The organism is Kribbella sp. NPDC006257, from assembly GCF_040613535.1.
Lineage (GTDB): Bacteria > Actinomycetota > Actinomycetes > Propionibacteriales > Kribbellaceae > Kribbella.
Genome location: NZ_JBEXSJ010000007.1, coordinates 114,452 through 228,375, shown reverse-complemented (window position 1 = coordinate 228,375; position 113,924 = coordinate 114,452). Strand labels below are relative to the sequence as shown.

At 67.9% G+C, this 113,924-nt stretch carries 105 protein-coding genes and 1 tRNA gene (2 of these 106 running past the window's edge); 76 read left to right on the top strand and 30 right to left on the bottom strand.

Annotation, left to right across the window (positions count from 1 at the left end; all coding sequences use genetic code 11):
• The 5 genes from der to ABZ004_RS11535 form a co-directional block, all read left to right on the top strand.
• Positions 1–820 carry the 3' portion of a ribosome biogenesis GTPase Der gene (gene der, locus ABZ004_RS11555; protein WP_355679728.1) on the top strand. 563 nt of this gene lie to the left of the window's left edge, so only the last 820 of its 1,383 coding nucleotides appear in the window; its start codon lies beyond the left edge, outside the window; it ends in the stop codon at positions 818–820.
• Positions 821–903: 83 nt separating this feature from the next.
• Positions 904–976, top strand: a tRNA-Pro gene (locus tag ABZ004_RS11550).
• Between the two features lie 49 nt (positions 977–1,025).
• Positions 1,026–1,805 carry a hypothetical protein gene (locus ABZ004_RS11545; protein WP_355679727.1) on the top strand — a complete coding sequence of 260 codons (780 nt, stop codon included), beginning with the start codon at positions 1,026–1,028 and terminating at the stop codon, positions 1,803–1,805.
• A gap of 54 nt (positions 1,806–1,859) precedes the next feature.
• Complete coding sequence (locus ABZ004_RS11540) at positions 1,860–2,792, top strand: trypsin-like peptidase domain-containing protein (RefSeq protein WP_355679726.1); 933 nt, start codon at positions 1,860–1,862, stop codon at positions 2,790–2,792.
• A 277-nt stretch (positions 2,793–3,069) separates the two neighbouring features.
• On the top strand, positions 3,070–3,705 hold the full coding sequence (locus tag ABZ004_RS11535) for a tetratricopeptide repeat protein (protein WP_355679725.1): 636 nt from the start codon (positions 3,070–3,072) through the stop codon (positions 3,703–3,705).
• A gap of 252 nt (positions 3,706–3,957) precedes the next feature.
• Here ABZ004_RS11535 and ABZ004_RS11530 read toward each other — a convergent pair whose 3' ends face one another.
• Complete coding sequence (locus ABZ004_RS11530; RefSeq protein ID WP_355679724.1) at positions 3,958–4,617, bottom strand: MBL fold metallo-hydrolase; 660 nt, start codon at positions 4,615–4,617, stop codon at positions 3,958–3,960.
• Between the two features lie 16 nt (positions 4,618–4,633).
• Positions 4,634–5,341, bottom strand: coding sequence for a maleylpyruvate isomerase family mycothiol-dependent enzyme (locus tag ABZ004_RS11525; RefSeq protein WP_355679723.1), 708 nt, complete (start codon positions 5,339–5,341; stop codon positions 4,634–4,636).
• 181 nt (positions 5,342–5,522) lie between these two features.
• Here ABZ004_RS11525 and uvrA point away from each other — a divergent pair, with 181 nt between their 5' ends.
• From uvrA to ABZ004_RS11475, 10 genes are all read left to right on the top strand, one after another.
• Positions 5,523–8,594 carry an excinuclease ABC subunit UvrA gene (gene uvrA / locus ABZ004_RS11520; RefSeq protein WP_355679722.1) on the top strand — a complete coding sequence of 1,024 codons (3,072 nt, stop codon included), beginning with the start codon at positions 5,523–5,525 and terminating at the stop codon, positions 8,592–8,594.
• Positions 8,591–9,529, top strand: a complete 939-nt coding sequence (locus ABZ004_RS11515; protein WP_355679777.1) for a serine hydrolase domain-containing protein — start codon at positions 8,591–8,593, stop codon at positions 9,527–9,529. Before uvrA ends, ABZ004_RS11515 begins: the two co-directional genes overlap by 4 nt.
• A 128-nt stretch (positions 9,530–9,657) precedes the next feature.
• A complete protein-coding gene (locus ABZ004_RS11510; RefSeq protein WP_355679721.1) occupies positions 9,658–10,005 on the top strand; it encodes a hypothetical protein in 348 nt (115 codons plus the stop codon).
• A 93-nt stretch (positions 10,006–10,098) separates the two neighbouring features.
• A complete protein-coding gene (locus ABZ004_RS11505) occupies positions 10,099–10,437 on the top strand; it encodes a hypothetical protein (protein WP_355679720.1) in 339 nt (112 codons plus the stop codon).
• Between the two features lie 17 nt (positions 10,438–10,454).
• Positions 10,455–10,763: a hypothetical protein gene (locus tag ABZ004_RS11500; protein WP_355679719.1), complete on the top strand. Its 309-nt coding sequence runs from the start codon at positions 10,455–10,457 to the stop codon at positions 10,761–10,763.
• A gap of 113 nt (positions 10,764–10,876) precedes the next feature.
• The gene (locus tag ABZ004_RS11495) at positions 10,877–11,293 is read left to right on the top strand and encodes a DUF6507 family protein (RefSeq protein ID WP_355679718.1); all 417 of its coding nucleotides are present in this window, start codon (positions 10,877–10,879) and stop codon (positions 11,291–11,293) included.
• Between the two features lie 15 nt (positions 11,294–11,308).
• Positions 11,309–16,849 carry a toxin glutamine deamidase domain-containing protein gene (locus tag ABZ004_RS11490; protein ID WP_355679717.1) on the top strand — a complete coding sequence of 1,847 codons (5,541 nt, stop codon included), beginning with the start codon at positions 11,309–11,311 and terminating at the stop codon, positions 16,847–16,849.
• Positions 16,846–17,370 (top strand): hypothetical protein, encoded by a 525-nt coding sequence (locus ABZ004_RS11485; protein WP_355679716.1) that lies wholly within the window; start codon positions 16,846–16,848, stop codon positions 17,368–17,370. The genes ABZ004_RS11490 and ABZ004_RS11485 overlap by 4 nt, the downstream gene beginning before the upstream one ends.
• 263 nt (positions 17,371–17,633) lie before the next feature.
• Positions 17,634–18,104, top strand: a complete 471-nt coding sequence (locus ABZ004_RS11480) for a hypothetical protein (RefSeq protein ID WP_355679715.1) — start codon at positions 17,634–17,636, stop codon at positions 18,102–18,104.
• A complete protein-coding gene (locus ABZ004_RS11475; protein ID WP_355679714.1) occupies positions 18,097–18,438 on the top strand; it encodes a hypothetical protein in 342 nt (113 codons plus the stop codon). Before ABZ004_RS11480 ends, ABZ004_RS11475 begins: the two co-directional genes overlap by 8 nt.
• Before the next feature lie 8 nt (positions 18,439–18,446).
• On the opposite strand, the gene ABZ004_RS11470 is transcribed toward ABZ004_RS11475, so the two are convergent.
• Positions 18,447–19,337 (bottom strand): hypothetical protein, encoded by an 891-nt coding sequence (locus tag ABZ004_RS11470; RefSeq protein ID WP_355679713.1) that lies wholly within the window; start codon positions 19,335–19,337, stop codon positions 18,447–18,449.
• A gap of 101 nt (positions 19,338–19,438) precedes the next feature.
• Here ABZ004_RS11470 and eccCa point away from each other — a divergent pair, with 101 nt between their 5' ends.
• The 6 genes from eccCa (at position 19,439) to ABZ004_RS11440 (ending at position 28,543) form a co-directional block, all read left to right on the top strand.
• On the top strand, positions 19,439–23,467 hold the full coding sequence (gene eccCa, locus ABZ004_RS11465; protein ID WP_355679712.1) for a type VII secretion protein EccCa: 4,029 nt from the start codon (positions 19,439–19,441) through the stop codon (positions 23,465–23,467).
• Positions 23,464–23,868 (top strand): hypothetical protein, encoded by a 405-nt coding sequence (locus ABZ004_RS11460; RefSeq protein WP_355679711.1) that lies wholly within the window; start codon positions 23,464–23,466, stop codon positions 23,866–23,868. The genes eccCa and ABZ004_RS11460 overlap by 4 nt, the downstream gene beginning before the upstream one ends.
• Entirely contained in the window at positions 23,861–24,904 is a 1,044-nt protein-coding gene (locus ABZ004_RS11455; RefSeq protein WP_355679710.1) for a DUF6177 family protein, read from the top strand. The genes ABZ004_RS11460 and ABZ004_RS11455 overlap by 8 nt, the downstream gene beginning before the upstream one ends.
• A 31-nt stretch (positions 24,905–24,935) precedes the next feature.
• Entirely contained in the window at positions 24,936–26,261 is a 1,326-nt protein-coding gene (gene eccD, locus ABZ004_RS11450; protein WP_355679709.1) for a type VII secretion integral membrane protein EccD, read from the top strand.
• Between the two features lie 9 nt (positions 26,262–26,270).
• On the top strand, positions 26,271–27,893 hold the full coding sequence (locus ABZ004_RS11445) for a hypothetical protein (RefSeq protein WP_355679708.1): 1,623 nt from the start codon (positions 26,271–26,273) through the stop codon (positions 27,891–27,893).
• Between the two features lie 116 nt (positions 27,894–28,009).
• Positions 28,010–28,543 carry a Rieske (2Fe-2S) protein gene (locus tag ABZ004_RS11440; RefSeq protein WP_355679707.1) on the top strand — a complete coding sequence of 178 codons (534 nt, stop codon included), beginning with the start codon at positions 28,010–28,012 and terminating at the stop codon, positions 28,541–28,543.
• Positions 28,544–28,585: 42 nt separating this feature from the next.
• Here ABZ004_RS11440 and ABZ004_RS11435 read toward each other — a convergent pair whose 3' ends face one another.
• A complete protein-coding gene (locus ABZ004_RS11435) occupies positions 28,586–29,797 on the bottom strand; it encodes a S8 family serine peptidase (RefSeq protein ID WP_355679706.1) in 1,212 nt (403 codons plus the stop codon).
• Positions 29,798–30,004: 207 nt separating this feature from the next.
• On the opposite strand from ABZ004_RS11435, the gene uvrC reads away from it, so the two are divergent.
• From uvrC to ABZ004_RS11385, 10 genes are all read left to right on the top strand, one after another.
• Positions 30,005–32,044, top strand: a complete 2,040-nt coding sequence (gene uvrC / locus ABZ004_RS11430; RefSeq protein ID WP_355679705.1) for an excinuclease ABC subunit UvrC — start codon at positions 30,005–30,007, stop codon at positions 32,042–32,044.
• Positions 32,045–32,066: 22 nt separating this feature from the next.
• Positions 32,067–32,933 carry an RNase adapter RapZ gene (gene rapZ / locus ABZ004_RS11425; protein WP_355679704.1) on the top strand — a complete coding sequence of 289 codons (867 nt, stop codon included), beginning with the start codon at positions 32,067–32,069 and terminating at the stop codon, positions 32,931–32,933.
• Positions 32,934–32,940: 7 nt separating this feature from the next.
• A complete protein-coding gene (gene yvcK / locus ABZ004_RS11420; protein ID WP_355679703.1) occupies positions 32,941–33,882 on the top strand; it encodes a uridine diphosphate-N-acetylglucosamine-binding protein YvcK in 942 nt (313 codons plus the stop codon).
• A gap of 344 nt (positions 33,883–34,226) precedes the next feature.
• Positions 34,227–35,210 (top strand): DNA-binding protein WhiA, encoded by a 984-nt coding sequence (gene whiA, locus ABZ004_RS11415; protein ID WP_112238983.1) that lies wholly within the window; start codon positions 34,227–34,229, stop codon positions 35,208–35,210.
• A 178-nt stretch (positions 35,211–35,388) separates the two neighbouring features.
• A complete protein-coding gene (locus ABZ004_RS11410) occupies positions 35,389–36,918 on the top strand; it encodes a M4 family metallopeptidase (protein ID WP_355679702.1) in 1,530 nt (509 codons plus the stop codon).
• A gap of 187 nt (positions 36,919–37,105) precedes the next feature.
• A complete protein-coding gene (gap, locus tag ABZ004_RS11405; RefSeq protein WP_355679701.1) occupies positions 37,106–38,110 on the top strand; it encodes a type I glyceraldehyde-3-phosphate dehydrogenase in 1,005 nt (334 codons plus the stop codon).
• Between the two features lie 94 nt (positions 38,111–38,204).
• On the top strand, positions 38,205–39,407 hold the full coding sequence (locus ABZ004_RS11400) for a phosphoglycerate kinase (protein ID WP_355679700.1): 1,203 nt from the start codon (positions 38,205–38,207) through the stop codon (positions 39,405–39,407).
• Positions 39,408–39,413: 6 nt separating this feature from the next.
• Positions 39,414–40,220: a triose-phosphate isomerase gene (gene tpiA, locus ABZ004_RS11395; RefSeq protein WP_355679699.1), complete on the top strand. Its 807-nt coding sequence runs from the start codon at positions 39,414–39,416 to the stop codon at positions 40,218–40,220.
• Positions 40,217–40,450: a preprotein translocase subunit SecG gene (gene secG / locus ABZ004_RS11390; protein WP_077013974.1), complete on the top strand. Its 234-nt coding sequence runs from the start codon at positions 40,217–40,219 to the stop codon at positions 40,448–40,450. The genes tpiA and secG overlap by 4 nt, the downstream gene beginning before the upstream one ends.
• A gap of 16 nt (positions 40,451–40,466) precedes the next feature.
• Positions 40,467–40,826, top strand: a complete 360-nt coding sequence (locus ABZ004_RS11385) for an RNA polymerase-binding protein RbpA (RefSeq protein WP_133983682.1) — start codon at positions 40,467–40,469, stop codon at positions 40,824–40,826.
• A 551-nt stretch (positions 40,827–41,377) separates the two neighbouring features.
• Here the strand turns inward: ABZ004_RS11385 and pgl are convergent.
• Genes pgl through tkt form a run of 6 tightly spaced genes read right to left on the bottom strand, consistent with a single transcriptional unit; the run spans position 41,378 to position 49,847 of the window.
• Positions 41,378–42,094 (bottom strand): 6-phosphogluconolactonase, encoded by a 717-nt coding sequence (gene pgl / locus ABZ004_RS11380; RefSeq protein ID WP_355679698.1) that lies wholly within the window; start codon positions 42,092–42,094, stop codon positions 41,378–41,380.
• Complete coding sequence (locus ABZ004_RS11375) at positions 42,091–43,368, bottom strand: glucose-6-phosphate dehydrogenase assembly protein OpcA (protein ID WP_355679697.1); 1,278 nt, start codon at positions 43,366–43,368, stop codon at positions 42,091–42,093. The genes pgl and ABZ004_RS11375 overlap by 4 nt, the downstream gene beginning before the upstream one ends.
• Entirely contained in the window at positions 43,365–44,915 is a 1,551-nt protein-coding gene (gene zwf, locus ABZ004_RS11370) for a glucose-6-phosphate dehydrogenase (protein WP_355679696.1), read from the bottom strand. The genes ABZ004_RS11375 and zwf overlap by 4 nt, the downstream gene beginning before the upstream one ends.
• Positions 44,912–46,528 (bottom strand): glucose-6-phosphate isomerase, encoded by a 1,617-nt coding sequence (locus ABZ004_RS11365; RefSeq protein WP_355679695.1) that lies wholly within the window; start codon positions 46,526–46,528, stop codon positions 44,912–44,914. Before ABZ004_RS11365 ends, zwf begins: the two co-directional genes overlap by 4 nt.
• A complete protein-coding gene (tal, locus tag ABZ004_RS11360) occupies positions 46,525–47,634 on the bottom strand; it encodes a transaldolase (RefSeq protein WP_355679694.1) in 1,110 nt (369 codons plus the stop codon). Before tal ends, ABZ004_RS11365 begins: the two co-directional genes overlap by 4 nt.
• 35 nt (positions 47,635–47,669) lie before the next feature.
• Positions 47,670–49,847 (bottom strand): transketolase, encoded by a 2,178-nt coding sequence (gene tkt / locus ABZ004_RS11355; RefSeq protein ID WP_355679693.1) that lies wholly within the window; start codon positions 49,845–49,847, stop codon positions 47,670–47,672.
• Positions 49,848–50,218: 371 nt separating this feature from the next.
• On the opposite strand from tkt, the gene ABZ004_RS11350 reads away from it, so the two are divergent.
• On the top strand, positions 50,219–51,139 hold the full coding sequence (locus ABZ004_RS11350) for a heme o synthase (protein WP_355679776.1): 921 nt from the start codon (positions 50,219–50,221) through the stop codon (positions 51,137–51,139).
• A gap of 312 nt (positions 51,140–51,451) precedes the next feature.
• Positions 51,452–52,534: a ScyD/ScyE family protein gene (locus ABZ004_RS11345; protein ID WP_355679692.1), complete on the top strand. Its 1,083-nt coding sequence runs from the start codon at positions 51,452–51,454 to the stop codon at positions 52,532–52,534.
• A gap of 138 nt (positions 52,535–52,672) precedes the next feature.
• On the opposite strand, the gene ABZ004_RS11340 is transcribed toward ABZ004_RS11345, so the two are convergent.
• A complete protein-coding gene (locus ABZ004_RS11340) occupies positions 52,673–53,794 on the bottom strand; it encodes an alpha/beta hydrolase-fold protein (RefSeq protein ID WP_355679691.1) in 1,122 nt (373 codons plus the stop codon).
• A gap of 55 nt (positions 53,795–53,849) precedes the next feature.
• Here ABZ004_RS11340 and ABZ004_RS11335 point away from each other — a divergent pair, with 55 nt between their 5' ends.
• Both ABZ004_RS11335 and ABZ004_RS11330 read left to right on the top strand, forming a co-directional pair.
• Complete coding sequence (locus ABZ004_RS11335; RefSeq protein ID WP_355679690.1) at positions 53,850–54,416, top strand: TetR family transcriptional regulator; 567 nt, start codon at positions 53,850–53,852, stop codon at positions 54,414–54,416.
• Positions 54,417–54,479: 63 nt separating this feature from the next.
• Entirely contained in the window at positions 54,480–55,271 is a 792-nt protein-coding gene (locus tag ABZ004_RS11330; protein ID WP_355679689.1) for a class I SAM-dependent methyltransferase, read from the top strand.
• Between the two features lie 695 nt (positions 55,272–55,966).
• Here the strand turns inward: ABZ004_RS11330 and ABZ004_RS11325 are convergent.
• From ABZ004_RS11325 to ABZ004_RS11315, 3 genes are read right to left on the bottom strand one after another with little or no spacing between them, the layout of a single operon-like run.
• Positions 55,967–56,893: a COX15/CtaA family protein gene (locus ABZ004_RS11325; protein ID WP_355679688.1), complete on the bottom strand. Its 927-nt coding sequence runs from the start codon at positions 56,891–56,893 to the stop codon at positions 55,967–55,969.
• A 49-nt stretch (positions 56,894–56,942) separates the two neighbouring features.
• Positions 56,943–57,722: an ABC transporter permease gene (locus tag ABZ004_RS11320; RefSeq protein ID WP_355679687.1), complete on the bottom strand. Its 780-nt coding sequence runs from the start codon at positions 57,720–57,722 to the stop codon at positions 56,943–56,945.
• Entirely contained in the window at positions 57,719–58,450 is a 732-nt protein-coding gene (locus ABZ004_RS11315) for an ABC transporter ATP-binding protein (protein WP_355679686.1), read from the bottom strand. The genes ABZ004_RS11320 and ABZ004_RS11315 overlap by 4 nt, the downstream gene beginning before the upstream one ends.
• 214 nt (positions 58,451–58,664) lie before the next feature.
• Here ABZ004_RS11315 and ABZ004_RS11310 point away from each other — a divergent pair, with 214 nt between their 5' ends.
• Genes ABZ004_RS11310 through ABZ004_RS11275 form a run of 8 tightly spaced genes read left to right on the top strand, consistent with a single transcriptional unit; the run spans position 58,665 to position 65,128 of the window.
• Positions 58,665–59,315 carry a metalloregulator ArsR/SmtB family transcription factor gene (locus ABZ004_RS11310; protein WP_355679775.1) on the top strand — a complete coding sequence of 217 codons (651 nt, stop codon included), beginning with the start codon at positions 58,665–58,667 and terminating at the stop codon, positions 59,313–59,315.
• Entirely contained in the window at positions 59,312–60,724 is a 1,413-nt protein-coding gene (sufB, locus tag ABZ004_RS11305) for a Fe-S cluster assembly protein SufB (RefSeq protein ID WP_355679685.1), read from the top strand. The genes ABZ004_RS11310 and sufB overlap by 4 nt, the downstream gene beginning before the upstream one ends.
• Complete coding sequence (gene sufD, locus ABZ004_RS11300; RefSeq protein ID WP_355679684.1) at positions 60,724–61,914, top strand: Fe-S cluster assembly protein SufD; 1,191 nt, start codon at positions 60,724–60,726, stop codon at positions 61,912–61,914. The genes sufB and sufD overlap by 1 nt, the downstream gene beginning before the upstream one ends.
• A 2-nt stretch (positions 61,915–61,916) precedes the next feature.
• Positions 61,917–62,252, top strand: a complete 336-nt coding sequence (locus tag ABZ004_RS11295; protein ID WP_355679683.1) for a non-heme iron oxygenase ferredoxin subunit — start codon at positions 61,917–61,919, stop codon at positions 62,250–62,252.
• Between the two features lie 22 nt (positions 62,253–62,274).
• A complete protein-coding gene (gene sufC, locus ABZ004_RS11290) occupies positions 62,275–63,039 on the top strand; it encodes a Fe-S cluster assembly ATPase SufC (RefSeq protein ID WP_355679682.1) in 765 nt (254 codons plus the stop codon).
• Positions 63,036–64,292: a cysteine desulfurase gene (locus tag ABZ004_RS11285; protein ID WP_355679681.1), complete on the top strand. Its 1,257-nt coding sequence runs from the start codon at positions 63,036–63,038 to the stop codon at positions 64,290–64,292. Before sufC ends, ABZ004_RS11285 begins: the two co-directional genes overlap by 4 nt.
• Before the next feature lies 1 nt (position 64,293).
• Positions 64,294–64,752 (top strand): Fe-S cluster assembly sulfur transfer protein SufU, encoded by a 459-nt coding sequence (gene sufU / locus ABZ004_RS11280; RefSeq protein WP_355679680.1) that lies wholly within the window; start codon positions 64,294–64,296, stop codon positions 64,750–64,752.
• Positions 64,745–65,128 carry a metal-sulfur cluster assembly factor gene (locus tag ABZ004_RS11275; RefSeq protein ID WP_355679679.1) on the top strand — a complete coding sequence of 128 codons (384 nt, stop codon included), beginning with the start codon at positions 64,745–64,747 and terminating at the stop codon, positions 65,126–65,128. The genes sufU and ABZ004_RS11275 overlap by 8 nt, the downstream gene beginning before the upstream one ends.
• Positions 65,129–65,150: 22 nt before the next feature.
• On the opposite strand, the gene ABZ004_RS11270 is transcribed toward ABZ004_RS11275, so the two are convergent.
• On the bottom strand, positions 65,151–65,807 hold the full coding sequence (locus ABZ004_RS11270) for a TetR/AcrR family transcriptional regulator (protein ID WP_355679678.1): 657 nt from the start codon (positions 65,805–65,807) through the stop codon (positions 65,151–65,153).
• An 85-nt stretch (positions 65,808–65,892) separates the two neighbouring features.
• On the opposite strand from ABZ004_RS11270, the gene ABZ004_RS11265 reads away from it, so the two are divergent.
• Positions 65,893–66,846 (top strand): NADPH:quinone oxidoreductase family protein, encoded by a 954-nt coding sequence (locus ABZ004_RS11265; protein ID WP_355679677.1) that lies wholly within the window; start codon positions 65,893–65,895, stop codon positions 66,844–66,846.
• Between the two features lie 10 nt (positions 66,847–66,856).
• Positions 66,857–67,288: an organic hydroperoxide resistance protein gene (locus tag ABZ004_RS11260; RefSeq protein WP_355679676.1), complete on the top strand. Its 432-nt coding sequence runs from the start codon at positions 66,857–66,859 to the stop codon at positions 67,286–67,288.
• A gap of 61 nt (positions 67,289–67,349) precedes the next feature.
• On the opposite strand, the gene ABZ004_RS11255 is transcribed toward ABZ004_RS11260, so the two are convergent.
• The 3 genes from ABZ004_RS11255 to ABZ004_RS11245 all read right to left on the bottom strand — a co-directional run bounded on the left by ABZ004_RS11255 (position 67,350) and on the right by ABZ004_RS11245 (position 69,108).
• On the bottom strand, positions 67,350–68,219 hold the full coding sequence (locus ABZ004_RS11255) for a helix-turn-helix transcriptional regulator (RefSeq protein ID WP_355679774.1): 870 nt from the start codon (positions 68,217–68,219) through the stop codon (positions 67,350–67,352).
• 65 nt (positions 68,220–68,284) lie between these two features.
• A complete protein-coding gene (locus ABZ004_RS11250) occupies positions 68,285–68,818 on the bottom strand; it encodes a YbaK/EbsC family protein (protein ID WP_355679675.1) in 534 nt (177 codons plus the stop codon).
• Positions 68,815–69,108: a GNAT family N-acetyltransferase gene (locus tag ABZ004_RS11245; RefSeq protein WP_355679674.1), complete on the bottom strand. Its 294-nt coding sequence runs from the start codon at positions 69,106–69,108 to the stop codon at positions 68,815–68,817. Before ABZ004_RS11245 ends, ABZ004_RS11250 begins: the two co-directional genes overlap by 4 nt.
• 84 nt (positions 69,109–69,192) lie before the next feature.
• Between ABZ004_RS11245 and ABZ004_RS11240 the strand changes: the two genes are divergently transcribed.
• The 3 genes from ABZ004_RS11240 to ABZ004_RS11230 are packed head-to-tail and all read left to right on the top strand — an operon-like array spanning position 69,193 to position 72,868.
• The gene (locus ABZ004_RS11240) at positions 69,193–70,776 is read left to right on the top strand and encodes an MFS transporter (RefSeq protein ID WP_355679673.1); all 1,584 of its coding nucleotides are present in this window, start codon (positions 69,193–69,195) and stop codon (positions 70,774–70,776) included.
• A gap of 39 nt (positions 70,777–70,815) precedes the next feature.
• Positions 70,816–72,279 carry a cobyric acid synthase gene (locus ABZ004_RS11235; protein WP_355679672.1) on the top strand — a complete coding sequence of 488 codons (1,464 nt, stop codon included), beginning with the start codon at positions 70,816–70,818 and terminating at the stop codon, positions 72,277–72,279.
• 22 nt (positions 72,280–72,301) lie between these two features.
• Positions 72,302–72,868, top strand: a complete 567-nt coding sequence (locus tag ABZ004_RS11230; protein WP_355679671.1) for a DinB family protein — start codon at positions 72,302–72,304, stop codon at positions 72,866–72,868.
• Positions 72,869–73,188: 320 nt separating this feature from the next.
• Here the strand turns inward: ABZ004_RS11230 and ABZ004_RS11225 are convergent, their stop codons facing one another.
• Both ABZ004_RS11225 and ABZ004_RS11220 read right to left on the bottom strand, forming a co-directional pair.
• Complete coding sequence (locus tag ABZ004_RS11225; protein WP_355679670.1) at positions 73,189–75,291, bottom strand: phosphocholine-specific phospholipase C; 2,103 nt, start codon at positions 75,289–75,291, stop codon at positions 73,189–73,191.
• 105 nt (positions 75,292–75,396) lie between these two features.
• Positions 75,397–76,281 carry an NAD(P)H-binding protein gene (locus tag ABZ004_RS11220; RefSeq protein ID WP_355679669.1) on the bottom strand — a complete coding sequence of 295 codons (885 nt, stop codon included), beginning with the start codon at positions 76,279–76,281 and terminating at the stop codon, positions 75,397–75,399.
• Positions 76,282–76,349: 68 nt separating this feature from the next.
• On the opposite strand from ABZ004_RS11220, the gene ABZ004_RS11215 reads away from it, so the two are divergent.
• The 7 genes from ABZ004_RS11215 to ABZ004_RS11185 all read left to right on the top strand — a co-directional run bounded on the left by ABZ004_RS11215 (position 76,350) and on the right by ABZ004_RS11185 (position 82,901).
• The gene (locus tag ABZ004_RS11215; RefSeq protein ID WP_355679668.1) at positions 76,350–77,156 is read left to right on the top strand and encodes a LysR family transcriptional regulator; all 807 of its coding nucleotides are present in this window, start codon (positions 76,350–76,352) and stop codon (positions 77,154–77,156) included.
• A gap of 34 nt (positions 77,157–77,190) precedes the next feature.
• The gene (locus tag ABZ004_RS11210; RefSeq protein WP_355679667.1) at positions 77,191–77,841 is read left to right on the top strand and encodes a HEAT repeat domain-containing protein; all 651 of its coding nucleotides are present in this window, start codon (positions 77,191–77,193) and stop codon (positions 77,839–77,841) included.
• Complete coding sequence (locus ABZ004_RS11205; protein WP_355679666.1) at positions 77,835–78,830, top strand: HEAT repeat domain-containing protein; 996 nt, start codon at positions 77,835–77,837, stop codon at positions 78,828–78,830. Before ABZ004_RS11210 ends, ABZ004_RS11205 begins: the two co-directional genes overlap by 7 nt.
• Entirely contained in the window at positions 78,823–79,722 is a 900-nt protein-coding gene (sigJ, locus tag ABZ004_RS11200; RefSeq protein WP_355679665.1) for an RNA polymerase sigma factor SigJ, read from the top strand. Before ABZ004_RS11205 ends, sigJ begins: the two co-directional genes overlap by 8 nt.
• Positions 79,723–79,740: 18 nt before the next feature.
• The gene (locus ABZ004_RS11195; RefSeq protein ID WP_355679664.1) at positions 79,741–80,487 is read left to right on the top strand and encodes an NAD(P)H-binding protein; all 747 of its coding nucleotides are present in this window, start codon (positions 79,741–79,743) and stop codon (positions 80,485–80,487) included.
• Between the two features lie 65 nt (positions 80,488–80,552).
• Positions 80,553–81,674: a CaiB/BaiF CoA-transferase family protein gene (locus ABZ004_RS11190; RefSeq protein WP_355679663.1), complete on the top strand. Its 1,122-nt coding sequence runs from the start codon at positions 80,553–80,555 to the stop codon at positions 81,672–81,674.
• An 84-nt stretch (positions 81,675–81,758) separates the two neighbouring features.
• Positions 81,759–82,901, top strand: coding sequence for an acyl-CoA dehydrogenase family protein (locus tag ABZ004_RS11185; protein WP_355679662.1), 1,143 nt, complete (start codon positions 81,759–81,761; stop codon positions 82,899–82,901).
• A 56-nt stretch (positions 82,902–82,957) separates the two neighbouring features.
• Here ABZ004_RS11185 and ABZ004_RS11180 read toward each other — a convergent pair whose 3' ends face one another.
• A complete protein-coding gene (locus ABZ004_RS11180) occupies positions 82,958–83,647 on the bottom strand; it encodes a hypothetical protein (protein ID WP_355679661.1) in 690 nt (229 codons plus the stop codon).
• A 112-nt stretch (positions 83,648–83,759) separates the two neighbouring features.
• On the opposite strand from ABZ004_RS11180, the gene ABZ004_RS11175 reads away from it, so the two are divergent.
• Genes ABZ004_RS11175 through ABZ004_RS11160 form a run of 4 tightly spaced genes read left to right on the top strand, consistent with a single transcriptional unit; the run spans position 83,760 to position 85,959 of the window.
• On the top strand, positions 83,760–84,338 hold the full coding sequence (locus ABZ004_RS11175) for a TetR/AcrR family transcriptional regulator (RefSeq protein ID WP_355679660.1): 579 nt from the start codon (positions 83,760–83,762) through the stop codon (positions 84,336–84,338).
• Positions 84,339–84,386: 48 nt separating this feature from the next.
• On the top strand, positions 84,387–84,983 hold the full coding sequence (locus ABZ004_RS11170) for a sulfite oxidase-like oxidoreductase (RefSeq protein WP_355679659.1): 597 nt from the start codon (positions 84,387–84,389) through the stop codon (positions 84,981–84,983).
• A complete protein-coding gene (locus tag ABZ004_RS11165; RefSeq protein ID WP_355679658.1) occupies positions 84,953–85,699 on the top strand; it encodes a ferredoxin reductase in 747 nt (248 codons plus the stop codon). Before ABZ004_RS11170 ends, ABZ004_RS11165 begins: the two co-directional genes overlap by 31 nt.
• Positions 85,696–85,959, top strand: coding sequence for a DUF6510 family protein (locus ABZ004_RS11160; RefSeq protein ID WP_355679657.1), 264 nt, complete (start codon positions 85,696–85,698; stop codon positions 85,957–85,959). The genes ABZ004_RS11165 and ABZ004_RS11160 overlap by 4 nt, the downstream gene beginning before the upstream one ends.
• Positions 85,960–86,005: 46 nt before the next feature.
• Here the strand turns inward: ABZ004_RS11160 and ABZ004_RS11155 are convergent, their stop codons facing one another.
• Positions 86,006–87,175 (bottom strand): hypothetical protein, encoded by a 1,170-nt coding sequence (locus tag ABZ004_RS11155; protein WP_355679656.1) that lies wholly within the window; start codon positions 87,173–87,175, stop codon positions 86,006–86,008.
• A gap of 338 nt (positions 87,176–87,513) precedes the next feature.
• A complete protein-coding gene (locus tag ABZ004_RS11150; RefSeq protein WP_355679655.1) occupies positions 87,514–88,272 on the bottom strand; it encodes a MerR family transcriptional regulator in 759 nt (252 codons plus the stop codon).
• A gap of 94 nt (positions 88,273–88,366) precedes the next feature.
• On the opposite strand from ABZ004_RS11150, the gene ABZ004_RS11145 reads away from it, so the two are divergent.
• Both ABZ004_RS11145 and ABZ004_RS11140 read left to right on the top strand, forming a co-directional pair.
• Complete coding sequence (locus tag ABZ004_RS11145) at positions 88,367–89,587, top strand: acetyl-CoA C-acetyltransferase (RefSeq protein ID WP_355679773.1); 1,221 nt, start codon at positions 88,367–88,369, stop codon at positions 89,585–89,587.
• The gene (locus ABZ004_RS11140) at positions 89,584–91,728 is read left to right on the top strand and encodes a 3-hydroxyacyl-CoA dehydrogenase NAD-binding domain-containing protein (RefSeq protein WP_355679654.1); all 2,145 of its coding nucleotides are present in this window, start codon (positions 89,584–89,586) and stop codon (positions 91,726–91,728) included. Before ABZ004_RS11145 ends, ABZ004_RS11140 begins: the two co-directional genes overlap by 4 nt.
• On the opposite strand, the gene ABZ004_RS11135 is transcribed toward ABZ004_RS11140, so the two are convergent.
• Entirely contained in the window at positions 91,725–92,327 is a 603-nt protein-coding gene (locus ABZ004_RS11135; protein ID WP_355679653.1) for a TetR/AcrR family transcriptional regulator, read from the bottom strand. The genes ABZ004_RS11140 and ABZ004_RS11135 overlap by 4 nt on opposite strands.
• Before the next feature lie 369 nt (positions 92,328–92,696).
• On the opposite strand from ABZ004_RS11135, the gene ABZ004_RS11130 reads away from it, so the two are divergent.
• From ABZ004_RS11130 to ABZ004_RS11120, 3 genes are read left to right on the top strand one after another with little or no spacing between them, the layout of a single operon-like run.
• Positions 92,697–93,977, top strand: coding sequence for a sugar ABC transporter substrate-binding protein (locus ABZ004_RS11130; protein WP_355679652.1), 1,281 nt, complete (start codon positions 92,697–92,699; stop codon positions 93,975–93,977).
• Positions 93,974–94,924, top strand: coding sequence for a sugar ABC transporter permease (locus tag ABZ004_RS11125; protein ID WP_355679651.1), 951 nt, complete (start codon positions 93,974–93,976; stop codon positions 94,922–94,924). The genes ABZ004_RS11130 and ABZ004_RS11125 overlap by 4 nt, the downstream gene beginning before the upstream one ends.
• Complete coding sequence (locus ABZ004_RS11120) at positions 94,924–95,808, top strand: carbohydrate ABC transporter permease (RefSeq protein WP_355679650.1); 885 nt, start codon at positions 94,924–94,926, stop codon at positions 95,806–95,808. The genes ABZ004_RS11125 and ABZ004_RS11120 overlap by 1 nt, the downstream gene beginning before the upstream one ends.
• 170 nt (positions 95,809–95,978) lie before the next feature.
• Here ABZ004_RS11120 and ABZ004_RS11115 read toward each other — a convergent pair whose 3' ends face one another.
• Positions 95,979–96,509, bottom strand: coding sequence for a YbhB/YbcL family Raf kinase inhibitor-like protein (locus ABZ004_RS11115; protein WP_355679649.1), 531 nt, complete (start codon positions 96,507–96,509; stop codon positions 95,979–95,981).
• A 296-nt stretch (positions 96,510–96,805) separates the two neighbouring features.
• Here ABZ004_RS11115 and cobT point away from each other — a divergent pair, with 296 nt between their 5' ends.
• The 4 genes from cobT to ABZ004_RS11095 all read left to right on the top strand — a co-directional run bounded on the left by cobT (position 96,806) and on the right by ABZ004_RS11095 (position 100,600).
• Positions 96,806–97,954, top strand: coding sequence for a nicotinate-nucleotide--dimethylbenzimidazole phosphoribosyltransferase (cobT, locus tag ABZ004_RS11110; RefSeq protein WP_355679648.1), 1,149 nt, complete (start codon positions 96,806–96,808; stop codon positions 97,952–97,954).
• Positions 97,951–99,171 (top strand): uroporphyrinogen-III C-methyltransferase, encoded by a 1,221-nt coding sequence (cobA, locus tag ABZ004_RS11105; RefSeq protein ID WP_355679647.1) that lies wholly within the window; start codon positions 97,951–97,953, stop codon positions 99,169–99,171. Before cobT ends, cobA begins: the two co-directional genes overlap by 4 nt.
• On the top strand, positions 99,168–99,992 hold the full coding sequence (locus ABZ004_RS11100; RefSeq protein ID WP_355679646.1) for an RNA methyltransferase: 825 nt from the start codon (positions 99,168–99,170) through the stop codon (positions 99,990–99,992). The genes cobA and ABZ004_RS11100 overlap by 4 nt, the downstream gene beginning before the upstream one ends.
• A gap of 74 nt (positions 99,993–100,066) precedes the next feature.
• Positions 100,067–100,600, top strand: coding sequence for a GNAT family N-acetyltransferase (locus ABZ004_RS11095; RefSeq protein WP_355679645.1), 534 nt, complete (start codon positions 100,067–100,069; stop codon positions 100,598–100,600).
• Between the two features lie 149 nt (positions 100,601–100,749).
• Here ABZ004_RS11095 and ABZ004_RS11090 read toward each other — a convergent pair whose 3' ends face one another.
• Positions 100,750–101,457 (bottom strand): hypothetical protein, encoded by a 708-nt coding sequence (locus ABZ004_RS11090; protein WP_355679644.1) that lies wholly within the window; start codon positions 101,455–101,457, stop codon positions 100,750–100,752.
• Between the two features lie 167 nt (positions 101,458–101,624).
• Here ABZ004_RS11090 and ABZ004_RS11085 point away from each other — a divergent pair, with 167 nt between their 5' ends.
• The 4 genes from ABZ004_RS11085 to ABZ004_RS11070 all read left to right on the top strand — a co-directional run bounded on the left by ABZ004_RS11085 (position 101,625) and on the right by ABZ004_RS11070 (position 106,267).
• Positions 101,625–103,055: an aldehyde dehydrogenase family protein gene (locus ABZ004_RS11085; protein ID WP_355679643.1), complete on the top strand. Its 1,431-nt coding sequence runs from the start codon at positions 101,625–101,627 to the stop codon at positions 103,053–103,055.
• Between the two features lie 65 nt (positions 103,056–103,120).
• Positions 103,121–104,446, top strand: coding sequence for a sugar ABC transporter substrate-binding protein (locus ABZ004_RS11080; protein ID WP_355679642.1), 1,326 nt, complete (start codon positions 103,121–103,123; stop codon positions 104,444–104,446).
• A gap of 1 nt (position 104,447) precedes the next feature.
• Positions 104,448–105,383 (top strand): sugar ABC transporter permease, encoded by a 936-nt coding sequence (locus ABZ004_RS11075; protein ID WP_355679641.1) that lies wholly within the window; start codon positions 104,448–104,450, stop codon positions 105,381–105,383.
• A complete protein-coding gene (locus ABZ004_RS11070; RefSeq protein WP_355679640.1) occupies positions 105,380–106,267 on the top strand; it encodes a carbohydrate ABC transporter permease in 888 nt (295 codons plus the stop codon). Before ABZ004_RS11075 ends, ABZ004_RS11070 begins: the two co-directional genes overlap by 4 nt.
• Here the strand turns inward: ABZ004_RS11070 and ABZ004_RS11065 are convergent.
• Entirely contained in the window at positions 106,264–107,313 is a 1,050-nt protein-coding gene (locus ABZ004_RS11065; protein ID WP_355679639.1) for a LacI family DNA-binding transcriptional regulator, read from the bottom strand. The genes ABZ004_RS11070 and ABZ004_RS11065 overlap by 4 nt on opposite strands.
• Before the next feature lie 44 nt (positions 107,314–107,357).
• Here ABZ004_RS11065 and ABZ004_RS11060 point away from each other — a divergent pair, with 44 nt between their 5' ends.
• On the top strand, positions 107,358–107,921 hold the full coding sequence (locus ABZ004_RS11060) for an AAA family ATPase (protein ID WP_355679638.1): 564 nt from the start codon (positions 107,358–107,360) through the stop codon (positions 107,919–107,921).
• Position 107,922: 1 nt separating this feature from the next.
• Here ABZ004_RS11060 and def read toward each other — a convergent pair whose 3' ends face one another.
• Complete coding sequence (gene def / locus ABZ004_RS11055; RefSeq protein ID WP_355679637.1) at positions 107,923–108,528, bottom strand: peptide deformylase; 606 nt, start codon at positions 108,526–108,528, stop codon at positions 107,923–107,925.
• 153 nt (positions 108,529–108,681) lie between these two features.
• Positions 108,682–109,497, bottom strand: a complete 816-nt coding sequence (locus tag ABZ004_RS11050; RefSeq protein ID WP_355679636.1) for an LLM class F420-dependent oxidoreductase — start codon at positions 109,495–109,497, stop codon at positions 108,682–108,684.
• Positions 109,498–109,630: 133 nt separating this feature from the next.
• Here ABZ004_RS11050 and ABZ004_RS11045 point away from each other — a divergent pair, with 133 nt between their 5' ends.
• Positions 109,631–110,749 carry a radical SAM protein gene (locus ABZ004_RS11045; RefSeq protein WP_355679635.1) on the top strand — a complete coding sequence of 373 codons (1,119 nt, stop codon included), beginning with the start codon at positions 109,631–109,633 and terminating at the stop codon, positions 110,747–110,749.
• The gene (locus ABZ004_RS11040; protein ID WP_355679634.1) at positions 110,746–111,516 is read left to right on the top strand and encodes a class I SAM-dependent methyltransferase; all 771 of its coding nucleotides are present in this window, start codon (positions 110,746–110,748) and stop codon (positions 111,514–111,516) included. The genes ABZ004_RS11045 and ABZ004_RS11040 overlap by 4 nt, the downstream gene beginning before the upstream one ends.
• Here ABZ004_RS11040 and ABZ004_RS11035 read toward each other — a convergent pair.
• A complete protein-coding gene (locus ABZ004_RS11035) occupies positions 111,494–113,527 on the bottom strand; it encodes a DegT/DnrJ/EryC1/StrS family aminotransferase (protein WP_355679633.1) in 2,034 nt (677 codons plus the stop codon). The genes ABZ004_RS11040 and ABZ004_RS11035 overlap by 23 nt on opposite strands.
• Positions 113,528–113,586: 59 nt before the next feature.
• Between ABZ004_RS11035 and ABZ004_RS11030 the strand changes: the two genes are divergently transcribed.
• Positions 113,587–113,924, top strand: the 5' portion of a protein-coding gene (locus ABZ004_RS11030) for a hypothetical protein (protein WP_355679632.1). 127 nt of this gene lie beyond the right edge of the window; only the first 338 of its 465 coding nucleotides appear in the window; the start codon lies at positions 113,587–113,589; the stop codon falls past the right edge of the window.

Below are 113,924 nucleotides of genomic sequence, written 5' to 3'. Positions count from 1 at the left end.
GGCCGAGCGCGACGCCGAGATCGGCGGACCGCGCCGGGTAGCGATCGTCGGCAAGCCGAACGTGGGCAAGTCCTCGCTGCTGAACAAGGTGGCCAAGGAGGACCGCGTAGTCGTCAGCGACGTCTCCGGTACGACGGTCGACCCGGTCGACGAGCTGATCGTGCTCGGCAAGAAGCAGTGGCGCTTCATCGACACCGCCGGCATCCGACGCAAGGTGAAGAACGTCCAGGGCCACGAGTACTACGCCAGCCTGCGCACCAACAGCGCGATCGAGCGGGCTGAGGTCGTCGTAGTCGTGGTCGACGCGTCCGAGCCGATGACCGAGCAGGACATCCGGATCATGAACACGGTCGAGGAGACCGGCAAGGCGCTCGTGATCGCCTACAACAAGTGGGACCTGGTTGACGAGGACCGCCGGTACTACCTGGAGAAGGAGATCGACCGCGACCTGGTGCAGTTCCGCTGGGCGCCGCGGGTGAACATCTCCGCGATGACCGGGCGGCACATGGAGAAGCTGGTGCCCGCCATCGAGGCAGCGCTGGACGGCTGGCAGACGCGCGTCCCGACCGGCCAGCTGAACGCGTTCCTCGGCCGGCTCGTGGCGGCGCACCCGCACCCGGTCCGCTCCGGCAAGCAGCCGAAGATCCTGTTCGGCACCCAGGCCACCACGATGCCGCCGACGTTCGCGATCTTCACCTCAGGCGCCTTCGAACCGTCGTACCAACGCTTCATCGAACGCCGCCTCCGAGAAGACTTCGGCTTCGTAGGCAGCCCCGTCCACGTCCAAATCCGCCCGCGGGTGAAGAAGCCGAAGAGCTAACTCAGAAGTCGTGGGAACCCGGTAAGAAGCACCCCGTCGGATGGGGTAAGGTTTACTCGCTCGCTGCTACAGGAGTGGGTTTTCGGGCTGTGGCCTAGTTGGTAAGGCGCTAGTCTGGGGGACTAGAGATCCCGAGTTCAAGTCTCGGCAGCCCGACCGAAAGAGGAGCACCGACAATGTCGGTGCTCCTCTTTAGTCTCCCCTCATGAACGCGATCGGGGACAAGCGCGGCTGGACCGACGCCCAGTTGCGAGAGGCGATCGAGGGCAGCCGGTCCTGGCGTGCAGCCGCTCGAGCCTTGGGGTTGAAGGACACCTCCGCGAGCGTGGTGAGAACCATCAAACGCCACACAGCGCGGCTGGAACTCGACGTCTCTCATTTCACTGGTCAGCGTCGATGGTCCGACCGTCAACTGCGTGAGGCGGTCGTGGCGTCTACGTGCTGGGCCGAGGTGATGAGCGGCCTCGGAGTGGCGGATAACGGGCCGGATCGGGTGCGGGTCAAGGGGCACGCGGCGAGGCTGGGGTTGGACTGGGGGCACCTGAAGACTCCGCACCATCACTCGGAGCCGGGTGAGGTTTTCGATGAGCCGGTACGCGAGGAGATGCTGAGTGCTGCGGCACCGGCGGTGGCTATGGCGTGGTTCGCCTTGCGCGGTTGTGCCGTCGCGCTGCCGGTCGAGCCGCAGGAGTATGACCTGCTGGTGACCATGCCAAAAGGCATCCAGCGGGTTCAGGTGAAGACGTGTGTTCGGCCGAACGGTAAGGGTCGCTGGTCAGTGGGCGTCGGGCGACGGCCGTACGTGCTGGACAAGTCCGCAGGAAAGATGCCGTACGACCCTGATGGGTTGGACTTGTTCTTCATCGTGCTGGGGAACGGCAGCATCTACCTGATCCCGAGCGCTGTGCTGGCCGGACGTGTGCAGATCGATGCGGGTAGTTACGCGCCGTACCGCGTCGGCGACGCATCGAGCCTCGTGAGCTGAGCTTCCCTTCTCCTGGCTTGATTGCACTGTAATGATGTAATCAGGAGGCGTGTGATGGCGGACGATGACGTACTGGATGCTTACTCGCGGGTGGTTTCGGGGGTGGCGGAGCATCTCATCCCGCGGGTGGCCAGTTTGCGGGTGCAAGGGCGGCGGGGTGAGTCGTCGGGGTCGGCAGTGGTGCTGACGGCGGACGGGCATCTGCTGACTAATGCTCACGTGGTTGGTGATGGTGATGGGGCGACGGCGGAGTTTGCTGACGGGACCACTGCGCAGGCGACAGTGATCGGGGTGGACCGGCTGTCGGATCTCGCCGTACTACGGGCGGATCGGGCGATCCCGGATCCGCCGGAGTACGGGGATGCGGACGGACTGAAGGTCGGGAACCTGGTCGTTGCCGTGGGCAACCCTCTGGGGCTGGCCGGGAGTGTGACCGCGGGAGTGGTGAGTGCTCTCGGGCGGTCGCTGCCGGTGCGGTCGGGGTCGGCGCAGCGCATCATCGAGGATGTGATCCAGACCGACGCGGCGCTGAATCCGGGCAACTCCGGCGGAGCGCTTGCCGATGGCAACGGACGGGTGATCGGTATCAACACGGCCGTCGCCGGGATCGGCCTCGGGCTCGCCGTACCGATGAATCCGACCTCGCGCCGGATCATCTACTCGCTCCTGCACGACGGCCGGGTCCGTCGCGCCTACCTCGGACTCGTCACCACACCGGCGCCACTGCGCCCGAACCTGGTCGAGCGTTTCGGCCAACGCACAGGTTTGCGCATCGTCGAGGTCATCGCCGGCAGCCCGGCGGCGGATGCCGGTCTTCGCCAAGGCGATCTGGTCCTAGCGGTCGACGGTACGCCGTTGCGCGACGCCCAGTCGCTCCAGCGCCAACTCTTCGCCGACGCCATCGGCCGCCGCACAGAAATCACCGCCATCCGCAACGGCGCCCTAGTCGACGTCGTCGCCGAACCAGCCGAGCTCACCGACCGCTGACCGGCCGCCGGCGGTCAATCCGACCCAGGAACTCGATCACCGGCAACCCATCAGCGTACCGACGGACATGAGGTGTCCAGGCGTACGCCGCACTGCCACGCTCAGGCCGTGCCTCGGTGGGCCGAGCCCGGGGCACACCTCATGTCCGTCGGTACACCGCTTCGAGGTAAAGGTCAGCACAAATCGGTCGGCGACCGCGCGGTTGTCCGCCCATCTGGTCCCGAAGCCGACCTACGATCCCTGGGTGGGGGCCTGTGCGGCGTACGGAGGAGACAGAGTGGACGACCGGGTCGAACGGTCGCGCGAGCTGTACGAGCAGGCGATCTTCAACGGCACCGAAGGCGTTCTGGCACAGGCGGATGCCGAACTGGACGCCGCCGAGGCCGACCTGGCGCTGGCGCGCGGCCGGCTGCTGCACGGACGGTTCATTGCCGGCGGCAAAGAAGATCCGGCGGAGCTCCCGCTCTTCCAGCGTTCGCTCGAGCTCTACCGCAAGCTCGCCGACCAGAGCGGCGAGGCCGAGGCGCTCTTCTGGATCGGCTGCTTCTACCAAGTCGTCTGGCAGGACAACGACGGCGCCGTCGACGCCCTGACCCGATCGGCCGATCTGGCCCGCGAGACCGGAGCCAACCTCACGCTGTCCTACGCCCTCCGCCACCTGGGCATCGCCGCCCAACAGTCCGGGCAACTCGACCTAGCCCGAAGTCGGCTCGAGGAATCAACGGCACTCCGCCAGGACCTGGGCTTCCTCACCGGCGTCGCCGCCAACCTGGTCGGCCTGACCTACCTCGCCATCGCCCAAGACCGCCCGGACGACGCCGCAGCCCTGGCCGACGAAGCCACCGCCCTCGCCGAATCCACCGGCGCCACCAACATCCTCGCCCAAATCACCGAAGCCCGCCGCCACCTCTGAGCCCATCGCAACCAGGCACCCCGCGTACGCCGTACCGGTCAGCCCATGGCAACCAGGCACCCCGCGTACGCCGTACCGGCAGCTCTCCTCGGCCGGGCCGCGCGCGCTGGGGTTGTCCCCCGAAAAGTGGGGTTGCCGACGTGCATACAGAGCGCCAACCCCCACTTTGAGGGGATAACCGCTGAAACTAGGGGTTCGCCGCCAGCTGCCGAGATCCTGGATCGGGCCGAGCGAGATCCCAACGGCGAAGTGCTACCAGCCGCGTTCGTGCCATTCGGGGAGGTGGGGGCGTTCGGTGCCGAGGGTGGTGTCGGCGCCGTGGCCGGGGTAGACCCAGGTTTCGTCGGGGAGGCGGGCGAAGAGTTTGGTTTCGACGTCGTGGATGAGGGACTCGAAATTCTTCTTGTTGCCGCGGGTGTTGCCGACGCCGCCGGGGAAGAGCGAGTCGCCGGTGAAGAGGTGGGGGGCGCCGGTCGGGTCGTCGTACAGGAGCGCGATCGAGCCCGGTGTGTGCCCGACGAGGTGGATGACCTCGAGGCTGTGCTCGCCGACCTTGATCTGGTCGCCGTCGCCGACCGCCTCGTCGGTCTTCACCGGGATGGCGTCGGCGTCCTCGCGTCCCGCGGCCGTGGTCGCACCCGTCTTGGCGACCACCTCCGCGAGCGCCTGCCAGTGGTCGCCGTGCTGATGCGTCGTGATGACCCGCGTGAGACCGCCGGCGCCGATCACTGACAGCAGGGTCGAAGCGTCGTTGGCAGCGTCGATCAGCACCTGCTCGTCGGTCTGCCGGCAGCGCAGTAGATAAGCGTTGTTGTTCATCGGCCCCACGGCGACCTTGGTGATCATCAGCTGAGCCAGCTCATGCGTCTGCACCGGCCCACCGACGTGAACATTCCCGTGGTACTCAGTCATGCGTTGTTCTCCCATGTCATCCCCACTTCGGTACGTCGGGAAGCCCGCCGTCCGCCGAGAGCGTGCTCCCGTCGTCCCGGCCCAGCACCCAGCTCAGCAAGGCAGCAGTGCCGCCAGTGACGATCTTTGCATCAGCAGGCCGGTCAGGTGATGTCCACGCGCTCTCGGAGCTCCGCAGTACGACCGGTACGTCGTCCGGCCACCGCGTAGTCACATAAGTCAGCAGCACTTCCCGCGACTCGGCAGGCACATCGGCAAAGGTGTACCCGAGCCCCAGATCCACATGATGGACCTCCAGCTCGTTCAGCCGCGCCACGACGATCTGGTCCGCAGTACGGACCACGCCGCTCGGCCAGGAGATCTCTGTGAGCCACGCCACCTCCGGCAGATCCTCGAACCGCTCCCGCAACCGCGCCTCAGCTGCGTTGAGGTCATCAACCTGTACGGCGAGCGCTCGCCCGGCACCGACTTCGATATCGGCCTCCCGCGCCTCCACCGAGGCGTACATCGGCTTGCGGACCCCCGTCTGCGCCCAGTCGCACAAGTTCACGAGCGCGTCGGCGTTGCGGGCCAGGTGCGTCAGAACGTGCCCGACGGTCCAGCCGGGCAGCAGCGACGGGCGTCGTACGTCGGCGTCCGTCAGCCGGGCGAGGGTGTCCTGCAGGCGGCCGCAGGCGGACGGTAACTCCGCCAGCAGCCGGTTCGTTGGCTCCGATGCGACCATGGCCTGAGACTATCGAATATGCTTTCGAAAGAGGCCGTGGATCCGGTCCGGATCGTCGGCGGAAGTTTTTGTCGGTGGGCCTCGTTAGCATGACCGGGCATGTCCCAGGTGTCGGTTCCGGATCCGTCGATGACGGTTCAGGGCCGCCCAGAAACCCTCGAGAACGGCTGAGAGTGCGCTTGTGTCTGACCGTCTGATCGTGCGTGGAGCGCGTGAGCACAACCTGAAGGACGTCTCGCTCGACCTGCCGCGCGACGCCATGATCGTCTTCACCGGGCTGTCCGGGTCGGGCAAGTCCAGCCTGGCCTTCGACACCATCTTCGCGGAGGGCCAGCGGCGTTACGTGGAGTCGCTGTCGGCGTACGCGCGGCAGTTCCTGGGCCAGATGGACAAACCGGACGTCGACTTCATCGAGGGGCTGTCACCGGCCGTCTCGATCGACCAGAAGTCGACCTCGAAGAACCCGCGCTCCACCGTCGGCACGATCACCGAGGTGTACGACTACCTCCGGCTGCTCTTCGCCCGGGCCGGCCGGCCGCACTGCCCGGAGTGTGGCGAGCCGATCGCCAAGCAGACCCCGCAGCAGATCGTCGACCGGGTCCTCGACCTGGACGAGGGCACCCGGTTCCAGGTGCTCGCGCCGGTGATCCGCGGACGCAAGGGGGAGTACCTCGACCTCTTCCGGCAGCTCAGCGGCCAGGGCTTCAGCCGGGCCCGGGTGGACGGCGAGACGATCCAGCTGACCGAGCCGCCGAAGCTGGACAAGCAGAAGAAGCACACCATCGACGTGGTGGTCGACCGGCTCGCGGTGAAGGGCTCCGCGAAGCAGCGGCTGACCGACTCGGTGGAGACCGCGCTCGGGCTGTCCGGCGGCATCGTCACGCTCGACTTCGTCGACCTGGACGAGAAGGACCCGCAGCGCGAGCGCCGGTTCTCCGAGAAACTCGCCTGCCCGAACGACCACCCGCTCGCGATCGACGAGCTGGAGCCACGGTCGTTCTCGTTCAACTCGCCGTACGGCGCCTGCCCGGTCTGCTCGGGTCTCGGCACCCGGATGGAGGTCGACCCGGAGCTGCTCGTCCCGGACCCGTCGAAGTCACTCGACGAGGGCGCGATCCAGCCGTGGGCCGGAGCGAACGTCACGCAGTACTTCGAACGTCTGCTCGGCGCGCTCGCCAAGGACCTCAAGATCAAGACCAGTACGCCGTTCGGCGAGCTGCCCGCGAAGGCGAAGCAGTCCCTGCTCACCGGGCACGACCGCCAGGTGCACGTCTCGTACAAGAACCGCTACGGCCGCGAGCGCTCGTACTACACCACCTTCGAAGGCGTCATCCCGTACGTCGAGCGCCGGCACGCCGAGGCGTCCAGCGACACCAGCCGGGACCGCTTCGAGGGATACATGCGCGAGGTGCCCTGCCTGGCCTGCAACGGTGCCCGGCTGAAGCCGATCTCGCTCGCGGTCACCATGGGCGGCAAGAACATCGCCGAGATCGGCGCGATGTCGATCGACGAGGTGCACGCGTTCCTGGCCGACATGGAGCTGTCCCCGCGCGAGAAGCAGATCGCCGAGCGGGTGGTGAAGGAGATCGGCGAGCGGCTGCAGTTCCTGCTGGACGTCGGCCTGGACTACCTCGCGCTGAACCGGCCGGCGGGGTCGCTGTCCGGCGGCGAGGCGCAGCGGATCCGGCTCGCCACCCAGATCGGCTCCGGCCTGGTCGGGGTGCTCTACGTGCTGGACGAGCCGTCGATCGGCCTGCACCAGCGGGACAACCGGCGGCTGATCGACACCCTCGTCCGGCTGAAGGACCTCGGCAACACGCTGATCGTCGTCGAGCACGACGAGGACACCATCGACCACGCCGACTGGGTGGTCGACATCGGCCCCGGCGCCGGCGAGCACGGTGGCCAGGTCGTCGTCTCCGGCACGGTCGAGGACCTGCGCAACCACCCGGACTCGATCACCGGTGCGTACATCTCGGGTCGCAAGGAGATCCCGATCCCGGCAGTACGCCGGCCGCTCACCGAGGGCCGTGAGCTCACCGTGTACGGCGCGCGCGAGCACAACCTGCAGGATATCGACGTGACGATTCCGCTGGGCGTTTTCGTCGCGGTCACCGGGGTCTCGGGCTCGGGCAAGTCCACGCTGGTGAACGACATCCTCTACACCTCGCTGGCCCGGCAGATCTATGGCGCCCGGACGATCCCCGGCCGGCACACGAAGATCTCCGGGATGGAGCACGTCGACAAGGTCATCCACGTCGACCAGTCGCCGATCGGCCGGACCCCGCGGTCCAACCCGGCGACCTACACCGGCGTCTGGGACCACGTCCGGAAGCTGTTCGCGGAGACCCCCGAGGCGAAGGTCCGCGGGTACCAGCAGGGCCGCTTCTCGTTCAACGTGAAGGGCGGTCGCTGCGAGGCCTGCTCCGGCGACGGCACACTGAAGATCGAGATGAACTTCCTGCCGGACGTCTACGTGCCGTGTGAGGTCTGCCACGGCGCGCGGTACAACCGCGAGACGCTCGAGGTGCACTACAAGGGCAAGACGGTCGCGGACATCCTGGACATGCCGATCGAGGAGGCGGCCGAGTTCTTCGCCGCGATCCCGGCGATCGCGCGGCATCTGACCACGCTGAACGAGGTCGGTCTGGGATACGTCCGGCTCGGGCAGCCGGCTCCCACGCTGTCCGGTGGTGAGGCGCAGCGGGTGAAGCTGGCGTCGGAGCTGCAGAAGCGGTCGACCGGCCGCACGGTGTACGTGCTGGACGAGCCGACGACCGGGTTGCACTTCGAGGACATCCGCAAGCTGCTCGGCGTACTGGGCAGTTTGGTTGACAAGGGCAACTCGGTGCTGGTGATCGAGCACAACCTCGACGTGATCAAGACCGCCGACTGGATCGTCGACCTCGGCCCCGACGGCGGCCGGCGCGGTGGCACATTGGTTGCCGAGGGCACCCCTGAGGAGGTCGCCGCGAACCCGGCGTCGTACACGGGCGAGTTCCTGGCCGAGATCCTGCACGGCCGCGCCGCCAAGCCCAGCGCGAGGAAGGCCGCCGAGTCCGCCACGAAGGCGCCGGCGAAGAAGGCGGTCGCGAAGAAGGCTGCACCGGCCAAGAAGGCGGCAGCCGCCAAGAAGACGGTTGCGAAGACCGCTACGGTGACGAGGACGAGCGGGACCAAGGCCAGCGGCACGAAGACGGCCGCCGCGAAGGCACCGGCGAAGAAGGTCGGAGCAAGGCGGGCCGCCGGATAGAGCTCGACTGGCTCGAAGAATCCTGGCAGCGGTCGGGAGCACCCGGCACGGCGCTGGCGCTCCTGACCGGCGGCCGGCTGCGCACCGCCCTGTACTTCGGTGCAGCTGTCGCCGGCAGACCGTTGACTTCGGCAACCACCTTCGACGGCGCCTCGCTGACCAAGCCGTTCTTCGCCTGGTACGTGCTGGAGCTGGCCGCCGCCGGCGAGCTCGATCTGTACGCACCGATCTCGATCGACTACGCGACGATCGGTGCCGCCGACGACCCGAGGCTCACGCGGATCACCCCCGCTATGGTCCTCTCCCACCAGACAGGCCTGCCGAACTGGCGACCAGACGGCGAACCACTGCGCCTGGTCGCAACACCGGGGGAGCAGGTCGTCTATTCCGGCGAAGGCTTCCAGGTACTCCTCAAAGCGCTCCAGAACGCGCGCGGCGCGGACACTGTCGCCGCTGAACTGCGCGACCTACTCGATCAGTTCTCGATGACCAGCAGTTCGTTCGTGGATCCGCCGACCGGTGAATCGGTGCAGTCCACCGAGGTCGCGATAGGTCACGACGCCTCCGGCCGGGCGCTCACGCGGCGGCTACGCGACCGGATCGGCGCGTACGGCACGCTGGATCTCACGCTTCCCGACTACGTCAGCTTCCTAGAATCCGCCTTCTGGGGTTGGGACTCGGCCACCTCCCGCAAGATCCGCGCACTCACGACCGGCCCGTACGGCGTACCCGACGGTGGCCGGACGCTCGGCTGGGGATTCTGGTCGCGCGAAGACGGGACGACCGTGTTGCATCAGAACGGCGACAACCCGGGCTTCAAGCACACGGTTCTCGTCGCCCCGGCAGCCGGCGAAGCAGTGGTTGTCCTGACCAACGGCGAAGGCGGGGCGGCGCTCACGGACGAGGTGGCCGCGAGATTCCGTAGTACGGACTGAGCGGGGCGGGATGGCAAGCCCTTAAGCCCGGATGCAAAGGTGTGACACGCACCGGACGGGTGGGCGGTGGCGAACCCCCGAGCGTTTAGATTAGGCGCGTTGTTCGTTCCGGACCTGAAGGGGTGCATGTGGCGCGCCAGTACGACACCCAGCTGATCGAGTCGGTGGCGGTTCGCCGGCGACGGTTGCGGGAGGCGTGGTTGTTCGGTTCGGCGCGCTCGCGGAACACCCTCGACGAAGGGGTGACGAAGCTCTTCGCGAGCGCTGCCGTCGCGGCCGTGGTCTGCGCGGGCTGCGTCGGCTACTCCTTCATCCAGGACCAGCGGGGCAAAGGCCCGGGCGGTCCGGTCGAACCCAGCGCGACCGTCTCGAGCCCGACCTCGTCCGGGACGCCGGTGCCCAGTGGCGCGCCGACCGGCGTACCGACCGGCACCTCGACGAACGTACCCAAAGGCCCTGTTTCCAAGACGTCCTGAGCCCCAGCTAGTGGGAACCGGGAGCGACCCCGGCCACGTCTATCGTGGGGAACGTCGAGAGCAGGCAACAAAAATCTTCGGAGGGACTCTGCTGTGAGCACTCGTTGGGACATGGGTAAAGACACCCTGAGCACCCTGGCCAAGAAGACGGGGACCGGTACGCAGGACCTCGGCGGGCTGGTCAAGCAGCTCGCGGCGGCCGCCGAGCCGCTGGAAGGCAAGCTGCAGGGTGGCGGTCACGACGCGTTCATGGCCTTCAAGGGCCGGGTGGACAAGATCGCCGCGGATCTCAACGCGGGAATGGCCGCGATCGCGGCAGGCCAGCAGGGCATGGACAAGGCGGTCCGCACCGCGGAGACCGACATGTCCCAGGCTGCCAAGAAGGCAGAAGGCGCGGCGAACTTCGACGCCGCCAAGTTCGGCAACCGCTGAGACGGGGAGTTACTGACATGGGTGGACGTACCGGATTCGACAGCGGCGCCAGCGGCGACACGCAGGGCAAGATCACCAGCCTCTCGGGCCAGATCGAGTCGTTGCTCTCGCAGCACAAGGCGAACGTCAAGGCGATGCGCGCCGACGCGAGCATGAACAAGGTGATGGACGACTACGACGCGGTCGAGGCGAAGTTCAACGCCGCCGCGGCCGAGGTGCAGAGCATCATCAAGTCGCTGTCGTCGACCCTGAAGGAGTTCGACGGCATCGGCGAGACCGCGCACGGCGCGGCATCCACCGCGGTGCGGGGGATGACCGGCGGCTGACCTGCCGCCCCTTCCGGGAGCGAACGACCAGCGCGCAGTGCGCGCTGGTCCTGCTCTGTGCTGTCCAGATACACATCGTTGAGCCCGGGTTCGCGGGCGTCGAGAGGTCGAGAATGGTCAAGTGGAGCATCGAGGGTGCTGCCGCGATGGAGAGTCTGAAGGGCATTCAGACTCGCGCGGGCGACTTCCAGGGAATCAGTGAAACGCTGGGCACGGCCTTGCAGGACGCCGCCACGAACGCCTCGATGAGCGGCAAGGGTGGCGTGATCGCGCAGGCGATCAGCGAGTTCGCCGACAAGTGGAAGAACTCGCTGCCCGGCATGGTGAAGCGCACCGGCGATGTGCTGACCGGGACGTCGAACGCCGTGATGGCGCTCGAGAACGGGCAGACCGAGATGGCCCAGGCGGCCCAGCGCGGGATCCAGCTGGCCGACGGCGTCGATCCGCGCGCGATCATCAACTCCGCCGCCGCGGCGTACGCGGCCGAGGTCGCCGCCAGCCAGCCCAAGCCGCCGCACGGCGCGGTCTGAGACGGGAGCCGGCAGATGATCAAGGTCGAAGGTATCCCGAAGTTCGAGGGCAACCTGGAAACGGTCCTCACCGCCGCCACGAACCTGGTGACCACGGGGAACAACATCGTGTCGATCGCCCAGGACCTCGAGTTGAAGTTCCGCAACGGCATGGACGCGCACTACATCGACGGGCCGGAGAAGGGCCTGTTACTGAACGCGATGCTGCCGGTGAAGAACGAGGGCGAGCTGTTCGGCCCCGAGCTGAGCAAGCTCGCGGGTGCGCTCCGCGTCTTCGTCAGCGAGGTCAAGGACCAGGTCAGCAAGCTGAACGGCGTCAAGGGCCGGGCCGAAGCGTGGAAGCGGATGGTCGGCAATACGCCCGAGGACGAGATCGACGACAACGAGGACTGGGTCAAGCAGGAGAACCAGCTCCACAAGGACATCTCGGACTCGATGCAGGCCATCAGTGAGGCCGAGAACCGCTGCGCGAACAAGATCGCGGCCCTGTACGGCGGGCGCAAGTGGGACGAGAAGAGCGGGCACCGCGACGGCGATCCCGAGCCGCCGGCGACCGACGAGGAGAAGGAGCCGCCGTGGGGTAAGCCGCTGGAGTACGACGCCCCCTGGTACGAGGACGTCGGCAACTTCGCGGTCGGCGTACTGAAGGGCGTCTTCGTCGACGGCCTCCTCGGCACCCTGGACGCGCTGACGACGCTGATCCCGATCCAGCCGCTGCTGAAGTCGATGGGTGTGGACAGCATCTTCGGGCACGAACTGCCCGACTGGAACAAGTGCGGACAGGCTTGGAAGGGCGTCGGTCTGACGCTCGCGGCCGCCGCTATGTATGCCACACCGGGTGCTGCTGCGTTCATGCATATGGTCTTCCCGGAGACAGCCGCCTACCTCGACAACGTGGGCATCACCGTGCTCAAGGGCATGGTCGCGTGGGACATGTGGGGCGAGGACCCGGGCCGTGCGCTCGGCCAGGTCGGCTTCAACGTGATCACCACGGTCGGTACCGGTGGCGCCGGTGGCGCTGTGCGTGCCACGGCGATGGCCGGCAAGTATGGCGCGGTGGCGGCGAAGGTTGCCAAGGGCGCCGAAATCGCGGTGAACGTGACCGGCAAGTTCGTACGGCCGGGGCAGGCCGCCTTCGATCTTGCGATGAAGCTGCCGAAGGTGAGCAATCTCGCGATCAAGGTCGGCAGCAACCCGGTGATCGGTGGGCTGGCCAAGCTCGGCGGGCTGGACATTCCGAAGGTGGGCAAGGGGATCGACCTGCCCAGCGCGCATGTCGGTGTCGATGCACCGCACGTGCCGGAGCACACGCCGGTCTCGGTCGGCGGCGGGGACTCGACCCCGGCGTACCACGGCGGCGACAGTACGCCGAACGTCGGCCACTCGGACACACCGGGCAACGTCGGCGGGGGAGACCACACCCCGTCGTCCCCAGCCGACCCCACACCGTCCCACTCGGACACGCCAGCCGCCCACACGGATGCACCAGCTGCGCACACGGATGCACCTGCGCCACACTCGGATACTCCGGCTGCGCACACCGACGCGCCCGCGCACTCCGACACCCCGACCTCACCGTCGGACAGCCCCGCCGCCCACACCGATGCCCCCACGCACTCGGACACCCCGGCGTCGCACGACCCGAACACCCCGACCCACGCCGACACCCAAACCACCCCCGGCACCCACACCCCAGACTCTCCGACGACGCATTCGCCGGATTCCCCGACGACGCACAGCCCGGATTCTCCGACGACCCACTCGCCGGATTCTCCGACCACGCACAGCCCGGATTCTCCGACGACGCATTCGCCGGACAGCCCGACGACCCATTCGCCGGACTCTCCGACGACGCACAGCCCGGATTCTCCGACGACGCATTCGCCGGATTCTCCGACCACGCACACGCCGGACAGCCCGACGACTCACTCGCCGGATTCTCCGACCACGCATTCGCCGGACAGCCCGACGACTCACACCCCGGACTCTCCGACTACGCATTCGCCGGACAGCCCCAGCACGCACACGCCGGATCACCCGACCACGCACTCGCCGGACAGCCCGACGACGCATACGCCGGATACTCCGGCTCATCACGATCCGAGTGGGCAGCCGGGGCACATCGATTCGCGTCTGCATCCGGACGGCCCGCCGGCCGCGCACGACCCCAACCGGATCGGCGACCGCCTCAACCCGGATGGTCCTGGGCGTCCGCACGAGCCGAGCACCATCGATTCGCGTCTGCACCCCGACGGTCCGCCGGCCGCGCACGACCCGAACCGCATCGGCGACCGGCTCAACCCCGACCGCCCGAACGCGCCGCACGAACCCGACGCGATGACGCACGCCCCGGACGCCCCCACGACGCCGCATGGCGCCGACACGCCTCCGATGGCACCGCCGATGATGCCCGGCATGCACGCTCCCGGCCATGCGCCGGGCACCCACCCCGGCGGCGGACACGCCCCGGACCGTACGCCGAACCAGCCGCACGACCCGGCGCGGCGACCCGATGCGGACCAACCGCACACCGGCGCCGGCGAGCCGCACGGCACGACACCGCACCCGAACCAGCCGCACCCGAATCAGCCACATCCGAACCAGCCGAGCGCGCCTCCGCCGGTACCGCCGCACCACCTGCCGCCGTGGAGCGCGGGGCACCAGCACGGTGCTCCGGGGCAGCCGCGGCACGAGGTGGAGCCGCACCGGTACCACAACGAGGACCACGACGGCTCGCTGACCAACCGCCATCAGCGCGACGTCGGCGATCCGCCGGTCTCGAACGTGAAGAAGTGGATCAAGTCCGTCAACCCGTTCTTCAAGAGCGGGAAGCCGCGGTTCACCAACAACTGTGGTGACTCCAGTCGGACGTTCGCCGACACGCTGCAGGGTCGTGAGCCGCGGTTGGCGCACGCCGACCACAAGATTCCGCCGGGCGAGCGGATGGAGATGTACGAGAACACCGGCATCCGCCCGGACCGGATCAACGTACCCGGGTCGAAGAACTCCCGGGAGTACACCGACGGCGCGCTGAAGGCGATCGAGGACAGCCTGAAGGGCAAGCCGCCGGGCACGGTCGCGATCGTTGGTGGTTCGTGGCACAAGGGTGTGCTTCCCGACGGCACCTTGCCGCCTGGTGGTGGGCACTGGTTCAACGCGTTCGTCGACCAGAAGGGACGGGTCCGCTGGGCCGACGCCCAGAGCGGGAAGACGGGGGCGTGGCCGCCGAAGTACGGCAACGGCAAGGCGACGTTCAACGACCTCGAGGTGATGACTCGTCAGCCCGGTGGCAAGTGGGAGTCGCCGTGCGCACCCGGTCACCCGGTCGACGCAACCCCGCCGCCGGTCCCGCAGACCCCCACGCCGCAACACCCCTTCGGCCCCCAGTCCCACACCCCGAACCAACCGGGCCCCTACAACCCACCGGCCCCCCAACACCCAGTCCCGAACAACCCCTACCAACCAGGCCCACACAACCCTCCCCAGCAGCAGCCGGTGGCGAACAACCCGTACCAGCCGGGCCCGCACAACCCGCCTCAACAGCAGCCGGTGCCGAATAACCCGTACCAGCCGGGCCCGCACAACCCGCCTCAACAGCAGCCGGTGCCGAATAACCCGTATCAGCCGGGCCCGCACAACCCGCCCCAGCAACAGCCGGTGCCGAACAACCCGTACAACCCCACGCCGCAGCACACGCCTGCGCCGACGCAACATGCACCGGCCCAGCCGATGCAGCACGCGCCTGCTCAACCGACCACGTCTGCGCCGCATCCGCATCAGGACGGTCATGTCCCCGGTGAGGGTGAGATCGGTCAGCGGTTGAACCCGCAGACCACACCGCACCCGCATCAGGACGGTCACGTGCCGGGGGAGGGTGAGATCGGGCAGCGGTTGAACCCGGAGCAGACTCCGGCGGCGCCGCATCCGCATCAGGACGGTCATGTGCCGGGTGAGGGTGAGATTGGGCAGCGGTTGAACCCGGAGGGTCGGGCGCCGCATACGGATCCTGCGCATCCGCAGGCTGATCCGGCACACCCGCATGCCGACCCGGCACATCCGGAGGCTGACCCGGCGCATCCGTTGGCTGATCCTGCGCACCCGCAGTCGCACCAGCCGGCTGACGGCGTACCGTCCGCGCACGATCACGCACCCGATCCGTCAACCCGACGCGACATGCCGCCGCCCAAGGACCACACCCCGGCCCCGCACGACCCGAGTCACATCGAGTCGCGCCTCCACCCGGACGGCCCGCCCGCCACACACCACCCGAACCGGATCGACAACGCCCTCCACCCGGACGGTCCGCCGACTCACGCGCCGCACGATCCGAACCGGATCGAGAACGCGTTGCATCCGGATGGTCCGCCGACGCATGCGCCGCGTGATCCGAACCGGATCGAGAATGCGCTGCACCCGGACGGTCCGCCGACGCATGCGCCGCACGATCCGAACCGGATCGAGAACGCGCTGCACCCGGACGGTCCGCCGACGCATGCGCTGCGTGATCCGAACCGGATCGAGAATGCGCTGCATCCGGATGGTCCGCCGACGCATGCGCCGCATGATCCGAACCGGATCGAGAACGCGTTGCATCCGGACGGTCCGCCGACTCACGCGCCGCGTGATCCGAACCGGATCGAGAATGCGCTGCACCCGGATGGTCCGCCGACGCATGCGCCGCACGACCCGAACCGGATCGAGAGTCGGTTGAATCCGGAGCGGCCTGCTGATCCGCGGGAGAACTATCGGGTCGAGCAGCGGGCGCAGGAGCCAGTGGATCCGCGGACCGAGTGGTCGCAAGGCGGGCCGCAGCATCCGGTGCGCGATGCGCTTGATGGGCAGCACGCTCCGCCCCGTGAGCCACACGCCGGCGAACCGCATCAGGCTGCCGGTGAGCCGCACCAGCCGGGCCCCGACCCGCACCATCCGGGCGATGGTGGATATCACCCAGGTGAACCTGGTCCGCACAACGGGCAGGCCGGTTCTTCGGACAGCTACGGATCGAGCGAGTTCGTCGGGGAGTCGTTCCCGCACGCCGAGGAGGCGTACAAGCGGATCCGGGAGGCGGACGACGTTCCGGCGCTCGCGGACAACACCGGGCTCGACCCGAACGTGATCCACGAGGCGAAGCAGAACCTGTTCGCGCGCAAGCACGACGTCGCGACCGGTCCGGATACCTCCGAGCACGGCTACTTCACCGCCGACCAGCCGACCGCCGACCTTTGGGAGAAAGCTTCTTCCGGCGCCAAGCTGACCCCGGAGGAGTCCAGTCAGCTCCGTTCGCTGATCGCGCACGAGTACGTCGAGAGCCGGTTGCTCGAGGCCGGCCTGCCGTATCGGCCGACCCATCCCGACGCGTGGGAGGATGGCATGGTCAAGTTCAAGCCTGAGCATGTCGGCGCACACGACCTGGCGCCGCTGTCGATGCGTAGTGATCCCACCATGAATCTGCTGCGGCACTGGCGATCGCTCGGTCTGCCGCAGGTGGAGATCGCCGCGGACCTGTCCAACCTGGACGACGTGGTCCGGGCAGCGAGAGAGGGTAAAGGGCTGTGACGGACAACGTGGCCGCCGAGGGCGTGCTTTCCCGGTTGCTGGCGGTCAAATGGGATGACGACGAGGCGGCCTTCGAGCACCAGTCGTCGCGGGGCAGGCTGACCCAGGAGTACCTTCGCCGCGCGGCGCTCTGGGCGCGGGCGCTCGGTGCCGAGGACGGCTGGCCGTTCTTCGACATCGCGGCCGGAGTCGACCCCGGCGTACGAGCGGACCCGGCGCTGGTCGAGCAGCTGATCAGCAACAGCGGGTACGCCCTGGGCCATCCGACGGTCCGCTTGGTAGCCGAGGGCGCCTTGCACTGGGCGGCTCTCGGCGACCAGCCGCGGCAGCGGTTCGCGGACCTCGATGATCCGTACGAGCCGATGCTGGTGTTGTTCGAACGCGGTGGTGGGTTCATCACCGCGAACGGCTTCGTCGAGCTCGACTACGGCGCGGTGCCGATTCGGACCCTCGCCGACCGGGTCGCCCAGGAGCCGAAGCCGATCGATACCGTCACCCTCGACGAACTGGATGCGAAGTGATGAGCGGGGTGGTGTCCCATCGAATTGACCTTCGTACGGATCCGCGTTGATGATCGGTGGAGGGCAGCGGCTGTCATCGACGGCCGCCGGTACGCGGATCCGGAGAGCTACGAGCAAGCGGTCCGGGAAGCGTTCGCAACGATGAACGAGCAGGATGATCTCCCGTCACAGTTCGAGAGCCGGGATGTATCACCGACCGAAGTGGCGTGGCCGCTGCCGACCTGGGAGCAATACCGCGAAACCCTGGCCCCGAAAGGTACCGAGTGAAGACCTTCGAAGCGTGGCGCACTTGGACCGACGCCGAGTCGGTACTGCGGGAGCGGCTGCCGGCCGAGGTCATCGATCGCCTGGTTCCGGCTTACCGGTTCGCCGAGGAGTGGCACGCCGACCAGGTGCGCGACGAGTTCGGCGAGCAGGTCGCGGAACTCGTGGCCTGGGTCACGAAGCCGGAACCAGGACCGGGCGAAGACAAAACAGCCGTCCGTACGGCGTACCTCGGCTCGTTCATCGATGCGCCGCCGGATGTCCTCGTCGTGAAGCTCTCGGACCGCTACAGCAACGTACAGCGGCTGGACACCCATCCGCGGCCGGAGAAGCAGGCCAGCTACTACGCGGAAACCCTGCGCTGGATCGTGCCGTTGACCGCGAAGGCGCCACAGTTCGTGGAAGTCTTCTCGCAATGGCAGGACAAGTACGCCTACCTCGGTAGGGAAGAAAGGACGGGCCATGCCTGAGGGCATCGACCAGGAGACGCTGAACCGCGCGTACGTGCGGCTGGCCGAGTACCACAACGAGGACCTGCCGGAGGGCGTCCCCGCGACCCCACCGGAGGCATTCGCGGGCTTTCAGGTCACGCCGTACGAGGAGTGGCTGATCTTCAACGCGCCGGACGGTTTCACCAACCAGACCTTCCTGGTCAGCGATCAGATGGTCTACGAGTCGCCGGGCTGGGAGTCGTACGAGGACGCCCTGGCCGAGGCGCGGACGCTGAAGGCCGCCGGCGCCACCCGCCGCCCGGAAGAACCGGACGACGAGGACGACGACGATGATGACGAGGACGACGACTGACCGCAGCGTCAGCGGTTCAGCCAGCGGCGCCAGGCCGGCGTCCGCAGCGGCTTCGGCAGGGTGACCGCGGGGGAGCGGTCGAGGTCGACCGGGAGTTCGGCGAGCAGCTCGCCGACGAGCCAGTAAACCCCTGCCGTACAAGGGTCCGCGGCATCCGCATTGGCCTTCGCGACCCAGCGAGCGAACTCGTCGGCCCTGGTCTGCATGTCTTCGCGCCGGTCCACCGGACAGGCGGCGAGCAGATCAGAGGCCGGTACTGCGAGCAAGGTCCCGCGACCGTTGCCCGCTCGTGGCATCAGCCGGTCGTGGTCCACCAAGGCCATCCCGACGGTCTGGTCGCCGGCCCGATGCAGAACAGACCAAGGAGCTCCCGGAATGGGCTGGAACGTCAACCCTGTCAGGCCGTTGAGCGTCAGGTCGAGCCCCGACGGCCGATCCGGGAGATGGAGTCCGTGCATCACCTGGCGGACCTGGGTCAGCCGCTGCCAGTCGGAACCGCTCTGGATGCCGAAGACGATCTCGAAGTACCGGCCGAACGGAACGCTGAGGCCGGCCAGGATGTTGCCGGCCGGGTCGGTCCAGCCGCGGGGCCGCAGCGTGACGCGTTGCCGGGCGGCGACTTCGCCGTACAGGTGTTCGTCGGTGGCGATGCCGATCTCGGCGACGACGGCGCGCAGCCAGTCGTCGACGGTCCGCGGCCAGAGATGGTTCGGTTGCTCGCGGCAAAGATCGATCAGCTCGACCAGCCCGACCTCGGCGCTGGACGAGAGTCCGCCGCGACTCCAGCGCAGCTTGACGAGTGGGCCGGCCGGGTCGAGTTCGGCGTCCGGTAACAGGACCGGCAGCAGATCGGCGACCAGGTCGAGAACCTGGTGTGCGTCGAACGGTGTATCGGTCATGAGAAGTGAGCTCCGCCTCTACTAGAGTCGCGTGCAGCATGCCATCTGAGGCGTTCACACAGTTCAGTCGAGGGGCCGAGCGGCTCAGCTGAGGAGAGAAAGTGTCGACCCGACTCGTGCACCGCCCGGCGCGGAGCACCCGGAGCATCGACACCGGGCAACCGCGGGTGATCGAGACCCCGCCGCCCGGCGCGCGAGGCAAGGCCGGCGGTAACGCGATGCAGGCGTTGATGCCGGCCGTCGGCGTGCTCGGTTCGGTCGGGATGATGAGCACGATGCGGACCGGTACGTCGGCAGTGATCGGCGTGGGCGTGTTGTTTCTCACGCTGGCCGGGACGATGGGGATGGCGTTCTCGTCCCGCGGCCGGGCCGGCAAGGAGAGCCGCGAGCAGCGCAACCGGTACCTGGACTATCTGGAACGGCTCCGCGAGGAGTTCGGCAAGATGGAACGTGCCAGCCGGAAGACCGCGCTGGCACTGAATCCACCCGCCGACGCGCTGGTGGACTGTGTCCGCGATCCCGCGAGGCTCTGGGAGCGGCGCCGCAGCGACTCCGACTTCCTGCTGGTCCGCTGTGCGACCGGCCGGATGCCGGTGGTGCCGGCGACGCTGGCGACCTCCGGTTCGATGATGGATCCGCCGGACCCGTTCATGATGGCGGAGGCGGAGGCGCTGGCCCGCCGGTTCGCGTTGATGCCCGACATGCCGCTGACGATCCCGCTGGATCTGGCCGGCAATGTCAGCATCGTGGGCGACCGCGACGGCGTCGTACGGATCGCCAGGGCCCTGCTCCTGCAGGCCGCGGTGTTCCACGCGCCGGAGGATCTGGAGCTGGCCGCGTGTTTCCCGCCGGCCTCCCTCGATCAGTGGCAGTGGATCGGATGGTTGCCGCACGCCACTGATCCGGACCGCCGCGAAGGGCCGCACCCGTTCCGCCGGATCGCCCAGAAGCCGGACGAGCTGGCCGGGCTGATCAGCGAGGACGTGGCATCGCGCGCGACGCTGGCCAGCGAGGCGAAGCGTGGTTCGCTCGGCAACGGCGACGCGCGCCGGATGATCCAGCGGATGCTCGTCCTGCACGACACGTACGGCGAGGTTGCCACCGAGGTCGCCACCAACGACGAGACGCTGTCGATCGGCGATGTCGGCGTGACCGTGCTGCACCTGGTCGCCGACCGGATGCAGGAGCCGAGCAACGTCGCGATCCGGATCACCGTGCAGGAAGGCGAGGTGCTGGTCGAGGACCTGCGCGGTGGCGGATACCTGACCGCGCAGGGTCAGCTGGACGACACGCCGCTGGCAACAGCCGAGGGTCTCGCGCGCAGCCTGGCGCCGCTGCGGCTGTCGGCCGAATCGCTCGAAGAGGACGCGTCGCTCAAGACCGTCGACTTCATGAGCCTGCTGCAGATCGACGATCCCGGAAACGTCGACCTGGAACGGATGTGGACCCCGCGCAACGAGCGCGCGTTCCTCCGGGTGCCGCTCGGCCTCGACAGCGCGGGGCAACCCGTCGTCCTGGACCTGAAGGAGTCGGCGCAGCTCGGTATGGGCCCGCACGGGCTCTGCATCGGTGCGACCGGTTCAGGGAAGTCCGAGGTACTACGTACGCTCGTGATGGGCCTGCTCGCGACGCACTCGCCGGAAGACCTGGCGATGGTGCTGATCGACTACAAGGGTGGTGCGACCTTCGCCCCCTTCGACGGCGTACCGCATGTGGCCGGCATCATCACCAACCTGGTCGACGATCCGAGCCTGACCGAGCGGGCCTACGCCAGCCTCGCGGGTGAGGTGCAGCGGCGCCAGCAGATGCTGAAGGACGCGGGCAACGTCGCGAATATCACCGACTACCGGCTGCTCCGCAAGCAGCAGCCGGACCTCCCGGCGTACCCGCATCTGTTCGTGCTGATCGACGAGTTCGGTGAGCTGCTGACCGCGCGGCCGGACTTCATCGACCTGTTCCTCTCGATCGGCCGGATCGGCCGGTCGATCGGCGTGCACCTGCTGCTGGCCAGCCAGCGTGTCGAGGGCGGCAAGCTGCGAGGCCTGGAGACCTACCTGTCGTACCGGCTCGGTCTGCGCACGTTCTCCGAGGAGGAGAGCCAGACCGTCCTGAACACGCCGGATGCGTTCCACCTGCCGCCGCTGCCGGGCTTCGGATACCTGAAGGTCGACACGTCGGTGTACCAGCGGTTCCGCGCGGCGTACGTTTCCGGTCCCTACAAGGGCGCTGTGATCGAGACCACGGAAGACGACGGCCCAGCCGTCCGGCCCTACCTCGTCACGCCGTACCAGCAGCCGGACATGGCCAAGCTGGCCGCCGAGGACGAGAAGGACGAGGACGAGGACGAGGACGACTCGACCGAGCGGACCACCGGTCCGACGGTGCTCGGCGTGTTCGTCGAGCAGGTGAAGCCGTCGTCGGCCCCGGTGCCGCAGGTCTGGCTGCCGCCGCTGCCGAAGGTCTGCACGCTGGACCAGGTCGGTGGCCCGGTCGACATCGGCCCGCGCGGCCTGCAGTTCGCCGTACCGGCGCCGCCGATGTCGCCGGCGATCGGTGTCATCGACGACCCACGCAAACAGACGCAGTCCGTACTCCGGCTCGATCTGACCCAGGCCGGTGGGCACTGTGCCGTGATCGGTGGACCGCAGTCAGGCAAGACCACCTTCATCCGTTCGCTGGTGACGTCGCTGGCGCACAGTTACACGCCGCAGGAGGTCGCGGTCTACGCGATCGACCTGGCCGGCGGTGGCTTGCAACCGCTCGCCGATCTGCCGCACGTCGGTGGCGTGGCGATCCGGACCGACCGGGAGAAGATCCGCCGGACGCTGGAAGAGGTCCGCGGGATGCTGGACCAGCGCGAGCTGATCTTCCGCGACCGCGGGATCGACACCATGGAACGGCTCCGCTCGATGCATGCCTCGGGCGCCATTCCCGAGCTGCCGGTCGCGGACATCGTCCTGGTGCTCGACAACTACGGCGCGATCAAAACCACCTTCGACGACCTCGAGGAGCCGATCGCGGATCTGCTCGGCCGGGGGAGCAGCTACGGCATCCACGTGGTCACCACGATGATCCGGTGGACCGACGTAAGGATGGCCTCGCAGGCGCTGTTCGGCACGGTGATGGAGTTGCGGATAAACGATCCGTCCGACTCCAACATCGATCGCCGGCTGCAGGAGACGATGCGGAACGCCGGTCCGGGCCGGGTGCTGATGCCGCGGACCAAGCTGTTCGCGCAGCTCGCGCTGCCGCGGGTCGACAGCCTGCTGCAGGACGACGACCTGACCGAGGCGATGCAGGGCCAGGCGCTGGCGCTCGCGTCGGCCTGGCAGGGTCCGACCGCGCCCAAGGTGCGGGTGCTCCCGCTGCGGCTCGAGCGCAAGACGCTGCCGAACCCGCAGCAGGAGGCGGCGCTGGTGCCGATCGGGATGGACGAGACCCGGATGGCGCCGGTGCTGCTCGACCTGTTCGACCGCGACGGCAACCTGGTGATCTTCGGCGACACCAAGTCCGGCAAGACCAACCTGCTGAAGCTCATCCTGCAGCAGCTGGTCGACCGGTACAGCTCGGACGAGGTGGTGTTCGCGGTGATGGATCCGCGGCGCGGCCTGCGCGGCTTCCTTCCGGAGAAGTACCTCGGTGGGTACGCGACCAGCGGCCGGGTCGGCGCCGGACTGGCCGCCGGGGTCGCCGGTGAGCTGGAGAAGCGGGTGCCCGACGACTCGAACTCGGGCGCACCGGTCCCGGTCGCCGGGCCGAAGGTGATCGTGGTCGCGGACGACTACGACCTGCTGACCACCGGCGGCCAGGCCCCGATGGACCCGTTCCTGCCCTACATCGCGTCGGGCCGGGACATCAGCCTGCACTTCCTGATCGCCCGCCGGGCCTCCGGTGCGAGCAGGGCCTTGTACGAACCGTTCCTGACCACAGTGAACGAGTCCGGGACGGCCGGCCTGGTGCTGTCCGGCGACCGCTCCGAGGGCGCGCTGTTCACCGGCGCCACCCCGGGCAACTTCCCGGCCGGCCGAGGGCTGTTCGTACGCCGGGGTGAGCGGCCCGCCTTGATCCAGACGGCGCTGGCGGACGGCACCCCGACGACCGATGACGCAGATGGCGGAGGACAGCAGTGAGCTACGACGTGGTGGCACTGATCGACGGGCGACCGTCGTACGAGGACGTCCTGGCGGGCATGCTGGCCGCCGGGCCGGACTGGCTGGTGCGGGAGGTGTCCGACGGCGCGGTGCTGCAGCTGTGCAGTGCGGAAGGGCAGCCGCTGGCCTCGCTGGAGGCACCGATCCTTATCCAGGTGCCCGGTGAGGTCGAGAGACTGCTCGGGCCGGAGCTGACCGGCGTACCGACACCGGTCTGGTGGGCCGAGGTCCGCGCGACGCCGCAGGAGGGCGCGCCCGAACTGGCCGACCGGTACGCCGCGGCGCTGGTGCAGCGGCTCGGTGGACAGGTCTGGAAGCCGGCCCCGCCGCCGTTCAACCCACCCGTCGGCGCCGATGTTGCTGGAGGCAACAATGCCTAACCCGGTCGAGCTGAGCCCGGCGATCGATCTGCGCACCGACAAGGTCGTCGTGATCATGCAGGACCGCCCGGTGGTCGGCATGTCCGCCTGGCTGGTCGACGCTCTGGCCGCTGCCGAGGCGGCGGACCTCGGTGTCCAGCTGGTCACGCCGGCGACGACCCGACTGACCTTCGCGGTACGGTCCACCCTGTTCGGCAGCCGCGACTCGCGCTGGGTGGTGACCGAGCCGAGCGGCGAGGGCGCGTACGACGGGCTCGGCGGCTCGAAGCTGAAGTGGGACGGCCAGATGTTCCAGGCGGTCGCCGCCGGGGAGCAGGACAAGGTCGACATGAGCCCGACCTTCGTCGCCGTCGATCTGGAGCTGCCATTCCAGCTGCTGGTGACCGCGCGGGTGCGCTACCAGGCGCTGGAGACGACGGTTGTCGGCAAGGCGGCCGAGCAGCTCTTCAAGGACCTGACCGGTGACGAGCCGGCCGGCTGGGGGACTGCCGAGCCGGTGACGCAGCCGTGGAACGTCGGCCAGCTCACGGCGTACTGTCGCCGCCGGGCGCCGAAGCCGACCTGGCTCGCCGTCGTCGGCGGCAACGACGGCCGGAGCGCGACCGGTGCGGTCGAGATCCACCGCCGGCCCGCCGGGCTGGAGGAGATCGTCACGCTCGCGGTGGCGACGCCGGACGGGCTGCCGAGCACGGCGGATGTCCAGGCGGTTGCCGACAAGCTGGCGAACACCTTCACGCTGGTGTCGTTCTTCGCCCAGGGCGCGCGCGGTGGCACCGACACGAACGCGATGCCGCACTGGGTCGGCGTCCCGGCACCGATGGCGATGGCCGTCGGCAACGATGCGGTGCGCGGCGACGGGATGGCGAAGGCGCTGGACATGACCGGGGTCGCCGACATCACGCCGGTGAAGATCGGCCCGACCGCATCGCCGGCGATCTGGTACCCGATCGGCGACGGCAAGAGCCAGCTGGACTGGAACATCTACAGCGCGCTCCTCGGCCGGCTGCTGCCGCCAGGCGCACCGACCGGGCGCTAGTTCCCGCTATGACGATCAGAGAGGTGTAGAGGTGGCTGCGGTCTACAGCCGGGTGACCATCATCGGCCGGCAACGCCAGATGGATGCCGTCCTGCCGGTCGACGAGCCGCTGGGCCGGCTGATGCCGGACCTGTTGCGGATGCTCGGCGAGCCGGTCGATCCGTCGCCCCGGCGCCGGTACCTGACGACGCCGACCGGCCAGACGGTCTCGCTCGAGCTCACCCTGGGCTCGGCGCAGATCGGCGACGGTTCCGTACTACGGCTCGCCGCCGAAGGCGAGGTGCCGCCGCCACCGACCGTGTACGACGTGGTCGAGGAAGCGGTCGACGACCTCGAGCGGCGGGGCACCACCTTCCAGCGCAAGCATCGGCACTGGGCAGCCGGTGCGGCCCTGATCTTCGCCCTGCTCGCCGGTGCGATCGCGCTGGCCAGGGCGGTCGACGGTGACATCGCTGCCTTCGTTCTGCTCGTGGTCGCGATCATCACCGGTCTCGCCGGCGTCGTCCTGGGCCGGGCCGGACAGCGGACGACTTCGATCACCTTGCTGATCGTGACACCGATCCTGCTCGGGGTGGTGGCGTGGAGCCTCGGCAGCTCGGAGGGCTGGTCCACACCGATGCGGATGGGGATCGTCGCTCTGGGGCTGGCGCTTGGCCCACTGCTGTTCGCGATGGCCGGGCTGGCCGGTGGCGGTCTGGTCGGCGGTGGTACGGCGATGATCTTCGCGCTGATCTGGATCATCGGTGTGGCAGCGGGAGTCTCCAGCGACAAGCTGAGCGCGTTGGTGGCCGTGGTCGCGGTGCTGCTGCTCGGCGTACTGCCGCGGCTCGCGCTGTCGATGTCAGGGCTGACCGCGCTGGACGATCGTCGGTCCAGTGGCAACGAGATCGGGCGTCCGGATGTCGAGTCGGCGCTGAACGCTGCGCACGTCGGTCTGGCGTTGTCTGCGACGGCGATCGCGTTGTGGTCGGCTGCCGCGGGCATCGTGCTCGCGCTGCACGGATCGGTCTGGACGGTGGCGATCGCGGCCCTGCTGGCGTTGCTGCTGTGCGCGCGATCGCGGCTGTACCCGCTGGCCGCGGAGGTACTCGGACTGTTCGCCGCGGCAGCGGTCATCGTCGGCGCGCTGGTCCAGGATCTGTCCCAGAAGTCGGTGGGTGGCACACTTGTAGCAGTCGGGCTACTCGTGGTGGTGGCGATGGTCGGTGCGTTCGGCCTGAGCTGGACACCGCAGGACCACGTACAGGTCCGGCTCGGTCAGGTTCTGGATCAGATCCAGGTACTGGCCGTCGTAGCGCTGGTACCGCTGACCCTCGGCGCATTCGGGGTCTTCAGCGGACTGCTCAAAGTCTTCTGATCGGATGGTATGACCGGGCCGAACTGGCAGGCGGACATGATGAACCGCCTCGACGACGATTCCGCGGCGGATTCTCAGCCGACCGCGGCCGCCCCGGTTCCCGGCCCGTCCGAGCCGGTCGCTCCGGTTGGGCAGCAGGCTCAGCCGGTTGCGCCCACGATGCCGCCTCCTCCGCCGCCGACGGGCGAGGGCTGGCACCAGCCGCCGGCAACGCAGCAATACCCGCAGCAGCCTGCGCAGTATCAGCAGTACCCACCTCAGCAGTACCCACCTCAGCAGTACCAGCCTTACGAGCAGCAGCCTTACGAGCAGCAGCAGTACCAGCAGCCTGCGCAGCAGTACCCGGCTCCGCAGTATCCGCCTGCCAACTACCCGCCGCAGCCGCAGTACCAGCAGCCGCAGCAGTATCAGCCGCAGCAGCCGCAGTACGAGCAGCCGCCGTACGGACCGCCGCCGCAGGTGCCGCCCGCGCCGTACCAGCAGCCGTACTACCCGGGCCCGCCACAGCAGCAGTATCAGGCGCCGCCTCCGCAGTACTACGAACCACCGCAGCAACAGCAAGGCTGGCAGCAGCCCCCACCACCACCACCTCAACAGCAGCAGTGGGTGCAGCCGCCACCTCCGCAGCAGCCGCCACCCCAGCAATGGGAGCAGCCGCAGCAGCAGTGGGAACAGCCCGCGGCCGGAGACGGTAGCTGGAACGCGCCGTCCGAGCCTGAGGCCGCCGGCTGGAACGCTCCGGCGCCCGACGGTGGTCCCGGCACGCATGCCTACACACCGGCGTACCAGGACCCGCTGGCAGGTTCGTTGCCAGCGGCAAGCGGTTCGGTGGGTCTGCAGCACGAGGACCCATCCGGCGGCTTCTTCCGCAAGATCGGCCGGTTCGCGGCCGAGGCGGCGTACATCGCCGGCGCGTCCAGCCGGATGCAGCGTGACGTCGAGAACATCGCGATCATCCGCCGGCCGATCGGGATCGGCCGGATGATCGGGATCATCGGCCCGGTCCCGCACAGCGGTACGTCGACCGTCACCGCCCTGCTCGCGGACGCGATCTCCTCCCAGCGCGGCGACATCGTGCTGGCCGTCGACGCGTTCCCGCAGGAGGGCAAGCTCTCCCACCGGCTCGATCAGGGCATCGCGAACACGCCGGGCTCCCGGGTCCAGCTCGCCCGGGCCGAACCGACCGCCGACGCGATCAGTGACGTCCTCGCGGCCCGCAACGTCGGCGGCGCGAACCAGATCCCGCTCTCCCTGGTCGACTGCCCGCCCGGTCTCTTCGAGGAGGCCACCGGGTACGTCGCCGGCGCGGCGCATGCGGTCGCCCTGGTCATCCCGTCGGTGCGCGACGCCGCGCTGACCAGCATCAACCAGCTCGACCAGCTCACCACCGACGGTCAGCAGATGCTGGTCGACCGCGGCCTGGTGGTCATCGCCGAGAACGTTGCCGACGACCCCGAACCGGTCCGCTGGCTGCAGTCGGCGGTGACCGATCGCGGCCTCGGGTACGTCGTACTCCCGTACGACGATCATCTCGCCCGGGCCTGGCCGTTGCAGCCCGAACGTCTCGAACCCGCCACCCGCCGGGCGGTCCTCGAACTGGCCGCCCGGCTGGTTCAACGCGCCACCCGCTGAACCGTTCGGCCGTTCCGCTCGTTCCTGGTGGTGTGGCCCGGTTTGGGGGCACCGGGTAGAAAGCAAGTAGCAGAGCGTTCAACTACTTTTGCACCAGCTCTTGGAGGGCCAGATACATGAGCGACGACCAGACGACCGAACTCGGCCGGGCGATCGACACCCTGCGGGACCGGCGGGCAGTACTCCGAGGTGCCGCGGTGGCGGGTCTCGCCGGCGTCGGGCTGCCGCTGCTCGCGGCCTGCGGTGACGACGGCGGCTCGAGCGGCGCGGCCGCCGACCCGACCTCGGCACCCTCGTCGGCACCGAGTTCGGCGCCGACCACCGGCACGTCGAGCACCCCGACGACCGGTGGCGGGGGACCGGTGCTCGGTCCGGCCTCCGACGTACCGGTCGGTGGCGGGAAGGTGTTCACCGACGCGAAGATCGTGGTCACCCAGCCGACTGCCGGTCAGTACAAGGCCTTCACCGCGGTCTGCACGCACGCGGGCTGCCTGGTGGCGAAGGTGGAGAACAACACCATCGACTGCCCGTGCCACGGCAGCAAGTACAGCGTCACGGACGGCAGTGTGGTGGGCGGCCCGGCACCGGCCCCGCTCGCGGCGGTCAACGTCACCGTCAAGGGCGGCAACATCGTGGGTCCCGCGGCTTAGAGCTTGGAAGGCCCCAGCTCAAGGTGAGCTGGGGCCTTTGTCCTACTTGGCTGGGTCGACCTTGCCGACGAAGAGCAGCTTGTTCGGTGAACCGGTGCCCGGGTCGCCGACCTTGTCCGGGGTCGCCGCGCCGACGAGCGCCTTGGCCACATCGGCCGGCTTCGCGTCCGGATGCTGGCTCAGGTAGAGCGCGATTCCACCGCTGACATGCGGTGTCGCCATCGACGTACCGCTCATCTTGGCGGTGGAGTCCGGTGCGGTGATACCGACCGAGGTGATGTCGACGCCCGGTGCGAACACGTCGACGCATCGGCCGAAGTTGGAGAAGGTTGCCTTGGCATCCTTGTCGTCCGTGGCGCCGACGGTGATCGCATCCGGCTGGTCGGCCGGCGAGGCGCTGCAGGCGTCCGAGCTGTCGTTGCCGGCAGCAACGGCGTACGTGATGCCGGCGTCGATCGAGGCCTTCACCGCGGCGTCGAGGGCGATGTCGGTGCCGCCGCCCAGGCTCATGTTGGCGACCGCGGGCTTCTTGGCGTTCTTCGTCACCCAGTCGATGCCGCCGACAACACTCTCGGTGGTCCCGGACCCGTTGCAATCGAGCACCCGGACCGCGATGATCTTGGCGCCCTTGGCGAGACCGTACGTCGTACCGGCGATGGTGCCGGCGACGTGGCTGCCGTGGCCCATGCAGTCGACGCCGTTCTGCCCGTCGCCGACCGTGTCGGTGCCGACGGAGGCGCGGCCGCCGAAGTCCTTGTGGGCGGCGTAGATCCCGGTGTCGATCACATAGACGTTGACGTTGTCGGCGGTCCCGGACGGCTCGAACTTCTTGTCCAGCGGGAGATCGCGCTGATCGGTCCGGTCCAGGCCCCACGGCGGGTCGTCCTGGTCCGCAGTGATCTTCTGGTTCTGCTGGACGAACGCGACCCGGGTGTCACCGGCGACCTTCTTCGCCTGCTCCTCGGACATGTTCGCCGAGAAACCCCTGATCGAGGAATCGAACTGCCGCCGTACCTTGACGTCGTACGACGCCGCGAGGCTCTGTGTGGTGACCCGCGTCTCCGCGGCCGACTTGTTGCCGGCCAGCACGACCACGTAGCTGCCGGGAATCGCCGTCGCGCTCCCCGCACCCCGGATGGTGGGCGCCGGTGGCGTCGACGGAGCCTCGCTCGCCGACGCGGTGGAGGCCAGGCCGGCCGCAGCAAGGCCGACAGCAACGGTCGTGCCCAGCACGGCACGCACGATTGGGTTCATGGGCGGAACTCCCTCAGAGTCTGCGCGGGCCCGGTTGCCTCACGCTCGGTCCTGTTCAACCACCCTGAGTGACACCCTAGGTACGCCGCTCATCCCAACCCGGGGTCAACCCAGCGATATGACCCAACCCGCAACACGACCTCCGCACGATCGCAAGACAACGGGTGTGCCACGGGACTTGTCGGTGCGGCGAACTAGGGTTGGGGGGTGGCTGATCCTTCCTCCTATCGCCCGGCGCCGGGGACGATTCCTGACTCGCCCGGGGTGTATCGCTTCAGTGATGCGTCCGGGCGGGTGATCTATGTCGGGAAGGCGAAGAACCTGCGCGCCCGGCTGTCGTCGTACTTCCAGGATCTGGTGAACCTGCATCCGCGGACGCAGTCGATGGTGACGACCGCCGCGAAGGTCGACTGGACCGTGGTCGCGAACGAGGTCGAGTCGCTGCAACTGGAGTACTCCTGGATCAAGGAGTTCGACCCGCGCTTCAACGTGAAGTACCGCGACGACAAGTCGTATCCGTGGCTCGCGATCTCGATGAACGAGGAGTATCCGCGGGTGATGGTCGGCCGCGGCCCGAAGAAGAAGGGCGTCCGGTACTTCGGTCCGTACAGTCACGCCTGGGCGATCCGGGAAACCGTCGACCTGCTGCTCCGGGTTTTCCCGATGCGCTCCTGCAGCAAGGGCGTCTTCAACCGGCATCGTCAGATCGGGCGTCCCTGTCTCCTCGGATATATCGGCAAGTGCGCCGCGCCTTGCACCGGTCAGGTGACCCAGGAGGAGCACCTGAAGATTGTCGAGGACTTCTCCGCGTTCCTCTCCGGCCAGACCGCGACGTATGTGCGCCGCCTCGAGAAGGAGATGAAGGCGGCGGCGGCCGAGCTCGAGTACGAGCGGGCCGCGAAGATCCGCGACGACCTCGGCGCGCTGGAGAAGGCCCTTGCGAAGAACGCGGTCGTCCTCGGCGACGGCACCGACACCGATGTCGTCGCGCTCTCGGAGGACCCGCTCGAAGTCGCCGTACAGATCTTCTATGTGCGGGGCGGACGGATCCGCGGCCAGCGCGGCTGGATCGCCGACAAAGCAGACGGTACGGCGACGACGGCCGACCTGGTGGAGCGGTTCATCCAGCAGATGTACGCCGGGGAGTCCACCGACACGATCCCGCGCGAGATCCTGGTGCCGACGCTGCCGGAGGACCTGGACGCGCTGACCGAGTGGCTTTCGGGCTTGCGCGGCTCGCGGGTGGCGATCCGTGTCCCGCAGCGGGGCGACAAGAAGGACCTGATGGCGACGGTCGAGCGGAACGCGCTGCAGACGTTGACCATGCACAAGACCAAGCGGGCCAGCGATCTGACCACCCGCAACCTGGCGCTGGAGGAGATCCAGGCTGCGCTCGACCTGCCCGAGGCGCCGCTGCGGCTGGAGTGCTACGACGTCTCGAACCTGCAGGGCACCGAGGTCGTCGCGTCGATGGTCGTCTTCGAGGACGGGCTGCCGCGCAAGTCGGAGTACCGGCGGTTCGTCATCAAGGGCGTCGAGGGGCAGAACGACGTCGCGTCGATCGCGGAGGTGCTGACCCGGCGGTTCAAGCGGCTGCTGGACGAGCGTGCTGCGACCCCGGAGGGCGAGGATCCGACGGCGAACCTGATCGACCCGGAGACCGGCCGGGCGAAGAAGTTCGTCTACACGCCGGGCCTGGTCGTCGTCGACGGTGGTCCGCCACAGGTCGCGGCGGCGCGGCAGGCGATGGACGAGCTCGGCCTCGGCGACATCCCGGTGTGCGGGCTGGCCAAGCGGCTCGAGGAAGTCTGGCTCCCCGACGACGAGGACCCGGTGATCTTCTCCCGTACGTCGGAAGGCCTCTACCTGCTGCAGCGTCTTCGCGACGAGGCGCACCGGTTCGCCATCACCCATCACCGTAACCGCAGGTCGAAGTCGATGGTTGAGAGTGTGCTGGACGAAGTACCGGGGCTCGGCGAGGTTCGGCGCAAGACGCTGCTCCGGCACTTCGGCTCGTTGCGGAAGCTCCGTCAGGCGTCGGTCGACGAGGTCGCCGAGCTGCCCGGATTCGGGCGGCGGACGGCCGAGTCCGTCGTACTGGCGGTGAACTCGGCGGCAACGAAGGCCGACACCGGCCGTGCACCGTCGGTGAATACCGCGACCGGCGAGATACTGGACGACGACGTCACGCCGGCCGGCGTGACCGACGGGGATCGGGCCACGGCCGATCGCCCGGACGGGGATTGAACTCGGGGAGAACTGAGAACTGATGGACGAGTCGAGCGGCAACCTCATCATCGTGTCCGGGATGTCCGGCGCGGGACGGAGTTCGGTCGCGGACGTACTGGAGGACCTCGGCTGGTTCGTGGTCGACAACCTGCCGCCGATGTTCCTGACCACGATCGTCGAGCAGGTGGTCGGCACCGGCGCCTCGCCCCGGCTGGCGATCGTCGTCGACGTCCGGACCGGGTCGTTCTTCGACGAGCTCGGCTCGGCGCTGGAGGACCTGCGGGCCAAGGGATACCGGCCGCTGACCCTGTTCCTGGAGGCGTCCGACGACGTCATCGTGCGCCGGCAGGAGAGTGTGCGCCGGCCGCACCCGCTGCAGGGTGACGGCCGGCTGCTGACCGGTATCGAGCGCGAACGTGAGCTGCTCGGCGACATCCGGGCCGGCGCCGACCTGGTGATCGACACCTCGAACCTGAACATCCACCAGCTCGCTGCCCGGATCGTGAACGCCTTCGGGGACGAGGAGAAGATCGAGCTGCGGGCCACCGTGGTCTCGTTCGGATTCAAGTACGGCATCCCGGTCGACGCCGACGTGGTGGCCGACATGCGGTTCGTGCCGAACCCGTTCTGGCAGCCCGACCTGCGCCCGATGACGGGCCAGGACAAGCCTGTGTCAGACTTCGTGCTCGGTCATCCGCTGGCCCAGCAGTTCCTGCAGAACTATGTGGACGTGCTGGACACGCTGCGGACCGGATATCTGAACGAGGGCAAGCGGTTCGTCACGGTCGCGATCGGCTGCACCGGTGGGAAACACCGGAGCGTCGCGATGGCCGAGGAGATCGCGAAGAGGCTGCGGGAGAAGGGTTCACCGACCTTGGTCGTGCACAGGGATCTGGGGCGGGAGTGACGGCTTAGTGTCGCGAGCTCCCCGGGTCGTCGCGCTGGGAGGTGGGCACGGCCTGGCCGCGTCCCTGTCGGCGCTGCGGCACGTCACCGACCAGCTGACCGCGGTCGTCACGGTGGCCGACAACGGCGGTTCCTCCGGGCGGCTGCGGCGCGAGCTGGGCGTCCTGCCTCCCGGCGATCTCCGGATGGCGCTGGCCGCGTTGTGCCGCGACGACGAGTGGGGCCGGACCTGGGCGAGCGTGCTCCAGCACCGGTTCCGCAGCGACGGTGAACTGCACGACCATGCGGTCGGCAACCTGCTGATCGTCGCGTTGTGGGAGCTGCTCGGCGAGGCCGTCGACGGACTCGACTGGGTGGCCAGACTCCTTGGCGCACAAGGGCGCGTGCTGCCGATGTCGGCGGTGCCGCTGGACATCACCGCGCGGGTGATCGGCCTCGATCCGCTCTATCCCGAGGTGGTCACCGAGATCCGCGGCCAGGCCGAGGTGGCGACGACCGAGGGCAAGGTGGTCGATGTCGCCCTGGACCCGGCCGACCCACCGGCCTGCCCCGAAGCCCTGGTCGCGATCGCCGAAGCCGACTGGGTCGTCGTCGGCCCCGGCTCCTGGTTCACGTCCGTGATCCCGAACCTCCTGGTCCCCGCGCTGGCCCATGGTCTCGAGATGACGAACGCCCGCCGGCTGGTCACTCTCAACCTCGGTGAGCAGAAGGGCGAGACCGACGGCTTCTCCCCGGAAACCCATTTAGAGGTTCTCGCCGCCCACGCACCGGAACTCCGCATCGACATCGTCCTGGCCGACGCCGGCCACGTCCCCGACCCGTCCTCACTGCGCCGTACGGCGGCCTCCCTCGGCGCGGACCTGGTGATCGCCGACATCGCCGCCGACGACCGCCACCTCCACCACGACCCCACCAAACTGGCAAAGGTCTACCGCGAGATCTTCGGGTAGAGAGCTCTCGGCGTAGCTCCTTTACTGGTTCGCGTCGAACCGGCCGAGTTCGCGACCGTGGGCGTCGAAAAGGATCGCCCAGATCGGCTTCCCGCCCACCAGACCGACACCACGGCCTTGTGTGCGTAGGTGTTCAGGCCGTCCTCGTGGCTCAGCTTGTCCCACCGGCGAGGAACGACAGCGATCACCCGAAAGGTTGCGATGAGGCGTAACGGGCCGGGTGCTGGAGGAGTTGGACCCACAGGCGGACACGAGGGTTGTGACAGCTCTCCCCGCACCGCTTTTGGTCTTTTCCTGATGATGCAGCGACGAGGGTCTTTGACAGTGGTGGGAGGATTCATCTCATGGCGATGACAGCACAGGTGAAGTCCGAGTTGACCAGTATTCAGGTCACGAAACCCTGCTGCCGCAAGGCTGAAGTGTCTTCGGTACTACGGTTTGCCGGCGGACTGCATCTGGTCTCCGGCCGGATCGTGGTGGAGGCCGAGCTGGACAGCGGTGCCGCGGCCCGCCGGCTGCGCAAGGACATCGCCGAGATCTTCGGGCACCCGTCGGACGTCGTGGTGATCTCCCCGTCCGGTATTCGCAAGCAGACGAAGTACGTCGTACGGGTTGTTCGTGACGGAGACGCGCTGGCGCGGCAGACCGGGCTGGTGGACAACCGGGGTCGTCCGGTCCGCGGACTGCCCCCGGCGGTCGTTTCGGGCGCGTCCTGTGATGCGGTGGCGGCGTGGCGCGGCGCGTTCCTCGCGCACGGTTCGCTGACCGAGCCCGGTCGCTCGTCGTCGCTCGAGGTGACCTGTCCTGGTCCGGAAGCGGCACTGGCGCTGGTCGGTGCCGCGAGAAGGCTCGGGATCGGCTCGAAGGCCCGTGAGGTCCGGAATGTGGACCGGGTGGTGATCCGCGACGGCGACGCGATCGGGGCCCTGCTGACCAGGCTCGGCGCGCACGAGTCGGTGCTGGCCTGGGAAGAGCGCCGGATGCGCCGCGAGGTCCGGGCGACCGCGAACCGGCTGGCCAACTTCGACGACGCGAACCTGCGCCGCTCCGCCCGGGCCGCCGTCGCGGCCGGTGCGCGGGTCGAGCGCGCGCTGGAGATCCTCGGCGACGACGTCCCCGACCACCTGCAGGTGGCCGGCAAACTGCGCCTGGAGCACAAGCAGGCCAGCCTCGAAGAGCTCGGCCAGCTGCACGAGCCGGCCCTCACCAAGGACGCCGTCGCCGGCCGCATCCGCCGGCTCCTCGCGATGGCCGACAAGCGCGCCGCCGACCTCGGCATCCCCAACACCGAGGCGAACCTCACCCCGGACATGCTCGACCCTGCGTGAACGCAGGCTGACACCGCGGGGTCCTGAGGGTTTTCCCTAGGATTCCGCGGTTTTCCGGACCTGGCTGAGGTCAACTGATTCCCCTCGGGCAAGACCTGGGCGCAGGGTGTGCGTGCCCACCACACGGTAGGAGCCGGACAACGGCTGCACCGTGGTTTCCGCCCGAGGGAGCACACACATGAAGCGCAGTTTCCGCGCGGGCCTGGCAGTCGCGGCGATCACCGCACTGGCCGGTCTGTCCAACGTCACCGGGGTCCAGGCAGCCCAGCCAATGGCCGACCAGGCGCCGTCGCCGGTCGCCTCGGCCAAGGCCAACGCCGCCCAGCTCGGTCTCGGCAGCTCGGCCGACCTGACCGCCCGCGACGTCGTGGTCGACGCCGACGGGACGAGCCACGTCCGGTTCGACCGCACCTACCAGGGCCTCCCGGTCGTCGGCGGCGACTTCGTCGTCCACCAGACCAAGGCCGGCGCCGTCCGCTCGATGTCCGGCGGTGCGAGTGCCCTGAGCCTGTCGACCAAGCCCACCGTGGCGGCCTCGACGGCACTCGCCGCGGCCAAGCAGAAGTCGGCCAAGCAGCAGCTCGTCGTCTTCGTCACCAACAGCGGTCAGTCCAAGCTGGCGTACAAGGTGACCAGCACCGGCCGCAAGGCCGACGGTCAGCCCACCGGCACCGAGACGTACGTCGACGCGCGGAACGGCAAGGTGCTCGACAGCTGGAGCACCGTCCAGGACGACCTGGGCAGCGGCAGCGGCCTCTACGTCGGCACGGTCGGCCTCGACACCACGCATGGGGCCAGCAACTACTCCATGGTCGACCCGGTCCGCGGCGGCAACTCGACGTACAACGCCGGTGTGCTGTTCACGGACGCGGACAACCTGTGGGGGACCGGTTCCAACAGCAACGCCCAGACGGCCGGTGTCGACGCGCATTACGGCATCGCCAAGACGTGGGACTACTACAAGAACGTCCATGGCCGCAACGGCATCGCCAACGACGGTGTGGGTGCCAAGTCCTACGTCCACGACGGCGCCTACGTGAACGCGTCCTGGAGCGACGCGTGCTTCTGCATGAAGTACGGCGACGGTGACGCGAGCCAGGGGATCGGCCCGCTCGTCGAGCTGGACATCGCCGGTCACGAGATGAGCCACGGCGTCACCAGCCGGACCGCGGCGCTGCGTTACAGCGGCGAGTCCGGTGGGCTGAACGAGTCGACCTCGGACATCTTCGGTACGGCGGTCGAGTGGTACGCCGCGAACGCCAACGACGTGCCGGACTACGTGCTGGGCGAGGAGATCTACACCGACTACAACCCGGCGACCAACTACATCCGGCGGCTCGACAAGCCGTCGCTCGACGGTGCGAGCGCCGACTCGTGGTCGAAGAGCGTCGGCCGGCTGAACGTGCACTACTCGTCCGGTGTGGGCAACCACTTCTTCTACCTGCTGTCCGAGGGCAGCGGCGCGAAGACGATCAACGGCATCGCCTACAACAGCCCGACCGCGAACGGCGTGACGATGACCGGTATCGGCATCAGCAAGGCCGAGAAGATCTGGTATCGCGCGCTGACCACGTACCTGACCTCGCGCTCGGACTACAAGGCCGCCCGGGCGGCCTCGCTGTCCGCGGCGACCGACCTGTACGGCGCGAACAGCGCCGAAGTACAGGCCGTGGCCAAAGCGTGGACAGCAGTCAACGTGGTCGGCTGACCGACCGCCTCATCAGCACCCGACGGCCCCGGGGGAATCCCCGGGGCCGTCGTGGTCCGCTCGGGGGGCTACTCACGGGTCCGGGTGGTCTGCTGTGGATAGCACCAGTGGGCCGGGTGGGCACTTGGGCTAGTGTTTCGGGTGTAGCGGCAGTGCTCGAAAGCTAGTTCTGAGGAGACGTAGTCCCGTGACCGTTCGCGTAGGTATCAACGGCTTCGGCCGGATCGGCCGTAACTTCTTCCGCGCCGTTCAGGCGTCCGGTGCCGACATCGAGGTCGTCGCCGTCAACGATTTGACCGACAACCAGACCCTCGCCCACCTGCTGAAGTACGACTCGATCCTGGGCCGCTTCCCCGGTGACGTGACCGCGACCGAGGACGACATCACGGTCAGCGGGCACACCTTCAAGGCGTTCGCCGAGCGGGACCCCGCCAACCTCAAGTGGTCTGATGTGGGCGCCGACGTGGTGATCGAGTCCACCGGCTTCTTCACCGACGCCACCAAGGCCAAGACGCACGCCGACAACGGCGCCAAGAAGGTCATCATCTCCGCCCCGGCGAAGAACGAGGACCTGACCGTCGTGATGGGTGTGAACCACGAGCTGTACGACGCGGACAAGCACACCGTCATCTCGAACGCGTCCTGCACCACGAACTGCCTCGCCCCGATGGCCAAGGCCATCCACGACGAGTTCGTCATCCAGCAGGGCCTGATGACCACGATCCACGCGTACACCCAGGACCAGAACCTGCAGGACGGCCCGCACAGCGACCTGCGTCGCGCCCGCGCCGCCGCGCTGAACATCGTGCCGACCTCGACCGGTGCCGCCAAGGCGATCGGCCTGGTCCTGCCGGAGCTCAAGGGCAAGCTGGACGGCTACGCGCTGCGCGTCCCGGTCCCGACCGGCTCCGCCACCGACCTGACCATCACCGTCGGCCGGGAGACCTCGGTCGAAGAGGTCAACGCCGCCGTCAAGGCAGCCGCCGAGGGTGCGCTCAAGGGCTACCTGAAGTACACCGAGGACCCGATCGTGTCGACCGACATCGTCACCGACCCGGCCTCCTGCATCTTCGACGCCGGCCTGACCAAGGTGCTCGGCAACCAGGTCAAGGTCGTCGGCTGGTACGACAACGAGTGGGGTTACTCCAACCGCCTCGTCGACCTGGTCAACTACGTCGGCGCCTCGCTCTGACGTTCCACTCCTGACGTCCGCGTCCGGAGAATCTCGGCCTGGTGAGCGAGGTTCTCCGGACGCTGGCGATTTCTGGCGAAGGAAGCAGCAAACTGTGAAGACCATCGAAGACCTCGGTGACGTCGCCGGCCTGCGGGTGCTGGTGCGCTCGGACCTGAACGTCCCGATCGACGGCGACAAGATCGGTGACGACGGCCGGATCCGGGCCAGCGTCCCGACCCTGGTGAAGCTGGCCAAGGCCGGCGCCAAGGTGATCGTCACCGCGCACCTCGGCCGCCCGAAGGGCAAGCCGAACCCGGAGTTCACGCTGGCCCCGGTGGCCAAGCGGCTCGGCGAGTTGCTGGAGCCCGAGGGCATCACCGTGCGGTTCGCCACCGACGTGACCGGCGACAGCGCGCAGGAAGCCGTCCAGGAACTCGACGAGGGCGAGGTCCTGCTGCTCGAGAACGTCCGGTACGACGCACGCGAGGAGAGCAAGGACGAGGCCGAGCGCGGCGCGCTGGCCGACGAGCTGGCCGGCCTGGCCGACGTGTTCGTGAGCGACGGCTTCGGCGTAGTACACCGTAAGCAGGCCAGCGTGTACGACGTGGCGCGTAAGCTCCCGCACGCGGCCGGTGGCCTGGTGCTCGCCGAGGTCGAGGTGCTGAAGAAGCTCACCGAGGACCCGGCCCGCCCCTACGTCGTCGTACTGGGTGGCGCGAAGGTCTCCGACAAGCTCGCGGTGATCGACAACCTGATCGCCAAGGCGGACAAGCTGCTGATCGGTGGCGGCATGGTCTTCACCTTCCTCAAGGCGCAGGGCCACGAGGTCGGCAAGAGCCTGCTCGAGGACGACCAGCTGGACGCGGTCAAGGGTTACCTGGAGACCGCGAAGGCCAAGGGCGTCGAGATCGTGCTGCCGACCGACATCGTGGTCGCGCCCGAGTTCAAGGCCGACGCTCCCGCCACCGTGGTGGCCGCGGACGCGATCCCGGCCGACCAGCTCGGCCTGGACATCGGCCCGGACTCGGGCAAGGCCTTCGCCGCCGAGATCGCCGGTGCGAAGACGGTGTTCTGGAACGGCCCGATGGGCGTCTTCGAGATGGAGGCGTTCGCCGGTGGAACCAAGGCCGTCGCGCAGGCGTTGACGGAGGTGGACGGGCTCAGTGTGGTGGGTGGTGGCGATTCGGCCGCCGCCGTACGGCAGCTGGGCTTCGCCGACGATCAGTTCGGGCACATCTCCACCGGTGGTGGCGCGTCGCTCGAATACCTGGAGGGCAAAGAGCTCCCGGGTCTTGCTGTGCTGGAAGAGGACTGACACCTGATGGCTGACAACACTGCCCGTACGCCGTTGATGGCGGGCAACTGGAAGATGAACGTCAACCACGTCGAGGCCGTGCACCTGCTGCAGAAGCTGAGCTGGACGCTGCAGGACAAGAAGCACGACTTCGAGCGGGTCGAGGTGGCGGTGCTCCCGCCGTTCACCGACATCCGCAGCGTGCAGACGCTCGTCGACGGCGACCGGATGAAGATCGTGTACGGCGCGCAGGACATCTCTGTGCACGACGACGGCGCCTACACCGGTGAGATCTCGGCGGCGATGCTGTCGAAGCTCGGCTGCAGCTACGTGCTGGCCGGGCATTCGGAGCGCCGGCAGTACCACGGCGAGGACGACGCGACCGTGAACGCGAAGGCCACCAAGGCGCTGGCGGCCGGGATCACCCCGATCGTCTGTGTCGGCGAGGGCCTGGAGATCCGCAAGGCCGACGGTCACGTCGAGCACTGCCTGGCCCAGGTCGACGGCGCGATCGCCGGCCTGAAGCCGGACGAGGTGCGCAAGATCGTGATCGCCTACGAACCGGTCTGGGCGATCGGCACCGGCGAGGTGGCGACGCCGGAGGACGCGCAGGAGGTCTGCGCGGCGATCCGGGGCCGGCTGGAGGAGATTTCACCGGCTGTGGCCGATTCGGTACGGATTCTGTACGGCGGATCGGTGAAGATGGCCAGTGCAGGTGGCATCATGGCCCAGCCGGATGTCGACGGCTGCCTGGTGGGCGGTGCAAGCCTTAAGGTGGACGAGTTCGCCGGTATCTGCCGTTACCTGGACCTTCAGTTAGGCTACTCCTCGTGATTCTCGCTTTTCAGATCGTTGTCGTCATCTGCAGCCTGATCCTGACGCTGCTCGTGCTGCTGCACAAAGGCCGCGGTGGCGGCCTTTCCGACCTGTTCGGTGGTGGGGTCTCGTCCAGCCTGGGCGGTTCCTCGGTCGCCGAGCGGAACCTCGACCGGATCACGATCGGCGTCGGCCTGATCTGGTTCGCGGCCATCGTCGCGCTCGGCCTGCTGTACAAGCTCGGCTGAGAGGGGAGTAGCTCCCATGCCTGGTGGTGGCAGTGCGATTCGAGGTAGCCGGGTCGGCGCCGGACCGATGGGCGAGGCGGAGCGCGGCGACACCGCGCCCCGGCAGCGCGTCGTGTTCTTCTGTGCCAACGGACACGAGACCGCGACCGTGTTCGCGGTCGAGGCAGCGGTTCCGGAGGCCTGGGACTGTCCGAGGTGCGGTCTGCCGACCAGCACCGACGTCAACAACCCGCCGCCGCCCACCAAGATCGAGCCGTACAAGACGCACCTCGCCTATGTGAAGGAGCGTCGCAGCGAGTCCGAAGCCGCCGAGATCCTCGAAGAGGCCCTCGAAAAGCTCCGCGCCCGCCGCGCCCGCGGCGAAGTCATCTTCTGAAGCTCGCCAAGACCCGGGCAGTCCCCCGAACGGGACCGCCCGGGTCTTGTCGTGCACCCAGCCCGTACTACGGGCCGCCGTCCCCGGGCATCTCGCGCTCGGGTGGCCGGCGCGCGCGACATCGAACCAACCGCTGACAACGTCAACGGCAACCCTCGGCACCGCTGACCGCCCAGACCGCGAACCTTCGGGAACTCGCCATGACAACCTTCGGGCCGCCGAACTGCCCCTTCTCGCCGCCTCGATTCGCCGAATTTCCCACTTCCCGTCTCGACTCGCCGGTCTCGCGCCGACTACCCGTCTCGACTGGCCGTGGAATGTCCACTACCCGGCTCGACTTGCCGGTTTTGGTTGGAAAACCCGCGTGTCGAGACGGTAAGTGCGAGCGTCGCGGCCTGTCGGGACGGTGGGAGGCGACCAGGCTGGATTCGCGGGTGAGAGGTAGGTCGCGTACCACCGCCCTGCTTCGACGCCGGCCGAAGCGCGTCACCGGGCATTGCGTCCGAAGGACCGGAGGGCAGAGCTCTCGATCCTTCGGACGCAATGAGGCGTTAGGACAGCTGCGAAGCCGCTGCGTCGTCGATGAGCCAGAGGGTGCGGTCCAGGCCCTTTGGAGTAGCCGCCGGGACCGACGTGTCGCCCGCAACGCCCTTGGCAACGGCCTCAGCCTTGTCTTCGCCGGAGACGACGAACCAGACCTCGCGCGACCGCGCCAGCGTCGGGAACGTCAGCGACACCCGGGTCGGCGGCGGCTTGGGGGAGTCGTGGACGGCGACCGCCCACGCATCCTCCTCGGCCAGCTCCGGATACCCCGGGAACAACGACGCCACGTGCCCGTCAGGGCCAACACCCAGCATCAGTACGTCGAATGTCCGTACTCCGCTAGCCGCCAAGGCAGCCGCATAAGCCTCAGCCGCCGCCTCAGCGCCTTGACCGCTGTCCGCAGGCATCGGGTGCACCAGCGCGGGATCGACGTCGACGTGGGACAGCAACACGTCCCACGCCTGCGTCTCGTTCCGCTCGGGGTCTCCCGCCGGCAGGAAGCGTTCGTCGCCCCACCAGAACTCCACCCGCCGCCAGTCGATGGCGTGCCGGGCCGGCGAGTCCGCCACGGTTCCGTAGACCTTTGCCGCGACGCGGCCGCCGGTGAGCACCAGCTGCGCGATCCCACCACCGGCCTGTACGTCGATCAGCCGGGTGATCAGCCTGGCCGCGACGGCATGGGCCAGGCCTTCGGCGTCGCGGTTCCGGAGAATCTCAGCCGTCATGACCGCCCTGCCACCCGCTTGCCGGTCGCCTTCTTGGCAACGGCCTTACCGGCAGCCTTCTTCGCCGCCGGAGCAGCCTTCTTGGCCGCGACCGACTTGCGCGCCGACTTCGCCGCCGCGCTCGCCTTCTTCGCCACCGTCTTCTTGGCGGTGGTCTTCCGCGCAGCCGTCTTCTTCCCGGCAGCCGTCTTCCCGGCGGCCGTCTTCTTCGTGACAGCTGACGATGAGCCGCCGCCGGTCTTGCCGGCAGCTTCGAGCTCCGGCGACGCCGCCTTGCCCGCGACCTTCGTCGTACGGGCTGCGGCCTTCTCCGCCGCGGTCTGAGCGGACCTGCGATCGACGTCGCTCACGACCTTCGCCGAAGCGGGCATCTTCTCCCGCTCGACCAGGCACCCCAGAGTCTGCGCGTATACATCGTCCGGGTCGAGCCGCCGCAGCTCCTCGCTCAGCAGTTCGGAGGTGTTCCGCCGCTTCAAGGCGACCGGCCGATCCGGCTGACCGGGAATGCTGAACGTCGCCACCGCACCGTCCGGCCGCGTCAACGCGATCGGCCCGGCCGGAGTGAACATCCGTACGGCGGTGATGCCCGGCCCGCGCGAGATCCGCTGCTCCACCGGGACGCCGAGCCGGCTCTGCAGCCAAGCGGCCATCAGATCGGCGCTGGCGTTGCCCTTGGCCGACACCACCTCGGCGCCGGTCACCTTCGTGGGGTACTGGTCCAGCGCGGCGGCCATCAACGCACGCCACCCGGTCAGCCGGCTCCACGCGAAGTCGGTGTCGCCGGGCGCATACCCCTCGGCCCGGACGGTGAAGTCCACCGAGCCTCGCCGGGTCGCGGCCGCGTCGGTGACCCGGCGCCGGCCGAGCGCACCGAGCGGGTCCTCGTTCGGAACCTTCGGCCCGCCACCCGGCCACCAGACGATGACAGGGGAGTCGGGCAGCAGCAGCGGCGTGATGACGGACTCGGGCACCTTGGCGAGTTCGCCGTGCAGCCGCAGCAGTACCGCCTCGCCAGGAATCCCCTCACCGACCCGTACCTCGGCGTCGAGGCCGCCCGTACCCCGGCCGGGGCGCAGGATTGCCACCAGCACCCGCGAGGGGTGTTCGCGACCGGCCTCGTTCGCCGCCTTCATCGCGTCGTGGTGGGACGCCTCGTCGACGACCACCACGATGGTGCCGACCATGCCCATCGCCGGGGAGCCTGCGTTGCGCCGCGCCTTCAGCAGCGCCGACGCGATCTCCGCCGACGTGGTGCTGGTGAGGTCGATGATCATGGCCGCCTCCAGGCGCGTCCGTCGCGGGCGAGCATCTCGTGGGCGGAGTCGGGTCCCCAGGCACCGGAGGCGTACTGCTCCGGCTTGCCGTGCTCGGCCCAGTAGTTGATCACCGGGTCGAGGATCTTCCAGCCGAGCTCCACCTCGGTGTGCTGGGGGAACAGCGGCGGGTCGCCGAGCAGCACGTCGAGGATGAGCCGCTCGTAGGCCTCGGGGGACGACTCGGTGAAGGACCCGCCGTACGCGAAGTCCATGTTCACGTCGCGGATCTCCATCATCGTGCCGGGCACCTTCGCCCCGAACCGCATCGTGATGCCCTCGTCCGGCTGGATCCGCATCACCAGGGCGTTCTGGCCGAGTTCCTCGGTCTCCGTCTTGGTGAACGGCAGGTGCGGCGCGCGCTTGAACATGACGGCCACCTCGGTGACGCGCCGGCCCAGTCGCTTGCCGGTCCGCAGGTAGAACGGGACGCCGGCCCAGCGGCGGGTGTCCACGTCGACGCGCAGCGCCGCGAAGGTCTCCGTTGCCGAGTCCTTGGGGATCCCGTCTTCCTGCAGGTAGCCCTTGACCTTCGTGCCTCCGGCCCAGCCCGCCGCGTACTGACCGCGTGCGGTGTGCAGGCTGAGGTCCTCCGGCAGCTTCACCGCCGCGAGCACCTTCTTCTTCTCCTGACGCAGTGACCAGGCGTCGAAGCTGACCGGCTCTTCCATCGCGATCAGCGCGAGCAGCTGGAGCAGGTGGTTCTGGATCACGTCACGGGCGGCACCGATGCCGTCGTAGTACCCGGCGCGGCCGCCGATGCCGATGTCCTCGGCCATCGTGATCTGCACGTGGTCGACGTAGTGGCTGTTCCAGACCGGCTCGAACATGGCGTTGGCGAACCGCAGCGCCAGCATGTTCTGGACGGTCTCCTTGCCCAGGTAGTGGTCGATCCGGAAGACCGCTTCGGGCGGGAAGACCGACTCGACCACCCGGTTCAGCTCCCGGGCGCTCTTCAGATCGTGCCCGAACGGCTTCTCGATCACCACCCGGCGCCACGAGCCCGGGGTCTCCTTGGTCAGGCCGTGCTCGTTCAGCTGCTGCACGACCTGCGGGAACAGGCCAGGCGGGATGGACAGGTAGAAGGCGTGGTTGCCACCCGTGCCGCGGTTGACGTCGAGCTCGTCCACGGTTTCCTTCAGCCGCTTGAACGCCTCGTCGTCGGTCAGGTCACCCGGAACGAACCGGAAGCCCTCGGCCAGTTGCTGCCAGACCTCTTCGCGGAACGGCGTCCGGGCGTGCTCCTTGACGGAGTCGTGCACGATCTGCGCGAAATCCTGGTTGGTGAAGTCCCGCCGGGCGAAGCCGACCAGCGCGAAACCGGGCGGCAACAGGCCCCGGTTGGCCAGGTCGTACACCGCCGGCATCAACTTCTTACGGGCCAGGTCGCCGGTGACGCCGAATATCACCAGGCTGCAAGGCCCAGCAATCCGGGGAAGCCGCCGGTCCTGCGGATCCCTGAGCGGGTTCACAGGACCGGTCAGATCCTCGTCGAGTTCTGCGGTCATGCGCCGCTTGCCTCCGATGATTTGTCTGGAGCGTCGAGTAGAGAGATGAGCTGCTCGACACCGGCGGCGGGATCGGTGAGGTGCAGCCGTAGTACGGGACGGCCACGGTCGGCCAGTACACCGGCGTCGCCGGCGGCCTGGGCCGAGATCAGCGTGCCGAACGAGAACGGCCGGTCGGGGATCTCGACGTCGGTGGATTCCGACGAGGTGATCTGGAGGAAGACGCCCTGCGGATGGCCGCCCTTGTGGTACTGCCCGGTCGAGTGCAGGAACCGCGGTCCCCAGCCGAAGGTCACCGGACGACCGGTCCGGGTGCTGAGCGCGGGCCGGATGGCCATCAGGTTCTCGTCGCGCTCGGAGTCCAGGTACGCCATGACTGCGAGGTACCCATCTTCGCCGAGCTTGCCCAGCAGCGACTCCAGCGCTCCTTCGACGGTGTCGATGCCGTCGAGCAGACCCTCGGTCCCACGAACCTCCACAGCACCGTCCGTGAAGGCAGCAGCCTCCGGCTCCGGCTGCGCGTCCAGTAGACCGCGAGCCGCCTTCTTGGCGCTCTCCACGTCGGGCTGGTCGAACGGGTTGATCCCGAGCAGGTAGCCGGCCACAGCAGTGGCCGTCTCCCACAGCAGCATCTGCCCACCGAGCGAACCAGACGTCAGAGCAGTCGGTACGTCGCTTGTCGCCTTGTCGGCCAGCAGCGCATTGACGATGTCCGTCGCGTTGCTGTGCAGCTCCGGAGCGTGCAGCCCCTTCACCGCGACCGGCAACACACCAGTGCCGTTCTTCCCGGTGCTCTCGGCGATCAACTGCTCCGCCCAGTCCGGGAACCCGACGATGTCCGTGCCCTCGGCAGTGATGATCGCCTTGTCGCGACCCTCACTAGCAGCCAGTACTGCGCCCAGCAGGAGCGCCGGGTTGTCCGCAGAGTCGGCCTGCAGCGCAGGAGCCGCCTCGGCAGCCTGGTCGAGCAGCTCGGCCACGTCGGCACCGGCAAGACCGGAAGGCACCAGCCCGAAGGCGGTGAGCGCGCTGTAGCGGCCACCGACGTTCGGGTCGGCCAGGAAGGTCTTGCGGTAGCCCTCGTCGGCCGAGAGCTTCTCGAACGGCGAACCCGGGTCGGTCACCACGACCACCCGCGACGCCGCGTCGATTCCGGCATCGGTGAACGCCTTCACGAAAACGCGCCGCTGGCTGTCGGTCTCGACGGTGCCGCCGGACTTGCTCGACACGACGATCACCGTGCGCTGGAGGTCACCGGCCAGCGCCCGCGCGATCACGCTCGGGTTGGTCGAGTCCAGCACGACCAGCTCGACGCCGGCCGTCTTGGTGATCACCTCGGGCGCGAGCGACGAACCGCCCATGCCCGCGAGCACGATCCGGTCCAGGCCCTCGGCCCGCAGGTCGGCCAGCAGCGCCTCGATCTCGGCCAGCAGCGGCCGCGAGGTGTCGTGCAGGTCGACCCAGTTCAGCCGGATCGCCGACTCGGACTCGGCCTCCGGACCCCAGATGGTGGCGTCCTTGGCCGCGATCCGGGAGGCGATCTTCTCCGCGACGAGCCGCTCGATCGTCGCGGCGTACTCGCCGTTGACGGCGGAAACGGTCGGAGTGCTCACTTGGCGGCCGCCTTGAGGGCTGTCGTCACGGTGTCCTGCAGCTCGGTCCAGGACGCATCGAACTTGCTGACGCCCTCGTCCTCGAGCACCTGCACGACCTCGTCGTAGGAGATGCCGAGCGCCTCCAGGTCGGCGATCACCTTGCGGTCGGCGTCGTAGTCACCGCGGACGGTGTCACCCGGCACGTCGCCGTGGTCGGCGAACGCGTCGATGGTTGCCTGCGGCATCGTGTTCACCACGCCACCGGTGATCAGCTGCTCGACGTACATGGTGTCCTTGTACGCCGGGTCCTTCACGCCGGTGGAGGCCCACAGCGGGCGCTGCGGCTTGGCGCCGACGGTCTCGATCTCGCGCCAGCGGTCGGAGGAGAAGATCTCCTCGTACGCCTCGAAGGCGAGCCGGGCGTTGGCGATCGCCGCCTTGCCCTTGAGTGCCTTAGCCTCATCGCTGCCGATGGCATCGAGTCGCTTGTCGACCTCAGTGTCCACCCGGCTCACGAAGAACGACGCGACGCTGCCGAGCTTGGTGACGTCGTGCCCGTTGTCGATCGCCTTCTCGACGCCGGTCAGGAACGCGTCGGCCACCGCCCTGTAGCGCTCCAGCGAGAAGATCAGCGTTACGTTCACACTGATGCCCTGGGCAAGCGTCTCGGCGATCGCCGGGATGCCTTCCTTGGTGGCCGGGATCTTGACGAAGACGTTCTCCCGGCCGACGGTGTCCCACAGCTCCTTGGCCTGGGCGACCGTCTTCGCGGTGTCGCGGGCCAGCCCGGGCTCGACCTCGATCGAGACCCGGCCGTCGACCCCCTCGGAGTCGTCGTAGACCGGCTTGAACAGGTCGGCGGCGTCGCGGACGTCGTCGGTGGTGATCACCCGGATCGCCTGGTCGGTCGAGACGCCCTCGGCGGCCAGGGTGTGCACCTGGTCGGCGTACGCGTTCTTGTCGGAGATGGCCTTGGCGAAGATCGTCGGGTTGGTGGTCACCCCGCTGATGTGCTGGTCGTGGATCAGGTCCGCCAGGCTGCCACTGGTCAGGCGCTGCCGGGAGAGGTCGTCGAGCCAGATGGAAACCCCGGCGTCGGCGAGGTCTTTCAAACGATCGGTCATGTCCGAAGCCCTCCGAAATGTTCTGTTGTGGATGTTCAGTTGGCGGCGTAGGTGTCGGCCGGCCCGACCGGACCCGCAGCGGCACGTGCTGGCGCAACACCGCTGCCACCGAGTTCGGTGGCTGCCGCGATGCTGTCCTTGGCTGCCTGTACGACGGCGTCGGCGGTGATCCCGAACTCCGTGTACAGCTTCTGGTAGTCGGCCGACGCACCGTAGTGCTCCAGGCTGACGCTGCGCCCGGCGTCACCGACGATCTCGCGCCAGCCGAGCTTGATCCCGGCCTCGACCGAGACCCGGGCCCGGACACCGGCCGGGATGACCGACTCGCGGTAGGCGTCGTCCTGCTCGTCGAACCACTCGCGGGAGACCAGCGAGACGACCCGGGCCTTGATGCCCTCGTCGGCCAGCTTCGCGCGGGCCTCGACGGCCAGCTGCAGCTCCGAGCCGGTGCCGATCAGGATCACGTCCGGCGTGCCCTCGGTGTCGAGCAGCGTGTAGCCGCCCTTGTGCACGTTCTCGGTGGTCGCGTAGCCGTCCGTACCGCGCGGGTAGGTCGGCACGTTCTGCCGGGTCAGCACCAGGCCGGCCGGCCGGTCGGTGTGCTCGAGGATCTGCGCCCAGGCGGCCGCCGTCTCGTTCGCGTCGGCCGGGCGGACCACGTCCAGGCCCGGGATCGCCCGCAGCGCGGCCAGGTGCTCCACCGGCTGGTGGGTCGGGCCGTCCTCGCCGAGGCCGATCGAGTCGTGCGTCCAGACGTAGGTGACGGGCAGCTTCATCAACGCGGCCAGCCGGACCGACGGCCGCATGTAGTCGCTGAAGACGAGGAACGTTCCGCCGTACGGGCGGGTCCGGCCGTGCAGGGCGATGCCGTTCAGGATCGAACCCATGCCGTGCTCGCGGATGCCGAAGTGCAGCACCCGGCCGTACTCGTTGCCCTGGAACTCCTTGGTGGCGTGCTCGGCCGGGATGAAGGACGGCTGGCCCTTCGGGGTGGTGTTGTTCGAGCCGGCCAGGTCGGCCGAACCGCCCCACAGCTCCGGCAGCTCCGGCGCGATCTTGGTCAGCACCTCACCGGAGGCGGCCCGGGTGGCGACGCCCTTCGCGTCGGCGTCCCAGCTCGGCAGCGCGTCCTTCCAGCCCTTCGGCAGCTCCCGCTTGCCCAGCCGGTCGAACAGCTCGGCGGCCTCGGGGGCGCCGGTCCGCCACGCGTCGAACTTCTGCGTCCACTCGTCCTGCAGCGCCTGACCGCGCTCGACCGCCTTGCGGGTGTGCTCGATCACGTCCGCGGCGACCTCGAAGCTCTGCTCCGGGTCGAAGCCGAGGATCTTCTTCGTGGCGGCGACCTCAGCGGCCCCCGCGGCGGAGCCGTGGATCTTGCCGGTGTTCTGCGCGTTCGGCGCCGGCCAGCCGATGATCGTGTGCAGCCGGATGAAGGTCGGCTTGTCGGTGACCGCGTGGCCGGCCTCGATCGCGTCGTACAGGGCCTGCACGTCTTCTTCGTAGCCGGTGCCGCCGTTGGTCCAGTCGACGTCGTGGACGTCCCAGCCGTACGCCGCGTAGCGGGCCGCCACGTCCTCGGAGAACGCGATGTTCGTGTCGTCCTCGATGGAGATCTTGTTGGCGTCGTAGATCAGCGTCAGGTTGCCCAGCTGCTGGTGACCCGCGAGCGACGACGCCTCGGCCGAGACGCCCTCCTCCAGGTCGCCGTCGGAGGCGATCACGTAGATCCGGTGGTCGAAGGAGCTCTGACCGGCCGCGGTGTCCGGATCGAACAGGCCGCGCTCGCGGCGGGCGGCCATCGCCATCCCGACCGCGTTGCCGACGCCCTGGCCGAGCGGACCGGTGGTGGTCTCGACCCCGGGTGTGTGCTTGTACTCCGGGTGGCCCGGCGTCGAGCTGCCCCAGGTGCGCAGCGACTTCAGGTCATCCAGCTCCAGGCCGAAGCCGGCCAGGTACAGCTGGATGTACAGGGTCAGGCTGGAGTGCCCGGCGGACAGCACGAACCGGTCGCGGCCGTCCCAGTGCGGGTCCGCGGGATTGTGCCGCATCACCTTCTGGAACAGCAGATACGCGGCCGGCGCGAGGCTCATCGCCGTACCGGGGTGGCCGTTGCCGACCTTCTCCACAGCGTCCAGCGCGAGCACGCGTACGGTGTCCACCGCACGCTTGTCGAGCTCGGTCCAGTCAAGCTTGGGGCTGGTCTTCTCCGTCACGCCGGCGGCGCTCCTCTCAATGGCTGCGAACACTCCGTCTGGTCGGTGTCCGAGGGGCCGGCCGGGACCGTTGGTCTCCCGCCGTGCGCACCCGCGCTGCACCGTGAGCGAGCCTACTCGCCCGGTTGTCTCCAGCCCTTCATACCTCGCCAACCGGTCCGGCAGGTTGCTTGTTCCCGAACGTCTCGGAGCTCACACTCCGGCCCGCGGGTGGGTCGGTTAGGGGACTCCTACGGCCCGTCGTAGACTGTCGAATCGTCAGCGCCGGTACCCGGCGTCAACCCACTCAGTTCGAGGTGTTCGTGACGGCCGTCGACCCGCGTCCAGCCGCGACGACGTCGTACCCGGCGCCGCTACCGACCGACCCAGCCCTGGAGATCGACCAGTCCCAGGTGACCGTGGGTCCGTCGGTCCGCGACGTGATCAAGGCGTACGTCGGTCTGACCAAGCCGCGCATCATCGAGCTCCTGCTGATCACGACCGTGCCGGTGATGTTCCTGGCCGCGGGTGGCGTGCCGGGGCTCGGGGTGGTCGCGGCGACCCTGCTCGGCGGCATCCTGGCCGCCGGGAGCGCGAACACGATCAACTGCGTGCTGGACCGCGACATCGACGAGCAGATGCGCCGGACCCGGCGCCGCCCGTTGCCGCGGCACGCGGTCAGCCCGCGCTCGGCGACCGTCTTCGGCGTCGTGCTGGGGATCCTGGCGACGCTCGAGCTCGGCCTGCTGGTGAACTGGCTGTCCTCGCTGCTGGCGCTCGCGGCGAACGCCTTCTACGTCTTCGGCTACACGATGGTGCTCAAGCGCCGGACCGTGCAGAACATCGTCTGGGGCGGGATCGCCGGCTGCTTCCCGACCCTGATCGGCTGGACCTCGGTCACGAACTCGCTGGCCTGGACGCCGCTGGTGCTGTTCGGCGTGGTCTTCTTCTGGACTCCTCCGCACACCTGGGCGCTGGCGATGCGCTACCGCGAGGACTACGCGTCGGTGGACGTCCCGATGCTCCCGGTCGTCGCGACGCCGGTTCAGACTGCCCGCCAGATCCTTGCCTACAGCATCGTCATGGTTCTCACCTCGATCGCCCTGTGGCCCGTCGGCGACACCGGCTTCGTCTACCCGCTGGCGGCCGTAGTACTGGGCGTCGTCTTCCTCCGCGAAGCCTTCGCCCTCCTCGCCCGAGCCAACACCGGAGCCGAAGGCCCCGCCCTCCGCCCCATGCGCCTCTTCCACTTCTCCAACATCTACCTGGCCCTCCTCTTCATAGCCGCAGCCATAGACCCCCTCCTGCACTAACCCACTCGCTTCCCGGCTCCACTCGTGACTTACCGGATCGACTCACCGAATTTTCTCCAAAAAGTCGGCGAGTCGAGCCGGTAGGTGGCGGCCAAGCCGCAAGTCGATCCGCACTCAGGTGTTGCCCGAAAGGGCAGTAAAGGTTGGGGTTTCGGGGTGTGAGCGGTTGGTGGCGGGGAGTTCTCTGGTTGACCTGTTCGGCTCCTGGTGTTGCCATGAAGTGTCCTCGAAGGACTCTTCGGGCTGGGGAGGGCAGAGGCTAGGGGGAAGGTAGTGGGGGTTGGAAAAGCACGAATAGCAGCGGTATCGGTGGTGGCGTTGCTGGGAGTGACGTTGTCGGTCGGGCCTGCCTCGGCAGGTGGGCACAGTGCTCTGCAGCCGGTGGTGACCGGGCTGGACGGGCCTCGTGGGGTCGCGGTCAGCGCCGATGGGTCGAAGGTCGTCTACAGCGTGACCGACGGTTCGGTCTACGAGGCCTCCGCGTACGGGCTGAACAAGCACATCCGCAAACTCGGACAGGTGCCCGGAGGCTTCCCGCCGGCGATCGATACCAACGTCTGGGGTACGACGTACGCCCTCACCGGTGGTGGCGGACCGGAGGGCGAGGCGCCGCCAGGTGGAGCGACGCTCTTCAAGCTGAGGCCCGGCAAGTCGGCGCAGGTGGTTGCCGACATCGCGGCGTACCAGGCGCATGATCCGGACCCGTACGACCTGGAGAACGCACCGACCGAGTCGAACCCGTTCGGGGTGGCCGCGCTGCGCGACCGCACTGTGCTGGTGTCGGATGCGGCCGGCAACGATCTGCTGAGGGTCTGGCCGAACGGGCACATCAAGACCGTGGCGAGGATCAAGCCGCGCACCGTCAAGGTGCCATCGGGTCTGCCTGCCACCGACCCGGAAGGCAACCCGTTGCCACCGGCCGGTACGCCGATGCCGGCCGAAGGCGTCGCGACCTCGGTGACGGTCGGTTCGGACGGCTACTACTACCTGGGCGAGCTCCGGGGCTTCCCGGCCACGCCCGGTACGTCGGAGATCTGGCGGATCAAGCCGGGTGCCACCAACGCCGTCTGCGACCCGGCGCACCCGTACCGGGGTGACTGCCAGCGGTACGCCGACGGCTACACGTCGATCGTCGATCTGGGCGCCGGCCCGGGCAACAAGATCTACGTCGTCGAGCTGGCGAGGGCGAGCTGGCTGCAGTTCGAGCTCAACGGAGCGACCGAGGGTGCGCTGTTCGTGCAGTACCGCGGCGGGCACCAGCGGGGCGGCTTCCGGCACGAGCTCGCCAAGGGACAGCTGAACCTGCCGGGTGGTGTCGGGGTCAGCAAGAGCGGGGTCGTGTACGTCGCGTCGCCGATCTTCGGCCCAGGTTCGGTGGCGAGAGTCAGGTACTAACCGAAGGGGCACCGTCGCGGCGATGCCCGGGCAGCAACGGCGAATCCGGGTTCCGGAGGATGCCGGCCTGCTGCACAGTAGAGACAACCCGGAGCGTCCGGCTTAACCAACTGGGCTTGGCGCTCCGGGTCCTCCATGTCAGTGAAGTGCGGCCACGATTCCGTCTGCCAAGCCGCCTCGCCAGCAAGCCTGGTCGTGACCACCGCGGTATTCCCTGAACACCACAGCGTGGCCGCTGCCCTGCAGGACATCGCGGAATCGGTGATTGGCCGCCAGGAGGTCACCTTCCTGGCTGCCGACTTCCAGGAAGAATCGGAGCTGCGGGCCGGCCTTCTCATAGGCAGCGATCACGGCCGCACCAGCCAGTCCGCCGGACTCGTCGCCCGGCCACCAGAGAGCGGCTGATTGACCGATCACCCAGCCGACCTGATCCGGTGCGATGGCCGCCACATGGGCAGCGGCCAGCCCGCCAAGGCTCTGCCCGGCCAGCACTGTGCGACTCGGGTCGTCCGTGACCCGATGGTTGGCCCGGAGATAGGGCAACAGCTCGGCCAGGACGAACTCGGCGAACTGGTCCGGATGGGTCAGGCTGCGGATCCGTGCCGGCCCGCGCTCGACGGAACCGTTGATCGACCCGATCAGGACCGCGACGAACGGCGGTACGACGCGGTCGGCGACCAGGTTCGCGAACGTAGCCGTGACTCCCATCCGCACCCAGGAGCCACCGTCGAAGGAGATCACAACTGGCAATTGCTCCAGCGACTGATCCGTGGCGGGCGTCCAGACGTGGATCACGGAGTCGCCCAGCTCGACCCGGGTCACCTCTCCCGCTGGTACGCCGGGACGCGGGGTGACCCAAGGCTGCGGCAATGCCCCCGGCAGTTCCAGAATCGAGGCCGGCCCGGGATTGCCCCAGAGCGCCCCCGGCGGCAGGGTCTCGCGGGCCGTCGGATCCGGCACGCCGGCCGCAAGAATCTGCAGCCAGCGGTCCTCGTCCGGCGTCTGCCCACGCAACGGCCGATCGCGAACCGGACAGAGCTGGTACGACGTCCGCAGGTCGGCGGGCAGCTTCGAAGCCCAGGTCCAGCTACCGCTTGGTCCGGGATTCATCAGGTAGGGGGACAGATCGCCCGCTTCGTGGGCGTCATCGGTGAGCGCAATGAGCCTGACAAGGACGTCGACCGCCGGGTGCGTCCGGTCGGTGTCAGTCCATCGCAGGGTGACCTCGTACTCCGGGTCCAAGCTCTCTCGTTGATACATACCTCGTCGTACCATGAGACTGCTTGTTTCATCCACGAGCCCGACGGAGTGACCGATGGACAGCCGATTGCTCGCCGTGGCCACCGAGCTGCTCGACCAGGAAGGCTGGTCCGCGCTCAGCCTCGACCGGATCGCTGAGCGAGCCGGTGTCTCCCGGGCAACGGTCTGGCGAGCCGGACTCACGCGCGCCAACGTCGAAGGGGCGCTGAGGCGGAGGCTGGCCGCGGATTACCAGGAGCTGATGTGGCATCCGCTGACCATGCCCGGATCCGGCCTCGATCGCCTCCACGCAGCGCTCAGGTCTCTCTGTGCGGTCGCCGAGCGGAACCTTCCGTTGCTCGCGCACACCGACTTGGCATTCCACGGACCGGACCTCGAGGCGATCGGCGTCGAGCTCGATTACTTCGGGCCATGGCTGCGGATTCTCGAACAGGCCGCCGCCGACGGGAGCCTGCCAGCGGTCGACGACGCGACGAGATTCGTCGTAGTCCTCACGGACGCACTGTTGCTCACCTATGTCCACCTCCGTACCCACCACAGCAGCTACGGCTGGGCGCCCGACCGCACGACCGACTATCTGATCGATCTCCTCTCGCACGGCTTCCTTCCCCGTGCCGACTAATTTCGTTGAGGTAGCCCCATCTGACCGTGTTGGCTAGCGGCACCGAACAGCAGGGAGTTGAACGTGCAGGACGATGTGGTCGATGCCGGTGCCCACAATCGGGCCGCCTGGGACAAGTTGGTCGAGGCGGGCAACGAGTGGTCTCGGCCGGTCAGTGCCGAGGAGGTCGAGCGGGCCCGCGGGGGTGACTGGTCGATTGTTCTCATCGGGCATGCGCCGATCGACCGCTCCTGGCTGCCAAGGGATCTGACCGGCAAGGACGTGTTGTGCCTGGCCTCAGGCGGTGGTCAGCAGGGACCGATCCTCGCTGCCGCAGGGGCACGGGTCACCGTCTTCGACAACTCGCCCGGCCAGCTCGGCCAGGACGAGATGGTCGCGGCGCGCGACGGACTCGAGCTACACACCGTCCTGGGTGACATGCAAGACCTCAGCGCCTTCGGCGACGCGGCGTTCGACGTGGTGTTCCACCCGGTCTCGAACTTGTTCGTACCCGACCTGGCGCCGGTATGGCGTGAGTGCTTCCGCGTCCTGCGACCGGGCGGCACTCTGCTCGCGGGGTTCCTCAACCCCGACATGTACCTGTTCGACCACGAGGCCCTGGACGAACGCGGCGAGCTGGTCGTCGTACACAAGCTGCCCTACAGCGATGTCACGCAGTACTCCGCCGAGGAACGCGCTGCCAAGTTCGGCGCGGATGCCCCGCTCGAATACAGCCACACCCTCACCGCCCAGATCGGCGGCCAACTCGCCGCCGGCTTCGTCCTCACCGCCTTCGCCGAAGCCCCCCACCAATCCGACGCCTCCGCCGACTACCTCTCCCACTACTTCGCAACAAAAGCCCTCAAGCCAACCTGACCACCTGCTCCGGCCCACGCTCACGACCTGCCAACTGACGAGGAGTGTCCGGAACTGCCCGGAGCTCGCGGGACCGGGCGACTTCGCGCACGGCGCCCGACGTCGGTGTACAGACGGACATGAGGTATCCGCCGAAACGGGTCTCGGCCCAACCCCGCTGAGCGTGAAGGCCGTCCCCATCCCGGATACCTCATGTCGATCAGTACACCCCTCCGCGGCAGATGCGTTTCCCACGGCCCGACCGCTCAGCCCCTCTTGTGGTGCTTAGCCCCCTCCCATAGCAGGGGGCGAACCCCAACACCCGGAGCGAGGCTGCCTCTTCCCAGAGGAGCCGCGGCGGGCCGCCCCGCACCCGACCCGAGCCACGCCGCGAACCGGCTCACCTCTGCGACGCAAACCCGCGAGCCGGCCGACCTCGGCGAGGCAGCCCGCACCCGGCCGGCCTCGGCGACGCAGCCCCCAAGCCGGCCCACCTCGGCGAAGAATCCTCTCGGGCTCACATGTCTGGCGGGATCCGCGTAGCTGCGTCTTTCCCTGGTCGAGGTGGTGGATGTCAAGGGTCGAAGATCCCGCAGGGACGCCGAAGGCGCCCTTGATACCCGCCGGCTCGACTAGCACAATCCCGCAGCGGAGACTGCCCACCACCTGAACCTCCGCGCACCCAAAGATGCCCGATTTCGCTTGCAGGGTTGGGCTTACGTCGCAGGGGTGCCGCGTTCGCCGTACACGGCCGTCACCAACGCGATCAGGACGCCGGCGAAGAACATGTGGATGAGTACGAGGACCCAGGGGAGTCCGGTGAAGTACTGCGTGAAGCCGACGGCTCCCTGCAGCAACTCCATCGCCAGCAACCAAGCAGCGAGCTTCCGCAAAGCCCGTGAGGTCGCAGTGACCCGGGTAGCGATCACGAGCCCGATCGTCACGCCCAGCAGCCCGAACACGACATCGGAGTGCAGCTGGCTGATCACCGTCTCGTCGAATCCGTTCCGCCCAGTATCAGGATCACCCGAGTGCGGACCAGCTCCGGTGACAAGGGTGCCGAGGGCAACGGCCAGCCACACGGCCACCACCGAAGCCGTCGCGAGCGCACGGACCACCGGGGGAGTGTGGGGATAAGGGCTCGTCCGCGAGCGCCGCATCATCGAGACGGTCAGCGTGATGATGATGGGGGAGACCAGGAAGTGCGCCGAGACGATCCACGGGTTCAGCCCGGTGAGCACACTGACGCCACCGATGACCGCCTGCAACGGGATCCCCAGCGCGGCAGCGGTCGCCAGCCGGCGCAGGTCCGTACGCCGAGGCCGGTACCGCATCACCACCAGCCAGGTGAGGATCGCGATCACCCCGACCACGAACCCGAGCATCCGGTTGCCGAACTCGATCGCCCCGTGGATCCCGAGCGCACTGTGCGGCACGTACGACGCGTCGGTACACGACGGCCAGGTCGGACAGCCCAGTCCCGAGCCGGTCAGCCGGACCAGCCCACCGGTCACCACGATGCCGATGTTGGCCACGACTGACGCCCAGCCCCAGCGCCGCACCACGTCCAGGCTCGGCTCCGGCACCAGCCGCCAGAAGCCGGTCACTTCCTCGTCCTCGCGCACTGTGGTCTCCGTGGTCACCGGCACACTCTAGAGATAGCCTGGTCGGCCCCCAAAAACACAGCGTCAGTCAGTCCCAGCGGAAGGTCCTGGAGACCAGGTAGCCGAGCACCGCGGACCACAACGCCAGAGACAGGGCGGCCGCCCATGGGATCACACCTTCGATAGTGGAGTTCGCTAGCCCGTTGGCCAAAGCAGCACTGGGCAGCAGCCGTACTACGGACTGCATGCCGGCCGGGTATTCGTCGACCGGTGTCATCAGCCCGCCACCGACCAACAGCAGCAGGTACAGCAGGTTCGCCGCAGCCAGAGTGGCCTCAGCTCGGAGCACTCCAGACATGAGGAGCCCGAGCGAAGCGAAGGCCGCAGTACCGCAGACAACCATCAGGACAACGCCGATGACCGCGGATGCACCACCGACGGGCTTCCAGCCGAGAGCGAAGCCAGTGCCGATCAGTACGCCGAGCTGGATCACCTGGAGCACCAGGACTGAGCCGATCTTCCCAGCGAGCAACCCGGTCCGCGACAGGGGAGAGGCGCCAAGGCGCTTGATCACGCCGTACCGGCGTTCGAACCCGGTAGCGATCGCCAGTGAAGTGAAGGAGGTCGACAGCACGGCCAGTGCGAGCACACGCGGTACTGCGAGGTCCACAGCTCGCCCGTCGCCGAGCGGAAGCCTGTCACCCAAACCGGTGCCACCCAGCAAGAGCAGCAGCCCCAACGGGATCACCAGAGCCAGCAGGAGCTGTTCACCGTTGCGCATGAGCAGCCGGAACTCCATCCGCGCATGCGACAACACCTTGCGCGTCCACGGCGCGGACCCCGGCCGCGGAGCGTACGTAGCACTCATCGCCCCTCCTTAGAGGAGGCAGGCTTGGCCGTGAGCTCCAGGTAGACGTCCTCGAGCGACTTCGCCCCGTGCTCGGTCAGTACGTCGGGCGTCCCGGAGGCAATCAGCTTGCCCGCGGACACGACATGCACCTGGTCGGACAGCTGCTCCGCCTCATCCATCGCGTGCGTCGTCATCACAACGGTCACCCCGTCGTCGCGCAGATCGCGGATCAACTGCCAGATCTCCCGCCGCCCGTGCGGGTCCAGCCCGGTCGTCGGTTCGTCGAGGAACACGATCTCCGGCCGTCCGACGATCGCCAGCGCCAGCGACAACCGCTGCTTCTGCCCGCCGGACAGTCGCCGGTACGGCGTACGCCCGCAAGTACCCAGGTCGAGCCGCTCCACCAACGAGGGGAGATCCAGCGGATGCGCATGCAGCCCGGCGACGTAGCGGAGCATCTCGAGCGCGCGGACCCCGGACCAGCTCCCGCCTTCCTGGAGCATCACCCCGATCCGCGGCATCAGCTCGTCGTGGTCGGCGATCGGGTCCAGCCCGAGCACCCGGACCTGGCCGGAGTCGGGCCGCCGGAACCCCTCGCAGCTCTCCACCGTGGTGGTCTTCCCGGCCCCGTTGGGGCCGAGGACGGACGTCACTGTTCCGCCGGTTACGGTGAGAGTGAGGCCGTCCACCGCGGTCTTCTCGCCGTACCGGACGACGAGGTTGTCGATCTCGACTGCGACTGGCACAGGTGCAGACTAGTCAACGCCTCGACGTGACCCTGCTCACGGTCACCCGAACAGGCAGGCGGAACGGCGTGAACCGGTTAGGGCAGCCTTATTTGAAGCGCCCTGGCAATTAGGTGACACTGATGTTGTGAAAACTTCCGCGACGGCCGGTCAGGCGCCTTCGGGCGCCGCTGTCGCGCGGGACGAGTCCACCCGGGACCGGGTCGCGCGCTCGATCCTGACCAACGGCCCGTCCAGCGCGGCGGTGCTCGCCGAGCGGCTCGAGCTGACCCCGGCGGCGGTCCGCCGGCACCTCGACCACTTGCTGGAAGAGGGCCTGGCCGAGGCGCGCGAAGAGCGGGTCTACGGCCCCCGCGGCCGGGGCCGTCCCGCCAAGGTCTTCGTGCTGACCGACTCCGGCCGGCACGCGTTCCACCAGGCGTACGACGACCTGGCGACCACTGCGCTGCGGTTCATCGCCGAAGCCGGCGGAGACGCAGCGGTCACGGAGTTCGCCCGCCGTCGCGTCGCCGAGGTGGAGGACCGGTACGCCGAACTGCTCGCCGCGGCTCCGGACGATCAGAAGGTTGAGGTCCTGGCCCAGGCGCTGAGCGTCGACGGTTACGCGGCCTCTACCCTGCAAGCCGGTGCCGGCGAGCAGCTCTGCCAGCACCACTGCCCGGTCGCTCACGTGGCCCAGCAGTTCCCCCAGTTGTGCGAGGCCGAGACCGAGGTCTTCTCGCGGTTGCTCGGCAAGCACGTCCAGCGACTCGCCACCATCGCTCACGGTGACGGTGTCTGCACGACACATATTCCCGGCCAAGCCCTGAAAAGCGAGCCGGTTTCCCCTGTATCCGACAGCGAATCTGCGAGGACTGCACGATGACGCAAACCGCTCACCCGGAGCTCGATGGGCTCGGTACGTACAAGTTCGGCTGGTCCGACAGTGACGCCGCCGGCTCCGTCGCCAAGCGCGGCCTCAGTGCCGAGGTGGTGCAAGGCATCTCGACGCTGAAGAGTGAGCCGGAGTGGATGCTCGACCTGCGGATGAAGGGCCTGAAGCTCTTCGACCGCAAGCCGATGCCGTCGTGGGGTGCGGACCTGTCCGGCATCGACTTCGACAACATCAAGTACTTCGTCCGCTCGACGGAGAAGCAGGCCACCAGCTGGGAAGAGCTTCCCGAGGACATCAAGAACACCTACGACAAGCTCGGTATCCCGGAGGCGGAGAAGCAGCGCCTGGTGGCCGGCGTCGCCGCGCAGTACGAGTCGGAGGTCGTCTACCACCAGATCCGTGAGGACCTGGAGGAGCAGGGTGTCATCTTCCTGGACACCGACACCGGCCTGCGCGAGCACCCGGAGCTGTTCAAGGAGTACTTCGGCTCCGTGATCCCGGTCGGCGACAACAAGTTCGCCGCGCTGAACACGGCGGTCTGGTCCGGCGGCTCGTTCATCTACGTGCCCAAGGGCGTCAAGGTGGACATCCCGCTGCAGGCCTACTTCCGGATCAACACCGAGAACATGGGCCAGTTCGAGCGGACCCTGATCATCGTCGACGAGGACGCCTACGTGCACTACGTCGAGGGCTGCACCGCGCCGATCTACAAGTCGGACTCGCTGCACTCCGCGGTCGTCGAGATCATCGTGAAGAAGGGCGCCCGCTGCCGCTACACGACGATCCAGAACTGGTCGAACAACGTCTACAACCTGGTCACCAAGCGCGCCACCTGTGAAGAGGGCGCGACGATGGAGTGGATCGACGGCAACATCGGTTCCAAGGTGACGATGAAGTACCCGGCCGTCTACCTGATGGGTGAGCACGCCAAGGGCGAGACGCTGTCGATCGCGTTCGCCGGCGAGGGCCAGCACCAGGACGCCGGCTCGAAGATGGTGCACAACGCGCCGTACACGTCGAGCTCGATCATCTCCAAGTCGGTCGCCCGCGGCGGTGGCCGGACGTCGTACCGGGGTCTGGTCGAGGTCGCGCCGGGCAGCCACCACAGCAAGTCCACGGTCCGTTGTGACGCGCTGCTGATCGACACGATCAGCCGCTCCGACACCTACCCGTACGTCGACGTCCGCGAGGACGACGTCGCGATGGGGCACGAGGCGACCGTGTCCAAGGTCAGTGACGACCAGCTCTTCTACCTGATGAGCCGGGGGATGGCCGAGGACGAGGCAATGGCGATGATCGTCCGCGGCTTCATCGAGCCGATCGCCCGCGAGCTCCCGATGGAGTACGCGCTGGAACTCAACCGGCTCATCGAGCTGCAGATGGAAGGGGCCGTCGGCTGATGTCAGCCACCGAAACCCTGGTTGCCACCGGTAACCAGGGCCACTCTCACGGGCCAGGATCGCCGGTGCCGTTGCAGGCCCGCAGCGAGCGCACCACGTCGTACGACGTGGCCGACTTCCCGGTGCCCAACGGGCGCGAGGAGGAGTGGCGGTTCACCCCGGTCAAGGCCCTCAAGGCGCTGTTCGAGGACGCGGCCGGCACCGAGACCGTCAAGGTCGACGCGCACGGCCCCGACGGTGTCGTGATCGAGACGATCGCCACCGACGCGGTCAAGGCGCTCACCCCGCAGGACCGGATCGCGGCCGTCGCGTGGAACCACGCCGGTGAAGCGCTGGCCGTGCGGATCCCGAACGACGCCGAGCTGACCGAGCCGGTGCACGTGAACATCGCGGGCCTCGGCGGCCGTGGCTTCGGTCACCTGGTGATCGAGGCCGGCCGGCACAGCCGCGGCACCGTGATCGTCGACCACACCGGCGCGGGGGAGTACGCCGCGAACGTCGAGATCGTCGTCGGTGACGGCGCCGACCTGCGGGTCGTCTCGATCCAGCAGGGGGACACCGAGTCGATCCACGTCGGCCAGCACGACGCCGTGGTCGGCCGGGACGCGAAGCTCAACCACGTCGCCGTCACCCTCGGCGGCAAGATCGTCCGGCTCTCCACCAACGTCCGGTACGCCGGTCCGGGTGGCGATGCCGAACTCCTCGGGGTCTACTTCGCCGAGTCCGGTCAGCACCACGAGAACCGGCTCTTCGTCGACCACGAGGCGATCAACTGCAAGAGCAACGTGCTCTACAAGGGCGCGCTGGCCGGTGACCACGCCCGCTCGGTGTGGATCGGCGACGTGCTGATCCGGGCCGCGGCCGAGGGCACCAACACCTTCGAGCTGAACCGGAACCTGGTGCTCACCGACGGCGCCCGCGCCGACTCGGTGCCGAACCTGGAGATCGAGACCGGCGAGATCGAGGGGGCCGGGCACGCCTCGGCGACCGGCCGGTTCGACGACGAGCAGCTGTTCTACCTGCAGGCGCGCGGAATTCCCGAGGACGAGGCCCGCCGGCTGGTGGTGTCGGGATTCTTCAACGACATCATCGGGCGGATCGGCGTACCGGAGGTGGCCGAGCGTCTGCACGAGGTGATCGAGCAGAAGCTGGCCCGCACGGCAGCCCTGACCGAGGCGCTCAAGGCCTGACCATGAGTGACTCGTTCGAACGCGCTTGCGCGGTGGCCGATGTCCCAGACGAAGGGGTCGTGGCCACCGAGGTCGGCGGTGTCGAGGTGGCGGTCGTGAAGAGCGAAGGCCAGTACTTCGCCGTCCGCGACGAGTGCTCGCACGCGCAGATCGCGTTGTCCGAGGGTGATGTCGGCCAGTGCGAGATCGAGTGCTGGCTGCACGGCTCGCGGTTCGACCTGCGCACCGGCGAGCCGACCAGCCTGCCGGCGTACGACCCGGTGCCGGTCTACCCGGTCCGGGTCGAGGGCGATGACCTGCTGGTCGACGTCAAGAACCCCCTGAATCAAGCTTCCTAACGACGGAGATAGAAGAAACCCCATGGCGACACTCGAGATCCGCGACCTGCACGTGTCGGTCGACACCGAGAACGGCCCGAAGGAGATCCTGCGCGGCGTCGACCTGACCATCGCCGGTGGTCAGACGCACGCGATCATGGGCCCGAACGGTTCCGGCAAGTCCACGCTGGCGTACTCGATCGCCGGCCACCCGAAGTACAACGTCACCAGCGGCACCGTGACGCTGGACGGCGAGGACGTGCTCGACATGACTGTCGACGAGCGCGCCCGGGCCGGCCTGTTCCTGGCCATGCAGTACCCGGTCGAGGTGCCCGGCGTCTCCGTCTCGAACTTCCTGCGGACCGCCAAGACCGCCATCGACGGCGAGGCGCCGAAGCTGCGGACCTGGGTCAAGGACGTCAACAAGGCGCTCGCCGACCTGGACATGGACGCCGACTTCGGCACCCGGAACGTCAACGAGGGCTTCTCCGGTGGTGAGAAGAAGCGGCACGAGATCGTCCAGCTGGAGCTGCTCGACCCGAAGATCGCGATCCTCGACGAGACCGACTCCGGCCTCGACATCGACGCGCTGAAGATCGTCTCCACCGGCGTCAACCGGTACGCCGAGAAGGGTGACAAGGGCGTTCTGCTGATCACCCACTACACCCGGATCCTGCGCTACATCAAGCCGGACTTCGTACACGTCTTCGTCGACGGCAAGGTCGCCGAAGAGGGCGGCCCGGAGCTGGCCGACGAGCTCGAGGCCAACGGCTACGAGCGGTTCCTGAAGACAGGCGCCAAGGCATGACGGACGCCCGGACCTTCAGCAGTCCCCTGGACCTGAACTCGGTCCGGGCGGACTTCCCGATCCTGTCGCGGGTGCTGGCGAACGACTTCCCGCTGGTCTACTTGGACTCGGCGAACTCGTCGCAGAAGCCTCGCCAGGTGGTCAAGGCGATCGAGGATCACTACCTCCAGCACAACGCGAACGTGGCGCGAGCGATGCACCAGCTCGGTGCCGAGGCGACCGCGGCGTACGAGGGCGGCCGGGACAAGGTCGCGGCCTTCATCGGCGCGACCAACCGGGACGAGATCGTCTTCACCAAGAACGCCTCCGAGGCGCTCAACCTGGCCGCGCACACGCTCGGCGCGTCGCTGAAGCCGGGGGACGAGGTGGTGATCTCCGAGATGGAGCACCACAGCAACATCGTCCCGTGGCAGCTCGCCTGTGAGCGGACCGGCGCGACGCTGCGCTGGTTCGGCGTCACCGACGAGGGCCGCCTCGACCTGAGCAACATCGAGGAGCTGATCAACGAGCACACCAAGGTCGTCTCGCTGACCTGGGTCTCGAACGCGCTCGGCACGATCAACCCGATCACTGAGATTGCCGCGAAGGCGCACGCTTTCGACGCGATCGTGGTCGTCGATGCTTCGCAGGCCGTGCCGCAGTTCCCGGTCGATGTCTCGACCCTGGGTGCGGACATGCTCGCGTTCACCGGCCACAAGGCGGTTGGCCCCACCGGGATCGGCGTGCTCTGGGGCCGGTACGACCTGCTCGCGTCGCTGCCGCCGTTCCTTGGTGGTGGCGAGATGATCGAGGTCGTCCGGATGACCGGTTCGACGTACGCAGCCCCGCCGGCCCGGTTCGAAGCCGGTACGCCGCCGATCGCGCAGTCCGTCGGACTCGGCGCGGCGCTGGACTACCTGGCCGGCATCGGGATGGACAAGGTCGCGGCGCACGAGCAAGCCATCACGGCGTACGCGCTGGAAGGCCTGAAGACGGTTCCCGGAGTGAAGATTCTTGGGCCGTCGGACATCGCGGACCGCGGTGGCGCGATCAGCTTCGAGCTCGCCGGCGTGCACCCGCATGACGTGTCGACGGTGCTGGACACCCGCGGCATCGCCGTACGGGCCGGACATCACTGCGCGCGTCCGGTGCACGAGCGGTTCGGAATGCAATCGTCGACCAGAGCGTCTTTCTACCTGTACACGACGCCCGAGGAGATCGACGCCCTCGTCGACGGGCTCGGCTTCGTCCGGTCATTCTTCAAGGTGGACTGATATGCAGCTCGACAGCTTGTACCAGGAGATCATCCTGGATCACTACCGGAGCCCGCATCACGCGGGGCTCTCGGACCCGTACGACGTGGAGGTGCACCACGTGAACCCGTCCTGCGGGGACGAGGTCACCTTGCGCGTCGAACTCGACGGCGACATCGTCACCGGCGTGACGCACGCGTCGGTCGGTTGCTCGATCAGCCAGGCGGCGACCTCGGTGATGAGTGACCTGGTGATCGGCAAGCCGGTCACCGAGGGCATGGCGACGTACGAGAAGTTCCTGGAACTCATGCAGGGCCGCGGGAATGTGGAACCCGATGAGGGAGTTCTGGAAGACGGCGTCGCCTTCGCGGGTGTCGCGCAGTTCCCGGCCCGGGTGAAGTGCGCACTGCTGGGCTGGTCGGCCTGGCGCGACGCGACCGCCCAGGCACTCGCGAAGAAAGAAGGAGCAAGCAATGTCTGACCAGACCGACGAGAAGATCGAGCTGCCCGAGGTCGACCTCGAGGCCGCAGCGAAGCCGGCCGGCTCGACGGTCGCCGTCGAGGACGTGACCGAGGCGCTGAAGGATGTCGTCGACCCCGAACTGGGGATCAACGTCGTGGACCTCGGCCTGATCTACGGCGTGACGGTGGACGACACCAACACCGCGATCATCGACATGACGCTGACGTCGGCCGCCTGCCCCCTCACCGACGTGATCGAGGACCAGACCCGGATGTCCCTCGACGGACTGGTCAACGACTTCCGGATCAACTGGGTCTGGATGCCGCCGTGGGGCCCGGAGAAGATCACCGACGACGGCCGCGACCAGCTCCGCGCTCTCGGCTTCAACGTCTAAACCCGTACTGCGGAACCCCGGGTCAGGTGGCCCGGGGTTTTTGCATGTCCAGGCCGGCGATCAGAAGGTCCAGGCCGTAGTCGAACTGAGTGTCGCCGCCGGTGGTGCGGGCCAGTTCGGGGGCGAGGTCCACGACGGTCGGGAACTCGGTGGCGGAGAGGGACTCCATGGTGGTGCGGAGGCGGCGCCAGGCTTCGGGGTCCCGGCGTTCGGCGGCCATCTGGATCTCCCAGGACGTGGCGCCCAGCACGTAGGTGAAGAGGGTGGTGTGCGTCCGGGCTGCCCTCTCCTTGTCGAAGCCGGCTGCCCGCAGTACGCCGAGGAGGCCTTCCGCGACGCGCGCCGTCTCCTGGCCGCTCAGTGGCCGGCCCGAGAGTAGTTGCGCCAGGCAAGGGTGTTGGAGCATCAGCGACCGCAGGCTCCGGCAGACCGCGCGGACCTGGTCCTGCCAGGGGACGTCCGCGGGCACCGGGGGAAGTAGGCCCATCAGGTGATTCCGCACGGCGTCGTACAGGTCGTCCTTGTTGCGGAAGTAGGTGTAGATCGCCATCGGGCCGACTCCCAGGGCGGCGGCGACACCGCGCAGGCTGAAGGCGCTCGTGCCCTCGGACTCCATCAGCTCGAGGGCCGTCCGCACGATCAGCTCGGGGTTGAGCGTGTTCCGCGGCGTCCTGGCCATCTGTCTCCCATCTCACAACGATCTCTATAACGTACGGTGTATAGTACACCGTATAGAAGGAACACGATCCGAAGGGAAGATCAGCGTGCGAGCCGTACAGATCACCGAGTTCGGTGGCCCGGAAGTCCTCAAGGTCAGCGACGTCGACGAGCCGGTCGCGGGTGACGGACAGGTTCTGATCACCGTCGACCGGGCCGGCGTGAACTACGCCGACACCCACCAGGTCGAGAACAGCTACCTGTCCACGACGGAGCTGCCGCTGATCCCCGGTGGCGAGGTCGTCGGCCACACCGCGGACGGCCGCCGGGTCGTCGCGCTGGTCGGCTCCGGCGGGTACGCCGAGAAGGCCGTCGCCCACGCGCCGTACGCGTTCGACGTACCGGAAGGCGTCAGCGACGGCGACGCGCTCGCGCTGGTCCTCCAGGGCACCACCGCCTGGCACCTGCTGAAGACCTCGACCCGTCTGCAGGCAGGCGAGTCGGTGCTCGTGCACGCCGGCGCCGGTGGCGTCGGAACCCTCGCCATCCAGCTCGCGAAGCTCTGGGGTGCCGGCCGGGTGATCGCCACCGCGTCCTCGGACGAGAAGCGCAAGCTCGCGCTGGAGCTCGGTGCGGACGCCGCGATCGACGGCGACCCCGAGGGCCTGAAGGACCGGATCATCGAGGCGAACGACGGCAAGCCGGTCGACATCGTGCTCGAGATGGTCGGCGGACCGACGTTCGACGAGTCGTTCGACGCCCTCGGCCGGTTCGGCCGGCTGGTGACCTTCGGCTCCGCATCACGCCAGGCCGCGAAGGCGATCGAGCCCGCCCGGTTGATGAAGGGTTCCAAGACGATCGCGGGCTTCTGGCTGGCGGACTGCTTCCAGAACCCGGCCCTGCTCGGCGACCCACTGAAGGAACTGTTCGAGCTGACCTCGGCCGGCAAACTGCGCCCGGTCGTCGGCGGCGACTACCCGCTGTCCGACATCGTCACGGCGCACGAAGACATGCGGGCCCGCCGGACCGTCGGCAAGCTCACCCTCGACCCCAAGAACTGAAGGACCAAATATGACCATCGCAGTAGAGAAGGTTCTGTACACGGCTCGCGCGACCGCTGAAGGCGGCCGGGACGGGCACACCGCGACCGACGACTACAAGCTCGACGTGATCGTCGCGCCGCCGAAGGAGCTGGGCGGCAGCGGCGAAGGCACCAACCCGGAGCAGCTGTTCGCGGCCGGCTTCGCGTCCTGCTTCCACAGCGCGCTGAAGACCGTCGCGCGCAAGACCCGGCAGGATGTCGACGGCTCGACCGTCACCGCCGAGGTCGGCCTCGGCCCGATCAACGGTGGCACCGGCTACGGCCTCGAGGTCGCCCTGGTCGTCAGCCTGCCGACGCTGGAGCGCGCCGCCGCCGAGGAGCTGGTCGCGAAGGCGCACGAGGTCTGCCCGTACTCCAACGCCACCCGCGGCAACATCAAGTTCACCCTGACCGTCGCCTGACCGGTCGCCCCCTCCGGCCAGCCGGCCCGCCGAACCCCCGTCGCTGTCCCGCGACGGGGGTTCAGCACATCTCGGCCAGGGCGTCCTGCAGGATCCGCGGCGTATCGCTGACCGGCGCCGCAGCGATCGTCAGCGCTTCCATGATCGCGGCGTACTCGTCCAGGTCCTCGAGCTTGTCCAGGAACAACGCACTGGCCGCGTGCTCGATGTAGACGACGTCCGGCAGATCCCCTTCCGGGAATCGCATGATGGTGAACGCACCACCCGCGCCCGGATACCCTCCGCTGCTGAACGGCATCACCTGCAGCGTCACGTTCGGCTGCTGGGAGACCTTGAGCAGTTGCTCGATCTGCTCGCACATCGCGTCCCGCCCGCCGATCGGGCGCTTCAGGACGGACTCGTCGATGACGGCCCAGAGCCGAACCGGGTTCGCCCTGGTCAGGATCTGCTGCCGCGTCACCCGCAGCGCGACCCGCTGCTCGATCTCCTCCGGCGGCAGGAAGGTCTTGCCGAGCTGGACGACGGCGCGCGCGTACGCCTCGGTCTGCAACAGGCCCGGGACGAACAGCACCTCGTAGGTGCGGATCAGCTTCGCCGCGACCTCGAGGCCGACGTAGTTGGCGAACCAGTTCGGCATCACGTCGCCGTACCGCGACCACCAGCCGGGGTTGTTCGCGGCCCGGGCCAGTTCCATCAGCCGGACCCGCTCGGTCTCGTCGGACAGCCCGTACAGCTCGAGCAGGTCGCTGACGTCGCGCTCCTTGAAGCCGACCCGGCCGAGTTCCATCCTGCTGACCTTGGACTCGGACGCGCGGATCTGCCAGCCCGCGTCGGCGCGGCTGATCTTCGCGGCCTCCCGCATCCGGCGCAACTGCCCGCCGAGCATGATCCGCAGCGCGGTCGGCCCACCCTCGCCGCCGGCGACCGTCATGACGTCATCCCGCACAAACCCGCATCTCCTGCTCGCTCCGAGTCAGACCCGATGTTAGCCGTAACTCAGGCGGGTGACGCCAGCTCCAGCACAGTGGCGTTCGGGAGTTTCGCCAGCTCGGCGCCGTCGAGCAGAATCTTCGATGCGCGGATGCCGCTGCCGATCACGACGAGACCGGCGTCGGCGACCGCCTGGTCGACCAGGATCGGCCAGGCGGCCGGCAAGCCGATCGGCGTGATCCCGCCGTACTCCATCCCGGTCGACTCCACCGCGTCGTCTTGCGCGGCGAAAGAGATCTTCCGTACGCCGAGATGTTTGCGGATCACGCCGTTCACGTCCGCCCGGTGCGTCGCGAGCACCATCACCGCGGCGTACGTCGACTCGCCGGCCCGCTTGCCGTGCACGATCACACAGTTCGCAGAGGCGGCCATCGGCACGTCGTACTCCGCGCAGAAGGCAGCCGTGTCGGCCAGCCCCGGATCGATCGCGACCGCGTACGCCGGTAGGTCGCCGAGCGCGGCCCGGACCGGCTCGGCCAGCAACTCCGGCACCTCCAGGGCCGGCTGCCAGGTCAGCTTTCCCAGCACCGGCGTACTCACTGCTGCTCCACGAGATCGGCGTACTCCGGGTGCTCCTTCAAGTATTCCTGATAGAACGGGCAGGCGGGCTTCACCCGCAACCCTGCTTCGCGGGCGTCGTCGAGCGACTTGACCGCGATCCTGCCCGCGACGCCGCGGCCGCGGAACTCGGGCAGTGTCTCGGCGTGCAGGAAGGCGATCACCGGACCGGCGAGCTTGTAGTCGACGAATCCCATCAGGTTGCCGTCGGCGTCGCGGGCCTCGTACCGGCTGTTCGCGGGCGCGTCCGCGATGCTGATCTCGTTCTCCATGCGGCCACTTTAGTGCGGCCCGTTTTGGGTCGGTTACTCGCTGGGTACGGGGCTTCGGGACCGGCCCGAAGGTGAGGAGCGGCGATGAGCACCGAGCACGCGTTGAACGAAGGCAAGGCGATACCGAGTCTGGTACCGGCCCGGATGGACCGGCTGCCGTGGACCAGGTTCCACTGGATGATCGTCGTCGGTCTGGGCGTCTCCTGGATCCTCGACGGTCTGGAGATCCAGCTCGTCTCCCTGGTCGGCAACGTGCTGAAAGAAGGCGCGACCCTCGGCCTGAGTACGTCGCAGGTCGGCCTGCTCGCCTCGATCTACCTGGCCGGCGAGGTGGTCGGCGCGCTGGTCTTCGGCCGGCTCACCGACAAATGGGGCCGCCGCAGTCTGTTCATCATCACCTTGATGGTCTACCTGATCGCCTCCGGCGCGGCAGGTCTTACCTGGGACTTCTGGTCGCTGGCGCTCTGCCGGTTCGTGGCCGGGATGGGTATCGGCGGTGAATACGCCGCGATCAACTCCGCGATCGACGAGCTGATCCCGTCGAAGTACCGCGGCCGGGTCGACATCGGCGTCAACGGCACCTACTGGGCCGGCGCGCTGATCGGGTCCGCGGTCGGTCTGGTCTTCCTGAACGAGGACATCGTCCCGATCGAGTGGGGCTGGCGGCTGTGCTTCCTGGTCGGCCCGGTGATGGGCCTGATGATCATCTACCTGCGCCGGCACATCCCGGAGAGCCCGCGCTGGCTGATGACGCACGGCAAGGTCGAGGAGGCCGAGCGGACCGTCGACGGCATCGAGGAGACCGTACGCCGGCAGGGCGGCGAGCTCCGCGAGGTCAGCGACGACGAGGCGATCAACGTCGTCGACTACCCGCCGGTGACGTACCGCGAGATCGCCCGGGTGATGCTGCGCGACTACCGCAGCCGGTCGTTCCTCGGCTTCTCGATGATGGTCACCCAGGCGTTCCTCTACAACGCGATCTTCTTCACCTACGCGCTGGTGCTGAAGTCGTACTTCGGGCTGAACGACTCCAGCATCGCGATCTACTTCTTCCCGTTCGCGATCGGCAACCTCGCCGGTCCGTTGCTGCTCGGGCACTTCTTCGACACCATCGGCCGCCGGAAGATGATCCTGGCGACGTACTCGATCTCGGCCGTGGTGCTGTTCGTCACCGCGCTGCTGTTCAACGCAGGCTCGCTGAACGCTGCCGGGCTGACCGCGCTGTGGTGCGTGGTGTTCTTCTTCGCCTCGGCCGGCGCCTCGTCGGCGTACCTGACCGTGAGCGAGATCTTCCCGATCGAGCTGCGCGGCCAGGCGATCTCGTTCTTCTTCGCGATCTCGCAGCTCACCGGTGGCGTGGTGGCGCCGTTCCTGTTCGCCTCGCTGATCGGGGAGGGCGACAACCCGGCCCGCGGTCCGCTGACCGTCGGCTACATCATCGGTGCCGCGGTGATGCTGATCGGTGGTCTGATCGCGTGGTTCTTCGGCGTCGATGCTGAAGGCCAGTCGCTCGAGAACGTCGCGAAGCCGCTCTCCGCCCGCGAACGCGCCGGTGCCACCCGGTTCCAGGGCACGACCCCGCGCCTGCCGAGCACCGACGCCCAGGGCCGCCGCATCACCCCGGTCCTCCCACCGGAAGACCAGGGCGACCGAACCCCACCCAGCTAGCCGGCCTCGCCTCGGTGGCACTTCGTTAGCATCGGGGCCGTGGGTTCACTTCTGGTTGCCGGTACGACGTCCGACGCGGGTAAGACGACGGTGGTGACCGGGCTGTGCCGGTGGCTGGCGCGACAGGGCGTCCGGGTGGCGCCGTACAAGGCACAGAACATGTCGAACAACTCGATGGTCTGTGCCGACGGCGCCGAGATCGGGCGGGCCCAGTGGATCCAGGCGATCGCGGCCGGCGCCGAGCCCGAGGCAGCGATGAACCCGGTGCTGCTGAAGCCCGGGAGCGACCGGCGAAGTCACGTCGTACTGATGGGGGAGCCGTGGGGTGAGTTGACCGCGCGTGGGTTCCTCACCGAGCGGGCGGAGCTGGCGAAGGCGGCGTTCGCGGCGTACGACGACTTGGCGTCGCGGTACGACGTGGTGATCAGCGAGGGGGCGGGGAGCCCGACCGAGATCAACCTCCGGCAGTCCGACTACGTCAACATGGGGCTCGCGCAGCACACCCGGGCGCCGGTCGTGGTCGTCGGGGACATCGATCGTGGTGGGTTGTTCGCGTCGATGTTCGGCACCGTCGCGTTGTTGTCGGCGGAGGACCAGGCGCTGATCAGCGGGTTCGTCGTGAACAAGTTCCGCGGCGATGTGTCGCTGCTGCAGCCGGGGATCGAGATGCTCACCGCGGTGACCGGACGTCCGACGTACGGCGTGTTGCCGTGGTTGCCCGAGTTGTGGCTCGATTCCGAGGACGCGCTGGACATTCCGGCCCGGCGTACGGCGCACGACTCCGAGGTGCTGTCGATCGCCGTGGTCCGGTTTCCGCGGATCAGCAACTTCACCGATCTGGATGCGCTGGCTGTCGAGCCGACGACGAGCGTGTTCTTCACGGCGAGCCCGGCCGAGGTCCGCGATGCCGATCTGGTGGTGCTGCCGGGGTCGCGGGCGACGACGTCCGATCTGGCCTGGCTGCGGTCGAACGGGCTGGCCGATGCAGTCGTGGCGCGGGTGGCCGCCGGGCGGCCGGTGCTGGGGATCTGTGGTGGGTATCAGTTGCTCGGCGGGGCGATCGAGGATCCGCTCGGGGTCGAGGGCGGCGGCAGTCACACCGGCCTCGGGTTGTTGCCGGTGGCAACGTCATTCGCTGTGGAGAAGACGCTGGCGCGGCCGGCGCCGACGGCGTACGAGATCCATCACGGGGTGGTGCGGGTGGTCGGTGACGCGGGGGAGTTCCCGGGTGGCTGCCGGTCGGGCGTGGTGTGGGGGACGATCTGGCACGGGCTGATGGACGACGACTCCACCCGGCATGCGTTTCTCGCCGAGGTCGCTGCGATGGTCGGGAAGTCTGCGCCGGACGGCACTGTGTCGTTCTCCGCTTTGCGGGAGGCGCGGCTGGATCGGCTGGCCGACGCGGTTGAGGAGCATCTGGACACGGATGCTCTGCTGGATCTCATCTCTGGTGGTGCGCCTGCTCGGCCTTTCGTTCCACCGGGGGCGCCGGAAACTGTCTGACGGGTGGGTTAGCGTCCGGGGCATGACGGATCTCAAAGCCGAATTGCACGCGAAGCTGCGGGAGAGTCGCGCGCTGCTGCTGTCGAAGCTCGACGGGTTGAGTGAGTACGACCTGCGCCGGCCGCTCGTGCCTTCCGGGACGAACCTGCTCGGGCTGGTGAAGCATCTCGCGGCGGTGGAGTACGTGTACCTGACGACGAGTCTGGGCCGGCCGAAGGCGGACGTCCTCGCCTGGGAGGAGGACGGCTCAACCTGGGAGGGTGCCGATATGTGGGCGCTGCCGTCGGAGTCGAGCGAGTATCTGGTCAACCTCTACAAACGTGCCTGTGCCAGCGGTGACGAGACCATTGCTGCCTTGGACCTGGATGCCCCCGCGGAGGTCCCGCACTGGAAGGAAGGGCACCGGGCAACTACTCTCGGTGTCCTCCTCATCCGGATGGTCGACGAAACCGCCCACCACGCCGGCCACGCCGACATCGTCCGGGAACTCATCGACGGCCAAGGCGGCTCCGACCACGACCTCATGGACGACTCCTCGTGGCAGACGTTCACCAGCAAGATCCAGGAAGCCGCCAACACCTTCAAGTAGCCCGTTCGGCTACTCTGGCGCGGTTGTCGAGCGGGCGGAGCCTGAGATGTGTCGTGCGGTGAAGTGCCGTCAGTGCGGCAAAACAACCTGGTCCGGCTGCGGCCAGCACGTAGCCCAGGTCAAGCTGTCGGTCCCCGACGACCAGTGGTGCCCCGGCCACCCCAAGTCCGAGGGCGGCCGAGGCCTGTTCGCCCGCCTCTTCAACCGCTGACCTCGCACCTCCCGAGCCGCTGTCGCGATATTCGTCCGCTGACCGGGTATAAACCCGTCAGCGGACGAAAAAACAGTGTTCGGCGGTCGGTAACTGCCGTGGCGCGGAGTCAGGCTGAGCCCATGGCTGGGTCGCTGGTGCTGGGGGTGCCGGTTTCTAGGTGGCCGGCGAAGCGGCGTACGAAGTGGTCGGTGGTGTTGGCGGTTGCGGTGAGGTCGTACCAGCCGTTGGTCGTGCTGAACCAGTCCTCGACACTGGAGCCAGCGGCGAGCTGGTAGGTCCACGGTCCGCCGCTGCGGTTGTTCGGCTGGATGGTGACGGTGCAAGCCTTCGTGCCGCTGTTGGTCATCTTGAGCCACACCAGGTTGTCCGCTGGCGCGTACCGCAGGGTGACCTCGGGGTTGGCGTTGCCTGCGGTGGTGGCGGTACTACGGTTGCCGGCGAACCGGCGTACGAATCCGTTCGGCCCGTTGACCGTCAGGTCGTAGGAGCCTGTCGGCGTACCAGCTGCCCAGTAGTCCGACACGGAAGCCCCTGCGCCGACCGTGTAGCGCCAAGGTCCGTCAGTGCGGAACGCGTTGGCCGACACGTAGAAGTGCGCACCGGCCGCGCCGGCGTTGCTGAAGTCGATCCAGAACCTGTCGCTGGCGACCCGGCCGGACACCGTGAGCGTGTAGGGGAGCGCCCGGGCGACGCGTGTGCCCGGCTCCTGCGTCGGGAGGACCTGCGTTTTCGGCGGAGCCGGATACGTCGTGTTCCACCCGGGCGTCGGAGGTGTCGACGGAAGCGATGGGTAGGTGACATTGCTCGTGGTCAGGTCGAGCGTGGTCGTCAGATCGCCACAGACCGCACGGCGCCAAGGCGAGATGTTGGGCTCGGCAACGCCACTCCATTTCTCCAGGAACTGCAGCACCGACGTGTGATCGAAGACCTGCGAACACACGTTCCCACCGCGAGTCCATGGCGACACGACCAGCATCGGAACCCGAGCACCCAGTCCGATCGGTACACCGTCGACGATCTCGTCGGTGATGGCGACCGTCGACTGCCCGTCGTCAGGAGTCACCGACGGCACGGGCGGCGGTACGTGGTCGAAGAAGCCGTCGTTCTCGTCGTACGTGATCAGGACCAGCGTCTTGTTCCACACCTGCGGGTTGGACGCGAGCTTGTCGAGGATCTCCTTGCTGAAGTTGGCACCCTCGGCCGGACCCCACGACGGGTGCTCGCACTTCGGCTCCGGCGCGACGATCCACGAGACTGCAGGCAGTCGACCGGCCGCGACGTCGTCACCGAAGGTGGTGACGAGCTGATCGGCGGCGATGCGCTGCAGCCCGCGGTCGTAGAGGCGGCGTTCGGCAGCGGTCAGCGTCGCGACCCCAGCAGCAAGCTGTGACAGCAAGGTCTGACGCTGCGCCGCCGTTCCGGGCCGTACGCCTTGGTCGTAGAAGAACTCCAGCTTCGTGTAGGACGTCTTGGCCAGCGCCTTCTTCCCGACGTCGAGGAAGGTCTTGAAGAAGTCCAGCGAGTTGTCGCCGTAGTTGTCCCACTCCTGATAGACCCGCCAGCTCTTGTTCGCCGCTTCGAGCCGTTCGGCGTACGTCGTCCAGGTGTAGCCGGGATGCGCCTGGTTCTGCCAAGCATCGTTGCCGATCGCCCGCCGCGTCGTACCGGGTTCGAACCCGAGCTTGCCGGTGAACAGGTAGAACCGGTTCGGGTTCGTCGGCCCGAGTTCGGAGCAGTGGTACGCGTCGCAGATCGTGAAGGCGTCCGCGAGCGCGTAGTAGAACGGCAGCTCACTCCGCAGATGAGTAGCCATCGTGTACTTCGTCTTCTGCGGAACCCACTGGTCGTAGCGGCCCGCATTCCAAGCACCGTGGCTGCTGCCCCAGTCGTGCGGCGTACCGGTCATGTACTGGCTCGCCACCGGATACGGCAGCACATAACCGGCGCCATCGGGCTGGTAGAACACTGACCGCCCGGTCGACAGCGTCCGCGCGGTCGGGTCGTTGAACCCCCGCACCCCGCGCAGTGATCCGAAGTAGTGATCGAAGGACCGGTTCTCCTGCATCAGGATCACCACATGCTCGATCATCTCGAGCCCGCCGGTGGGGGCCGGAGCCGCGAGCGCCCGCTGGAGACTGGCCGGCAGTACTGCGAACGCCGCCGCCGTGATCCCCGCGGACCGGAGAAAGTCGCGCCTGTCCATTGTCATGTCCCCACCGTCCTGTCGCCGGCCGAATCAACAGGTAACGGTGTAGGTGCAGTCCGTGAACTCCGTCAAGACTTCATGCTCGAAACTGTCTGAGCTGTAGGGATTTCACTCACTAAGAGCCGGTCGGAGGACTTCGTCACACCATTGCCGGAAGGAGGTGGGAGTGCTGGTTTCCGGCGTCCGGCGGATGCCGTTGTCGAGGCCCTCGTCCTTCGCGCGCATCATGTCGACCATGCCCTGCACGAACGCCTCGCTGAGGCCGAACCCGGTCATCCTCGCGGCGAGAGCTTCTAGCGGTTCGCGCTCGTAGCGGACCGGCCGTCCGAGTACTTCCGAGATGATGCGCGCCCGGTCGTTCGGCGAGAGATCCTCGGGACCGAGCACCGGCACGCTGTCCGTGCCGGTCCAGGATCGGTCGAGCAGTAGCCGGGCCGACACAGCGGCGATGTCGCGAGTGGCCGCGATCGGCGCGCGTCGATCGGCGAGCGAGGTGTGCGTGAACACGCCGTCGTCGCGGATCGAGGCGACCTGTTCCAGCAGGTTGTCCATGAACGACGGGTTCGCCACCGCGCGATAGGCGACGCCGCTCGAAGCGATCAGGTCGTCCATCTCCAGGGATGCCGTGACAAGTCCCGCCTCGCCTGCAACCGGCGTACCGCGGCCCAGGGCCGAGATGCCGACGACGTGACTCACGCCGTACGCCGGGAAGGCGCGCGCCGCGGCCGCGGTGAACCCGGAGTAGGCGACCTCGAGGCTCGGCGCGTGGGCGTCCGGCGGGACGAGCCAGAAGACGGCGTCGGCGCCGGCGAAGGCCTTGCCGACGACCTCGGGATCGGCGTGCGATCCGGTCACCACCTGCACGCGATCACGGACCGCGGGCGTGAGTTTGGCGGGGTCGCGCACGATGACGCGGAGGTCTTCGGATGAGCTGAGGAGGAGGTTGAGAACTTGGCTGCCGATGTCGCCGGTAGGCGTTGTGATGACGATCATGGCTTCACTCTGCGTGCTGGGATTCGGCAGGTCCAATACCTCTCTGTGACCATTGATACGATCAAGGTATGGATCTGGACCTGCGCAAGCTCCGGTACTTCGTCGCGGTCGCCGACCACCGGCATTTCGGCCGGGCCGCGGAAGAGCTCTACATCGCCCAGCCAGTACTCAGCCGCCAGATCCGTGCCCTGGAACGCGAACTGGGCTGCGACCTGTTCGTCCGGACGACCCGCAGCGTGCAACTCACGCCGGCGGGGGAGCAGCTTCGCGCGGAGGCTCCCGGAGTGCTGACCAGCGTCGACTCGGCCATCCGACGCGTGCACGAGATCGATCGCGGTGTCCAGCGCCTCGTCATCGCCTTCGCCTCAGGTCTGCACGTGGCCGATGCGGTCCTCGCCTTCAAGGCGAAGTACCCCGAGGTCGAGGTGGACCTGCTCAGCCTGAACTGGTGGGAGCAGGACGCACCGCTGCGGGACGGTCGCGCCGATGTGGGCCTCCTCCGCCGCCCCTTCGACGACGCCGGACTGCAGGTCGTCCCGATCGGCAGCGAGCGCCGGGTCGCCTGCCTGCCGATCAACCACCCACTGGCAGGCCGCGAGTCACTCGTGATGGCCGATCTGGAGAACGAGTCGATCATGACCACCCAGACCCGCCGCAGAGCACCGATCGAGCAGAAGTTCGAGCTGATCGCGACCGGCCAGGAGATCGCGCTCGTCCCGGAGACCGTCGCCTCCTCCTACCCGCGAGCCGACCTCGTGTACCTGCCCATCGACGACGGGCCCCACTCCGAAACCTGCCTCGTCACCACCAAGGACCGCCACACCGACCACCTCTTGTCCTTCCTCGAGCTCGCTACCGAATCCCTGCGCGCTTGACCTTGACACTGTGTCAACGTCTTCACTGGAGTTCATGAAGACACAGGAGATCCAGCTGCTCGGTGCAGAGAACCCGTCGACCCGGCTGCAAGCGGTGTTGCGGGTCGGGACGGTCGCGGACCCGGCCGTGGTCGACGAGCTGGTCGCGCGGTGCGCGGTGGAGCCGGACTTCTTCGTGCGCGACATGCTGACCTGGGCGCTGGTTCGTCTCCCGGCCGAGCTGACCATTCCCAGGCTCCGCGCGGAACTCGACTCCGAGCGAGCCCAGGCCCGGAGCCAGGCGTTGCACACGCTGTCCAAGATCAAGGAAAGCACCACCTGGCAGGCGATCAAGGGCCTGTTGCGGGACCCGGATGACGAGGTCGCCCGGACTGCGTGGCGGACTGCCGTCATCCTGGTGCCCGACGAGGAGAAGTCGTGGCTCGCCGCGGAGCTTGCGGCGGAGCTGGGGCGTGGTGATCGCTCGCTCCAGCTCAGTCTCAGCCGGGTCCTGGTCGACCTCGGGGAGATCGTGGAGCCGGTACTGCGAACAGCCGCCGCGAGCGAGAACCCGAAGATCAGGGCGCACGCCCGCGCGACTGAGATACTGCTCGACGATCCCGATGCCGCGTTCGACCTCGCCGTCGGCGAAGCCAAGCGCGTCATCGCCCTCGACCCGGAACAGGTGAAGAAGACAGCGTGCTGATCGGAGAGGTGGCGCGCCGCTCGGGGGTGAGCAGCCGGATGCTTCGGCACTACGACACCCTCGGGCTGGTGCGCCCGACCGGCCGGACCGTCGGCGGCTATCGCGAGTACTCCGCGGACGACATCCGCCGGATCTTCCACGTGGAGAGCCTGCGATCCCTCGGCCTCTCGCTCCGCCAGATCGGCCGCGCCCTGGACGATCCGGCCTTCACCCCGGCCGAACTGGTCGGCGACCTGATCCGGCGTACCGAAGAACGCCTGCGGCAGGATCAGGAACTCCTCGACCGGCTCCGCTCGGTCGACGCCTCGGAGCCGTTCGGCTGGGAGGATGCCCTACGGATCATCGAACTCCTGCACGGCCTCAACTCGCCCGACGCGGCCCGGCGGCAGCAGACCGTCCTGGCCCCACCGGATGACGTTCCGGTTCCGACCGACGTACTGGCTCGGGCAGTCCTCACCGAGACCGATCCGATTGTCGCCGGCGCGCTGCGCTGGGCCCTCGCCCGATCAGGTGACGAGAGCATCGCCGGTCTGGCCGAAGGCGTGCGGGCGAAGGAAGTGGAGATCCGGCGACGCGCAGTACAAGCGATCGCGGGTCTGCCCGGCACCGATGCCCTCCTCGGCGAAGCTCTCGCGGACGAGGATCCGACCGTACGCCAGTACGCCGCTCTCGCGCTCGGCAAACGTGGTGCGATCGCGGCGGTGCCGGCCCTGGTCGAGCTGATCGTGGAAGGCATCAACGACGTCGAGGCAGCCGAGACCCTCGGTGCCCTGGCGCAGGCCCAGCAGCACTCGGACCAGATCATGACCGCCCTGACCGCCGAGCTGTCCTCCGCCGACTCCGCGGTCCGGATCCGCGTGATCCAGGCGCTCGCCGAGATGCCGTCGCCCGTTGCCCTTCCGGTACTCCGCGACCTGACCCACGACGCCGACAAGGTCATCGCCATGATCTCCACCGCCTTCGTGAAGGTGCTCGAAGAGAATGGGTGAGCCGCTGGAGGTGTTTCAGCAGCAGCGCGGCCGGATGTTCGGGATCGCGTACCGGATGCTCGGGTCCGTGACCGAGGCCGACGACGTGCTGCAGGAAGCCTGGCTGCGTTGGCAATCCGTTGACCACGCGGGTGTGAACGAACCGGCTGCCTTCCTCGCCAGGACGGTCACCAACCTCTGTCTGACCCAGCTCACGACGGCCCGCGCACGCCGCGAGACGTACGTCGGCGAGTGGCTTCCGGAACCGGTTCTCACCGGACCGGATCTCGGCGACCTGGCCGGGCAGCGCGAGTCGGTCTCGTTCGCTCTGCTCACGATCCTCGAGCAACTCACGCCCGCCGAGCGCGCGGCGTACGTACTGCGGGAAGCCTTCGCCTACAGCCATCGCGAGGTCGGCGACTTGATCGGTACGACGGAAGCCAACGCCCGCCAACTCCATTCGCGAGCGCGCAAGCGGGTCGCCACCGCGGAGCAGAAGCGGCCGGTCGACCCCAGCCACTGGCACACCCTGGTCGAACGGTTCCTCGCCGCGGCACAACGAGGTGAGGTGGACCGCCTCGCGGACCTGCTCGCGACCGACGTCGTCTCGCGCGCGGATGGTGGTGGCAAGGTCAGCGCGGCTCGGAAGCCGGTGATCGGTCGCGAGCGGGTCGCCCGCTACCTGGTCGGCGTACTGGAGCGCTTCGGCGCCGGCATCACGCCCACCGTGGGCGAAGCGAACGGCGAGCCGGTGATCGTCGCCGTCGCGGATGGCGAGATCCGGGCGGTGTGCTTCTTGACCTTCGATGGTGACCTGCTGACCGGCATGGACATCGCGATGAATCCGGACAAGCTGGCCTTCGCGGGAGAGCAGTTGTCACGAATCGGAGGGCTGCCTAGTCCAGGCTGGTGAACCGAAAGGACCACCCTGATGAAGACGATCCTCGTCACCGGCGGCACCGGGTCTGTGGGCCGCCCCACCGTCCAGGCCCTCCGCGCGGCCGGCCACACGGACCTCCGCATCCTCAGCCGGCGACCCGGCGTCGGCCACGTCCGCGGCGACCTGACCGCCGGCGAAGGCATCGCCGAAGCTCTCGAAGGCGTGAGTACCGTGATGCACCTCGCCACCAGTCGCCGACGCGCCGACGTCCGCCAGACCGAGAACCTGCTCAAGCACGCGGAACACGTCGAGCACCTGATCGTGATCTCGATCGTCGGCATCGATCGGATCCCGTGGCCCTACTACCGCGACAAGCTCGCCGTCGAACAGCTCGTCGCGGAATCCTCGATCCCGTTCACTCTGCTGCGCGCGACCCAGTTCCACACTCTGATCGACGAGGTGATGACCGCCCAGCGTTTCCTCCCGGCCCTCCTGGCGCCGTCGATCGCCCTCCAGCCGGTCGCCGTCGAGGACGTCGCCGAGCGCCTCACGGAACTCGCCGCCGGCCCACCGTCGGGCAGGGTGAAGGACCTCGGCGGCCCCGAACAACTCGCCGTCCCCGCGATGGCCCGCGCCTGGAAGCAGGCGACGCACTCCCGCCGCCCGGTCGTCCCGATCCGCCTACCAGGCAAGACCATGCGCGCCTTCACCGAAGGCTTCGCCCTCTCCGACCCCATCCAGCCCACAACCCGAACCTTCGCCGACTACCTCGCCCAGCACTACGGCGCACAGGCATGAAAACGGTGGGGTCGGTGCTCGGATGACTTGACGACTGTGACAGTAGTACTGTCACAATGCTGGGTATGGGTCCACTCAGTGGGGTGAAGGTCGTCGAGTTGGCGGGGATCGGGCCGGCGCCGTTCGCGTGCATGCTGCTGGCCGAGCTCGGCGCCGAGGTGCTGCGGATCGACCGGCCGGGCGGTGGACTCGCGATGGGACCGCCCGAGCTGGAGCTGCTCAATCGCGGCCGGCGGAGTGTGGCGCTGAACCTCAAGGACCCGGCGGCAGTGCGCGCAGTACTGGAGTTGGTCGCGGGCGCCGACGTACTGATTGAAGGATTCCGGCCGGGTGTCGCAGAACGGTTGGGGCTCGGGCCTGAGGAGTGCCAGGCGGTCAATCCGAAGCTCGTGTATGCGCGAATGACCGGCTGGGGCCAGGACGGGCCGCTGGCGCAGTCGGCCGGGCACGACATCGCCTACCTCGGGCTGTCTGGCGCGCTGCACGCGATCGGCCGGGCCGGTGGACCGCCGCAGGTGCCGGTGAATCTGCTCGGCGACTTCGCCGGCGGGTCGCTGTATCTCGTTGTCGGTGTGCTCGCGGCGATCGTCGAGGCGCGGGGGAGTGGGCTCGGTCAGGTGGTGGATGCGGCGATCGTCGACGGCGCGGCACACCTGACGACGGCGCTGCTGGGAGCGCTTGCCGGGGGCAACTGGACGCAGGAGCGCGGGACGAATCTGCTGGACACCGGGGCGCCGTTCTATGACGTCTACGAGACCTCGGACGGCGAGCACATGGCGGTCGGGGCGATCGAGCCGCAGTTCTACGACGAGCTGATCCAGCTGCTGGGTGTCACCGCGCCGGATCGCTACGACCTCACTAACTGGCCGGAGCTGCGCAAGACGCTCGCCGAAGCCTTCGTGCAGCGGACCCAGGCCGAGTGGATCTCGGTGTTCGACGGGACCGACGCTTGCGTCGCGCCGGTGCTTCCGCTGGCCGGCGAGCATCCGCATCTGGTTGCCCGCGGCATCTTTGTGGAGCACGACGGGGCGCGGCAGCCGGCGCCGGCGCCGCGGTTCTCCCGGACACCGTCCACGCTCGGGTTGCCACCCGCGCGACCTGGCGAGCACACGAGGGAGGCGTTGACCGACTGGGGAGTCAGCGGCGTCGACGAGTTGCTCGCCGGCGGAGGCGCGGTACAAGCCTGAATCCCGGGGAAGCCTGGAGGCGGAGGGCCGGCCGGGCGAGCGTCGTACGGACAGTTATCGCGTTGCAGACAAGGAGAATCGCCCGTGGAACGCCACCTCTTCGATGCCGATCATGATGCGTTCCGCGAGACCGTGCGAACCTTCTGTGACAAGGAGATCCTGCCGCATCACGACAGCTGGGAGGAGGCCGGCATCGTGCCGCGCGAGGTGTGGACCGCGGCCGGTACGGCGGGTTTGCTCGGGTTCATGGCGCCGGAGGAGTACGGCGGGGGCGGGGTGCGCGACTTCCGGTTCAACGCGGTGGTGAGCGAGGAGCTCACCAAGGCGCGGGCGAGTGGGCCGGGGTTCGCGATCCACGTGGACATCGTCTCGGCGTACCTGCTGGACTATGCGAACGATGAGCAGAAGGCGCGTTGGCTGCCGAAGTTCTGCAGTGGCGAGCTGATCACGGCGATCGCGATGACCGAGCCGGGCGCGGGCAGCGACCTGCAGGGGATCGAGACGACCGCGATCCGCGACGGCGACGAGTATGTGCTGAACGGGCAGAAGACCTTTATCTCCAACGGGATTCTGGCCGATCTGGTGATCGTGGTCGCCAAGACGGATCCTTCGGCCGGCTATCAGGGGATCTCGCTGCTCGTGGTGGAGCGCGGGATGTCTGGGTTCGAGCGCGGGCGGAACCTGGACAAGATCGGGCTGAAGGCGCAGGACACCGCCGAACTCTTCTTCGACGACGTCCGGGTCCCGGCCGCGAACCTGCTCGGTGAGGAGGGGAAGGGCTTCATCTACCTGATGGAGAAGCTCCCGCAGGAGCGCCTCGCGATCGCCGTCGTCGCTGCTGCAGCCTGTGAGTCGATGCTAGCGATGACCTTGGACTACGTGAAGGACCGCAAGGCCTTCGGCCGCCCGATCGGTTCGTTCCAGAACAGCCGCTTCGTGCTCGCCGAACTCGCCACCGAGACTCAGATCGCCCGCGTCTTCGTCGACCGCTGCATCGAGGAACTCAACGCCGGCACGCTTACCGTCTCCGAGGCCGCGATGGCGAAATGGTGGACCACCGAACTCCAGCAGAAGGTCGTCGACCGCTGCCTCCAGCTCCACGGCGGCTACGGCTTCATGACCGAGTACCCGATCGCCAAGGCGTACCTCGACACCCGCATCCAAACCATCTACGGCGGCACCACCGAAATCATGAAGGAAATCATCGGCCGCACGCTCGGCATCTGACCGTTCAGGTAGATCCGATCCCCCGAGATGGGATCTACCTGAAGCGGCAGCAGTGGTCAGTGGGCGGCGGCGTGGAGAGGGGTTTGGGGAGTGCTGGCGAGGGCGGTACGGCGGGAGCTGCGGAGGATGCTGATGCTGACTGCGAGGGTCCAGAGGCTCCAGAGCATGCCCATGCTGGCGGTGGTGCCCCAGCCCTGGACGGCATAGAAGTTCGACGGGTTGTCACCGAAGTAGATCGCCGGGATGAAGGCGAGGTTGATCGCGGCGAGGACGAACGCGGAGCGGCCTACCCAGCGGGGGAGCAGTCGCAACCGCAGTACGACGATGCCGAGGGCGATCAGGAACAGGCCCATCAAGAGGCGTGAGATGAGGCCCTGCATCAGGTACTGCGCGGCTGCGAACGGTCCTTCCTTGGTGGTGTCGATGTCGTGGTCCACCGAGATGGCGGCGCCGGCCTCCATCGACTGCGGCACGAACACCATCGCCACCCAGAGCAGGCCGGCCGCCTGGATCACGCCGGAGATCCAGTCCGAGGCGATGTCGACCTGGTGGATCAGCTGCCGCAGGCCGGTGAAGAACAGGATGTAGAAGATGCAGCCGACGATGCCGATCAGGCTGCGGGTCAGGATGTTCCAGTCCGGCGGTGCGCCGGAGTACAGGAAGTACAGCGGCACCTGGACGACGATCAATGCGCTCGCGACGATCCCGAACAGGCCTGCGTACCTGCGAACAGCGGATTCCGACATGGTTCTCTCCCTCGGGTTTATGACGAGACGTCTCGTCTCATGACGAGACGCTAAGTCTCGGTCTAGGCCACTGTCAAGACACAACGTCTCGTCTTGTTGTAAGCTCGTCCGCATGACCCCTCCGAACCCTGACCGCAGGAGCGAGCGTGCCCGGCGGGCGATCCTGGACGCGGCGCTCGAGCTCTGCCAGGAGCAGCCGTTCGCCGGCGTGACGATGGAGGGCATCGCGAAACGGGCCGGGGTCGGCAAACAGACCATCTATCGCTGGTGGCCGTCGAAGGCCGCGATCCTGCTCGAGGCGATCACCGACCGCGGCACCGGCACCCTCGACTTCCCCGACACCGGCGACATCGTCGCCGACCTGCGCAGCCAGATGTCCGAGGTCGTCCGCGCCTTCAACGACCCGATGTTCGCCGCCTACAACCGCGGCCTGATCGCCGCCGCGCAGAGCGACCCCGAGATCGCCGCCGGCATCGTCAAGACGATCATCGAGCCCCGCGTCGACCTCTGCATCGAACGCCTGGAGAAGGCCCAGCAAGCAGGCGCCGTACGCCGTGACCTCGACCCCCGCGACATCGTCGAGCTCCTCTACGCCCCCCTCTACTACCGCCTCCTCCTGCACACCCGCCCCGTCACCCCGGATCAGGTCGACACCATCCTGAAGCTGAGCTTCACGGGCATCGAAGCCTGACTCGTGGTTGACTTCGGGCAAGCGGGTTCTGGCTGAGGAGGTTCCCTGATGGGCATTGTGTCGCCGGGGTTCACCGGGCGTCGGCGGGGTGGGGAGGAGTTGCCTCCTGGCCAGTATGTGACGCACGAGTTTCCGGTGTTGTCGGCCGGGCCGACTCCGCAGATCCGGACCGAGCACTGGGAGTTCACGGTCGCTACCGAGACCGGTGAGACCAGCCGCTGGGACTGGGCCGCCTTGATGGCGTTGCCGGCCGAGACGATCACCCGGGACCTGCACTGCGTCACGAGATGGTCCAAGTTCGGCACCGAGTGGAAGGGCGTCTCGCTCGACACCCTGCTGGCCGACGTCGAGACCGCGGCCGACTTCGTGATGGTGCACAGCTACGGCGGCTACACGACGAACCTGCCGCTGGAGGACCTGCTCGACGGCCAGGCCTGGATCGCCTACCAGTACGACGGTGAGCCGCTCGCCCCCGAGCACGGTGGCCCGGCCCGCCTGCTGGTGCCACACCTGTATCTGTGGAAGAGCGCCAAATGGGTGCGCGGCCTGGTCCTGTCGGACACGAACGATCTCGGATTCTGGGAGAGCGTCGGGTATCACGAATACGGAGACCCATGGAAAGAACAGCGTTACGCCGGCGACTGACCTGGCAGGTCGGCACCGTCACCGAGGTCCGCGAGGAGACGGCGACCGCCCGGACGCTGGTCCTCGACGTCCCCGAGTGGCCCGGTCACCTGGCCGGCCAGCATCTCGACGTACGGCTGACCGCGGAGGACGGTTATCGCGCCTCCCGGTCGTACTCGATCGCGTCCGCGTGGACCGGCACGACGATCGAGCTGACCGTCGAGCTGGTGCCCGACGGCGAGGTCTCGCCGTACCTGGTCGAGGTGGTGAAACCGGGTGACCAGCTCGAGGTGCGTGGCCCGGTCGGCGGCTGGTTCGTCTGGCAGCCCGACCAGCCCGGCCCGATCCAGCTCATCGCCGGCGGCTCCGGCGTCGTACCGCTGATGGCGATCCTGCGCGCCCACGTCGGCAGTACCGCAAAGGCCAAACTCCTGTACTCCGTGCGCAGGCCGGCGTCGGTGATCTATGCGGGCGACCTGAAGGAGATCGCGGCGTCCGACGACGTCGACATCACCTTCGCCTACACCCGCGAGGCGCCACCGGGGGAGCCGCGCGTCGGCCGGGTCGATGCCGCTCTACTCGACCAGGTCGCCTTCGCCCCAGAGGAGCACCTCACGACGTACGTGTGCGGCCCGACCCCGTTCGTCGAGGCGGTCGCCGATCTGCTCGTCGCGGCCGGCCACGACCCGGCCCGGGTGAAAACCGAACGCTTCGGACCTACAGGAGGACCGCGATGACGACCCATCTCGACGGCAACGCGGCAGCCGGCCTGCTCGGCGAGGTCTTCGCCGCCGACATCACCGCGGCCATCGGCCAATGCAACGGCTGCGGCCGGACCGGCGTCTTCGCCGAGACCCACGTGTACCTCGACGCCCCCGGCCTGGTCGCCCGCTGCACCGGCTGCGACGGAGTCCTCCTCCGCGTCGTCACCACCCCCACCGACACCTACCTGGACCTCCGCGGCCTCACCTACCTCCGCCTGCCCAACACCGACTGAAGACCGGTCTGGCTCCGGTCGGGCATGACCGGGCCAGACCGGGGATCTACGGCATGTCCTTCGTGATGTCGATCGTGGCGAAGGAGCGGAGCGGCTGGACCGTGCCGGTGAGGATCGGGTCGGCCCTCCGGTCGCCCAGCAGGTATCGCCGGAAGAACGCTGACAGATAGGTAGATGCCACCAGGCGCTGCTGAGTTTCCGTCAGTTGCTTGTCAGCTCTGTGAGGATCGTCATCTGACGTGCAGTAGCCCGGCTTCGGCGGGCTCGGGGTCGCCGCGTCGTCGTACGCACCGACCTGGCCGCTCGACGGCGACCACTGGGTGTTGTAGAAGTCGTGGTTCGCACCACGCACGTAGTACTCGTAGAGCGGTGCTTTGTTGTGCGCATTCAGGTAGCGAAGGTGCCCCTCGACGGCGCGGTCACAACTGCCGACGAAGTTGGCGACGGGGATGTTGGTGATCCGGTACGGCGTGTACTCGGGGTTGTCCGGGTTGTCGTCAGGCGCATAGGGCTCGGCGGGTGCGAGCGGCACCACCGCCTTGATCTTCACTCCGGTCGGCCATCGCGCTTGGTTCACATCGGCAGCGAAGAGCAGCGTTCCCCGCCCGCCACGCGAATGACCCATCAGCCCGACGTTCGCCAGATCCGCATGCCCGCGAAAGTCGATCGGCCGACCGTGATCGAGGACCTTGCCGGCCAGCGGACCGCCGCCGGTCGCAGTGAGTTCCTGCCACAGCGCCAGATGCTTGCTGATCAAGGCGGCTCGTGCGGCGTCCTGCTCTTGGCCGAGGTAGTTCGGCTCGACGCCCTTGGCGCTGATCGAGATCACGATCATGCCCTGCGCGGCGAGGTCCTCGCCGAGATAGTCGTAGCCGCGTTGACTGGGCAGCGGCGGGGTTCCGGGAGCACACGGCCAGGCGGCGAGCTTGGAGTAGTCCTGGTCGTCCCACGCCTTCCGGTCGGCGCAGGTGATCCAGGAGCCGTGCGACATCAGTACTACGGGATAGCGGTGGCGGGCGAGGTCTTTCGGGTAGTGGACGACGGCGGTCAGCTCGGCGCGGTCCGACGTACCGTCTTCGCGGGCGGGTAGCTGGAAAGCGGTGTCGCCGAGGGTATAGGTGGCGGTTCCGACCAGATGGCGTGCTGATGCTTGGGCGGTAGTTGCCGTCGGCACCAACATCGCGCAGGCGATGACGACGGTCAGCAGTTTCCTCATGTAGCTGCGACGCTGCGCGAACCCAGCCGGTTGTCAGGTCAGATGTCAGCAAATTGTCCGCCGGCCGCCATCAGCAACTCCCACCGGTCGCACCCCGCCACCGCCGTTGCCCGCAAGCATCCCACCCCCAGCCGACAGTGCCGGGGCAGCCCATGCCAGGAGCCCGACCGCCCATTCCGCTGCCGACGTCCACTTCCCGGCTCGAGCCGGTAGGTCGCGCGGCGTTCGGCGGGTCGAGCCGGTAGGTGGAAGGGGACCGGCGAGTCGAGCCGGTAGGTGGAAGGTGGGTGGAGCGGCTTCGCGTGAGGGGAAGGACGCGCCGCGGCGATGACCGGTTGTCAGCGGCGGGGTGGTTTGGTGCGGGTGCGGCGGATGGTGTCGCGTTGGGTTTCGCCGACGGCGCGCTCGTAGGCGAGGACCAGGCCCTGGATGGTCACCGGCTTGAAGCGCTCGACGAGCTGCTGGATGTGTTCCGGCGGTCCGCCCGAGGCGCGGTAGTGCGGCCAGACCTTGGCCCGGAAGACGTCCGTCAGCTCCTCGGCCAGGGCCCGTCCGTGCTCGTGGAAGATCCGGGTGATGTCCAGGACCGCATCGACCGGCAGATCGAGGTCGAGCAGCTCCACCCCGAGGCTCAGGTGCGCGGTCGCCACCTGGAACACGTCCTCGTCCGGGGTCGGCTCGACGACACCCAACGCGACCAGCATCTCGATGTCGTCGTCGGACAGCTCCCGCCCGGTACGCCGTACCAGTGCCGTCCGATCCAGCGTCTCGGGCAGGTCCCGCATCCACGGCGTCAGCAGCGTCCGGTGCAGCGCGATGTCCTGCGGTGTCGCGTCCTTCGGGATCCGGTCGAGATACCCCTCGATCGCCGACAGCGTGAACCCGTGCGCCTGCAGCTCCCGGACGAGGTCGAGACGCGCGATGTGCTCGGGACCGTAGTACCCGACGCGCCCCCGGCGTACCGGCGGTGGGATCAGCCCGCGACCCGCGTAGAACCGCAGCGTCCGCACGGTCATCCCGACCCGGGCGGAGAGCTCGTCGACGGTCAGCGTCGCCTCGCTCGGCGAGGAATCGGCGGGAACCGGTGACAAGGGCATGGCGGAGATCATAGTGGCCCCCCTTGACCACTATGACACCATCACTGTCACAATCGACCTGACCGATCCAGCACGGCATGACGACGGGATCAGCATGACCAGTGAAGCCTTCCTGTACGACGCGTTCCGGACACCACGAGGCCGGGGCAAGGCCACCGGTGCCCTGCACGAGGTCAAGCCGATCCAGCTCATCACCGGCCTGCTGACCGAGCTGCGCACCCGGCACCCCGAGCTGGACCCGGCCGTGATCGACGACGTTGTGCTCGGCGTGGTCACCCCGATCGGCGACCAAGGCATGGATATCGCCCGTACGGCGGTGCTGGCGGCCGGCTACCCCGAGACCACCGGTGGCGTCCAGCTCAGCCGGTTCTGCGCCTCGGGCCTCGAAGCGGTGAACCAGGCCGCGCAGCGGATCCGCTCCGGCTGGGAGGACTTCATCCTGGCCGGCGGCGTCGAATCCATGTCGCGCGTCCCGATGGGCTCCGACGGCGGCGCCTGGGCGATGGACCCGGAAACCGCGCTCAACACCAACTTCATCCCGCAAGGCATCAGCGCCGACCTGATCGCCACGATCGACGGCTTCTCCCGGACGGACGTCGACGCGTACGCCGCGGAGTCGCACGCGCGCGCCGCGAAGGCCTGGGCCAACGGGTACTTCGCCCGCTCGGTCGTCCCGGTCGTCGACCGCAACGGCCTGCCGATCCTCGACAACGACCAGCTGGTCCGGCCGGGCACCACCGTCGAGACGCTGGCCGGGTTGCCGGCCTCGTTCGCGGCGATCGGCGAGCACGGCGGCTTCGACTCGGTCGCACTGGAGAAGTACGTGAAGGTCGAGCGGATCGACCACGTGCACCACGCGGGCAACTCGTCCGGCATCGTCGACGGTGCCGCGCTGGTTGCCATCGGCAACGAGAAGGCCGGCGAGGCACTCGGCCAGGCACCGCGCGGCCGGGTGGTCGCGGCAGCCGTCAGCGGCGCGGATCCGACCATCATGCTCACCGGGCCGGCCCCGGCCGCCCGCAAGGCGCTGGCCAAGGCCGGGCTCGAGGTGAGCGACATCGACCTGTTCGAGATGAACGAGGCGTTCGCCGCGGCGGTCATGCACTTCATGGCCGACCTGGGCGTCCCGCACGAGAAGGTGAACGTGAACGGCGGCGCGATCGCGCTCGGCCACCCGCTCGGCGCCACCGGCGCCATGTTGATCGGCACCCTGCTGGACGAGCTGGAGCGCCGTGAGCTCCGGTACGGGCTGGCCACCCTGTGCGTCGGCGGCGGCATGGGTGTCGCGACCATCATCGAGAGGCTTGCGGCATGATCGACTGGACCAACAACGACGGTGTCGTCACGCTGACGATGGACGACCCGGACGCCTCGGCGAACACGATGAACGACGCGTACGTCGCGGCGATGGGCAAGACCGTGGAGCGCCTGCAGGCGGAGAAGGACTCCCTCAAGGGTGTGGTGATCACCAGCGCCAAGAAGACCTTCTTCGCCGGCGGCAACCTGGAGATGCTGTCCCAGATCCAGCCTGAGCACGCGGCCGAGGTCTTCGCCACGATCGAGGAGGTCAAGCGGCAGCTCCGGGTGCTGGAGACCCTCGGCGTACCGGTCGTTGCCGCGATCAACGGTGCCGCCCTCGGTGGCGGGCTGGAGATCGCGCTCGCCTGTCATCACCGGATCGTTGCCGACGACAACCGGATCGAGATCGGCGTGCCCGAGGTGACGCTCGGCCTGCTCCCCGGCGGTGGCGGCGTCACCCGCACGGTCCGGATGCTCGGTCTGCAGGACGCCCTGATGAAGGTGCTCCTGCAGGGTCAGCGGATGAAGCCCGCGCACGCCCGGTCGGTCGGCATCGTCGACGAGGTCGTCGCTCCTGACGACCTGCTCACCAGGGCGTACCAGTGGATCGACGAGTTCGAAGGCGAGGCCAAGCAGCCCTGGGATCGTGACGGCTACAAGATCCCGGGCGGTACGCCGGCCTCGCCGAAGCTGGCCGCGTTCCTCCCCGCGTTCCCGGCCAACCTGCGCAGACAACTCAAGGGCGCCCCGTACCCGGCACCGCGCGCGATCATGAGCGCCGCCGTCGAGGGCAGCCAGGTCGACTTCGCCACCGCCTCGCGGATCGAGTCCCGGTACTTCGTCTCGCTGGCGACCGGCCAGATCGCGAAGAACATGATCAACGCCTTCTTCTTCGAGCTCCAGGCGATCAATGCCGGGGCGTCGAGGCCGGCCGGCGTTCCGCAGTACCGGGCCCGGAAGGTCGGCGTACTGGGGGCCGGGATGATGGGCGCCGGGATCGCCTATGTCTGCGCGAAGGTGGGGATCGAGGTCGTGCTGAAGGACGTCTCGCTCGAGGCCGCGGAGAAGGGCAAGGCGTACTCCGAGAAGCTGCTGGCCAAGCAGCTTCAGAAGGGCCGGACGACGCCGGCGAAGGTCGAGGAGTTCCTCAGCCTGATCACGCCGACCGCCGACCCGAACGACCTGGCCGGATGTGACCTGGTGATCGAGGCGGTGTTCGAGAGCGAGGAGCTCAAGCAGAAGGTGTTCGCCGAGATCGCCGGCGTGGTCGAGCCCGACGCGCTGCTCTGCTCGAACACCTCGACGCTGCCGATCACCTCGCTCGCCGACGGGATCGACCGGCCGGACGACTTCGTCGGGATGCATTTCTTCTCGCCGGTGGACCGGATGCCGCTGGTCGAGCTGATCGTGGGGGAGAAGACCTCGGAGCGTGCGCTGGCCAAGGCCTACGACGTGGTCCGGCAGATCAAGAAGACGCCGATCGTGGTGAACGACAGCCGGGGCTTCTTCACCTCGCGGGTCTTCGGCACGCTGGTGATGGAGGGTGCCGCGATGGTCGCCGAGGGCGTGAACCCGGTGACGATCGAGCGGGCGGCGACCCAGATGGGCTTCCCGGCGCCGCCGCTGGCGATGATCGACGAGGTGACGCTGACGCTGCCGATGAAGATCCGGGACGCCGCGCGGGCGGCCGGCGGCAGTGCGGGCGCCTTCGACGATCACCCGGGGATGGCAGTCGCCGAGCGGCTGGTGACCGAGTTCGACCGGAAGGGCAAGGCGGCCGGCGCCGGCTTCTACGACTATCCGGCGGATGGGCCGAAGCGCCTGTGGCCGGGGCTGTGGGAGCACTTCGTCAAGGACGAGGTCGACCCGCCGTTGATCGATCTGCAGGAGCGGATGGCGTTCGCGATGTCGCTGGAGACGGTGAAGTGCGTCGAGGAGGGTGTGCTCCGCTCGACGGCCGACGCGAACATCGGCTCGATCTTCGGCATCGGCTTCCCGCCGCTGCACGGTGGCGCCTTGCAGTACATCAACGCGTACGCCGGTGGGCTGCCCGGATTCGCCGAGCGCGCGCGGGCACTCGCATCGGCGTACGGGGAGCGTTTCAACCCGCCGGCCTTGCTGGTGCAGAAGGCCGAGGCGGGGGAGAAGTTCTCCTAGAACTCCCGGCGACCGGGATCGGCGAAGCTGCCGAGGTAGGTGAGCGCCGCGTCGAGGGAGTTCCGGAGCGGATCGGCGCGGCGCAGGGTCTGGCTGAGCAACAGGCCGCCCTGGAGTGCCGCGAGCAGGGACTGGGCGAGGGCGTCGGGATCGGCGTCCTCGCGCAGGTCGCCCCGCGCCCGCATCGCATCCAGCCCGCGCCGGAACGCCTCGAGCCACCGCTCGAACCCCCGCGCCAGATCACGCCGGGTCTCGTCGTCGGACTCGACCAGCTGTCCCGCCAAGGAGCCGAAGTCGCAACCGCCTTGGAAGCCGCGGGCGGTCTGCCGCTCGACGACCGTCGCCGTCCACTGCTGCAGGGCAGCGAAGGAGTCGAGCTCGGGGAGCTCCAGCATCTTGTCCGCCTGCCAGGCGATGACGTCTTTGATCAGCGTCCGCTTGTCGCGGAAGTAGTGGGTCATCTGTGACCCGCTGACACCGGCCGCCTTCCGCACGTCCTCGATCTGGGTACCGGCCACGCCCTTCGCCAGGATCAGCTCGGCGGCTACGGCCAGTATCCGGGCCCGGGTCGCTCGTCCTTTGGCCGTCAGCTCTGGCATTCGTCCACTCTAGCCCGGGAGTGGGATCGCCATCCCATAAACCGATGCGCGATGATCAAAGGTGTTCGAATGTGGCGCTTGATGTGCGTCCATGGCGGATTTGTTGTAACACCTTGGTTGCTCGATCTTGCGGACCGCGGGATTTTGGGTCAGTGTGAAGCCGCTTCTCCAACGATTCACCTAGCTGTTACGTCGCTGTCACTGGACGATCTCCGCCAGGTCGTGCTCGAACTGTCACCTGATCGGCTCTGTTGCGATGTTTGAGTTAGTTGTAACGTGTCCGAAACCGGAGATGCTTAACGCAGTTAAGTAACTCTCCGGAACCGCTAGCGCCGCAGGGCCGCGGCGCCGCTTTCGGAGGTGTAATCCATGCCTGCTCACATGCCGTCCGCCGGAATGTCCCGGCGCGACCTGCTCAAGCGCACGGGTGGCCTGGCCGCCCTCGCCGCTCTCACCGCTGCCTGCGGGAGCAATACCGGCCGACCATCGAACTCCGGGGGCGGCGGGGGCAAGGTCAACCTGTCGCAGTGGTACCACCAGTACGGCGAGGCCGGCACCCAGCAGGCCGCGACGAAGTACGCGAAGGCGTACACGGAGGCGAACGTCTCGGTGCAATGGACACCGGGCGACTACGGCAGCAAGCTCGCCTCGGGCCTGCTGTCCAGCAGCGGTCCGGACGTGTTCGAGAGCCAGCTCAACATCGCGATGGTGAAGAGCAACCAGGTGGTGGCGCTCGACGACATCATCGCGGACGTCAAGGACGACTTCACGCCGGGTGACCTGGCCACCAACACCGTCGACGGCAAGGTCTACGGGATCCGGATGATCGTGGATCCCCAGGTCATCTACTACCGCAAGAGCCTGCTGGAGAAGGCCGGGATCAAGCCGCCGGAGACCGTCGACGACCTGATCAGCGCCGCGAAGGCGCTGACCACGAACAAGGTGAAGGGCATCTTCGTCGGCAACGACGGCGGTCTCGCACTCGGCGGGCCCGCGCTCTGGTCGTCCGGCGGTGCCTATCTGACCGACGACAACAAGCCCGGCTTCACCGGTGAGCGGGCGGCTCAGGCCTTCGGCAAGCTGCACGAGCTGTACGCCAGCAAGAGCGTCCTGCTCGGCGCGCCGACCGACTGGACCGACCCGAGCGCGATCGTGCAGGGCCTGGTGGCGATGCAGTGGATCGGGATGTGGGCGCTGCCGGCGATGCAGAAGGCCCTCGGCGACGACCTCGGTGTGATCGCGTTCCCGAAGCTCGACGCGCAGGGCACGCCGGCCGTGTACTCCGGCGGCTGGACCCAGTTCGTCTCCGCGAAGAGCCCGAACGTCGACGCCGCGAAGAAGTTCGTCAAGTGGCTGTGGATCGACCAGTCGGAGTACCAGGAGGACTGGTGCCTCAACTACGGCTTCCACATCCCGCCGCGCAAGAGCCTCGCCGCCAAGGCCGCCAAACTGCAGGCGGGCGCCGCGGCCGAGACCGTCAAGCTGACCCAGCAGTACGGCCACACCGACAACCCGGCGTGGACCCCGAAGATGGGCACGGCCTTCGGCGACATGCTGACCAACATCATCCGGAAGGGGTCCGACCCGGCCGGTGAGATCGGCAAGGCCGAGAAGACCGTGAACGCCGAGCTGCAGCGGCTGTTCGGATGAGCACGCGCACCGCGCCGGCTCCTGCCACCAGGGAGCCGGCGCGGAAGGGCGCCCGCCGGAAGGGGATCGCCGGCACCACGCTGTGGTTCTGGCTGTTCGTCGGGCCGTTCGTGATCGGCCTGCTGATCTTCTCCTACCTGCCGATCATCTGGAGCCTGGTTCTCAGCTTCTTCGAGGCGCAGAACACGGTCACCCCGTCGAAGTTCGTCGGCCTGAGCAACTACGTCGACCTGCTCACCGACCACGACTTCCTGTCCAGCCTGGCGACCTTCACGGTGTTCGCGATCTTCATCGTGCCGCTGACCTTCGTGCTGTCGCTCGCGCTGGCGTTGCTGGTGAACCAGGTGAAGATCGCGCGGGCGTTCTTCCGCTCGGTGTTCTTCCTGCCGACGGCCTGCTCGTACGTCGTGGCGTCGCTGATCTGGAAGCTGTCGATCTTCAACGGCGTCCGGTTCGGCCTGGCCAACACCGTGCTCGGCTGGTTCGGCCACGACGGGATCGCCTGGCTGTCCACCATCGACCCACCGTGGTACTGGATCCCGATCGTCACGGTCCGGCTCTGGCTGCAGCTCGGCTTCTACATGATCCTGTTCATCGCCGGCCTGCAACGCATCTCGCCGACCCTCTACGAGGCGGCGTACGTCGATGGCGCGAAGCCTGGCTGGCAGACCTTCCGCTACATCACGCTGCCCCAGCTACGCGCCACCTCGGTCGCGGTGCTGATCCTGAACCTGATCGCGGCGTACCAGGCGTTCGACGAGTTCTACAACCTGATCGGCAACGTGAACTTCGCCCGGCCGCCGCTGGTCTACCTGTACGGCATCTCGCTCGGCCGGATCCAGGATCTCGGCCACGGTTCGGCCGGCGCGCTGATCCTGGCCGTGATCATCATGCTGGTCACCCTGCTGCAGAACAAGATCTTCGGCTTCGGAAAGGCGGGCGACTGATGGCCGCCATCGAACGCACGACGGGCACACCGCAGCCGATCGGCTACTCCCGGAGCACGCTCGGGATGGTCGCCCTGGTGCTGCGCTGGATCGCCTTGCTGATCGCGGTGATCCTGTTCCTGCTGCCGTTCTACCTGATCCTGCGCAACGCGTTGTCGACCGAGGCCGACATCACCGCGCCGTCGTGGACGTTGTTCCCTTCGCATCTGCAGTGGGGGAACTTCTCGGAGCTGTTCAACGATTCGACCGTGCCGATGGCAAGGGCGATGTACAACTCGGCGGTGGTCGGCATCCTCGGTACCGGTGGGCAGTTGCTGCTGGCCTCGATGGCGGGGTACGGACTGGCCAGGATCCCTTACCGGCATGCGGACAAGGTGTTCTACGCGATCGTCGTGACGCTGATGATTCCTGGTGCGGTGACGTTCATCCCGAGCTTCATCGTGGTCTCGTCGCTGGGCTGGGTGTCGACACTGCGCGGGCTGATCATCCCGACGTTGTTCAGCGGGTTCGCGGCGTTCCTGTTCCGGCAGTACTTCCTGAACTTCCCCAAGGAGCTCGAGGAAGCGGCCCGGGTGGACGGGGCCGGGTATTTCGGGACGTTCTGGCGGATCGTCGTACCGAACTCGCTGCCGTTCTTCGCGGCGCTGGCGGCGATCACGTTCATCGGCAACTGGAACTCGTTCCTCTGGCCGCTGGTGATCGGGCAGGACTCGTCGTCGTGGACGATCCAGGTCGCGATGTCCACCTTCGTGACGGCTCAGACGATCAACATCCACGAGCTTTTCATGGCGGTCGCGGTCTCGATCCTGCCGCTCGTCCTGATCTTCGCTTTCCTCCAGCGTTATCTGATCCAGGGCGTGACCCAGTCGGGGATCAAAGACTGAAAACCCTCGCTTCGCTCGGGGCGGGCGGGGGGCGTGACCCGGTCGGGGATCAAAGGACTGAAAAACCCTCGCTTCGCTCGGGGCGGGGCGGGGGCGTGACCCAGTCGGGGATCAAGGACCGAGAGAGCCGCGGCGGGGGTCCCTCTGAGCGGGCCCCCGCCGCGTTCGGTCTACTCGGCGACCTGGTACGTAGGGGTGATGATGGCGCGGGCCAGGGTGTGGAAGGCGAGGTTGAAGCTGACCACGGCCGGGCTCACGTCGGCGTCGACGTCCAGCGCCTCGATGTCGATCGCGTGCACCACGAAGTAGTAGCGGTGCACCTGGTCGCCGGCCGGCGGCGCGGCACCGCCGTACGACTTCATGCTGTAGTCGTTGCGGACGTGGAAGGCGCCGTTCTCGAGCCGCTCGGGTGCCCCGGCGCCGGTCGGCAGCTCGGTGACGGAGGCCGGCAGGTTCACCAGCACCCAGTGCCAGAAACCGGACGGTGTCGGCGCGTCCGGGTCGAAGCAGGTGACGACGAAGCCCTTGGTTCCGTCCGGGAAGCCGGACCAGCTGAGCTGCGGCGACTTGTTGCCACCGGCAAACGCGAAGTCGTCGCCGAGCGGTTCGCCGTCGGCGACGTCGCTGCTGGTGACGGTGAATGACGCGACCTCGGGGAGCAGTGTGTAGGGGTCCGGCTTGACTGGCCGATCGAGCGACATCCGTGATCCTCCGGAGCTGGGGTTCGATGTGGTGATTCCGACATTACTGTCCACCGCTGAGCGGACCTGGCGGGGGCGCGTCGGTGGGGATGGCGACCTCGTTGTCCACAGATCGGGGGAGCTGGCCGAACGGGGGCGGTGGGGATGCGAAGATCGTCCTGGTCGCGTCCAGGCGGCCGTACGACGGAAGTCGACCCCGGCGCTGCCGAGGACCGGCGGTGACGGGTTGTCGCGTGAGCGTTGCGTTCGGGAGCTGTGAGCCTGCGCGGCACGGGACTTGACGAGGAGGACCTGCGGTGGAGGAGTACCTGACCGGGATCGAACCGGCCGACGAGACGGCGATGCGAGCGGCGACCGAGCGTCAGCTCAGCCTGACCAAGCCGGCCGGCTCCCTCGGCGTACTGGAGGAGCTCTCGATCCGGATCGCCGGGATGACCGGGGTCTGTCCGCCGGTGGTGCCCGCGCCTGCGGTCGTCACGGTGTTCGCCGCCGATCACGGTGTGCATACACAGGGCGTGTCCCCGTGGCCGCAGGAGGTGACCGCGGCGATGCTGGCGAACTTCGCCAGTGGGGGCGCGGCGGTGAACGCGTTCGCGGCCAACAACCGGGTCGATGTCCGGGTGGTTGATGTGGGTGTCGCCTCCGATGTCGAGGCGCTGGACATCGTGCACGCGAAGGTGCGCGCCGGGACCCGCGATCTGTCGGTCGGCAAGGCTCTGACGCCGGACGAGGTCCAGGCGGCTGTGACGATCGGCTTCGAGTTGGCCGGCAAGCTGGTCGGCGACGGCTACAAGTGCCTGCTCACCGGCGACATGGGGATCGCAAACACCACGGCATCCGCGGCTCTGATCGCCACCTTCACCGGTGCTACAGCTGCGGAGGTCACCGGTCGCGGTACCGGCATTGACGACGCGACGCTCGCTCACAAGACCGAGATCGTGGCGGCGGCGCTCGCGCTGCACGACGTACCGGCGTCGGACGCCCTGGGCGCGCTGGCGGCGTACGGCGGCCTGGAACACGCTGCTCTGGCCGGCTACATCCTCGGCGGCGCCACCCACAAGGTCCCCGTCATCCTCGACGGCGTCATCGCCGGCGCCGCAGCCCTGGCAGCCCAGGCTCTCCGCCCCGCCGCCATGGACTACTGCGTAGCCGGCCACCGCTCCGCCGAGCCAGGCCACGCCATCGCCCTGAAATCCTTGGGCCTCCAACCCCTCGTCGACCTGGACCTCCGCCTAGGCGAAGGCACCGGCGCCGTCCTCGCCTACCCCATCCTCACCTGCGCGATCCGAGCCCTCACCGAAATGGCCACCTTCGAATCCGCCGGCATCGCAGCAGGTGAGGACGCAAGCGCCGCGGCTGACGGGGGAGCTGCGTCCGCGGACTCCGCTCAGGGCTCGGCAGGTGCCGCCAGCGCTAGCGCGACTTCCGCTGGTGATGACGCGTGAGTGAGCGGGCGCCTTATTTGTCCGGTCTGGTGTTGACGGGGCGGCGGGTTGTTGTGGTGGGGGGTGGAGGAGTTGCTCAGCGGCGGTTGCCTCGGTTGTTGGAGACGGGGGCGCAGATCGATGTGATCTCGCCGGCGATCACGCCGACCATCGAAGGGCTGCTGACCAACCCGGATCTGCGGTGGGTCGAGCGGGGATATATGCCGGGCGACTTGGACGGCGCCTGGTACGTCGTGGTGGCGACCGATGACGCCGCGGTCAACGATCAGGTCTCGGCCGAGGCTGAGGAGCGCCGGATCTTCTGCGTGCGCTCCGACGACCGCTCTCGCGCGACGGCGTGGACCCCCGCGTCGGGGCAGCACGATCACGTGACGATCGGCGTACTGGGTGGTGGGGATCACCGGCGATCGGCTGCCGTCCGGGACGCGATTCTCGAAGAATTGCGAACTGGTGCGCTCGGTGCTCGCGACTCGTTGGACAAGAAGCCCGGGGTGTATCTGGTCGGCGGTGGCCCCGGCGATCCGGATCTGATCACCGTGCGTGGCCGCCGCCTGCTCGCTGAGGCGGACGTGGTGGTCGCGGACCGTCTGGCCCCACAGCCGTTGCTGGAAGAGCTGCACCCGGATGTCGAACTGATCGACGCGGCGAAGCTTCCCCGCGGGCGTTCGGCGCAGCAGGAGGAGATCAACCGGATCCTGGTCGATCGCGCCCAGCAGGGCAAGGTCGTCGTACGGCTCAAGGGCGGCGACTCCTACGTCTTCGGCCGCGGTTTCGAGGAAGCGATCGCCTGCGCCGAGGCCGGCGTCCCCTGGACCGTCGTCCCGGGCATCACCAGCTCGATCTCGGTGCCCGCAGTGTCCGGCATCCCGGTCACCCACCGGGGAGTAACGCACGAGTTCACCGTCGTCTCCGGCCACATCCCGCCCGGCCACCCGGACTCGCTGATCAACTGGCCCGCACTCGCCCAGCTCCAGGGCACTCTCGTCCTCCTGATGGCGGTCGAGAACCTCCCGAAGATCGCAGAAACACTGATCCAGCACGGCCGAGCAGGTGCCACCCCGGCCGCCGCCATCGCCGACGGCACCCTCCCCGGCCAGCGCATGGTCACCTCAGACCTGGCCAACATCGCTGCCGCCATGTCCACCGAAGGCATCGGCGCCCCCGCGATCGTTGTCATAGGCAACGTAGTAGAAGTAGCCAAACTGGTCCGCCCATGACGTTGGTGCCGGTGGAGGATGCGGGGGACTCGCGGCTGGGGGATTATGTGCAGTTGCGGGAGGTGAATCTTCGGCGGTTGCTCGAGGAGGAGCACGGGCTGTTCATCGCCGAGGGGGACAAGGTGATCCGGCGGGCTGCGGATGCCGGGTACGAGCCGCGGTCGTTCCTGTTGGCGCCGCGGTGGTTGGAGTCGCTGGCCGACGTACTGGAGAAGTGGCCGGCAACTCCCGTGTACGTCGTGTCGGAGGAGCTGGCCGAGCAGGTCACCGGATTCCACGTGCACCGCGGCGCGCTCGCGTCGTACCGGCGTCGTCCGCCTGCCTCGCTGGAGTCGCTGCTGGATGCGATGCCGACCCAGGCGCGGGTTGCGATCCTGGACGACATCGTCGATCACACGAACGTGGGTGCTGGATTCCGCGCGGCGGCGGCGATGGGCGTTGACGCAGTACTGGTGACGCCGACCTGCGCGGATCCGCTGTACCGACGCTCGGTGAAGGTGTCGATGGGGACCGTGTTCCAGGTGCCGTGGACGCGGCTCACCTCCTGGCCGGGCGACCTCCAGGTGCTGCAGGATCGCGGCTTCGTGGCGGCGGCGTTCGCGCTGTCCGACGATTCGATCAGCCTCGACGAGCTCGCGGCCAAGCACCACGACCGCCTCGCGCTGATCTTCGGCACCGAGGGCCACGGCCTGAAGCACCATGTGCTCGAACGGGCAGACGTGACGGTCCGGATCCCGATGGCCGGCGGCGTCGACTCCCTCAACGTCGCCTCCTCCGCCGCGGTGGCCTTCTACGCCACCCGCCCCGCCGGACAGAAATAGGCGGCGGAACCGTCCGCCGTGTGGGACTCTCGGAAGGGTGATCGCCTCGACCGGAGGCGCCGGGGGAGGTACTGATGCGTACGACGGAACGCCTGCTGCTGCGGCCTTATCGTGAAGAGGACCGGCCGGCCTTCGCCGCGATCAACGCCGATCCCGAGGTGATGAAGTACCTCGGGGGAGTGCCGCTGACCCGCGAGCAGTCGGACGAGATCACCGTTGGCGTGAACGAGCGTTATGTTGCTGAGGGCATCGGTTTCCTGGCGATCGAACGCCGGTCCGACGGAGCCCTGCTCGGCGCCTGCGGCCTGATGCGCCACACCACCTGGTACCCCGACGACCTCGAGATCGGCTGGCGCCTGGGCCGCGAATACTGGGGCCACGGCTACGCCACCGAGGCGGCCGCGTCCTGGCTGGCCCACGCCTTCGAGGACCGCGCCGAATCCCGAGTCATCTCTATCACCGACACACCCAACCTCAACAGCATCGCCGTCATGAAACGCCTGGGCATGACCCTCGACCACCAAACAGTCCTGGTAGACGAAGGCACCCCCTTCGACGCCACCATCTACTCCATCACCGCCGCCGCCTGGTCAGCCCGTCGCACCTGACGTCTTGGCGCACCCAGGCTCCTGATCCGGCTCAGGCGTTGTACCCGGCCGCCCCCGTTGCGGTGGCGCTGATCGCCATCCCGAGCGATGCCTGGACCTGGCGTCTTCAGCCACCCGGACTGATGCCATGGTGGAATCCCGGTAGTTGCTCAGAACTGGCCCCAACGGACGTGGGTCGCGCCGATGCGGTTCTGGTAGTAGATCTGGTAACCGTTGCGGCCGGCCCAGAGGCGAGCTGCCTCAGCGAGCTCGTGGGAGCCCGAGTTCAGGTAGTGGGTCGCCACCGTGCGATCGCCGTACGCCGTGAGGATCTGGATCATCCGTCCGATGGACGGCCGGCCCAGCTTCACCGCCAAGAAGACCAGTTGGCGAAGACCACGATGTGCCAGCAGTACCCGAACCAGCGCCGGCTCGAAGATCCGAAGGGGAATCTCCAGCAGCGCATCGTAGACCCGCCGTCCCGCTCGGACCTCGAGCCAGCCGCCCCACGCACTCAGCAACCTTGCGCCCTTCAAGATCAATTCCTCGGCTTGCCGCAGGTCGGCCATCTCGGCCGGTACCAGACCGAGGTTGTTGGTCAGGTTCTCGTCGGCACCGTACTCCTGCAGTCGCTCGATGCTCGCCTGACTCTCGTAGTAGTACGCCAGGTGCAGAGGAGTGTTGGCCTCCCGGTCCCGCAGACCGGTGGCGAGACCATCGGCCACCAACCGGGGCAGATTCTCCCGGAGCGTCCAGTCGGCAGCGACTCGCTCTGCCTGCTGCAACTCGAGCCGCTGCCGATGCCGTCGCCGGCCGAAGAGCACGCCGACTACAACGACGAGTGCGGCAATGTCCATCGCGATGGGTGCTGGGATCACCCACCGATTCTGTCGGCATCACCAGCGCACACAGTCTGGTGACAGGTTGATGCCGTCGTCCTCCTCCGTAGTTGAACGGCACCTTGGTTGAGGTCTTGACCAGGAAGTGGGAATGCGTAATCCTTCGGGAAAGCGCATTCCGGGTTGATTGAGTGGGAGGTCTGCCGATGGCGGTTCCGGCGAGTGGGTTGCGGGACTACGAGGCACAGGTGTGGATCGACGGCTGGTGCGAGCCGCCGGCGTCGGATTGGTCGCCGGTGCTGGACAAGGCGACCGGCAAACCGTTCGCGCGGTACGGGAGCGCTTCGGCCGAGCAGGTCGATCGAGCCGTGCGGTCAGCACGACGAGCGCAGGCCGAATGGGCCGACGTGGACGCGAACACCAAGAGCGACATCCTGCGGGCGTTCGCGCGGGAGCTGGAGAACCGGCGCGACGAGCTGATCACCCTGATCATCCGGGAGACCGGCGGCACCACCGAGAAGGCCGAGGAAGAGCTCGGCCAGTCGATCAACCAGCTGCTGAACTCCGCGACCCAGCTGACCGAGAACGCCGGCGCGATCTTGCCGCCGTACAAGAGCGGCAAGATCTCGCTCTCCCGAACGGTCCCGCTCGGTGTGATCGGCCTGATCGTCCCGTGGAACTACCCGATGAGCCTCGCCATGCGAGCCCTCGCGCCTGGGCTCGCCTACGGCAACGCGGTGGTGCTCAAGCCGGCTGAGCTGACCCCGATCGCAGGCGGTCAGGTCCTCGCCGAAGCGGCGAAGGCGGCCGGCGTACCGGCGGGTGTGTTCAACGTCGTTCCCGGAGACGGCCCGGAAACGGGGAGAACGCTCTCTGAGCATCCCGATCTGGATCTCATCCACTTCACCGGCTCGTTCGAGGTCGGCCAGCAGATCGCGTCGTTCGCGGGCAAGAACTTCCGCGCCGCCGCGACCGAGCTCGGCGGCGACAACGCTTTCGTCGTGCTGGATGACGCGGATCTCGACCAGGCCGTCAGCTGCGCGCTCTGGTCCTCCCTCTGGTACCAGGGCCAGACCTGCATCACCTCCGGCCGGCACATCGTGATGCGTCAGGTGGCCGACGAGTTCACCGCGGCCGTCGTCGAGCGCGTCTCCAAACTCCGGGTCGGCGACCCGCTCCGGGACGATGTCGACCTCGGCCCGATCATCAGCGAGACCCAGCTCAAGCGATTCGACGAGGGTCTGGTCAAACCGTCGATCGCGGCCGGCGCCAAGCTCGCGACGGGCGGCTCGTACGACGGGTTGTTCTACCAGCCCGCTGTGCTGACCGGCGTCACCCCGCAGATGCCGGTGTTCACCGAGGAGATCTTCGGCCCGGTGATGCCGATCACCGTGGTCGACAGCGAGGCCGAGGCGCTCGATCTCGTCAACAGGCATCGCACGTTGATGAATTCGGTCTTCACCGGCGACCCGATGCGTGGCCTCGCCTTCGCCCAGAAGGTGAAGAGCAGCGAGGTCCATGTGAACGACGGCTACGCAAGGCACGGGGGCGAAGGCCAACTGGCGGGCTACACGCATCGCCAATGGATCGGCATCCAGACCACCCCCACCACCTACCCGACGTGGGCGACCCAATGACAAGAACAAGAGCAAAAGACAAAAACAAAAACTTCGGTACGGGGTGTAGGCGAGGAGTTCGGAAGATGAAGGCAAGCACGAGCGCGGCGGCTGTCGGCGTACTGGTCGCGGCGGCGCTCGCGTTGGCGGGTTGCTCCGGCGGCGACGACAAGCCCACCGCCGGTACGCCGAGCAGCAGCACCGGCAACGAGAAGGTGACCCTGACGTTCGTCAACTGGGACGGCGGCATGGACAAGGTCGTCGACGAGTGGAACAAGCTGAACCCGAACATCCAGGTGAAGCTGAGCAAGCCCTCCGGCACCGGGTACACCCTCTACAACAAGCTGATCACCAACAACAAGGCCGGCACGAACCCGGACGTCACGGAGGTCGAGTACCAGGCACTCCCGGCGCTGATCGCCAACCAGGTGGTCGCTCCGATCGACGACTACGTGAAGGACCTGGCCTCGAAGTACGACAAGAGCGCGCTCTCTCAGGTGCAGTTCGAGGGCAAGACCTACGGCGTACCGCAGAACGTCTGCCCGATGGTGTTCTTCTATCGCAAGGACGTCTTCGACAAGCTCGGCATCAAGCCGCCGAAGACCTGGGACGAGTACGCCGCGGCGGCGGCCGCGATCCACAAGGCTGACTCGAAGAAATACATCGGGAACTTCACCGCCGCCGACCCGGGCTGGTTCGCCGGGCTCGCGCAGCAGGCCGGGGCCAACTGGTGGAAGGCCGACGGCGACACCTGGACCGTCAACATCAACGACGCCGCGAGCAAGAAGGTCGCGGACTACTGGGACAGCTTGATCAAGAAGGGCCTGGTGAGCCCGCAGCCGAACTGGTCGGCCCAGTGGAACACCGACATGAACAACGGCACCATCGTCGGCTGGGTCGGCGCCCAGTGGGGACCGAACCAGCTGCCCTCGATCGCCAAGGACACGGCCGGTAAGTGGGCCGCGGTGCAACTGCCGGCCTGGACCGCCGGGGACAACACGGTCGGCATCTGGGGCGGTGAGACCGAGGCGGTCACCACCAACTCCAAGCACCCTGCCGAGGCCGCGAAGTTCGTCGAGTGGATGAACTCCTCCGACGCCGGCATGACTTCGCTGATCACCAACGTGCAGGCGTTCCCGGCGTCCGCGCAGGGTCAGGCGCTGCCGGTACTGAAGACACCGCCGCCGTTCATGTCGACGCAGCCCGACTACAACACGCTGATGGCGAACGTCTCCAAGGGCGTGCGGACCTTCGACATCTGGGGCCCGAACGCGAACGTCACCTTCGACTCCTACTCGAACGCCTTCGGTGCAGCCCTGCAGAAGAAGACAGCGCTCTCCGGCGCTCTCGACACGATGCAGGAGGCCACCGTCAGCGACATGAAGAAGCTGGGCTTCCAGGTGGCCGGCTGAGATGAGCCATTCCCGTGCTCTGGGCGGGAGCACAGGCGCCACGTCCGCGACGAAAGTCCGCGGGCGTGGCGGCCTGCTCCCGATCCTCCTGATCGCGCCGGCGGTCATCCTGTTGGCGCTGTTCACGCTCGCTCCGGCGGTGTACGCGATCTTCCTCAGCTTCCGCCGGATGAAGGTCGGCAAGGGTCTGCTCGGTGGTGGCAAACCGACCGAGGTCTGGGCCGGTCTCACCAACTACACCGCGACCCTGAGCGATCACGAGTTCTGGGGGAGCCTCGGCCGGATGCTGCTGATCGCGGCCTTCGGCGTACCGATGACGGTGATCCTGGCCGTGGTGTTCGCGCTCTGCCTCGATGCGAAACGGGCCCGGCTGGTCGGGTTCGCCCGGTTGGCGATCTTCCTTCCGTACGCCGTACCGGGTGTCGTCGCGTCGCTCTTGTGGGGCTTCATGTACCTGCCTGCCACCAGTCCGATCGGCGGTGACGTGGTCGACTACTTCGGCACCAAGGGCATCTTCTTCTCGGTCGCGAACGTGGCGGTCTGGGGCGTCGTCGGTTTCAACATGGTGATTCTGTACACCGCGGTACGGAGTCTGCCGAAGGAGCTGTTCGAGGCGGCCGAGCTGGACGGCGCCTCGGAGTTCCAGATCGCGGTCCGGGTGAAGCTGCCGATGATCGGTCCGGCGGTGGCGATGGTCGCGCTGTTCTCGGTGATCGGCGCGCTGCAGCTCTTCAACGAACCGACCACGCTGAAGCCACTGGCGAACGCGATCTCGTCGACCTGGGTGCCGTTGATGCGGGTCTACACCGATGCCTTCGTCAACAATTCCATCTACGAAGGCGCCGCGACCTCGTTCATCCTGATCACGATGACGGTGGCCGCGACCGTGCTGGTCAATGTCGCCGGCCGTCGACTCACCCGGAGACAGGGCCGATGACCACGATGGAACTGCAAGCCATCGCCTTACGGCGGAGCGAGAGCAAACGACATGGCACCCGCTGGGTACCTACGATCATCCTCGCGATAGGCGCCTTGTACTGCGTCTTGCCGGTGCTCTGGATCGTCATAGCGTCGACCAAGTCGAACGACGAGCTGTTCTCGTCCGCCCCGTTCATGCCGGCGTTCACCGGCGGATTCTGGACGAATATGCGGGCCCTGTTCACCTACAACCACGGCATTTTCGGCCGCTGGGTGGTGAACTCGGTCATCTACGCGATCGGTGGCGGATTGTTGTCCACGGCAATCGCCGGTGCGGCCGGATACGCGTTGGGGAAGTACCGGTTCCTCGGGAGCACGGTGTTGTTCCGGACAATCGTCGCCGCGGTATTGCTGCCGCAGATCATGCTGGCGATTCCACAATTCTTGTTGCTGGCGAAGTTCGGGATGACCAACAACTACGCGTCGGTGTTGCTGCCGCAATTGGTCAGCCCGTTCGCGATCTACCTGTGCAAGATCTACGCCGAGGCGTCGGTGCCGGACGAGATCATGGAGGCGGCGCGGATCGACGGCGGGAGCGAATGGCGGATCTTCCGGTCGGTCGGGGCGCCGCTGATGCTGCCCGCGCTGGTGACGGTGTTTTTGCTGCAGTTCATCGGGATCTGGAACAACTTCCTGCTCCCGTTCGTGATGATCAACAACGATCACCTGTACCCGCTGACGCTCGGGCTGTACGGCCTGATGATCATCACGGGTGGCCAAGCCGCGCAGTACTCGATCGTGATCGCAGGCGTGCTGGTGTCGATAGTGCCGTTGGCGATCTTGTTCCTGAGTCTCCAGCGCTACTGGAAGATCGACCTGGTCAGCGGAGGCGTGAAGTTCTAGGGGAGCGGCGGGGTGCTGGCGCGTAGTACGGGATAGGCCGGCACCGTCCTGCGGGTCAGGGCGGTGTCGGTCGTCGTCGCGCGGTAGACCGCTTCCTGGGCGACGGCGTTGAGCGCCACGTGCACGGTGGTCAGCTTCGGTACGACGTCACGCAAGGTCGTGATGTCGTCGAAGCCGGCCACGCCGATGTCCTCCGGGATCCGCAGACCGCGCTCTCTCAACCCGGCAAGCGCTCCCAGCGCCATGTCGTCGGTGACGGCGAACACCAGTTGCAAGCTCTGCAGCTCTTCGTCGCTGAGCCCCAGCACGAACTCGCGCGCTCCGGCCCAGCTGAAGCCAGGGTGGTGGACACGGCTCGCAGCATCAGCGACTCCGGACTCGACCAGCCCCGTGACGAAACCCTCGACGCGTTGCTGCATCGAGAGCAGGGGAGTGCCGCTGCCGAGCACCAGGCAGCGTTGGTAGCCGAGGGCGGCGAGCTCGCGCGCAAGTTGCCGCGAACCTTCGTGATTGTCGAAGTCGACGGTTTCGAACGGGAGATCGGAGCGGCTGATCAGTACGACGCGTCCGCCGGTCTCCTCGTAGCGATGCAGCTCGTCGATCAGGTGCTGCGAAGAGGGCGGGTCGACGTACCCGGTGCCGGCCAGGATGATCGCGCGGGGCTGTTGACCGCGGAGCTCGCGGACCAGGTCGAGTTCGCGATCCGCCTGCCGTTCGGTCACCGCGATGGACACGTGCAACCCGAGCGCCTCGGCCTGCTTCATGATCTCGGCGGCCATCGCGGAGAAGTACGGGTCGGAGATCAGGCTGATCACCAGCGCGATCGTTCGCGACGTACCGCGAGCCATCGCCTGGGCCGGCAGGTTCGGCGTGTAGCCGAGCTCCCGCGCCGCCTGGAGAACACGCTCCCGGTAGCTCTCGGCAACCTTCCGCGCGCTGCCGTTCAGCACCCGCGAGGCGGTCGGCTGCGACACCCCGGCCTGCCGGGCGACGTCATCAAGCGTCACCGGCCGCCGCGGCCCCGACTCACTCGACACCCCACTCATCCCCGCAGCCTATCGGCCAAAATCCGCTGGACCCCCGTGATGTGATGACCAACGTGCAGAAAGTCGTCCTGATCACCGGAATGCAGGCCGCCGGCAAGTCCACCATCGCGCCCCTGCTCGCGAGCCGCCTGGGCCCGCCAGCCGCCACCGTCGACGGCGACGTCTACTACCACGCGGTGGTCGCAGGCGCCGCCGGCATGACCCCCGACCCGTCGCCCGAGGCGCTCCGCCAACTGCAACTCCGGTACGACGCCAGTGCCCTCGTGGCGTGCCACTACCTCGAGGCAGGCTTCGACTTCGTCTGCTCCGACATCATCCTCGGCGACCACGTCACCCGCTGGCTCGACTCTTTCAAAGGCATCGCCGACCCCTACCTGGTGGTCCTCAACCCCTCGATCGACTCAATCGTCCAACGCGAGATCGCGCGCGGCTCCAACTCTTACCGCGACTGGCAAGGGCCCGGCCGCACCCTCGCCGACGCCGTAGCCACCCTCCAAGAAGGCCTCAAAGAGACCCCACAGCGCGGCCTCTGGCTCAACACAACCGGCCAAACCGCAGAGGAGTCAACCGACGCGATCCTGGAACAGCTCGAGCGCGCCAGGTGGTGAGTCAGGCGTTGAGGCCCTCGTCCGAGTGCTCTTCCTGGTTGAGCATGGGCGAGACGGGCCAGTCGGCGGGGTAATCGGGGGCGAGTTCCTCGGCTTCGGCGTACAGGCGTTTCTTGTACTTGCGGGACAGGCGGTCGCCGAAGACCATGCCTTGGGTGTGGTCGGTTTCGTGCTGGAGGCAACGGGCCAGCAGGCCGTCGCCTTCATAGCTGACCGGGTCGCCGTTCTGGTCGACGCCGGTGACCCGGGCCCAGTCGGGGCGGACGCACTTGGTGAAGGCGCCGGGCAGCGACAGGCAGCCTTCCTCGCCCTCGTCGAGTTTGCGGTCGTTGCCTTCGGGGAGTTCGAGCACCGGGTTGCAGACGACGCCCTGGTGCCGGTTGCCGGCCTTGTCGGGGCAGTCGAAGACGAACAGCTGCAGGTCGACGCCCACCTGGTTCGCGGCCAGCCCGACGCCCTCGGCCGCGTTCATCGTCGCGACCATGTCGGCGATCAGCTTCTGCAGTTCGGGACCGAAGTCGGTCACGGGCTTGTTCACGTGATGCATCGGCTCCTCACCCCATCGGGTGATCGGCAACACGGAACCAGGCGCAGGCAACGTAGACATGCCGGAAATCCTATCGAGCGCGGTGCCACCCCAAGCCTCTGACCCGGCCGCTGCCGCGAATTTCGTCCGCTGCCGGGTTTATATCCGGGCAGCGGACGAAATAACGGCGTTCGACCGGGCGAGCCGGGGTCAACCGGGCGACGCCGGGGTGGGTCAGGCGTTGTTGATCTCGTCGCGCCAGGAGACCCAGTCGCGGAGGAGGCCGAGGTCGTAGTCGGGGCCGGAGACGCTCACGGTGAACAGGCGGGTGCCGACGTCGAGCAGGGACTTGCCGATCTGCTCGGGGGTCTTGCCGCCGACGCCGGTGGAGCGCTCGATCTCGCCGGGGTCGCGGCCGATGGTGGCGCAGTGCGCATCCAGTACGGCGTGCTTGTGCGCGATCGTCTCCGCGTCGCCGAAGCCGTGCCAGATGTTCGCGTGCTGCGCGACGAGCTTCAGCGTCTTCTTCTCGCCGCCACCACCGATCAGCACCGGAATGTCCCGGGTCGGCGCCGGGTTGAGCTTCGCCCAGCGCGCCTCGATCCGCGGCAACGCCTCGCCGAGGGCGTCCAGCCGGCCGCCCGCAGTACCGAACTCGTAGCCGTACTCGTCGTAGTCGCGCTCGAACCAGCCCGATCCGATACCGAGGATCAGCCGGCCGTTGCTGATGTGGTCGACGGTGCGCGCCATGTCGGCGAGCAGGTCGGCGTTGCGGTAGGAGTTGCAGGTCACCAGCGCGCCGATCTCGACCCGCTCGGTGGCTTCGGCCCAGGCGCCGAGCATCGTCCAGCACTCGAAGTGCAGGCCGTCCGGCTCACCCGACAGCGGGTAGAAGTGGTCCCAGTTGAAGGCGATGTCGACGCCGATCTCCTCGGCCTCGGCGACGGTACGCCGGATGTCGGCGTACGACGCGTGCTGGGGCTGGACCTGGAGGCCGATCCGGACCGGGAAGGCGCTGTACGGACGGGGCGTGGAATCGGTCGATGTCATGACCAAATCCTATACGCCGTTTCGGAGGACCCTCCGGTACGGTCACCATCCGGGCGCCGGGCCGGATCAGGCGATATCGGTAACGGCTGGTCGCTACGGTCGATGTAGCTGTCGAGGGGGAGGGGCCTTCAGCATGCGCATGCACCGAAGGGGCGGCAGGATTCTGCCGGTACGGCCGTGGGGGGACCGGGCCAGGCTCGCGGTCTTCTTCAGTCGGCTCGCGATCAAGGAACATCTCCGGCCGGCTCTGCACGTCAAACCACTGGCAGCAGAGCTGTTCCTGACCGACAACTGCAATCTCAAATGCGTCAGCTGTGCCTGCTGGCGAACAGTCACCCGCAAGGAGCTCGACGGCGCCGAGTGGCGCGACGTGCTCGACCAGCTCGCCGCGCTCGGCATCGTCAAGGCCAACTTCACCGGCGGCGAACCGCTGCTCCGCCGCGACGCGCCCGAGTTGATGGCGTACGCCTACAGCCGGGGCATCCGCAACCTGCACGTCAACACCAACGCGGTGCTGCTGGACGAACGACGCCGTACGGCGGTGCTCGATGCGGGCGTCCGGAGTTTCAACATCTCGGTCGACGGGCCGGACGCCGAGATTCACGAGCGGGTGCGTGGCGTCGAGGGGTCGTTCGACAAGACCATCGGCCGGCTGACCGAACTCGTCGAGCAGCGCGATCGGCTGAAGCTCCGGGTCCGGATGAACTTCACCGTGATGCGGTCCAACATCGAGTCCCTGCCGGACATGATGCGGCTGGCGCAACGGCTCAAGGTCCAGCTCTACCTCAACCTCGCGACCGACCAGACATTCCTGTTCCGCGCCGGCCAGGTGACGCTGGAGACCAGGATCGGCACCGAGCAGATCAACGCCGTACTGGCCGAGGTCGAGCAGCTGCTGCGTGCCGACGGGCGATACCTGCCGCACTTCTCCGAGCTCAGCTACCTGCGACGCCACTTCAGCGACGTACTCCAGCACGATCTACCGTGTGCCGAGTCCCAGCTCAAGCTGATGATCCACTCGACAGGCGAGGTCGGCGGATGCTGGGCACACGATGCCCACGACAACGTCCGGGAGAAGTCGATCGCCGACATCATCGACAGCCAGCGCTACCGCCAGGACCACGACAACTTCTTCAAGAAGGACTGTAAGGGCTGCGGCAGCAACTACGCGCTGAACCTCGCCTGGCGGCCGAGCAGCCACGTCGACAACCTGCTCTGGCACTTCGGTCGCCGAAGCCTAGTAGCTACATGAGGTCTTCCGAGGACCTGTACGACGCACTCGCTGCGACGTACGAGGATCACTTCGCCGCGCCGCATCGCAGGGCGTACGACGACCTGGCCTGGCAAGCATGCACCGAAGCCATCGGTACGACGCGCGCTCTGGTGATCGACGTCGGCTGCGGCGTCGGCCGCTGGTCGCGCAGGTTCCTCGAGCAGGGCCACCAGGTGATCGGCATCGAACCGGCGCCGGGGATGTCCTCCCGGGCTGCAACTCTCCAGGATGACAACTTCACCCTCGTCCGTGATCGCGTCGAGCACGTCGACCTGCCGAGCGCAGCCGCGGACGCCGTTGTCGCGATGGGTTCGCTGCAATACACCGCTGATCCGGCCGCGACCATCGCCCGATGCGCCGCCTGGTTGAAGCCAGCCGGCGTGATGTGCGTACTCGTCGACTCCCTCTTCGGCCTCGTCGTCGAGCTCGTCCGCGCCGACCGCACCGGCGAGGCGATGGAACGACTCTGCACGCGACGAGGCGTGTGGCGCATCGACGACCAGGAAGCCGACCTCCACCTTCTCGACGCCGCCGCACTCCAGGACGCCTTCAAACAGGCAGGCCTGGAAATACTCAGTACTGCGGGGTTGCTGGTCGGCGCGAGTTTTATCGGCCGCGAAGACCTGGTGACTGCGTTGACCGCCGACTATGACGGCCAGCTCGACCAGGAACGCGCGATGGCCGACCACCCCGAGCTGGCCGACCTCGGCAAGCAACTGCTGATCATCGGCCGCCGGACTGCATGATCCCGAGGACCGCGCAGACCACCTTCTCCGCATCGGCGGGATTCATCTCCGACGACATCGGCAACGCGAGCACCTCGTCGGCCAGCACGTCGGTCACCGGCAACTCGATGGCGGGCTCGGCGAGACCCTTCCACTCCTGGCGGTGCAGCACGGGCGCGTAGTACGGCTTCGTCCCGACACCGAGCCGACCGAGTTGCGCAGCCAGCCGGTCGCGATCGGGGAACCTTGCCACCCAATGGACCCATGCGTGGTCGTCGCCAGGCAGAACCTGTTGAGCGACAACTGGCAGCTCCGCGTAGGCAGCGGCCACTCGCCGACGACGCTCGACGAGGACGTCCAGGTGCTCGACCAGATCCACCGCGGCCGCCGCATGCACTTCGCCGAGCATCGAGGACCGAGTCCAGTCGACCGGTGCCTGAAGCGACGCGAGTCGATCGGACGGGATGACGACGAAGCCGCCGGCGCCGGCCGCCGAGACCACCTTGGCGAAACTCATCGAGAACGAGTGCGCATCCGCCTGCGTGCCGACCGGCCGTCCGCCCGAGATGCTGCCGAGCGCCGGGGCCGAGTCGGCGACCAGGCGTACGTCGTACCGGCTGCAGATCGCCTTGATTGCTGGGTAGTTCGCCGGTGCGCCAAGGGTGTCGACGGCAACTACCAGGCTGACATCGCCTGGTAGTAAGGCCTTCTCCAAGCCGACAGGATCGAGCGTCCAGGTCTTCAGATCGACGTCACAGAAGCGAAGCTTGTAGCCGAGCTGCGCCAAAGCCTCAGCAGTCGCGACAAACGTGAATGACGGCAGCACTGCAACCTGACCGGGCTCTGCAGGCCCAGCGACAGCCAGTACTGCGAGCCGCAGCGCTGCCGTCCCCGACGCTGTCGCCAGCAAGGTGTGCTCGTCGGTCAGGTCCAACCGCTCACTCAGTAACTCGGTCAACCTGGTGGTCAGCGGACCACCACTCTTCAGCACGCCGGATTGCAGCGCCGAGGCGGATCGGGCTGCCACGAGATCCGGGGCGAAGGGAAGGGGCGGGATCACCACGGGAAGCGGCGGATTGAACTCTGGGACGACCTCGAGTTCACGGACGAAGCGGCGAAGAGTCTCGTCCAGGTGCTCGTCCTCGACCAGATCGAGCAGCCGGAGGAAGGGTTTGATCGCGAGATCGCCGCTGCTGTCATCGGGTGGCGACGGCAGTACTTCCACCGGCACGTTCAGCTGGAGTTCGTCGAGGACGAGCTTGGCGAGGTCGGTGAGCCGGAGCTTGCCAGTGCCTGCGTTGAACAGGCCGGCCGCGTCTTCCCGCAGTACGGCGTTGGCCAGGTCGTCGGCGGCGATGAAGGTCCGCACGCTGTCGGTGATGCGGATCGGCAGGCCGGCCAAGGCGCGTCGCGCGACTCGGGCAACGACCCGGTCCTGGCCGGAACCGAACAGGTTGGCTGCGCGGAAGATCGTCAGCCGGTTGGCCGGGACGACCGAGGCGACGAGCAACTCCTGGGCGCGCTTCGCCATCCCGTAGACCCAGCGGCCGGCCGGATCCGCTGCGGCGAGCTCGCGACACAGCGGCGCTGCAAGCCATGGTGGGCAAGGGTTCTTGGCTAGCTGGATCGCCTTTTCGCACCAGGCTGTCAGGGCTTCGTCGTCGAGCGGGAGGTCGGCCAGGGGAGTGGCGCCGTAGACCTCGGCCGATGAGATGAGGGTGACGGTTCGGTCGGCGAGAGCCGGCAACAGGCGCGCTGTGGCCAGGGCGTTGTCGAGGACGAGCCGCCACGGATGTGCAGTCCGCGGATCGCTGTTGCCGGCCAGAAGCACCACACGACCATCCGGCAGCACCGGTACGCCGGTCAGCAGGTCGAGCTGGTGGAACCCGGTGCCGTCCGAAGGCGGCCGCCGGTCGACCACGGTGACATGGCGACCCGTCGTACGGGCGTGTGCACGTACTGCCGAACCGACGAATCCTGATCCCCCGACCAGCACCACCGAACGACTCTTGGCCATGACGGTTCCCCCCATCAGCGGCTCCCCCGAATCTGCGAACTGTAACCCTTGCGGATGAGGAATACCATGAGCGAATGACGCAGGGGGGCCGGCGGATGTTGTTGGTGTCGAGCAGCGGGGGAGTGCTGCTCGACGTGCTCGCGTTGCGCCCGTGGTGGCGCAAGCACGATGTGTCGTGGGTGTCGGTGCGGGCGCCCGATACCGCGGAACTCTTGGCTCCGTACGCCGTTCGCTGGGAGTCCGAGCTTCGCCCGCGTCAGCTGGTGGAGCTGCTCCGGGCCGTGCTGCGAGCGCGCCGGATGTTGCGGAGTGCGGGGATCGAGTTGGTGGTGTCGGCCGGGAGTGGGGTCGCGGTGCCGTATTTCTTGGCCGCGCGGCTGGCCGGCGTACCGGCTGTTTGGGTGGAGACGTT

What these genes read in the sequence shown, in the direction of transcription:
- ABZ004_RS11490 (WP_355679717.1), top strand. Translation starts at nt 11,309, where the DNA reads ATGATCAAGGTCGAAGGTATCCCGAAGTTCGAGGGCAACCTGGAAACG.
- tpiA (WP_355679699.1), top strand. Translation starts at nt 39,414, where the DNA reads ATGGCTGACAACACTGCCCGTACGCCGTTGATGGCGGGCAACTGGAAG.
- ABZ004_RS11225 (WP_355679670.1), bottom strand. Translation starts at nt 75,291, where the DNA reads ATGACAATGGACAGGCGCGACTTTCTCCGGTCCGCGGGGATCACGGCG.
- ABZ004_RS11155 (WP_355679656.1), bottom strand. Translation starts at nt 87,175, where the DNA reads ATGAGGAAACTGCTGACCGTCGTCATCGCCTGCGCGATGTTGGTGCCG.
- ABZ004_RS11285 (WP_355679681.1), top strand. Translation starts at nt 63,036, where the DNA reads ATGACGGACGCCCGGACCTTCAGCAGTCCCCTGGACCTGAACTCGGTC.
- ABZ004_RS11410 (WP_355679702.1), top strand. Translation starts at nt 35,389, where the DNA reads ATGAAGCGCAGTTTCCGCGCGGGCCTGGCAGTCGCGGCGATCACCGCA.
- ABZ004_RS11125 (WP_355679651.1), top strand. Translation starts at nt 93,974, where the DNA reads ATGAGCACGCGCACCGCGCCGGCTCCTGCCACCAGGGAGCCGGCGCGG.
- sufD (WP_355679684.1), top strand. Translation starts at nt 60,724, where the DNA reads ATGTCAGCCACCGAAACCCTGGTTGCCACCGGTAACCAGGGCCACTCT.
- ABZ004_RS11335 (WP_355679690.1), top strand. Translation starts at nt 53,850, where the DNA reads ATGGACAGCCGATTGCTCGCCGTGGCCACCGAGCTGCTCGACCAGGAA.
- whiA (WP_112238983.1), top strand. Translation starts at nt 34,227, where the DNA reads ATGGCGATGACAGCACAGGTGAAGTCCGAGTTGACCAGTATTCAGGTC.
- ABZ004_RS11175 (WP_355679660.1), top strand. Translation starts at nt 83,760, where the DNA reads ATGACCCCTCCGAACCCTGACCGCAGGAGCGAGCGTGCCCGGCGGGCG.
- ABZ004_RS11150 (WP_355679655.1), bottom strand. Translation starts at nt 88,272, where the DNA reads ATGCCCTTGTCACCGGTTCCCGCCGATTCCTCGCCGAGCGAGGCGACG.
- ABZ004_RS11255 (WP_355679774.1), bottom strand. Translation starts at nt 68,219, where the DNA reads ATGACGGTCGCCGGCGGCGAGGGTGGGCCGACCGCGCTGCGGATCATG.
- ABZ004_RS11500 (WP_355679719.1), top strand. Translation starts at nt 10,455, where the DNA reads ATGGGTGGACGTACCGGATTCGACAGCGGCGCCAGCGGCGACACGCAG.
- ABZ004_RS11445 (WP_355679708.1), top strand. Translation starts at nt 26,271, where the DNA reads ATGACCGGGCCGAACTGGCAGGCGGACATGATGAACCGCCTCGACGAC.
- ABZ004_RS11230 (WP_355679671.1), top strand. Translation starts at nt 72,302, where the DNA reads ATGACGGATCTCAAAGCCGAATTGCACGCGAAGCTGCGGGAGAGTCGC.
- ABZ004_RS11240 (WP_355679673.1), top strand. Translation starts at nt 69,193, where the DNA reads ATGAGCACCGAGCACGCGTTGAACGAAGGCAAGGCGATACCGAGTCTG.
- ABZ004_RS11160 (WP_355679657.1), top strand. Translation starts at nt 85,696, where the DNA reads ATGACGACCCATCTCGACGGCAACGCGGCAGCCGGCCTGCTCGGCGAG.
- ABZ004_RS11135 (WP_355679653.1), bottom strand. Translation starts at nt 92,327, where the DNA reads ATGCCAGAGCTGACGGCCAAAGGACGAGCGACCCGGGCCCGGATACTG.
- pgl (WP_355679698.1), bottom strand. Translation starts at nt 42,094, where the DNA reads ATGACGGCTGAGATTCTCCGGAACCGCGACGCCGAAGGCCTGGCCCAT.
- ABZ004_RS11065 (WP_355679639.1), bottom strand. Translation starts at nt 107,313, where the DNA reads ATGAGTGGGGTGTCGAGTGAGTCGGGGCCGCGGCGGCCGGTGACGCTT.
- ABZ004_RS11245 (WP_355679674.1), bottom strand. Translation starts at nt 69,108, where the DNA reads ATGGAGAACGAGATCAGCATCGCGGACGCGCCCGCGAACAGCCGGTAC.
- tal (WP_355679694.1), bottom strand. Translation starts at nt 47,634, where the DNA reads ATGACCGATCGTTTGAAAGACCTCGCCGACGCCGGGGTTTCCATCTGG.
- ABZ004_RS11195 (WP_355679664.1), top strand. Translation starts at nt 79,741, where the DNA reads ATGAAGACGATCCTCGTCACCGGCGGCACCGGGTCTGTGGGCCGCCCC.
- ABZ004_RS11080 (WP_355679642.1), top strand. Translation starts at nt 103,121, where the DNA reads ATGAAGGCAAGCACGAGCGCGGCGGCTGTCGGCGTACTGGTCGCGGCG.
- ABZ004_RS11470 (WP_355679713.1), bottom strand. Translation starts at nt 19,337, where the DNA reads ATGACCGATACACCGTTCGACGCACACCAGGTTCTCGACCTGGTCGCC.
- ABZ004_RS11340 (WP_355679691.1), bottom strand. Translation starts at nt 53,794, where the DNA reads ATGTATCAACGAGAGAGCTTGGACCCGGAGTACGAGGTCACCCTGCGA.
- ABZ004_RS11455 (WP_355679710.1), top strand. Translation starts at nt 23,861, where the DNA reads ATGCCTAACCCGGTCGAGCTGAGCCCGGCGATCGATCTGCGCACCGAC.
- rapZ (WP_355679704.1), top strand. Translation starts at nt 32,067, where the DNA reads ATGGACGAGTCGAGCGGCAACCTCATCATCGTGTCCGGGATGTCCGGC.
- ABZ004_RS11295 (WP_355679683.1), top strand. Translation starts at nt 61,917, where the DNA reads ATGAGTGACTCGTTCGAACGCGCTTGCGCGGTGGCCGATGTCCCAGAC.
- zwf (WP_355679696.1), bottom strand. Translation starts at nt 44,915, where the DNA reads ATGACCGCAGAACTCGACGAGGATCTGACCGGTCCTGTGAACCCGCTC.
- sufB (WP_355679685.1), top strand. Translation starts at nt 59,312, where the DNA reads ATGACGCAAACCGCTCACCCGGAGCTCGATGGGCTCGGTACGTACAAG.
- def (WP_355679637.1), bottom strand. Translation starts at nt 108,528, where the DNA reads ATGTCTACGTTGCCTGCGCCTGGTTCCGTGTTGCCGATCACCCGATGG.
- ABZ004_RS11095 (WP_355679645.1), top strand. Translation starts at nt 100,067, where the DNA reads ATGCGTACGACGGAACGCCTGCTGCTGCGGCCTTATCGTGAAGAGGAC.
- ABZ004_RS11435 (WP_355679706.1), bottom strand. Translation starts at nt 29,797, where the DNA reads ATGAACCCAATCGTGCGTGCCGTGCTGGGCACGACCGTTGCTGTCGGC.
- ABZ004_RS11320 (WP_355679687.1), bottom strand. Translation starts at nt 57,722, where the DNA reads ATGAGTGCTACGTACGCTCCGCGGCCGGGGTCCGCGCCGTGGACGCGC.
- ABZ004_RS11170 (WP_355679659.1), top strand. Translation starts at nt 84,387, where the DNA reads ATGGGCATTGTGTCGCCGGGGTTCACCGGGCGTCGGCGGGGTGGGGAG.
- ABZ004_RS11040 (WP_355679634.1), top strand. Translation starts at nt 110,746, where the DNA reads ATGAGGTCTTCCGAGGACCTGTACGACGCACTCGCTGCGACGTACGAG.
- ABZ004_RS11540 (WP_355679726.1), top strand. Translation starts at nt 1,860, where the DNA reads ATGGCGGACGATGACGTACTGGATGCTTACTCGCGGGTGGTTTCGGGG.
- ABZ004_RS11545 (WP_355679727.1), top strand. Translation starts at nt 1,026, where the DNA reads ATGAACGCGATCGGGGACAAGCGCGGCTGGACCGACGCCCAGTTGCGA.
- ABZ004_RS11220 (WP_355679669.1), bottom strand. Translation starts at nt 76,281, where the DNA reads ATGATCGTCATCACAACGCCTACCGGCGACATCGGCAGCCAAGTTCTC.
- ABZ004_RS11525 (WP_355679723.1), bottom strand. Translation starts at nt 5,341, where the DNA reads ATGGTCGCATCGGAGCCAACGAACCGGCTGCTGGCGGAGTTACCGTCC.
- ABZ004_RS11440 (WP_355679707.1), top strand. Translation starts at nt 28,010, where the DNA reads ATGAGCGACGACCAGACGACCGAACTCGGCCGGGCGATCGACACCCTG.
- ABZ004_RS11085 (WP_355679643.1), top strand. Translation starts at nt 101,625, where the DNA reads ATGGCGGTTCCGGCGAGTGGGTTGCGGGACTACGAGGCACAGGTGTGG.
- ABZ004_RS11100 (WP_355679646.1), top strand. Translation starts at nt 99,168, where the DNA reads ATGACGTTGGTGCCGGTGGAGGATGCGGGGGACTCGCGGCTGGGGGAT.
- ABZ004_RS11190 (WP_355679663.1), top strand. Translation starts at nt 80,553, where the DNA reads ATGGGTCCACTCAGTGGGGTGAAGGTCGTCGAGTTGGCGGGGATCGGG.
- sufC (WP_355679682.1), top strand. Translation starts at nt 62,275, where the DNA reads ATGGCGACACTCGAGATCCGCGACCTGCACGTGTCGGTCGACACCGAG.
- ABZ004_RS11140 (WP_355679654.1), top strand. Translation starts at nt 89,584, where the DNA reads ATGATCGACTGGACCAACAACGACGGTGTCGTCACGCTGACGATGGAC.
- ABZ004_RS11165 (WP_355679658.1), top strand. Translation starts at nt 84,953, where the DNA reads ATGGAAAGAACAGCGTTACGCCGGCGACTGACCTGGCAGGTCGGCACC.
- ABZ004_RS11130 (WP_355679652.1), top strand. Translation starts at nt 92,697, where the DNA reads ATGCCTGCTCACATGCCGTCCGCCGGAATGTCCCGGCGCGACCTGCTC.
- ABZ004_RS11275 (WP_355679679.1), top strand. Translation starts at nt 64,745, where the DNA reads ATGTCTGACCAGACCGACGAGAAGATCGAGCTGCCCGAGGTCGACCTC.
- ABZ004_RS11495 (WP_355679718.1), top strand. Translation starts at nt 10,877, where the DNA reads ATGGTCAAGTGGAGCATCGAGGGTGCTGCCGCGATGGAGAGTCTGAAG.
- ABZ004_RS11210 (WP_355679667.1), top strand. Translation starts at nt 77,191, where the DNA reads ATGAAGACACAGGAGATCCAGCTGCTCGGTGCAGAGAACCCGTCGACC.
- ABZ004_RS11385 (WP_133983682.1), top strand. Translation starts at nt 40,467, where the DNA reads ATGCCTGGTGGTGGCAGTGCGATTCGAGGTAGCCGGGTCGGCGCCGGA.
- ABZ004_RS11530 (WP_355679724.1), bottom strand. Translation starts at nt 4,617, where the DNA reads ATGACTGAGTACCACGGGAATGTTCACGTCGGTGGGCCGGTGCAGACG.
- ABZ004_RS11260 (WP_355679676.1), top strand. Translation starts at nt 66,857, where the DNA reads ATGACCATCGCAGTAGAGAAGGTTCTGTACACGGCTCGCGCGACCGCT.
- ABZ004_RS11035 (WP_355679633.1), bottom strand. Translation starts at nt 113,527, where the DNA reads ATGGGGGGAACCGTCATGGCCAAGAGTCGTTCGGTGGTGCTGGTCGGG.
- ABZ004_RS11215 (WP_355679668.1), top strand. Translation starts at nt 76,350, where the DNA reads ATGGATCTGGACCTGCGCAAGCTCCGGTACTTCGTCGCGGTCGCCGAC.
- sufU (WP_355679680.1), top strand. Translation starts at nt 64,294, where the DNA reads ATGCAGCTCGACAGCTTGTACCAGGAGATCATCCTGGATCACTACCGG.
- ABZ004_RS11120 (WP_355679650.1), top strand. Translation starts at nt 94,924, where the DNA reads ATGGCCGCCATCGAACGCACGACGGGCACACCGCAGCCGATCGGCTAC.
- ABZ004_RS11180 (WP_355679661.1), bottom strand. Translation starts at nt 83,647, where the DNA reads ATGTCGGAATCCGCTGTTCGCAGGTACGCAGGCCTGTTCGGGATCGTC.
- ABZ004_RS11375 (WP_355679697.1), bottom strand. Translation starts at nt 43,368, where the DNA reads ATGATCATCGACCTCACCAGCACCACGTCGGCGGAGATCGCGTCGGCG.
- ABZ004_RS11475 (WP_355679714.1), top strand. Translation starts at nt 18,097, where the DNA reads ATGCCTGAGGGCATCGACCAGGAGACGCTGAACCGCGCGTACGTGCGG.
- ABZ004_RS11075 (WP_355679641.1), top strand. Translation starts at nt 104,448, where the DNA reads ATGAGCCATTCCCGTGCTCTGGGCGGGAGCACAGGCGCCACGTCCGCG.
- ABZ004_RS11045 (WP_355679635.1), top strand. Translation starts at nt 109,631, where the DNA reads ATGCGCATGCACCGAAGGGGCGGCAGGATTCTGCCGGTACGGCCGTGG.
- ABZ004_RS11115 (WP_355679649.1), bottom strand. Translation starts at nt 96,509, where the DNA reads ATGTCGCTCGATCGGCCAGTCAAGCCGGACCCCTACACACTGCTCCCC.
- sigJ (WP_355679665.1), top strand. Translation starts at nt 78,823, where the DNA reads ATGGGTGAGCCGCTGGAGGTGTTTCAGCAGCAGCGCGGCCGGATGTTC.
- ABZ004_RS11145 (WP_355679773.1), top strand. Translation starts at nt 88,367, where the DNA reads ATGACCAGTGAAGCCTTCCTGTACGACGCGTTCCGGACACCACGAGGC.
- ABZ004_RS11070 (WP_355679640.1), top strand. Translation starts at nt 105,380, where the DNA reads ATGACCACGATGGAACTGCAAGCCATCGCCTTACGGCGGAGCGAGAGC.
- ABZ004_RS11050 (WP_355679636.1), bottom strand. Translation starts at nt 109,497, where the DNA reads ATGACATCGACCGATTCCACGCCCCGTCCGTACAGCGCCTTCCCGGTC.
- ABZ004_RS11270 (WP_355679678.1), bottom strand. Translation starts at nt 65,807, where the DNA reads ATGGCCAGGACGCCGCGGAACACGCTCAACCCCGAGCTGATCGTGCGG.
- ABZ004_RS11060 (WP_355679638.1), top strand. Translation starts at nt 107,358, where the DNA reads ATGACCAACGTGCAGAAAGTCGTCCTGATCACCGGAATGCAGGCCGCC.